The organism is Streptomyces sp. NPDC015131 (assembly GCF_043079975.1).
Classification (GTDB): Bacteria; Actinomycetota; Actinomycetes; order Streptomycetales; family Streptomycetaceae; genus Streptomyces.
The window spans coordinates 1-111971 of sequence record NZ_JBIBVB010000005.1 but is presented as its reverse complement, the minus strand read 5'-3'; the positions used below and the strand labels follow the sequence as shown (position 1 = coordinate 111971).

Sequence of the window (111971 nt, the reverse complement as noted above, 5' to 3'; positions counted from 1 at the left end):
GGTGTCCGCCGTTGAGGGTGTCTGTCCACGTTGTGACCTGGATAGGTGATCGCCGGCTGGACCACGAAGGCCGGATCACGTCCTCCGTGACCCGGCCTTCCTTCAACGCCCCACCGCCACCGGGGGCGTCAGCTCGTCCAGAAGTCCCACCAGCGGGTCAGGATCAGCATCCCGATGATCCCGATGTGCAGCACCGGCAGCACCCAGGTGAACTCGTCCAGGAAGCCGCGCACCGCGCGCGGGGCGGGGAGCAGGCCGTGGCGGACGTTGTGCGCGGTGACGTACCAGAACATGACGATCGTGGCCGCCCAGGCCAGGCAGCACCACAGGCACAGCGCGTTGATCTCGTACAGCGACTGCTGCATCAGCCAGGTGCAGAAGCCCACCCCGAAGAGGGTGCCGGCGTTCAGGCCCAGCCAGAACCAGCGGCGGTGGCGGGCACCGGACAGCAGGCCCGCGCCGATGGCGACGACCATGCCGTACGTCACCAGGCCCAGCATCGGGTTGGGGAAGCCGAACACCGACGCCTGCTCGCTCTTCATGATGCTGCCGCAGGAGACCACCGGGTTCAGGCTGCACCCCGGCGTGAAGTTCGGGTCCTCCAGCAGCTTGAACTTGTCCAGCGTGATCACCCACGCGGCGAGCACCCCCGCCGCACCCGTGACCATCAGCATCCAGGCGAACGCCCGGCCGGCGCCGACCGCCGCGGGGGCCGGGCCGGCGTCCCCGGGCCGGGCGAGGGGGGCCTCGTCCTTCACGCGCGTCATCGTCATGGCGGCGACGTTACACGCGGAATCCTTTCGTCGTGCCGCCCCCCGGGCGTCTTCCACCGGAACGAGCGACGGCCCCCGGCGACGGGTCAACGCCCCCGCCACCGGGGCCCTTTCCCCGTCAGGTACGCACCCGGCGGACGGGCAGCAGGCAGTGGGCGCTCTGCGCGATCAGCTCCTCGTCGCCGAGGAACGCCCGCAGCTGCTCCTCGCTCACCGGCTTGCCCTGCACCGCCTCGGGCCAGGGGCACAGCGAGCAGATCAGGTACGCCTTGCCGGTCTCGTGGGCGGCCTTCTCCCACTCCGGCGGCACCGGGCACTGCACCTTCATGAACGGCAGGGTGAGCACGGCCTGTTCGGCCTCCACCAGCAGCGTGACGGGGACGCGGGTCTCGCGCGAGAGGTCGGTCACCTTGTCGCCGACCGACAGGCCGGTCTTCTCCAGCTCGCCGCGCAGCGCCTCCGCGCCAGCCTCGGGTCCGTCGCGGCCGTCCCCGAGGGAGTACACCATCAGGAAGGGGAGGACGGGGGCGTCGGACTCGGCGTCGGGCTCGTTGGCCCAGGGGATGACGGTGAGGGTGCCGACGACGGAGTCCTGCCGGCCCGGCGTCGTGGCGGTGGTGGAAGAAGTCATGGTGCCGGATGGTACTGGCGCCTTGCCGAGCCTTTGCGCCGGTTTCCACCCGTTCGGCCGATATGCCGGGGCGGTGATTCACCTGGGCGGGTAATGGACGCGGTGACACCCGCCGGAACGGTTCGTCCACGGGGTCGTTTGTCCGGGGGGAGCCGACCAGCAGGGAGCCCGATCGATGAGCGTCACACAGCCGTTGTCCCGCCTCCTCCCCAGCCGCCGCGCCGTCTCGCGGGCGCTGTTCACCCTGGCCGTCACCGCGTTCACCGGCGGGGCGCTGGCCCATGTCGCCACCACGCGCGCCGACGGCACCCGGGCCGCCGGCGCGGGCGGTGACGGCGCCGGGGGCGGTCCCGCGGACGGCGGGCGGCGGTTCGGCGCGGGCGTGGCGGACGTGTTCGACGAGATGTACCGGGGCCGCCACATCCGGTCGGACGCGCGGTACGGCGCCCGGATCGACGGCCGGCCGCTGCACCTGATGCGGTGCGCCGGGGGCGGCTACCTGACCCCCGTCGACCACTACCAGGCGTACGACACGCCCCTCGCGGCCGCCCGCGCCGCCGTGGACGAGCTGGGTCCGGCCCGACTGGCCCTCGGAGGAGGACACCATGGCGTACGTCCGTAAGAACCAGCGCGACCTGACCGCCGCCGAGCGGAGGAAGTTCGTCCACGCGGTGCTGGAGCTCAAGCGGAGCGGCCGGTACGACGACTTCGTCCGTACGCATGTGAAGTACTACACCGCGGACGGCGAGGACGGCCTGCGGGTCGCCCACATGGCGCCGTCCTTCCTGCCCTGGCACCGGCAGTACCTGCTGGAGTTCGAGCGGGCGCTCAGGGCCGTCGACCCCACGGTGACCGTCCCCTACTGGGACTGGACCCGCGACAACACCCCCGCCGCCTCGCTGTGGGGCGACGACTTCCTGGGCGGCAACGGGCGCAAGGGCGACCACCAGGTGATGACCGGGCCGTTCGCGTACGCCAGGGGCGACTGGCCCATCACCGTGGGCGTCACCGAGAACCGCTTCCTCACCAGGAACTTCGGCAATCCGGCCAACCCCGTCGGCCTGCCGACCCGCCAGGAGCTGGCCGCCGCCGAGAAGGAGACCGTCTACGACTCCGCCCCCTACGACTCGACCAGCCGCACCGGCTTCCGCAACGCCCTGGAGGGCTGGGGCCGGGCGAGCGGCACCGGCCGCTGGCGCACGCACAACCGCGTCCACCGGTGGGTCGGCGGCCTGATGCTGGGCGGCGCCTCGGTCAACGACCCGGTCTTCTGGCTGCACCACTCGTTCATCGACCTGGTCTGGTCGCGCTGGCAGCGGAAGAACCCCCGGGCCGGTTACCTGCCCGCGACCCACCCCCCGCTGGGGTCGTCCCAGCGCGGGCGCGTCGTCGCCCGCGACGAGCCGATGCCGCCGTTCCGGGCCACCCCCGCGTCCGTCGCCGACCACCACCGCCTCTACCGCTACGAGTGACCCGGCCCGGGCGCGGCTTCAGGACACCGGAACGGCCCCGGACGCGGAGCATCCCCCGACGGCCTCCCGGACACTGGAACGGCCCCCGGACGCGGAACGGCCCCCCGGCCGGTGAGCCGGGGGGCCGTACGCGGCGCGACGACGCGCCGTGGCTCAGCCGCCGTAGCCGTTGTCCTTCTTGTCGTCGACGTTCGCGCACTGGTTGCCGAACGCCGGATTCAGCAGGCCGATGACGTCGATGGTGTTGCCGCACAGGTTGATCGGAATGTGGACCGGGACCTGGACCGCGTTGCCGGAGATGACACCGGGGGAACCGACGGCAGCGCCCTCGGCCTCGGCGTCGGCGACGGCCATGCCGGTACCGCTCAGAACGACAGCGCCCGTGCCGACCAGGACGGCGGCAGCCTTCGCGATGCGAGACATCGAAATCTCCTTGTACGGGGAAAACCGACCGCGGACCTGCGGTCGTCACTCCCCTACAACGGCGTTCCCGGGGCCCGGTAACGGCCACGCCACTCCAACGGCCGCCCGTGGCACCGGGTTCGCCCGTTCGGCCCTGCCGGCAGAAGTGCCGCGGGGAGCGGGCCGGTTTCAGTTCTCCGGCTGCGCCAGGCCGAGCGTCGAGTCCAGCGCGCCCGTCACGGTCGGCGTCAGGAAGCCGGCCTGCGGCAGTTCGGCGCCGGGCAGGCCGAGCGACTCGGCCCGGGGCAGGGTGAGCGGCGAGCCCAGGATCGCGCCCGGCGTGGTCGCCTGTACGGCGGAGGCGGGCGAGGCGACCTCCGCGCGGCCGGTCTCGCCCTCGACGACGCTCGGCAGCGGGGCGCTGACCAGCGTCTCCGGGACGCCCGTGGTGAGGGGCAGCTGCGGCAGGACCACCGGCTGCATCCGGCCCTCGCCGTGCTCGGTGAAGCCCATGGGCCCGCCGGGGAGCGGCACGGGCACGCCGGTACGCAGCGTCGGCGTCTCCATGGGGAGTACGGTGCCGAGGCCGTGCAGCGGGACGTCCACGGGGGCGACCGGTACGGACGGGGCGGCCGCCGCGGCGGGCGAGGCCATCGCCGCCGACGCGAGGCACGTGACGAAAATCCCCATACCGGCCTGAGATTTCAGGTTCATTCCTGCGTACGCCTTCCGGCTTGTGAGTACGGTGCTGCCCCGGAGAACGAGCACGCGCCGGGAAAAGCGTCAGGATTTCGCCTGATTGCAGTAATGCCCGCCGGCGAGGGCCGGGGAATGCGGGCGGGGCCCGGCATTGCGGACGGGGCCCTGGCAATCCGGACGGGTCCGGACGCGCCGAAAGGCCGACGGAAACGTCCACGTTTCCCGTCGGCCCCGGCGGCGTCGCGCGCACGGTGGCGCTTTCCGGCGCCGGCGCGCCGGGCGCGCCCCTACTTGCCCAGCGGCAGGCCACCGAGGAGCGGCGTGGCGGCGTCCTTGGCGGGCGCCAGGCCACCGGCGGTGTCCTGCACCTTGCCCACGGCCTTGCCGTCCGTCACCTTGCCGACCGCGTCGGTCGGGACGGCCTCGGTCAGACCGCGCTTGCCCAGTGCTTCGACTCCTCCGTTGAGGCTGGACGGGGTGAGGCTGTCGACGGCGAAGGCGGGCGCGGCGGCACCCAGGGCCATCACGGAACCGGCGACGACAGCAGCAACCTTGGTGGGCTTCATGGGAGTGAGTCCTTCCTGGAACGGCGTCTGTTCGCTGCAACTGACGTATCGCACACGGCATTTGATCGAGACCGGTGCGGTGCGTCGTCTTCTGTAACGAGCCCTCCGCGCGGGGGAAACTCCGCGAGCCGGGAATTCTCGGCACTGCACCCGAACGATACGAGCGGGTCGGACAGGTCGGATTCTCCGATCAGTATGAGAAGGCGATGGGCACAAGAAAGCCGGCGGCCGTGTCGGCTCAGCGGGAACTGAGCCGGCACGGCCGCCGGACGGACTGCCCGGGGCGGCCTACAGACCGGTGGTGGGCGACTGCGGGACCGTCGTGGCCGGGAGGGTGGTGGCGGGCAGCGTGTTCATGCCCGTCGCCGGGGTGCCGGTCATCTGGGCGACGTCACGCATGATGCTGTCCATCAGCGTCTGGGTGGCCGCCTGGACCTCGGCCGCCGAGGCGGTTCCCTGGCCCTTCACCGCCGCCGCGACCAGGTTGTCGATCGCCTTGTCCATCGCCGCGAGGGCCTTGTCCATGTCGGCGGTGCCGGCGGCCGGGTCCGCCGTGTCCGGCACGTCCATCTCGTCCGCGGCGGCGGCGCCGGCGTTCGGGGCGTCCGCGGCCTCACCGGGCGCCGGCGAGACGGGCGCCGGCGAGACGGGTGCCGGGGCGACGGGCGCCGGGGCGACCGGAGCCGGGGCGACCGGGGCCGGGGCGGTGGTGCCGGCCGCCGTACCGGTGCCCGTCGCGGCGCCGGACTCGGCCATCGCCTTGCGCAGCTCCTCGATGGCCGCGGCGAGGTCCTTCATCTGCTGGTCGGTCGCGGCGGCGGGGAGCGTCTGCGTCTGGGTGCCGCCGGCGCCCGAGACGGTGCCGAGTACGGCGTCGATGACGCTGCCGACCGAGCCGAGGATGTCGCCGATGTCCTGCGGCGCCTTCGACTGCTGTGCGGCGGTTGTGGGGGCGGAGGACAGGGAGTGGGCGAACGCGGGTCCCGCCGTACCGAGCGTGAGCGCGGCACAGAGTGCGGTGACCGCCACGCGGCGGGGAGTCAGGAGACGCATGCCTTTTCCTTCCAGTGATGCGTCGAGAACGTGACATCACCGTGGGACGGCCTTTTATGGCGCGCAAACGCACGAGGGCGGTACGTGTGACAAGCGCGAAGGGGCCCGGCGGGTGAATCGGGCCCCCTGACCTGCCCGGAAATCACCACCGCCGGCGACGGCCGCGACAAGGGCCCCGCGCCGCCGATGGAGTGGCCGGTTGCGCCGTACACGCGACAGTGCGCCACCCCGCGGGGATGGCGCACTGTCGTCGTTTCCGGCTTTCGCCCGGAGCGTCGCGTCAGTCGTTGACGCAGACGTTGCCGAAAGTCGGGTTCAGCAGACCGATGACGTCGATCGTGTTGCCGCACAGGTTGACCGGGAGGTGGATCGGCACCTGGACCGCGTTGCCGGAGATGACGCCGGGGGAGTGCGCGGCCACGGCCTCGGCCTCGGAGTCGGCGTGCGCGACACCGGTGGCACCGGCGACGGACGCGGCGACGGCGGAGGTCAGGAGGGCTGCCTTCGCGATACGGGACATGGTGAGGAACTCCTAGGTTGGTGATGCTCGGCGGCCGACGTGGCCGGCTACACCAACAACGCCCCAGCATTTGGCCGGTTGCGGGACCGAATGGGTGACGCGCCCGCCGGGCCCCCGCGCGACACGCCGACACGTCAACGCCACGCGAAATCAGGCGCGTTGCTCCGGCGGTGTTTCACATGCTTCTGATCGTGTTTGGTGAGTTATAACGTACGTCTCGCTCGACGTGGCCTCACTCGTCAAAGCGGAGAACCACCATGGGGAATTCAGAGGTTCTTGCAGTGCCGGCGTTCCCGCATCCCGCGCGCCGCTGACAATTTCGCCCGAGCGCCCGCAGCGCCGCCCGCCGCCGAATACCGCCGAAAGCAGACCGGCTTCGCGGCGGAGCTTCCCGGAAAAGCTTCGTAGAAAGGGTCACGCGTGCGTCCCCCCTTCACCGCACTGCACGTTGTCCAGCCGGGTGACGGCGGGGTGGCCCGTGTGGTCACCGACGTGGTCGCCGCGCAGCTCGACCTGGGAATGCGGGTCGCCGTCGCCTGCCCGCCCGGGACCCCCCTCGCCGCAGCCGTCACCGCGCGCGGCGCCGACGTCCACCCCTGGCGGGCCGGCCGGGAGCCCGGCCCCCGGCTGGTGGCCGAGAGCCGCCGGATCACCGCACTCGTCGGCCTCGTACGCCCCGACCTGGTGCACGCCCACAGCGCCAAGGCCGGGCTGGCCGCCCGGATCGCGGTACGCGGCCGGATCCCCACCGTCTACCAGCCGCACGCCTGGTCCTTCGAGGCCGTCGACGGGGTGACCGGCGCCCTCGCCACGCGCTGGGAGCGCTGGGCCGCCCGCTGGACCGACCGGGTCATCTGCGTCAGCGAGGCCGAGCGGCGGCGCGGCGAGCACGCCGGGGTGCGGGCGCCCTGCTCCGTCGTCCACAACGGTGTGGACGCCCGCCGCTTCACCGCGGGCCCCGGCCGGGCCGCCGCCCGCGCCGCGCTGGGCCTCCCGCCCACCGCGCCCCTCGTGGTGTGCGTGGGCCGGCTGTGCCGCCAGAAGGGGCAGGACCTGCTGCTGCAGGCATGGCCGGCCGTCCTCGACGAGGTCCCGGACGCCCGGCTCGTCCTCGTCGGCGACGGCCCCGCCGCAGACGAGCTGCGCGCCACCGCCAACGAATTGCACGCCGCCCGGCGGGCCGGCGCCCGCCGCCCGGTGACCTTCGCGGGCGCGGTGACCGACTCGGCGCCCTGGTACCGGGCCGCCGACCTGGCCGTCCAGCCGTCCCGCTGGGAGGGGATGGCCCTCGCGCCCCTGGAGGCCATGGCGGCCGGGCGGCCCGCCGTCCTCACCGACGTGGACGGCGCCCGCGAGAGCCTGCCCCCCGGCGCCGAGACGTACTGCCTGGTCCGCCCCGGCGACCCGGCCGCCCTGTCCGGGGCCCTCGCCGCCCTGCTGCGCCGCCCGGTCCTGCGCGAGGCCCTGGGCCGCCGGGCCCAGCGGCACGTCCTGCACCGCTTCGACGTGCGCCGCGCCGGCGCGGCCATCGCGGACGTGTACCACCAGGTGGCCGCCGCGCCGCGGCCCGAACTCAGGGAGCCGATCTCCCAGTGACCACGGACAGCACCAGCCCGGCCACCGCCACCGTCGTCCCGCCCCGCGGCAGGGCGGACCGGGTGGCCCTGCCGCCGAGCCGCCCGGTCCCCGCGCCGCCCTTCGTCTCCTCCCTGGTCGCCGCCGACTGCGCCGCCGTCCTGCTGGCCGCGCTGGTGCTCGGCCCCGAACAGCGCGGCGCCGGGCTGCTGATGCAGCTCACCGCGGGCGTGGCCGCGCTCAACGCCCACGCCGGGCTCTACCGGCCCGGTGCCCTCGCCTCCGTACTGGACGAGCTGCCCGCCCTCGCCGGGCGCGCGGCCGTCGCCTGGTGCGCGGCGGCGGCGCTGCTCGGCACCCAGGGCCCCGGGCGGGCCCTCGGCCCGGCGGCGCTGGCCGCCGCGTACGCCGTCCATCTCGCCGCCGTGTGCGCCTGCCGCGCCGTGCTGCACCACCGCCGCCGTGCCGCCGCCCGCGCCCGTCCGCGCTCGGCGCTCGTCGTCGGGCCCGCGCCCGCCGCGCGGCGGCTGGCCGGCACGCTCGCCCAGCACCCCGAGTACGGCATGCGGCCGGTCGGTGTCGTCGCGGCCCACCGGCCGCCGTCCGCCGACGAATCGTCACTTCCCGCGCCCTCGGCCCCCGCGGCCCCCGCGCCGCCGTCGTCGTACGCCGCGTCCGCCCCGCCCGCCCTTCCGGTCCTGACGACCCCCGAGGAGATCCACCGGGCCGTCATCCAGAACAGCGTCCGCGACGCGGTGTTCCTCGGCCCCGGACAGCCCGACCTGGTCGCGCTGCTGCACCACTACGGCTGCACCGGCTGGCAGGTCGGGGACGGCGACGGCGGTACGGGCCCCGGGGGCGCCCCCATGAGCGGGCACCTGTGGGGCCACCCGTGCCGCCGGCTGGCCGCCCCGCCCGGCCGGCGCGGCCGGCCCGCCAAACGGCTCCTCGACATCGCGGTCGCCGGGCCGATGCTCGCCGCGCTCGCCCCGGTCCTGCTGCTGTGCGCCGCCGCCGTACGGCTGTCCGACGGGCCCGGCGTGATCTTCCGTCAGGAGCGGGTCGGGCAGGACGGCCGGCTGTTCACGCTGCTGAAGTTCCGCACCCTGCGCCCCGCCGACGCCCAGGAGGCCGCGACCCGCTGGAGCGTCGCGCACGACGAGCGGATGAGCGCCGTGGGCGCCCTGCTGCGGCGGACGTCGCTCGACGAGCTGCCCCAGCTGTGGAACGTGCTCCGCGGCGACATGAGCCTGGTCGGGCCGCGCCCCGAACGCCCCTACTTCGTCGACCGGTTCAGCCGCCTCCACCCCGGCTACGCGGCCCGCCACCGGATGCCCGTCGGGCTGACCGGCCTCGCGCAGGTGCACGGCCTGCGCGGGGACACCTCCATCGAGGACCGGTGCCGCTTCGACAACCACTACATCGACCACTGGTCGCTCTGGCAGGACGTCTGCATCCTGCTGCGCACCGCGGCCTCCCTGATCCGCCCGGCGGGCAGCTGATGCCGCTGCTCACCCGGTGGGCGCCGCTCCTCCCGCTGCTCGCCGTCGTCGCGCTGCTCGCCGTCCCGCCGCCGCACGGCGCCTCCGGCACGGGCACCGCCGCCGACGCGGCCTCCGCCCTGCTGGTCGCCGTCTGCGCCGTACGGGTGGCGCGGCACCGGGCACGGCCGCTGTCCCGGACGGGGGCCGCCGTCCTCGGGCTGCCCGTACTGGGCGTGTGCGCCGCCGCCGTCACCTCGTACGACCCCTCGGTGAGCCTCCCGGGCGTCGCCCGCTACCTCCAGGTCTTCGTGCTCGTCCCGCTGGCCGTGGTGCTCACGGTCCGCGACCGGCGCGACTTCACCGTGGTCGCCTGGGCGGTGATCGCCCTCGCGCTGGCCCAGGGGGCGCTCGGCGTCGTCCAGTACGCCACCGGCACCGGCGCGTCCTACATGGGGGAGGACGTCCGGGCGGTCGGCACCTTCGGGGCCGGCGACGTGATGGGCATGGCGACGGTCGTCGCGTACGGGATCGTCGCGGCCACCGGGATCGCGCTGGGCGGCCCGGACCGCGCCCGGTCGCGCGCCGGGACCTGGGCCCTGGTGTGCGGCGGGCTGCTGCTCGTCCCGCTGGTGGTGTCGTTCAGCAGGGGCGCCTGGATCGCCACCGTGGCCGCCTGCGCGCTGCTGCTGGCCCTGACCGGGCTGCGCCGGGCGGTACGGGTGGGGCTGGTGGCGGCCGCGCTCGGCGTGGTGCTGGTGGGCGGGCTGGGCGTCGGCTCGCAGATGGTCCAGGAGCGGGTGGCGAGCATCTCCCAGGTTACGGACGCCCCGGACCGCTCGGTCACCGACCGGTACACCATGTGGGCCGCCGCCGCCGGGATGTGGCGCTCCGAGCCGCTGACCGGCGTCGGGCTCAAGGGCTTCCCCCAGTACCGCGACACCAACGCCTCGCTGGGCCTCTCCTCGGGCAGCGACACCGCCGGCGCCGGCCAGGGCTACCAGCGCCAGCCGCTGCTGTCGCCGCACAACATGTACCTGCTGGTGCTGGGCGAGCAGGGGCTGATCGGGCTGCTGACGGTCGCGGGCGGCTGGCTCGCGCTGCTGGTGTGCGCCGTGCGCCGCCTGATGGACGCCCGCCCCGCCGGCGCGCTCCGGCCGGGGCTCCCCGCCGGGCCGCCGCCCGCCTGCGGGCTGGTCGCCGTGGGCCTGCTGGTGTGGCAGCTCGTGGACTTCGCGTACGCGGACATCGGCGGCCCCGCGACGGTGCTCACCGCCCTGGTCCTCGGCCTCGCGGCCTGGTGGGCCTTCGCCCCGGGGGCGGTCGGGGGCAGCGGTGTGCTTGGGGGCAGCGGTGCGGTCGCGGGCAGTGGCACTGGGGCGCTCGGGGGCACCGACGCGTTCGCGGGCAGTGGCACTGGTGCGGTCGGGGGCACCGGCGTGGCGACCCGTGGGGCCACCACCGGCGGCGTACCGCCCGCCACGCGCGCGTGCCCGCCCGCCGGAGCGCCCGCCCCGCCGCGCGGCCGGGGCGCCACCACGGGAGCCGCGCATGGCTGACGCCCCGCCCGCCACGACGACGGCCACCCGCCCGGACGCCGGGGCCCCCGCGCCGGCCTGGGCGCCGTCCGGCCGGGTGCTCGCCCGGGCCGCCGCGCTGACGGCCGCCCTCACGGCGCTGGGCGCCCTGCTCGGGCTGGTCCGGGACCAGTTGCTGGCGCGCACCTTCGGCGCGGGCACCGGGACCGACGCCTTCCTCGTGGCGTGGACCGTCCCGGAGTTCGCGGCCACCCTCCTCATCGAGGACGGCATGGCCCTGGTCCTCGTCCCCGCGTTCGCCGCCGCACTCGCGCGCCGGGCGGACCGGGTGCCCGGCACCGCCCCGGGCCCCGGCGCCGGCCCCGCCCCCGATCCCGTACGCGCCCTTGTCCGGGCCACCCTGCCCGGCACCCTCCTCGGCACGGGCGCCGCCGCGGGGCTGCTCGTCCTCGCCGCGCCCCAGGTGGTCCCGCTGCTCGCCCCGGGCCTGCCCGACCGGCAGCTCGCCGTCGACTGCACCCGGCTGACGGCCACCTGCCTGCTGTCCTTCGCCCTCGCGGGTTACGCCAGCGCGGTGCTCCGCGCGCACGGCCGGTTCCTCGCGCCCGCCGCGATCTACGCCGCGTACAACACGGGCATCATCGCCGCGGTCGTCCTCCTCGGCCCCGGGACCTGGGGCGTGCGCGCGGCGGCGGCCGGGGTCGCGGCGGGCGGCGCGCTGATGGTGCTGATCCAGGCGCCGTCGCTGTGGCGCCATGTACGCCCGGGCCGGCCCGCCGGAGACCCCGCCGCCCCGAGCCAAACCCACGCAGAACCCGCCGACCCCGGCCGCCGACCCGCCGGAGAACCCACCTCGTCAGCCCCGAAGCCCTCACCCAAAGACCACCACGCGCCCCGGCTCGCCCTGGCCGCGCTCGCTCCGGTGATCGTCTTCGCCGTGAGCCGCCAGTCGCAGGTGCTGGTCGAGCGGTTCCTCGCCGCGCCGCTGCCCGCCGGGGCGATCTCGCACCTCAACTACGCCCAGAAGGTCGCCCAGCTGCCGATGGTGCTGTCCCTGATGATCTGCACCGTCAGCTTTCCGGTCGTCGCCCGCGCCCTCGCGGCCGGCGACACCGCGACCGCCCGGCGGCGGGCCGAACGCGACCTGCTGCTCGCCGCGGTGATCGTCCTCGTCGGCGCCGCGACCGTGGTCGCCGCCGCCCCGCAGATCGTCCAGGCGCTCTTCCAGCGCGGCGCGTTCGACGGCGCGGACACCGCCGCCACGGCGTCCGTCATGCGCGTGTACGCCCTCGGGCTGCTGGGCCAGACGCTGGTCGGCGCCCTGGTCCGCTGCTACTTCTCGGCGTCCCGCCCCCTGTGGTACCCGGCCGCCGTCATGCTCGGCGGGATCGCCGTCACCGCGGCGGCCGGGAGCGCGTGGGCCGGGACCTGGGGCGCCCCGGGCATCGCCGCCGCCAACGCGCTCGGCATCTCGCTGACCGCCGCCCTGCTCCTGCTCGGCGCCCACCGGCAGAGCGTGCCGCTCGACGTGCGCCGCCTGGCCGCCGGGCTCGCCCGCCTCACCGCGGCGGCGGCCACCGCCACCGCCGCCGGGTGGTGGTGCGCGGCCGGACCGCCCCTGGTGGCCGTCGCGCTCGCGTGCCTGACCGTCCCGGCCGCCTTCACCGCCACCGCCTGCGCGCTGAGGGCCCCGGTGGTCCCCGCCCTCGTCCGCTCCGCCGTCCGTACCGTCCACCGCCCCGCCGGCTCCCGGGGGCCGGCCGGGCCCCGCCCGTAACCCCGCCCAGGAAAAGGCCCGTTCATGACACAGCCGCGCATCCCCCTGTGGGTCGCGATGTACCACTCCGTCGACGACACCACCGACGACGACCCCTACCGAGTGACCGTCTCGCCGGACCGCCTCGACCGGCAGCTGCGCTGGCTGCGCGACCACGGCCTGCGCGGCGTCGGGCTGCGGCAGCTCCTGCTGTACGCGGAGCGCCACGGCGACACGCGCGGCCTGGTCGGGCTCACCTTCGACGACGGGTACGCCGACTTCCTGCACCACGCCGTGCCCCTGCTGCGCCGCCACGACTGCACGGCCACCGTCTTCGTCCTCCCCGGCCGGCTCGGCGGCACCAACGAGTGGGACGCGCTCGGCCCCCGCAAACCGCTGCTCACCGAGGACGGCGTACGCCGCTGCGCCGCCGCCGGGATGGAGGTCGCCGCCCACGGCATGCGGCACGTCTCCCTGACCGGCGCGCCCGAGGACGTCCTGCGCGAGGAGACCGCCGGCGCCCGCGAGGCGCTCCGCGCGCTCACCGGCACCGCGCCGGACGGCTTCTGCTACCCGTACGGGCACGTCGACGAGCGGGCGGTGGCCGCCGTGCGCGCGGCCGGGTACGGCTACGCCGCCGCCATCGACCCCGGCCGCCTCGGCGGCGTCCTCGCCCTGCCCCGCGTCCACATCGGGCAGGGCGACACCGGCTGGCGCCTGCACGCCAAACGCCGGCTGCACGGGCTGCGGCGCGCCCCGGTGTCCGTCCCGCGCGGCCCGGTGCCGGTCTCATGAGCGCCCCGGAGCCCGGCCGGGCGCTGCGCGTCCTGCATGTCATCACCGGCCTCGGCATCGGCGGCGCCGAGCAGCAACTGCGCCTGCTGCTCCCGCACATGGACCGGGTCCGCAGCAGCGTCGTCACGCTCACCAACCCCGGTCCGGTCGCCGCCGCCCTGCGGGCCGACGGGGTGCCGGTCACCCACCTCGGGATGCGCGGCAACCGCGACCTGTCCGCCCTGCCGCGCCTGACCCGGCTCATCCGGAACGGCTCCTTCGACGTCGTCCACACCCATCTGTACCGGGCGTGCCTGTACGGCCGGATCGCCGCCCGGCTCGCGGGCGTACGGACGGTCGTCGCCACCGAGCACTCCCTGGGCGCCGCCCGGATCGAGGGCCGCCCCCTGACCGCGGGCGCCCGCGCCCTGTACCTGGCCGGGGAACGGCTCGGTACGACGACGGTCGCCGTCTCCGCGACGGTGGCCCGGCGGCTGGCCGACTGGGGGGTGGACCCCGGCCGCGTCCGGACCGTGCCCAACGGCGTCGACGCCCGGCGCTTCGCCTTCGACCCGGAGGCGCGGCGGGAGGCCCGGCGGCGGCTGGGGCTGGCGCCGGACGCGTACGTCGTCGGCGGGGTCGGGCGGCTGGTGCCGGGCAAGCGCTTCGACACGGTGATCCGGGCGGTGGCCGCGCTGCCCGGGGACGCCCGGCTGCTGCTGGTGGGCGAGGGCGACGAGCGGGAGGCCCTGGAGCGGGTCGCGGGGGAGTGCGGGGCGGCGGACCGGGTGGTGTGGGCGGGCGCGGCCGACGGCGATCTGCCGGGCCTGCTGTCGGCGATGGACGTGTTCGTGTCCGCGTCCGACGAGGAGGCGTTCGGCCTCGCGATCGTCGAGGCGCTCGCCGCCGGCCTCCCGGTGCGGTACGTCGTGTGCCCGGCGCTCGACGACCTGCCGCCCGGCCTCGCCCCCGGAGCGCTGCGGATCGGCGGGACGGTCGCCGAGGTGGCCGCCGCGCTGGCGGAGGCCGGCCGGGAGCGGCTCCCGGTTCCCGCCGCCGTACACCACTACGACATCGCGCGGAGCGCGCGCCGGTTGCAGCACCTGTACGAGACGCTCCACGCCCCCCGCGCCCGGACACACCCCCACCCCCACCCCCATCCCCACGACCGCCCCCACGACGGCCCTCACGACCGCCTCCACGACCGCCTTCACGACGGAGCGAACCGACGATGACCACGACCCAGTCCCTCGCCGTACGCCGCGCCATCGGCTGGCTGACCCGGCTCAAGCGCACCCGCCGCCGCTGGCTCGTCCCGGCCGCCGTCCTGCTGGGCGTGCTCGCGGGCGGCGGGTACGGACTGCTCAAGAGCCCCGAGTACGCGGCGACGAGTTACGTCGTCGTCGTCCCGACCGCCAAGTCCGACCCGGCCGGCGCCATGGGCCTGGCACAGGCGTACGGGCGGGTCGCCACCGACATCGCGGTCGTCGGCGACGCCCAGGTCGCCGCCGGGGTGCCGGCCGCCACCCTGCGCGCGAACGTGCAGGCCGTCACCTCGCCGGACGCCCCGATGATCGCCGTCACCGCGCGGGCGCCCGAGGCCGCGACGGCGGCCGGGATGGCGGACAGCGTGGCGAGGGCGCTGGTGCAGAAGGGCACCCACACCGAGACCAGCACCGGGGTGAAGGTCCTCCAGTTCACCCGGGCCGCCCTGCCCACGAGCCCGGTGTCGCCGTCGGCGTCGCTGTCCGCGCTGGTCGGCGGCTGCGCGGGCGGTCTCCTCGGCGGGCTGGCGCTGCTGGTGCGGCCCCGGTACGCGCCGCGCGGCCGGCGCACCGGCTACGGCTCGGTGCCGGGCCCGGTGGCGCAGCAGGAGGCGCTGGTATGAGCACCGCGACGGCGGGCAACACGCGGACGGCGGGGGCGCCGGAGGGCTCGGCCCCGGTGTGGGAGGTCGCCGTCTGCCGGGACGGCGAGGAGTTCGGCCGGCTGGGCCCCGACTGGACCGGCCTGTACCGGCGGTGCGCCACGGCCACCCCGTTCCAGGCGCACTCCTGGCTGCACTCCTGGTGGATCTCGTACGGCACACCCGGCCGGCTGCGCGTCGTCCTCGTACGCCGGGACGGGCTCCTGGTGGCCGCGGTGGCCCTGTGGCTGGTGCGCGGCCCGGTGCCGGTGCTGACCCATCTGGGCGGGCCGATCTCGGACTTCTCCGACGTGCTCGTGGACGACGCCCACGCGGCGGAGGCGGTGCCCGTCCTGACCGGCGCGCTCGGCCGGCTGGCCCGTACCGCCGTGATCGACCTGCGCGAGGTACGGGCGGAGGCCGCCGCCCAGCGGGTGTACGCCGCCTGGCGCGGGCCGCGCCGCCGGCTGGCCGACTCGGTCTGCATGGAGCTGCCCGCGGCGCCCATCGACGAGCTGGTGGGGCGGCTCCCTTCGTCCCGCGCCCAGCGGGCCCGCTCCAAGCTGCGCAAGCTCGACAAGCTGGGCATCGAGGAGTGCGCCGTCCCGCCGGACGGGGTCCCGGAGGCCCTGCGCCGGCTGCTGGACCTGCACCGGCGGCAGTGGGCGGAGCGCGGGGTGACGCCCGAGCACCTCAGGCCCCGGTTCGCCGAGCACCTGGAGCGGGCGGTGCGCTCGATGGTGGAGTCGGGGGACGCGATGGTGACGGAGTTCCGCATCGCGGGGGAGGTGGTCGCCGCCGACCTCTCCCTGATGTCCCCCCTGCTGTCCGGCGGTTACCTGTACGGGGCGGACCCCGTCCTGCGTACCAGCAAGGTCGACGTGGCGACCCTGCTGCTGCGCAACGGCGCCCGGGAGAGCAGCGCCAGCGGGCGCACCACGCTGAGCCTGCTGCGCGGCCGGGAGCCGTACAAGAGCCACTGGCGCCCCGAACCGGCCGTCAACCAGCGCCTGTTGCTGGCCCGCCCCGGTACGGCGGCGCCCCTGCTGCTGCTCGCCGGGTACGCGGCCGGCCGCCGCTGGGCGGCGGACCGGCTGCGTGACCGCGACTGGGTGCGGCGGTTCGTCAGGTGAGGTGACGGCGCCATTCGAACCGTACGCACAGCTTGCGTCCGAGCCACTTCTCCACCCACGCGCCGAGGTCCAACGGCACGCACCCGGGCTGCTCAGGCTGCTCGGGCTGCTGCGGCGTCTCCGGCTGCTCCGGCGTCTCCGGCTCCTCGGGCTGTCCGGGCTGCTCCGGCTCCTCGGGCTGTCCGGGCTGCTCCGGCTCCTCGGGCTGCGGCTCGGGCTCCGGCTCGGGGGCCGGTTCGACCGGGGCGCCCGTGCCGGACAGCCGGCTGCGGAAGACCTCCGCCGCCCGGGGGTTGGCCTCGCACTGCCACACTCCGTGCGGGCAGTAGTCGGTGATCGTGTGGTACAGCGGCTTGTGCTTCTCGATCCAGTCGAGCATGCCCCGCATGTACTGCGGGTTGTCGCCGTTGCGGAACAGCCCCCACTCCGGGTACGAGATCGGCTTGCCGTGCTCGGCGGCGAACTCCACGTGCGCGCGCAGCCCGTAGGGCTCGTTCACCTGCTGCTCGAACGTCAGGCCGGTGGGCTGGTCGTAGGAGTCCATCCCGATGATGTCCACGACGTCGTCACCCGGGTAGCACTCCGTCCACGGGATGGCGTCCCGCCCCCGGTTGGGCGCGAAGTCGAAGCGGAACTTCTGCCCCGGGACCGCGCGCATGGCGGTCACGATGCGCTTCCAGTACGCCTTCCACGCCTCCGGGTCGGGGCCGCAGCGGTGGGAGTACGTGATGCCGTTCATCTCCCAGCCGAGGACGACGACCGTGTCCGGCACCCCGACACTCACCAGCCGCTCGCCGAGGGCGCGGAAGTGCCGGTCGAACCGCCCGGCCGCGCCCAGCCGGAGCAGCTGGCGGACGACCTGGTCCGGCAGGTGGCTCTCATTGCGCTCCAGCATGGGGACGTTGAGGACGAACAGCCGGTCCTCGCGGGCCTTCCGCCACTGGGCCCAGTGCTCCAGGAAGCCGGGCCGCCCCTCGATGTTGGTCCACAGGTCGCCGGGCAGGTAGGTGTGCCCGACCCGCAGGTCGGTGCCCTTGAGCCACTTGGCGAGCCCGGCCATGCGGTGGATGCCGAGCGGCCCGTAGTGCAGGTAGGCGCCGTGCGCGGTCTCCGCCTCCGTACCCGCCTCCGCCTCCGTACCCGCCTCCCCTTCCGTACCGGCTTCCGTCCCCGTACCGGCGTCCCCGTCCCCGTCGGCGGGTGCGTGCCCGCGCTCCTGTCCGGCGCCGGACCCGGGGCCCGTCCCCGTGTCGGTCTCCGGCCGCAGGGCCCCCGGTTCCGGCACCGGCTCCGGGGCCGTGTCTGCTTCCGTCCCGGTGTCCGTACCGACACCCGCACGCGTGTCCGTACGGGGGTCCGTGCCCGCGGCGTGGCCGGGGAGGGCCGACACGACGGAGCCGGTCATCAGCAGGCCCAGACCGGCCGCGATCACCCCCAGCCGTGCGCCTCTCGTCTTCGCTCTCCGGTGGCCCATGTCCGCTCCTTCGCCGAGGCGTCGGGAATTGCGCCCGTCACTCAGTCACTCGGAGCAAAAGTATTCTTAATGGGCCGACCGGGATCGCGGTCCCGTCCCGCACTAGGCCGTCGGTGGATTTCATCGCCCGCTTGGGCCAGCGAAAAGCCGGTCCCGGAGCGCTCCGGGACCGGCTGTCACGACGCGGCCGAGGCCGGCTGTCGCATCACTTGTTGATGCAGACGTTCCCGAAAGCCGGGTTCAGCAGCGCGATGATGTTGATGGTGTTGCCGCAGACGTTGACCGGGACGTGCACCGGCACCTGGACGACGTTGCCGGACAGGACGCCCGGGGAGCCAATGGCGGCACCCTCGGCCTCGGCGTCGGCGACGGCGGGCGCGGCCGCACCCAGCGCCATGACGATGCCGGCGACGGCCACCGCAGCCTTCTTGCACTTCATAGTTCGGCTTCCTTTCCACAGGAGGAAGTCATGCCACGTATTTCGTGACGAACGGGTCTCGATGAGTCCCGGCTTCCACTGCGAAAATCACAACGAATGCGAAAGCGAAAAGACACCACTGCGGCTGCTTTCCGCACCGATTCACCCGAACCGCCGAGCGGCGGTGAGGGGCAGATGGCTCAATGGCTGGGCCACACGGGGCGGGTCGTCAGCACGTCCCATTCGTGGTCCGGGAGACCGGGGACGGCCCGGCCCAGCGCTTTCCATTCGCGCGTCAACGCCGAATAGACGGGGACCGTGTCGGCCTCCGTCGCTTGCCTGCTCTGTGGGATGAGGGGCACACGCTGCCATTTACCGGCGCGAGAGGCCATGCCGAACCTTTCCGTTCACAGCAGCCTTGGCGAGGCTCTCGCATCATGACACAGCCCCTGCCCGGATCCTGCGGGTTTCCCGTGGTTCCGGCGGGGGAGGTCGCGAGCGCCCCGCGGGGCTCCCGCGGCTACTGGGGAAGCGCCGCGAAGCGGAGGGTGAAGTGGTCGAGGGTGCGGGGCAGCGGCCGGTCGGGCCGCAGCCGGCCGGGGCGCTCGGGGAGGTAGGTGTGCCGTTCGAGCAGGGCGGCCAGCAGGGTGGAGGTGACCAGCAGCACCAGGTCCTCGCCGGGGCAGCCGGCCGGGCCCGCGCTGAACGGCATCAGCGCGGCGGTGTCCTCGGCCGTGCCGTCCAGCCATATCTCCGGGGTGAACCGGTCGGAGTACGGCAGCGTCTCGTCCCGGTGGAAGAGCGGGGTGTAGATCAGGAACCCGGTGCCGGCCGGCAGCACGTCGTTCCCCCAGGTGGTCTCGCGCACTGACTCGCGCAGCAGGAACGGGGTGGTCGGCCACAGCCGCAGGGACTCCAGGACGCACGCGCGCGTGTACGGCAGGAGGCGCGGCTCGGTGAGGTCGGTGACCGCCAGCTCGTTGCGCACCTGGGTCTCCTGCGCGGTGTGCGTGGACAGCAGGGCCAGGGTGCGGAAGGCGGCGATGCCCGCCGCGTCGAAGGCGAAGAGCCAGTGCGGGACCTGCCCGGCCGGGTCGGTGCCCGCTCCGGCGGGCGTTCCGGCGAGCGCGGCGGCCAGGCTGCCCGGCTCGGCGCGGTCCAGGTGGCCGCGGAGCCGGCGCTCGAACCGGCCGCGCAGGGCGGTGCGGCGGGGTGCGGCGCCGGCCAGGTTGGCGGAGGTGCGGAGCCTGCCGAGCATCGCGGTCAGGGCGGTGTCGTCGCGGGCGTGGTCGCCGAGGACCAGCCGCCGTACGGTGCGGTTCCAGGCGGTGCCGAACGCCTGCCAGCCGATCTCGCCGTCCCCGGCGGTGGTGGCGCCCAGGAGCTTGCCCGCCTCCTCGCGCACGGTGCGCACCATCCGCGGGGCCAGCCCGTGCATCCGGTGGCCGTACTCCAGCACGGCTTCGTTGAACGCCCGCCGGGGGTCGCGCTCGGAGCCTTGTGTCACCAGGACGCCGTGCGGCTGGAACTGCTCCAGCGCGGCGCGCTTGTCGCGGGTGGCGGGGGTGTACGGGTCGGGCGTGCCGCTCAGGACGCGGGCGGCGTCGGCGTCGTGGAGGAGGACGGCGAAGCGGCGCCCGGCCACGTCGACGCGGAGCGGGCCGGGGCCGTAGGTGCCGCGCAGTTCGGTGAGCAGTCCGGTGGCGCGGCGGTCGACGGCGCAGCGCTCGGCGAGGGCCATTCCGGTGCGGCTGCGGACGACGACCCCGGCCGCCAGGGTGGGCGCGACGACCTGGGCGGCCAGCCGGGCGGTGTCGCGGGCGGACGCCCGGGCGGGGGTGTGCGCGGCCGTGCCGGGGCCGGTGTCCGTACGGGTCATGGGCCCCGGGTGCCCAGCGGCTCCCGGCGCGAAACGGTACGGGCGGCGCGGTGGCGGGGGGCTGGGGCGAGGGCGTACCGAAGACCCGGCCGGGGGTGCGCCCGGCCGGGTCGGGGGGCGGGTCAGCTGCCGGTGGTCGGGCCCCCGCTGCCGAAGCCGCCGCTGGGGGCGCCGCCCCACTTGTGGTCCTTCTCGCTGCGCGGCGACGAGTCCGGGTCGGTGTTCTGGCGCCTCAGCTCGTACGGCATCACCCGGTCCTCGCGCTCCTCCAGCTCGGCCGGCCGGCGGTGGCCCTCCGCCTCGCCCGGGATACCGGCGTCGGCCGGGCGGTGCGGCTGCTCCTCGGGCTTCGGGGGCTCCGGCTCCCGGTTCCTGATACGGCGTCCCAGCAGGAACGCGCCGATGAGGAACCCGACGAGGAGGATGCCGGCCACCAGCGGACCAATGCCGACGAGATGGTCCCTAGCGGCGAATTCCATGGCGAACGTCGTGAGAGAGTCCATAAAGGGCGTGTACCCGGTCGGCGGCCGATCAGACCTCCCGGAGGCCCGTTCGAGCCCATCATCATCTCAGTCATTCATCCGTTTTTAGGTGATTGATCTCTTCGGGTGACCTGGCGCAACCTAAACGGTGGCCTGCGGTTGATCAGAGCGACCCCGAGCACCGGGTCTCTCGACGAGAAGGATGAACCATGATCAAGAAGGTTCTGGCCACCGCCGGCGTCGCCGCGGCCGTCCTTGGCGCCTCCGCGCCGATGGCCGCCGCCGTGGGCGACCGCGGTATCGACACGCAGAACGGCAACTTCGCCACCCAGTCGTACGGCAACACGACGACCGGTGGCTACATGAGCCCGCAGATCGGGCTGATCCAGGGCTCCCTCAACAAGCCCTGTGTCGGTCTGCCGGTCCAGGCCGACGTCCAGAACATCGTGGCCCTGGTCAACGTCGGTGTTCAGGACATCCTCAACGACACGCAGAACCAGCAGTGCGCCGAGAACTCCACGGCGGTCAAGGGTGACAGCGCGCTGTCGCACCTGCTGGAGGACGTCCTCTCCGAGAACGTCTCGGCCGCCGTCCAGGACTGACGCCGGACCACCGTCCCGCACGGCCGTGACCACGGCCGTGCGGGGCGCCCGCGTGGCGGCCCCCCGCCACGCACACCGGGCTGACGCCCACCCTCCCCCGCGCCCGACGCCGGGCGCTGGCACGACCCGAGCACCGGGTCTCTCGACGAATGGGACGAACCATGATCAAGAAGGTTCTGGCTACCGCCGGCGTCGCTGCGGCCGTGCTCGGCGCGTCCGCGCCGATGGCCTCGGCCGTGGGCGACCGCGGTATCGACACGCAGAACGGCAACTTCTCCCGCCAGATCTACGGCAACACCGTCACGGGCGGCCACCAGAGCCCCCAGGTGGGCCTGGTCCAGGGCACGCTCAACAAGCCCTGCCTCGGTGTGCCGGTCCAGGCCGATGTCCAGAACATCGTGGCCCTGGTCAACGTCGGTGTGCAGGACCTGGTCAACGACACCCAGAACCAGACCTGCACCGAGAACTCCACCGCGGTCAAGGGCGACAGCGCCCTGTCGCACATCCTGGAGGACGTCATCTCCGAGAACGCGGCCGTCGCGGTCCAGGACTGACGCACCCCGCGGCGCCCAGCGCCCGCGGCCCCAGCACGGGCGGGCCCCACATCCGGCACCACGGATGTGGGGCCCGCCCCGTTTTTCTCCCGTGTGAAACATCCGGCGGGGTCCATCGCGTCAAAGGGGTGGAGAACGGCGACGGCAGTGGGTGAAGGGGAGGGCATGAACAAGTCCCGAGCGGACGCATTCATGGAGTTCGCGGCGGTCCGCACCGGGCACCTCTTCCGCTCCGCCTGCCTGCTGACCGGCGGCGACACCCACGCCGCGGAGGATCTGGTGCAGGAGACGCTCGGCAGGATGTACGCGCGGTGGGGCCGGCTGGCGCGCGTCGACAGCCCCGCCGCGTACGCCCAGACCGTCCTCGTCCGCACCTACCTCGGCCAGCGGCGGCGGCGCTCCTTCGGCGAGCGGCCGCTGGCCGACCTGCCCGAGACCGCCTCGGGGCCGGGCGGCGACCCCGACCTGCGGGTGGCGCTGCTCGACGCGCTGGCGCGGCTCGCGCCGAAGGACCGGGCGGTGGTGGTGCTGCGGTACTGGGAGGACCGCAGCATCGAGGAGACCGCCGCCGCGATGAACGCCAGCCCCGCCGCCGTACGCACGCGCTGCACCAGGGCCCTGGCCCGGCTCCGCGAGCAGCTCGGCCCGCACCTCGCCGAACTCGCCGCCGCCCACTGAGCGGCCGCCCGGCCCGGCCCGGCCCCTTCGGCCACGAACGTACGACTTCGGCCACGAACGTCACACGACCCACGAACGGTGGTTTCCCATGCCCTTTGAGGACGAGGTCTCCGAGGCGATGCACCGGACCGGCGAGCCCTTCACCACGGACCATCGCGCCCTGCTGGCGGGCGGGCTGCGCCGCGGCCGGGCCCGGGTGCTGCGGCGCCGGGCGGGCACGGCCGCCCTCGCGGTGCTGGCACTGACCGGGTCCGCGCTGCTGGGCGCCGAGTACCTCGGCCCCCGGTCCGCGCAGGAAGTGGCCGACGACTCCGGCCGCCCGTCCCCGGGCGTCACGCGCTCCGGCGAGGGCGATCCGCGGCGCGTCGACCCCGACCGGAACATGGACGTGTCCGCCGACCAGATGGTCCGGATCCTGGAGGGGGCGCTGCCGAAGGGCAGAATGACCGGGCAGCGCGGGACCAGCAACCCGGGCGACCCGGACGGGGTGGCCGACGCGTCGCTCGTGTACGACGACGGTTTCGGCGAGGCGCTGGTCCGCGTCTCGTACCGGCGCGTCGACCCGGACGACCCGGCGGCCCGGAAGCAGGTCGTCTGCCCGGCGAAGCCCGCACCGCCGGTGACCTCCTGCGACGACGCCCCCTTCCCGTTCGGCGTCGCCACCTTCCGCAGCACCGAGGGCCGGGGGCTGACGCAGTCGCGGACGGTGGGTCTCACGCCGGAGGGCTACCTCGTCGAGCTGGTCACCTACAACGGCCTGCCCGAGAAGGGCCGTGTCACCCGCGCCCGGCCGCCGTTCACCGAGGGGCAGACGTCGAACCTGATGATCGTCCTCGGCATGTCGATGACGAAGTACGGCATCGCCAACCCGGACGCCTTCACCCGCGACCTGCACATCTCCGGCAGCCTGGCCGTTCACGACCGCATCCGGCGCCTGGCGCCCAAGGGGCTGTCCCCGCGGGGCGGCGGCGGCGAGGGGGCGACCGGCTACATGACCGCGTACGACGTCAAGAACAAGACCATGAGCTTCATGCGGGCCACCCTCACCCCCAAGGGCGCCACCGGTGACGGTGAGCCGCGCTGGACCGAGACCCTCCCGGACGGCACCCGGATTGCCACCTCCGAGCGGCCCGCCCAGGGCAAGGGCGTCACCGAGTGGCGGGTCGACGCCCTGCGGCCGAACGGGCTGAGGGTGACCATCACCTCGTACAACGCCGAGTACCCGCACAAGGACGCCAACCGGACGACGCCGCCCGCCACCCTGGAGCAGCTCAAGACGGTGGCGCTGGACCCCTCCTGGCCGTCCCTCATGTAGGCCGTCACTTCGCGTCGGAGTAGCGCTCCACCGTCGCCGTCGTGAACGGGAACCGCACCGGGGTGTCCCCGAAGGCGATCCGGCCGGCCGTGTCACCGGCCCGGCGGATCGCCTCGGCCACCTCGGGCGCCTCCTCGGCGGGGCAGTGCACGATCACCTCGTCGTGCTGGAAGAACACCAGCTCCGCCCGCATCCCCCACAGCGACCGGCGCAGGGCGGCCAGCATCAGCAGGGCCCAGTCGGCGGCGCTGCCCTGCACCACGAAGTTCCGGGTGAACCGGCCCCGGGCGCGGGCGTTCAGCGAGGCGTACCCGGGGGTGAACTCGCCGTCCGCCGCGGGCTCCTCGGTCGTGCCCTCCTGGGGGATGCCCGCCTCGTCGGCCTCTCCGGCGCCGGCCGCGCGGGGGCTGGTCCGGCCGAGCCAGGTGCGCACCAGGCGCCCCTCCTCACCGGCCCGGGCCGCGTCGTCCACATACGCCACCGCCCGGGGGAAGCGGCGGCGCAGCGCGGCCAGGTTCTTCAGGCCGTCGCCGCTGGTCTGCCCGTACACCGCGCCCAGCAGCGCGATCTTGGCGTGCTCCCGGTCGCCGGAGAACGCCCGGTCCGACAGGCGCGTGTAGAGGTCGCCGGGGTGGCCGGCCACCTCCATCAGGCCCGGGTCGCGCGAGACCGCCGCCAGCACCCGGGGCTCCATCTGGTCCGCGTCGGCGACGACGAGCCGCCAGCCGTCGTCGGCGACGACCGCCCGGCGGATGACCTTGGGGATCTGGAGCGCCCCGCCGCCGTTGGTGGTCCAGCGCCCGGTGACCGTGCCCCCCGGGAGGTACTCCGGCCGGAAGCGCCCGTCCCGCACCCAGTCCTGGAGCCAGCTCCAGCCGTGCGCCGTCCAGATCCGGTACAGCTTCTTGTACGCGATCAGCGGCTCCACCGCCGGGTGGTCGATCTCCTGCAGCTCCCAGCGGCGCGTGGAGCGCACACTGATCCCCGCCCCGGAGAACGCCTTGATCACGTCGGCGGGCAGGTCCGGGCGGACCCGGCGCCCGAAGGCCGCCGACACCTCGTCCGCCAGCTCCGCCAGCCGGCGCGGCTCGCCCCCGCCCGCGTACCGCTCGCCCAGCAGCTCGTGCAGGACCGCCCGGTGCACGTCCGCCCGCCACGGCAACCCGGCCCGGTGCATCTCGGCGGCCACCAGCATCCCGGCGGACTCGGCGGCGGTCAGCAGCCGCATCCGGCCCGGGTGCCCGGCGGCCCCGTGTCTTCGCTGCTGCTCCGCGTACACCTCCAGAAGGGCGTCGAACGGCACGTCCCGCGCGGGCTCCGGGTCGAACAGCGGCGACTGGGCGCCCGCCCCCGGCTCGGCGGCTCTCGGCGGCGGGTCGGCCGGCACCGGGCGGTCGTGCAGCCGGGCCCACGCGGCGGCCGCCGAGCGGGGCTCGCCCAGGCGCCCCTCGTGGCCGAGCAGCAGCTGCTCGGCGTCCTCCATGTCGTAGCACCGCTCCACCCGGACACCGGCCGCCAGCAGCCGCGGGTACAGTGCGCCGGTGGACCGCCACACCCAGCGGCCCACCTCCGGCCGGGAGCGCACCGCCGCCACCAGGTCGGGCTCGGTCAGCACCGGACCGGCGGGACGGCCGTCCCCGCCGAGGGGGACGAGCCGGGCCCCGCCGCCCTCGGTGCCGTCCACCAGCCAGCGCTCGTTCACGCATGCGAGTCTGGCACCCGGCACTGACAACGGGCCGCCGCCGCGGCGGTCAGCCGCCCACCGCCGCCGCGTACGCCTCCAGCGCGGGGCGCGGCGCGCGTCCCAGCAGCGCCCGCAGGTCGCCGGCGGTGCCCGTGCCGGCCAGGAAGCCGTGCGCGACGGCCGAGTACGTGCCGACCAGCATCGGGACCTGGAAGGCCGCCGCGCCGGACGCGAGGAGCGCCGCCCGGGCCCCGGCCAGGTCCACCGGATCGTAGGACGCCCCGGTCGCCGCCGCGAGGTCGGCCCCGGTCAGGGCCCGCTCCCCGGTCAGCTCGTACACCCGGCCGGCGTGCGGGGCCGGGTCCAGCGCCACGCGCAGGGCGGCCTCGGCCAGGTCCTCGCGCGCCACCGCCGCCAGCCCGCCCCCGCCGAGCGGCGCGGTGATCCGCCCCTCGGCGTCCGGGGCGGCCAGCCACGCGAGCAGCTCGGCGTAGAGGCCATTGCGCAGGACGGTCCACCGCACCCCGGAGGCCCACAGCCGGCGTTCGGTCCACCGGTGCGCGAGCGCGTACGGGAGGTGGTCGCCGTCCCCGGAGAGGCTCGTGTAGACGATGTGGCCCACCCCCGCGCGCGTGGCGGCCGATATCGCCGCCCCGTGCCGGGCGGCGACGGTGTCGTCCTCCCCGTACCCCGCCGAGATCAGCAGCAGGGTGTCCACCCCCGCGAAGGCCGCCGGCAGCGAGCCGGGGTCGTCGAAGTCGACCCGCCGGGCTCCGGGGACTCCGGCGGCCCGGGTGCCGAGGACGACGTCGTCCCGGCCCGCGGCCCGCTCGGCGACCAGTGAACCGAGCGCCCCGGAGGCACCGGTGATCAGCAGCATGGACGTTCCCTTCGTCGGACGGCTGCGACCATGGTCGTAAGGGAGCGGCGTACGCGTAAGGAGGCACTTTCATGTCGGTCGGGCACACGGAGGTAACCGGCGCCCCCGTCGTCAGCTGCGCCGAGGAGTGCGGGGTGCGGGACGTGCAGGACCGTCTGGGCGACAAGTGGACGGTGCACGTGGTGGTCGAACTGGCGGCCGGGGTGCGGCGGTTCAAGGAACTCCAGCGCCTGGTGCCGGGCATCTCGCAGCGGATGCTGACGCTCACCCTGCGCCGGCTGGAGCGGGACGGGCTGGTCCGCCGGACCGTGTACGCCACCGTGCCGCCGCAGGTCGAGTACGAGCTGACGGAGACCGGGCACAGCATGACCCACCTGATCAAGGCGCTCGTGGACTGGTCTTTGGAGCACCGCCCGGCCGTCGCCGACGCGCGCCGCGCCTTCGACGCACGGCAGAACGCACGGCAGAACGCGCAGCAGGGCGAGCGGCAGGTCGGGCCGGAGGGCGGGGTGCGGGCGTGAGCGCCGTCGGTGAGGCGCTGGCCGCCGCCCTGTACGCCGAGGGGGACGCGGCCCTGGACACCGGGGCGTCCCTGCTGGCCGCCGATCCCGCGTCGGACACGGAACTGGCCCGGCGGGGCGAGGAGTTGCTCACGCGCGCGTGGCGGCGCGGCTGGCAGCCCGCCGACGTCGCCCGGCTCGTACGCCGTGACCTGGACGAGCACCATCTGCGGCTGCTGTCGGGGCTGGTCGCCGCGGAGACCGGCACGTACGCGTGGCTGCCGCCCCGGTGGGCCGGGCAGATCGCCGGGCTGCCGGAGCCCGGCGGGTGGCGGGCCGACCGCTTCACGTACGCCACCGCCGTACTGGAGCTGTACCGGCTGCTGGCCCGGCTGCCCGCCGTCGGGCCGGTCGGCCCGGTGCCCGGCGCCTCGCCCGCGCACTCCGCGCCCGTGCCCGGCGAGCCGCGCGCGCTGTCCCGGATCAGGGCCCTGCTGGCCAAGGCGGAGGCGACCGGGTACCCGGAGGAGGCCGAGGCGCTGACCGCCAAGGCGCAGGAGCTGATGGCGCGGCACAGCCTGGACGAGGCGGCGCTCGCGGCGCGCACCCCCGGCCCGGACGAGCCGGTGGCGGTACGCATCGGGGTGGACGCGCCCTACGAGACGGCCAAGGCGATCCTGCTGGACGCGGTCGCGTCGGCCAACCGCTGCCGGGCGGTGTGGAACGAGGCGTTCGGCTTCTCCACCGTCGTGGGCTTCGCCCCGGACCTGGAGGTCGTCGAACTGCTCCACACCTCCCTCCTGGTGCAGGGCACGAGCGCCATGACCAGGGCCGAGGCGGAGCAGCGCAAGGGCGGCCGGAAGCGTACGAAGACGTTCCGGCAGTCCTTCCTGCTGGCGTACGCCCACCGCCTCGGCGACCGGCTCGCCTCCGCCGCGCGGCGGGTCGAGGCCGAGGAGCCCAACCTGCTGCCGGTCCTGGCGACCCGGGACGTGGCGGTCGCCGCCCGGGCGGACCGGATGTTCCCCGAGACGACCACGACACGCGTGCGTGGCGCCACTGACGAGGCGGGGTGGCACCAGGGTGCGGCGGCGGCGGACCGGGCGCACACCGGCCACGGGGAGCGAGGCGGCCGGGGCGAGCTTCCCAAGTAGGGCGAAACCACCCCCTATCCTCGACCCCATGAGCTGGCTCCGTGCGCTGAAGGCCACCGCCCGTTCGGGGCTGACGGTCGAACGCCGCAGGCTGGAGCCGCTCGTGGCGCTCCGCGCCGCCGCCGGACTGGCACTGGTGGTCGGGGCGAGCCTCGCGCTCTTCGGGGCCGGGGTCGCGGTGAGCTCGGCGTTCGGGGCGTTCCAGGCGGCCATCGCCACCTTCCAGCGGAGCTGGCGCCCCCGCCCCACCCTGGCGCTCGCCTCCGGCGCCAGCCTCGCCGTCTCCACCTTCCTCGGCTACCTGACGGGCACCCACCTCGCGCTCTTCACGGCCCTGCTCGCCCTGTGGACGTTCCTGTCCGGGCTCGCCTGGGCCACCGGGCCCGCCACGGGCGTGATCGCCTCCTCCAACGTGGCGATCATGCTGGTCACCGTCACGCTGCCGACCTCCGTCGCGGACGCCGCCGCCCACGCCGGGATGATCGCCGTGGGCGGCCTCGTCCAGGCCGCCCTGATCGTCCTGCTCCCCGTCCGCCGCTGGGGCGCCCAGCGCGACGCCCTCGCCGACGCGCTCGCCGCCGAGGCCGACTACGCCCGGCGCCTGCGCGACGACCCGTACGCCCCCTTCGACCCCGTACCGCTGATGACCGCCCGCAGCGCCGCCGCCGTCACCCCCCGCCAGGCCCGCCGCCGCCCCGGCGAACTGCACGGCGCGCGCGGCCTCGCCGAACGCATCCGCCCGGTCCTCGCCTCGCTCGCCGACCCGGCCGTCGGCGTCCCGCGCGAGGGCCCGCAGCGCGACCGGGTGCGCGAACTGCTCGCCGCCGCCGGCACCGTCCTCGACACCGCCGCCCGCACCATCCGCCAGGGCCACGCCGCACCCCTCCCGCCCGGCGTGCTCACCGCGCTGCGGACCCCGGACACCGGCGACGTGCTGACCGGCCCCGCGCGCCGCGCCGCCACCCGCCTCGCGGCCCTGCTGGAGGACGTCGTCGAGACGGCGACGCCCACCGACCGCGCCGACGCCGGCGAACTGCGCACCCGCCCGTCGCTGTGGGAGCTGCTGCCCGGCGCGCTGCACGCGGTCCGCCGCGAACTGCGCCCCGCCTCCCCGGTGTTCCGGCACGCGGTACGCGTCACCGCCGTCACCACCGGCGGGTACGCCATCGGCACGGCCCTGCCCCTGGGACACGGCTACTGGGCGCCGATGGCCGCCGTGATGGCCATGCGGCCCGACTTCACCCAGACCTACTCCCGCTGCGTCGCCCGCTTCTGCGGCACCCTGCTGGGCGTCGCGCTCGCCACCGGCGTGGTGCAGACGGCCCACCCCGGCCGGTGGACCTCCGCCGCGCTGGCGGTGGTCTGCGCCTTCGGGATGTACCTGCTGATGCGCACGGGCTACGCGGTCGCCCAGGTCTGCGTCTCCGCCTATGTGGTGTTCCTGCTCGGCATGGGCGGTACGGAGTGGACGCAGACCGTGCCGGAACGGGTGGTGCTCACCCTGCTGGGCGGGGTCCTCGCGATGGTGGCCTACGCCCTGTACCCGGCCTGGGAGACACCGCGCCTGCGCACCCGGCTGGCCGACTGGCTGGTCGCGGACGGGCGGTACGCGGCCGGGGTCGTCGCCCACTACGCCGACCCGGCCGCGCGCGGCACCGGCGCGGTGCGCGAGACGCTGCTCGCCACGCGGGACGCCCGGGTCGCCTGGCAGGAGGCCGTCGAGCGGGCCGCCCACGAGCCGGTACGGCACCGGGGCCTGTCCCGTGCCGCGGCGGCCGACGCGGGGGACGCCCTGGCCCAGTTCGGGCGGGTGGCCATGCTGATGGAGGCCCACCTCCCGCCGCGCGACGCCACGCCCCTGCCGGCCGCCGCCGACCTGGCGGACGCGCTGCGCCATGCCACCGAGCGGGCCGCGAAGGACCTCCGCGAGCGGCGGGTCCCCCGCTGGGACGAGGTGCGGGACGCGGTCGCCCGGTGGGACGCGGCGACGGTCCCCGACCCGGTCGTCCGCAACGGCGCCCATCTGCTGCTGGAGGCGCTGGAGGGGGTCTCGGAGGCGCTGTCGGGGCGGGACTAGGGGACTTCGGCCCGGGTGAGCGTGTCCTTGGCGCCGCCGGCCCAGGTGACGACCAGCTTCCCCTTCTCGGCGCGCGCCGAGCCTCTCGTACGGGCGGTGTAGCCGTCGTCGCAGGTCAGGTCCAGTGTCACCACCGCGGTGCCCTGGGCGGTGGTGCCCTGGCACACATGGGCCTCGGCCAGCACCGCGGCGTGGCCCTTCTCGACCGTGAGGCTGACGGGCCTGCCCCCGGTGAGGCCCACCCAGGACCCGTCGGCCGCGCCGGCGGCGGGCGGGGCGGGGCTCGCCGAGGGGCTCGGGGCCCGGGTGGCGGTGGGCGTCGGGTCCGCCTCGGGCCGGACCTGTCCGCCGCCGCAGCCGGCCAGCGCGAGGCACAGGGCGGCTGCCGTCGCCGCGGTACGTACGAGCTTGTGCGCGTCCACGCCACGTCTCCCCAACGTCGGTGCCGAAACGGGCGCCAAGCTACCAGCGGGTAGCGGGCGCGGCCAGGCCCCACCGGCCCGCAGCCGGCGACGCGCCGGGGTGGGGCCGTGCCCCCTGCCCACCGGTCCGCAGTCGGCGTACCACCGGGGTGGGGCCGTGCAGGGTCGCCCCCGCAGCGGATCGGCGGCGAGTGACGGCACCCTTTCCGGCTGGGTGCCCCGCCGACCGCGAGGAGGTGAGCCCGGAGGGGCCACACCCCCCACCCATCGGCACCGCTCCGGGGCGCACCCCAGGAACAGGGCACCGTCCCGGTGGGCACCCCGTTGTGCCCACCCGTCCCGCCCCAGCGGGACGATTGCCCACAACGCGACCAGCGGAACGAATGCCCACAACGGGTGGGGACGCGCCGCACCGGTGCCGTTGTGCCCACCCTCCCCCAAGCTCTCGGCTTCGCTCGAGCAGGGGGGACCCCCATCGCCCCAGCGGGACGATTGCCCACAACGGGGGTGGCGCCGGTCCGGTGAACCGGGCCCGGGTCGAGGTCGTGTGACTACGTGGGAGCCAATTCGCGTTCTTGTTCGTCCTTACTGGCGTACGGGGGAGTAGCAACGCGCCGTGCACGTGCATATGCACATGCTGGTGCACAGGACGCCCCGCTATGATCCCCGATGGTTGACACCTGCAACATGTATCTCGGGGAGCGGGGAGCGTCCTGTGCGCGACGTGTACAACGGCATGGCGGCCACGGAGCTTCACGGCGTCGTCTGGCAGAAGAGCCGGCACAGCAACTCTCAGGGCTCGTGCGTCGAGTTCGCCAAGCTGCCCGGGGGCGATGTCGCCGTACGCAACTCACGGCATCCCGACGGGCCGGCGCTGGTGTACACGCCGGCCGAGATAGAGGCCCTGCTCCTGGGGGTCAAGGACGGCGAGTTCGACCACCTGATCGCCGGCCGGTAGGGCGGGCGCACCGGACGGTGACGGCCTACGCCGCCCGGTCGTCGGAGAGGCGGAACAGCGCCCAGACCACCTTGCCGTGCAGCGTCCCGGCCAGCGGGTGCCAGCCCCAGCTGTCGCTGAAGGACTCGACCAGGAACAGCCCCCGGCCCGACTCCGCCGCGAAGTCCTCCTCCGACTCGCGGGTGGCGGGGCTCTCCGGGCTGGGGTCCCGCACCGCGCACACCAGCCGGCTCGCCCAGCGCATCAGGTGCAGCCGCACCGGCGGGTCGTACGGCGCCTCGCGGGGCGTGTCGGCCGGCAGGGCGTGGCGCAGCGCGTTGGTGACGAGCTCGGAGACGACCAGCGCGACGTCGTCGAACCGGTCGTCGAGGTCCCACTGGGTGAGTGTCGCGCTGGTGAACTTCCGTGCGCCGCGCACCGCTTCATAGCGGGCGGGCAGCGCGCAGGACGCGGAGCTGGAGACGGAAGCGGCGTCGATCGGCGGCAGCCCCTGCCTTAACGGCTCGAGCATGGTCGATCCATTCGTCCCCATGCGAGGCACTCCCGGGATTCGCGGCTGTGGTGCGACAACACGAACGAGTACGCAGGTGCGCGAGGCCCATCGTTCCCAATGCGACCACCCGATGCAAGGGCAGATGCACGTGCACGCGCCCGAACTGTCCCTCCCCGTACGGGAAACGGGCCAAATCTTCATCACCCGACTTTCCGCCCCGAGCCCTCCGCGGGGTCGCGACTCGGTCAAGCCTTCGTCTTTGCGTAACCGATCGAGTACGCGGTGAAGCGTTTTGGTGGCAGAATCCGGCGTCTCGGGGCGGCCGGGGGGTGCTCCTTCGTACACATCGGCGATGGGGAGGGTTGGAGACGTGACCGCAGGCGAATCGAGCGGTTCCGTGGTGCGGCGCATCCTGCTGGGTTCCCAGCTGCGGCGGCTGCGCGAGTCGCGCGGGATCACACGGGAGGCCGCCGGCTACTCGATCCGGGCGTCCGAATCCAAGATCAGCCGTATGGAGTTGGGCCGGGTGAGCTTCAAGGCGAGGGACATCGAGGACCTCCTCACGCTGTACGGCGTCACCGACGACACCGAGCGCGCGTCCCTGCTCGGCCTGGCCCGCGAGGCCAACGTCGCGGGCTGGTGGCACAGTTACGGCGATGTCCTGCCGGGCTGGTTCCAGACCTACATCGGCCTGGAGGGCGCCGCCTCCCTCATCCGCATCTACGAGGTGCAGTTCGTGCACGGGCTGCTCCAGACCGAGGCGTACGCGCACGCCGTCGTCTCCCGGGGCATGCCCGACGCCTCCCGCGCCGAGATCGACCGCCGGGTGGCGCTGCGCCTGGAGCGGCAGAAGGTCCTCGTCTCCGAGCGGGGGCCGCGCTTTCACGCCGTTCTCGACGAGGCCGCGCTGCGCCGCCCGTACGGCGACCGCGACGTGATGCGCGAGCAGCTCAAGCATCTCATCGAGGTCTCCGAGCGGGAGAACGTCACCCTCCAGGTCATGCCGTTCAGCTTCGGCGGCCACGCGGGCGAGAGCGGCGCCTTCACCATGCTGAGGTTCCCGGAGTCGGACCTCTCCGACATCGTCTACCTGGAGCAGCTCACCAGCGCGCTCTACCTCGACAAGCGCGAGGAAGTGGCCCAGTACGAGCGGGTGATGGGGCGGCTGCACCAGGACAGCCCGGGCCCCGAGGAGAGCCGCGACGTTCTGCGGGGACTGCTCCAACTCACGTGACCCGCCAGTAGGATGACGTCCCATCACACGCTGCGTCGCGCCCCCCGGGAAGGGAAGGCATGTCCTACTTCACAGACCTGGCCCAGCAGTACATCGACGGTGAGTGGCGGGCCGGCGGCGGCTCGTGGGACATCATCGACTTCAACCCGTACAACGAGGAGAAGCTCGCCTCCATAACCGTGGCCACGGTCGAGGAGATAGACCTGGCCTACCGGGCGGCCGAGCGGGCCCAGCGCGAATGGGCCGACACCAACCCGTACACGCGCCGCGCCGTCTTCGAGCGGGCGCTGCGGCTCGTCGAGGAGCGCGAGGCGGAGATCGCCGAGGCGATCGTCGCGGAGCTGGGCGGCACCCGGCTCAAGGCCGCCTTCGAGCTGCACCTGGCCAAGGAGTTCCTGCGCGAGGCGGTGGCCCTGGCGCTGCGCCCCGAGGGCCGCATCCTCCCGTCCCCGGCCGACGGCAAGGAGAACCGCCTCTACCGCGTGCCGGTCGGCGTCGTCGGGGTCATCAGCCCGTTCAACTTCCCCTTCCTGCTGTCGATCAAGTCCGTCGCCCCGGCGCTCGCCCTGGGCAACGCGGTCGTCCTCAAGCCGCACCAGAACACCCCGATCCTGGGCGGCGCGCTGGTCGCCAAGATCTTCGAGGACGCCGGGCTCCCGGCCGGGCTGCTCAACGTCGTGATCACCGACATCGCGGAGATCGGCGACGCGCTGATCGAGCACCCCGTGCCCAAGGTCATCTCCTTCACCGGCTCCGACCGGGTCGGCCGGCACGTCGCCACCGTCTGCGCCGCGAACTTCAAGCGCTGTGTGCTCGAACTGGGCGGCAACAGCGCCCTGGTGGTGCTGGACGACGCGGATGTCGACTACGCCGTCGACGCGGCCGTCTTCAGCCGCTTCGTGCACCAGGGCCAGGTGTGCATGGCCGCCAACCGGGTGCTGGTGGACCGGTCGGTGGAGCGCGAGTTCACCGAGAAGTTCGTCGCCAAGGTCGCCACGCTCACGGCCGGCGACCCGGCCGACCCGGCCACCCACCTGGGCCCGCTCATCAACGCCTCCCAGGCCGAGGCGGTCACCACCCTGGTCGACCAGGCCGTGACGGCGGGCGCGACGGCCCTGCTGCGCGGCACCGCCCGGGGGAACGTCGTCACCCCCACCGTGCTGACCGGGCTGCCGGACGACTCCCCGGTGCTCACCCAGGAGATCTTCGGCCCGGTCGTGATGCTGATCCCCTTCGACGGCGAGGACGAGGCCGTACGGATCGCCAACGACACCCCGTACGGCCTGAGCGGCGCCATCCATACGGGTGACGTCGAGCGCGGCGTACGGATCGCCCGCCGCATCCACACCGGCATGATCCACATCAATGACGGCACCGTGCACGACGAGCCGATCGTGCCCTTCGGCGGCGAGAAGAGCTCCGGCCTGGGGCGGCTGAACGGCGAGGCGACGATCGACGCGTTCACCACGTACAAGTGGATCTCGATCCAGCACGGGCGGAGCCGCTTCCCGTTCTGACGCCCGGTGTTGCGGACAGGACCTGACCGCGACGGTCCGTAGGTTGGTGGTCGTAAGGCACCGACCGGGAAGACCGGAAAGGCGGACAGGTCATGGTCACCCACGTTCCCTCAGAGGCCCACGGCGACGAGCGCGGCGCGCTGCTCAACTTCATCGAGGCGCAGCGCGGCGCGATCCGCCGGTCCGTGCTCGGACTGACCGACGAGCAGGCCGCCACCCGGCCGAGCGCCAGCGAGCTGTCGCTGTCGGGGCTGCTCAAGCACGTCTCCGAGGTCGAGCTGAGCTGGCTGCGGATGGCCCAGGGGCGGCCCAACGAGAAGCAGCGCACGGCCGAGACGTGGGCGGACGGCTTCCGGCTGGTGGAGGGCGAGTCGGTGCGCGGCACCCTGGCGTTCTGGGACGGGGTGGCCAAGGAGACGGAGGAGTTCCTGCGGACGGTGCCGAGCCTCGACGACACCTTCCCGCTCCCCGAGGCCCCCTGGTTCCCCCAGGACGCCCGGGTGTCGATGCGCTGGCTGGGGATGCACCTGATCCAGGAGATCGCCCGGCACGCCGGGCACGCCGACATCATCCGCGAGTCCCTGGACGGGAAGGACGCGTACGAGCTGATCGCCCTGGAACACGCCTGACGGACGCCCCGCCGGGCACCCGGCAGAAGCCCCGGGCCCGCTGCGTACCCTGGTCGGGGACGACCGGGAAAGGGTGCGTGAGGCGATGTCGGCGATCCGGCTGCTGGTCCTGGGCGCCGTACGCCAGCACGGGCGGGCGCACGGCTACCAGGTCCGCAACGACCTGGAGTTCTGGGGCGCGCACGAGTGGTCCAACGCCAAGCCCGGGTCGATCTACCACGCGCTCAAGCAGATGGCCAGGCAAGGGCTGCTGCACGCCCACGAGACCGCCCCGAGCACGGCGGGCGGGCCGCCGCGCACCGAGTACGAGATCACCGACCAGGGCATCGAGGAGTTCTTCTCGCTGCTCCGCTCCTCCCTGACCTCTTACGACCGGCAGGACGCGCTCTCGGCGGCCGTCGGCTTCATCGTCGACCTGCCCCGCGAGGAGGCGGTCGCCCTGCTGCGGCGCCGGCTGGCGGGGCTGGAGGAGTGGCGGGCGAGCGTCACCGCGTACTACACGCCCGCCGACGGGCCCGGCTCACTGGGCCACATCGGCGAGATCATGCACATGTGGGTCCACTCCGCCGACGCCGGCGCCGAGTGGACCAGGGGCCTGATCGCCCGTATCGAGGGCGGCGCCTACACCTTCGCCGGCGAGGGCGAGCCCTTCGTGGGCGTCCTGCCGGAGGGCGCGCCCAACCCGTACGCGACGGGCACGGCCCACCCGGACGACCTCCGCTGACGGCGGGCGCGGGCGCGGGCGCGGGGAACGGGCTTGCACCTCACGCGGCGTGAGGGACCAGGCTGGCGTGCGTACCGAGAAGAAGGGAGCGGAGAGCCATGGGCTGGTCCGTGGGACAGGTCGCCGCCTTCGCGCACGTGACGGTGCGGACGCTGCACCACTACGACGAGATCGGGCTGCTCTCGCCGAGCGGCCGCAGCCACGCGGGGCACCGGCGTTACGACGACGCCGACCTCGACCGGCTGCAGCGGATCCTGTTCTACCGGGAGCTGGGCTTTCCGCTCGACCAGGTCGCGGCCCTGGTCGACGATCCGCACGCGGACCCGCAGGAGCACCTGCGGCGCCAGCACGAGCTGCTGAGCGCGCGGATCGCCGAACTCCAGAAGATGGCCGAGGCCGTCGAGCACGCCATGGAGGCGAACAGGATGGGCATCAACCTCACCCCCGAGGAGCGGTTCGAGGTCTTCGGGGAGCACGACCCGGAGCAGTACGCGGAGGAGGCCCGGCAGCGCTGGGGGAACACCGACGCCTACCGGCAGTCCCAGCAGCGGGCCGCCCGCTACACCAAGGCCGACTGGCAGCGGATGCAGGACGAGGCCGCCGCCTGGGGCGCCCGCTACGCGGCCCTGATGGCCGGCGGCGAGCCGCCGGAGGGCGAGCGGGCGATGGACCTCGCCGAGGAGCACCGCCGGCAGATCGCCGAGTGGCACTACGACTGCGACCACGAGATGCACTGCTGCCTCGCGGACATGTACGTGGCGGACGAGCGTTTCACGGCGTACTTCGAGAACATCGCGCCCGGCATGGCGGCGCACCTGTGCACCGCCATCCACGCCAACGCGGTGCGCCACGCCTGATCCGGCCGGCCGCCCCGCCGGACCCGCGCGGTCCTGCGGGGCGCCCGGCCCCCGGACACCAAGCCCCAGCCCCCGGACACCGGCCCCGGCCCCGTACCGGAGGGCCGGGCGGGCCCTGATCCGGGGCGTGGAACGGGGAGCAGGGGGGAAGCGTTGATAGCTTTGGGCAGCCGTCCCCGCCCCCCTACCCAGGAGCCCCGGAACCCGTGAATACGTTTGCGCTCGGACCGAGCTGGCTGGACCCGGACTACCTCATCGAGACCTTCGGCCTCATCGGCGTCCTGGTCATCGTCTTCGCGGAGTCCGGACTGCTGATCGGTTTCTTCCTCCCCGGTGACTCCCTGCTGTTCACCACGGGTCTGCTGGTCACCACCGGTGTCCTGGACACCCCGCTGTGGCTGGTGTGCACCCTGATCGTGCTGTCCGCGATCATCGGCGACCAGGTGGGCTATCTCTTCGGCCGCAAGGTCGGACCGGCCCTCTTCAAGCGCCCGGACTCCCGCCTCTTCAAGCAGGAGAACGTGGAGAAGGCCCATGAGTTCTTCGAGAAGCACGGCCCGAAGTCGCTGATCCTCGCCCGATTCGTCCCGATCGTCCGGACGTTCACCCCGATCATCGCCGGCGTGAGCCGGATGAACTACCGCTCCTTCATCACCTTCAACGTGATCGGCGGTGTGCTGTGGGGCGCGGGTGTGACGCTCCTCGGGGCGTCGCTGGGCAAGATCGCCTTTGTGCACGAGCACATCGAGGCGATCCTCATCCTCATCGTGCTGATCTCGGTGGTGCCGATCGTGATCGAGTACCTGCGGGCCCGTTCGCAGAGCAAGAAGGCCCAGGCCGGGCCGGAGGACGGCCCGGCGCCGGCCCCGCGCGGGCGCCACGCCAAGCGCTGACGCTCAGCCCCCGCCCGGGCCCCTCTCGCCCGACTCCGCCGCCGGGGCCTCCCCGGACTCGCCGGATTCCCCGGACTCGCCGGCCTCCCCGGACTCGCCGGCCTCCCCGGACTCACCGTCCTCGTCGGACTCCGCCGCCGGGGCCTCCCCGGTCACCGACCGGACCAGCGGCGACAGGACCGTACCGAGCAGCGTGGCGGTGGCGATCGAGCCGAGCGCGATGCCCCAGCCGACCGGCCCGAGCGGGGTGCAGCCGAAGAACTGGCTGACGCCCGGCGTCTGGATCACGGCCGCCAGCACCGCCGCCGACCCCAGGCTCGCCGCCAGCACGTTCCGGTCGAGACCGCCCGTCGCCAGCGTCTGCGCCAGCTGCGTACCGACCACCGCGGCGAGTGCCACCGTGCCCGCCCGCCGGCTCCGCCCGGTGAGGCGGGCACCGGTCCACGCCAGCCCCGCACCGGTCGCCGTGATCGCCCCGCGCAGCAGCATCTCGTGGGTGAGCGCGCTGCCCAGGGAGCGGCTCGGGCCCTCCGCCAGCAGCCGCTTCGCCGCCTGCCCGGCCGGTTCGCGCACCGCGATGGCCAGCGAGGGCGCCAGGTCGGTCAGCAGGTTGACCAGCATGATCTGCCGGGCGTTCAGCGGTGTGGCACCGGTCAGCGTCGACACCAGCACGCTGAAGGTGACCTCGCCGAGGTTGCCGCCGATGAGGATGCCCAGCGCCGCCCGCACCGACGTCCACATGGAGCGCCCCTCCATCAGCGCCGAGACGATCGTCTCCAGCCGGTCGTCACCGACCACCAGGTCGGCGGCGGCCGTGGCCGACGGGGTGCCGCGCCGCCCGAGCGCGATACCGATGTCGGCCAGCCGGATGGCGGGCGCGTCGTTGGCGCCGTCGCCGGTCATCGCCACCACCCGGCCGGTGCGCTGGTACGCCTGGACGATCCGGACCTTGTGGTGCGGGCTGCACCGGGCGATCACGTCCACGTCCGGCAGCAGGGCGTCCAGGGCGTCGTCGTCCAGTTCGTCCAGCTCGGCCCCGGTGCACACCCGGGGGTCGGTGACGTCGCTGATGGTGGACGCGATGGCGTCGGCGGTGGCCGGGTGGTCGCCGGTGAGCATCACGGTGTGCACGCCCGCCTCCCGCAGCCGGGCCGTCGCCGGGGCGGCGCCCGCCCGCACCGGGTCGGCCAGCGCGACGAACCCCAGGAAGGTGAGGTCCCGCACCTCGTCGTCGGTCAGCTCCTCGCCCTCGCCCATCCGCCGCTCGGCCACCGCGAGGACCCGCCGCCCGGCCCCCGCCAGCCGCTCCGCCTCGGCGTTCAGCCGCCCGTGCCCGGCCTCGTCCAGCGCCTCCGGTGCGCCCCCGCCGGGGGAGCGGCGCCGGGTGCACCGGTCCAGCACGTTCTCCGGCGCGCCCTTGACGCTCAGCCGCGGCCCCTGGCCGTCCCGGCCGGACGTGGCGTGGTAGGCGCGGGCCGGCTCGAACGGCAGGGTGTCCAGCCGCCGCCAGCGCGCCGCGCCGTGCCCTACGGACACCTTGGCGCCGCGCGCCCCGGTCGTCACCGCCCGGTCCGTCTGGTGGGCCATGGGCTCCGACTGCCGGGCGGGCGGGGTGGCGCGCAGCGCGGCGGCCAGCACGTCCCGGCGCGGGCCGTCCAGCCGGTCGAGCGGCTCGGCGCCCTCCCCGTCGCTGACGGCGGCGAGCTGGAGCTTTCCCTCGGTGAGGGTGCCCGTCTTGTCGAAGCACAGCACGTCGGCCCGGCCGAGCGCCTCGATGGTGCGCGGGTTGCGCACCAGGGCGCCGACGTCGGCCAGCCGCCGCGCCGCCGCCAGCTGGGCGGCGTTGACCAGGAACGGCAGCCCTTCGGGTACGGAGGCGACGGCGAGGTTCACGGCGGAGGCCAGCGTCTCGGCCAGGGGCCGCCCGTGCAGCAGGCCCGCCGCCGCGACCGCGCCCGCCGAACCGGCCGCCAGCGGCAGGCTGGACCGGGTGAGCCGGGCGAGCCGGGCCTCCACCCCGGTCTCCGGCGCGGCCTGCCGCGCGGTGGCCAGGCTGCGCCCCACCTCGGTGGCCGAGCCGGTCGCCACCACCACGGCCACCGCCCGGCCGGAGGAGACCGTGGTCCCCTCGTAGAGCATCGAGCGGCGGCCGGTCAGGTCGGTGGCGACCACCGGCGCCGGGTCCTTGCGGACGGCCAGCGATTCGCCGGTCAGGGACGACTCGTCGACCTCCAGCCCCTCGGCCTCCAGCAGCCGGCAGTCCGCCGGGACCACGTCCTCGGGGCGCAGCTGGACGATGTCGCCCGGCACCAGGTCGCCCGCCGTGACCAGCCGCTCGCGCCCCCCGCGGCGTACCCGCGCGCCGATGGCGGACCGGCGGAACAGCTCCTCCAGGGCGCGTTCGGTCCGCACCCGCTGGAAGCCGCCGATCAGCGCCGAGGTGCCCGTGATGGCCGCGACCAGGCCCGCGTCGGTGCGCGACCCGACGGCCGTCGCCAGCGCGGCGCCCCCGGCCAGGACCGGGGTCAGCGGGTTGGCCAGCTCCTCGGCGAACGCGTGCGGGAGGGTCAGCCGGGCGGGCTCGTTGCCGCCGCCCGTACCGCCGCGGGCCGCCGCCTCGTCCGGGGACAGCCCCTCCGGTGTGGTGCGCAGCCGCTCCAGGACCCGGCCGGCGGGCATCAGATGCCAGGGGACCGTCGTCACGGGCGGTGCGAGCGGCCGGGACAGCAGCTGCCGCGCCCGCCAGTCGCCCATGCAGAAGGCCAGCGCCCCGGCGGTGTTGCCCGCCGCCAGCGCCCCCGCCGCGGCCCTCGGCGACCGGGCGCGCAGCGCGGCGACCGCGCCGATGCCGCTGCCGCCGGCCGCGAGCACGGCGCTGTCCCGGTCGACCCGGGCCGCCGTGCCGACGGCGTCCACCACGATGCCCGCCGCCTCCAGGTCGGCGCCCACGATCAGGTGCGCGCCCCACGCGGGCGGTTCGCCCTCGCGGTGCACGCCGACCCCGCAGTCCGCCGCGCCCAGCGCCCGCCGGTTGCCGGACACCAGGAGGATCACCGCGCCGTCCGCCTGGAGCCCGCGTACGGAGGCGACCAGGCGCCCGCCCGCCGGGACCACCGCGTCGGCGAAGGTGAACGCCGGCGCCTCCCGGTCGCTGGCCAGCACCACGCGCGCGCCCGCCCGCCGGGCCGCCGCCGCGACCGCCTCGGCGCCCGGCGCGGTCTGCGTGGCGAGCGCGGCCACCGCCTCCAGCCGCCGCCCGCGGGCCAGCCCCAGCACCCGCTCGCCGCCGCGCCGCCGCAGCTTCCCGGCGGCCTGCCGCCCGGTGCGGCCGGTCAGCTCCAGCTCCTCCAGCGGCCCCAGCACCCAGCCGTCGTCGTCGCGGGCGGTGCGCAGCGGCTCGTCCGCGTCGTACAGGGCGAACAGCCGTTCCGCGGTCAGCGCCGGGTCGGCGCCGCCGAGCAGCTCCAGGTCCACCGGCTCGTACCGGCTGCCGCGCAGCGCGTCCTCCTCCAGCACCACGGTGTCCACCTGCCCCAGCCGCCGCAGGGCGCCCCGGTCCATGGTCACCACGCCCCGGAGCGCCAGGGTGCGGCCCAGCCGGGTGGCGAAGCCCTCGCGGCCCGCGTCCGGGGCCTTGGGCACACTGGCCAGGGCGACCGCCAGTCCCTTGCGCACCCCGGCGAACGGCGCGGTGAGCGCGCCGGCCGCGAGGCCCGCCGCCATGGCGCGCTCGGCGTACCGGTCGGTGGCGTGCCGCGGCGGGGGGCCGGCGCGCTCCACGACGATCGGGTCGGCCCCGGCGTCGTCCACCCCGGTGACCAGGCGCGGCTCGGCCTCGGCCCAGGCGGCGCGCTCGGCGGTGGCCTCGCGCCACTGGGAGACCCGTTCCAGGGCGTCCAGCGCGAGCCCGCCGCCGCGGGTGGCGACGCCCTGGGTGAGCGCGTGGACGACCGGCAGGACCGACTCGGCCCGCTCCGCGCCGCCGAGGCCGGCCACCAGGTGGCGCAGCCGCGGATGGTGCTGGAGCACCCCGGTGAGGGCCGCCACCTCGTGCGGCAGCCGGAACCAGGGCGCCAGCTGCCGTACGGCGGCGAGGGCGAGGCCCACCGTGTCGGCGGCCAGCGCGGGGACGGTCCCCCGGGCACTCGGGCCCTCGGCGGGGTGGCGCGGCTCGGGCTGCCAGTCGTCGTACTCGTCCGGCCGCGCGGTGGCCTCGCCCTCGGCGCGCAGCACCAGGGCGACCAGTTCGAGGCCGGGCGGCGGAGGGTCGGTCACGGCGGCCACCACGCGCCCGGCCGGCGCGTTCACCCGCGCCCACAGCACGCCGGGGTGCCCCTCCAGGGCGGTCTCGACGGTCCGGGCGACCCGTTCGCCGCCCGGGCCGTGCACCCCGAGCACCTCGATGTGGCAGCGCCCCGGCCGCCACCACACGTCGCGCTGCGGCAGCCCCATCAGCCGCGCGGCCACTCCGGCGGCGCTCCGCGCGCCGACCGCCGCGCCGTACGTCACGGGCCCGAGCAGGTGCAGGGACATGGCGGCTCCCTCCGGTCCTTCCGGCCTTCCGGCCTTCCGGTCCTTCCGGTCCGTCCCGGTTCTTCCGGTCCGTCCCGGTCCTTCCGGTCCGGCGCTCCGGACCAAGGGACGGAGTACCCCAAAAGGAGCAATACGCTCCGCGTCAGAAGCCGCGGGTACGCTTCGCCGCCCGGCGCGCCGTCGCCGAGCCCGGCGCCCGGATGAACAGCCGCGCCATCTCGCCGCCCAGGTTCACCCCGATCGCGATGGCCAGCGCCAGCGCCGCCGCCCGCGCCAGCGAGGTGAAACCGGCGTCCATGTTGTTCTGGGCGATGTTCAGCACGCCCAGATAGGTCGCGCTTCCCGGCAGCAGCGGGCCGATCGCCGCCGTCACGTACGGCAGCGACGAGGTGTGCTCGTAACGGGCCATGAGCTGGCCGAACAGGCCCACCAGCCCCGCCGCCACCGCCGTCGCCATCACCGCGGAACCGCCCGCCGTCACCGCTATGGCGGCGTAGATCACCCAGGCGGCGGCCCCGTTCAGCGCCACGAACAGCACGGTGGAGCGCTCCTGCTGGAGCAGCACCGCGAAGGTCACCGAGAGCAGCACCGCCGCCAGGATCTGGATCACCGGCCGCTCCACCGCGTTCAGCACGCCCTCGGGGTTGAGCTTGGCGCCGAGCTGGACGCCCCCGTACAGCACCGAGAGCACCCCGACCACGATCGCCACGAAGAAGTAGCCGACCTCCAGCAGCCGGGCCGAGGCGGTGATGTAGAAGCCGGTCAGGCCGTCCTGGACGGCGGCGACCAGCGCCCGTCCCGGGATCAGCGCGAACAGCCCACCGGTGATCACCGCGTTCGGCTGGAGCCCCGCGTGCAGCAGGCTGACCGTCACGCCCAGGGCCGCCGGCGGCACCGCGGCCACCGCGAACTGGTAGAACTCCGGCAGCCCGCGCCCCGCGCAGAACCACGCCAGCCGGTCGCCCAGCATGGCGCCCGCCGCCGCGATCAGGAACACCGCCAGGTCACCGCCGAGCAGCATCGAGGCGGCGCCCGCGAGCCCGCCCGCCGCCACGGTCAGCACCCAGCCGGGGTAGGGGTGCCGGTTGCGCCGGATCTCCGCGAGCCGCCGGTACGCCTCCTCCAGCGACACCTCGTAGTCGTCCGCGTTGATGTCGGCGACCAGCGTGTAGACCGCGGAGAGCCGGTTGTAGTCGGTGCCGCGCCGCCGCACGGTCCGGTTCGCCGTCACCGGGTCGTCCACCAGCGACGGCTGATGGGTGATCGACAGCAGCGTGAACGTCACCGTCGGCTCGCAGCGGTCCAGCCCGTACGAGCGGCAGATCGCGAACATCGCCGCCTCGACGTCCTCCGCGCCCTCGCCGCCCGCCAGCAGCAGCTCACCGATACGCAGCGTCAGGTCCAGCACGCGCGGCACCGCGGGGGCGGAGTCGTCCTGCTTCTGCACCGGCTCCGGCACCGGCCGCTCGCTCACCGGCATCCGCAGCATCGTGCGCATCCGGTCCTGCCACGGCGCGTCCTTGGCCAGCCGTATCGCCGGGAGGCCGTGCGCGGGCGTGAAGGCCGGCGGGGACTCCTTCGCCGTGTACGTCGACGGTGGCGCGAACGCCGACCCCTCGGGCTCCGGGGGCGCCTCGGGCACCAGGCCCACCGGAAGGGCGAACTCCGACGTCGTCTGCGGGTCCTCCTCCGCCGCGGCGGGCTGCTCCAGACCGGGAGGCGGCGCGAAGGCGCTGTGAGCCTCGTCGGACTGGGGCTTACGGTCTTCCGGACCGTCCGTCTCCGGCGCCACTGTGCTCGTCCTCACTCCCGTCCGGCTCATCCGATTCCGCCTGCCCAGTATGGGCACGGCCAAGGGCTCGGACACGACAAGGGCGGCGCACCCGGGGGTGCGCCGCCCGTCACACGGGGGAGGGGGCTCAGTGAGCGCCGCCCTGCGCCTCCAGACGCTTGACCGACGCCTCGATCTCGGCCTCGGCCTCGGCGCGGCCGACCCAGTTGGCGCCCTCGACGGACTTGCCGGGCTCCAGGTCCTTGTAGACCTCGAAGAAGTGCTGGATCTCCAGGCGGTCGAACTCGGAGACGTGGTGGATGTCGCGCAGGTGCTCCATGCGCGGGTCCGACGCCGGGACGCACAGCAGCTTGTCGTCGCCGCCGGCCTCGTCCGTCATCCGGAACATGCCGATCGCGCGGCACTTCACCAGGACGCCCGGGAAGGTCGGCTCGTCCAGGATGACCAGCGCGTCCAGCGGGTCGCCGTCCTCGCCCAGGGTGCCCTCGACGAAGCCGTAGTCGGCCGGGTAGACGGTCGACGTGAACAGGTGACGGTCCAGCCGGATACGACCGGTCTCGTGGTCCACCTCGTACTTGTTCCGCGACCCCTTCGGGATCTCGATGGTGACGTCGAACTCCACGGGTGGCTCCTCCAAGATCAACACATGATGACGGGTGTGGCTGCTCCCCCAGCAGGACCGGACCGCCGTGCTCACCGGGGGTGCCGTGCTCACGGCACAGCTCAGTGGTTAAGTGTCCCTCACGCAACCGAGTGCTCGCGAAAGGGGCTGGTCAGCCGTGCTGGAGCGGAAGGTGGTGCGGCTCACCGCGGGCTCCGCCGTGCTCGGCCTCGTCCTGGCGGCCGGGGTGGTGACCCTGGCCGGGCCCTGGGACTCGGGTCAGCGTACGGCCGAGCGCGCCCGGGCCGCCGCCCAGGCCCCCGCCAGTGGCGCAGATCACGGGGCGCCCGGCCCCGCGCGCCCCGCCCCGCGCCCGCCCGCCCCGGCGCCCAGCGCCGCCGGGGTCCTCGCCGCCCTCACCGCGCCCGGCACCCGGGCCGCCCGTGAACCCGCCGCGCCGCCGCCGCGCGCGCTCTCGGCCACCCTGGGACCGCTGTTCGGCGACCCCGGGCTCGGCCCGCTGCGCACGGCGTCCGTCATCGACGCCACCACCGGCAAGCAGCTGTACGGCAGCGGCGCCGCCACCCCGATGACGCCCGCCTCCACCATCAAGATCGCCACCGCGGCGGCGGCCCTCTCCGCCCTCGGCCCCGACCACCGCATCCCCACCACGGTCGTCGCCACCGCCGACGCCCGCCGCGTCTTCCTCGTCGGCGGCGGCGACCCCACCCTCGACCCGGCCCGGCTCGCCGCCCTCGCCGCCGACACCGCCCGCGCCCTGCGCGCCCGCGGCGTCACCTCCGTCCAGCTGGCGTACGACACCTCCCGGTACACCGGACCCGAACGCCACCCGATCGGCGTCAACGACAACATCGCCCCGGTCACCGCCCTGATGACCGGCGAGGGCCGCCTCGACGGCTCCACCAGCGGCCCCGCCCCCCGCTCCGCCGACCCCGCCGGCGACACCGCCCGCACCTTCGCCGGCCTGCTCGCCAAGCAGGGCGTCACCCCCGGGAAACCCCCCGCACGCGCGCGTGCCCCCAAGAAGGCCACCCCCCTCGCCACCACCCGGTCGCTCCCGCTCTCCGCCCTGGTCGAACGCGCCCTGACGTACAGCGACAACGACATCGCCGAGGCGCTCGCCCGCCAGACCGCGATCGCCGCCGGCCGCCCCGCGAGCTTCGCCGGAGCCGCCCGCGCCGTCGAGGAACGGCTGCGCGAACTGGGCGTCCCCCTGAACGGCGCCCGCTTCGCCGACGGCAGCGGACTGGACCGGCGCGACCGGGTCTCCGCCGCCCTGCTCACCTCGCTCCTCGCCGAGGCGGCCGACCCCTCCCGCCCCCAGCTCCGGCCCGTCCTCACCGGCCTGCCCGTCGGCGGCTTCAGCGGCACGCTCGCGGACCGCTACCCGGACGGCTCCCCCGGCGCGGGCCTCGTCCGGGCCAAGACCGGCACCCTCACCGGCGTCAACACCCTGGCCGGCACGGTCGTCACCGCCGACGGACGGCTGCTCGCCTTCGCGTTCCTGGCCGGCCGCACCGCCTCCGCCGACGGCGCCCAGTCCGCCCTGGACCGGCTCGCCGCCGCCCTCACCGGCTGAACCGCCGCCCCGCCCCACCGGCCGGGCGGCGCCGCACCCTGACCCGATGCGCCGCCGAGCACGTACGGTTGACGCATGACGAGCATCGGTGGTGCCGAGATGGTCGACTGGAACCTCGCGGTCGCGACCGCGACCCGACTGGTACGCCCCGGGCCGGAGGTGAGCCGCGACGAGGCCCGCGCGGTCGTCGCCGAGCTGCGGCAGCACGCCAAGGCGTCCGAGGAGCACGTGCGCGGCTTCACCCGCATGGTCCCCGACGGACACGAACCCGACGACACCCCCGTCCTGGTCGTCGACCGGGCCGGCTGGATCAGGGCCAACGTCGCCGGATTCCGCGAACTGCTCAAGCCCCTGCTGGAGAAGATGCAGGAACGCCGCTCCAGCACCCCCGGCAACGCCGTGCTCGGCGCGGTCGGCGGCAAGGTGACCGGCGTGGAGCTCGGCATGCTGCTGTCGTTCCTCGCCTCCCGCGTCCTCGGCCAGTACGAGACCTTCGCCCCCGCCACCCGGGAACTGCCCGCCGGCGAGAACGGCGGCGGACGCCTGCTGCTGGTCGCGCCGAACATCGTCCACGTCGAGCGGGAGCTCGACGTCGCCCCGCACGACTTCCGGCTGTGGGTCAGCCTCCACGAGGAGACCCACCGCACCCAGTTCACGGCCGTCCCCTGGCTGCGCGACCACCTCCAGGGCGAGATCCAGTCCTTCCTGGCCGCCACCGACATGGACGCCACCACCGTCCTGGAACGGCTGCGCGAGGCCGCCCAGGCGCTCACCGGCGCCCGCCCCGAGGGCGAGGCGGACGAGGGCGGCCGGTCCCTGGTCGAGCTGGTGCAGACCCCCGAGCAGCGGGAGATCCTCGGCCGGCTCACCGCGGTGATGTCCCTCCTGGAGGGCCACGCCGACTACGTGATGGACGGCGTCGGCCCCCAGGTCGTGCCCTCCGTGGCGGAGATCCGCGAGAAGTTCCAGCAGCGCCGCGCCAAGGGCGCCTCCCGGCTCGACCAGGCACTGCGCAAGCTGCTGGGGCTCGACGCCAAGCTGCGCCAGTACCGGGACGGGGAGCGCTTCGTGCGCGCGGTGGTCGACGAGGTCGGCATGGCCGGTTTCAACCGGGTGTGGACCTCCCCGAACACCCTTCCCACCAAGGCGGAGATCGCCAAACCGGCGGACTGGGTCGCGCGGGTGCACCGCAGGACGGAATGAGAGCGCGGACCCGACCGGCGGCAACCGGTGGCAGACGAACGCCCCTCCAATCACCCATCCGAGGGACCGTGGGCGGTGGGTAGGCGTGCGATGCTCGGGTATCGGCCGAGTTCTGTCACCATCGACGCACTCTGAGTGACCGAACCCCCCGGTCCGGCCGTTAAGACTCCGAACGAGGCACCCAACTTCACACGAAGGGCACCGGACATGGGTCCCCATCCTGCGGTCGCGGCGATACGCCTGGCGGTCCGCCGCGTACTCCACGACGTACTCACCGAGCACAGCACCCCCGAGCACGGCGCTCGCGCGCACCGCCCCGCCGGCGACGCCCCCGCCGCCGGAGAGCCCCGCCGGCCCCCGCTCGTCCTGGTCGCCTGCTCCGGCGGCGCCGACTCCATGGCGCTCGCCTCCGCCCTCGCCTTCGAGGCCCGCAAGCTCGCCGTCCGCGCCGGCGCCGTCACCGTCGACCACGGCCTCCAGCCCGGCTCCGACCTCCGCGCCGCCGAGGTCGCCGCCCGCCTCACCGCCCTGAACCTCGACCCCGTCGAGGCGATCGCCGTGACCGTCGGCCGCGAGGGCGGACCCGAGGCCGCCGCCCGCGACGCCCGATACGCGGCCCTGGACGAGGCGGCGGAGCGCCTCGGCGCCGCCGCCGTGCTGCTCGGCCACACCCGCGACGACCAGGCCGAGACGGTGCTCCTCGGCCTCGCCCGCGGCTCCGGCATCCGCTCCCTGTCCGGCATGGCCGCCGTCTCCGGCACCCGCGACCGCTACCGGCGCCCGTTCCTCCAGCTCGACCGCCAGACCGCCCGCAAGGCGTGCCTGGTCCAGTCCCTGCCCGTCTGGGACGACCCGATGAACGCCGACCCCGCCTACACCCGCTCCCGGCTCCGCCACGAAGGGCTGCCCGCGCTGGAGAAGTCCCTCGGCAAGGGCGTCGTGGAGGCCCTCGCCCGGACGGCCCAGCTCTGCCGCGACGACGCCGACGCCCTCGACGCCTGGGCCGCCGACGCCGACCCCTCCGTACGGGACGACGCCGGCCTGCTGGAGTGCGCCAAGCTCTACGCCCTGCCGCCCGCCGTCCGCCGCCGCGTGCTGCGCCGCGCCGCCATCGCCGAGGGCTCCCCGGCCGGCTCCCTGTTCGCCCGGCACATCGAGGAAATGGACCGGCTCATCACCGGCTGGCGGGGCCAGGGAGCCATCAATCTGCCCGGCCGCGTCGTCGCGCGCCGCCAGGGTGGCAGACTGGTCATCCGGCAAGGCTGACGCAGGCTGCAACGAAAGTGACCCGGGTGAACGAGAAAGACATGGGCACCGACCTCAAGTCGGTGCTCATCACCAAGGAAGAGATCGACGCGAAGCTGGCGGAGCTCGCCGCGAAGATCGACGCTGAGTACGCGGGCAAGGACCTGCTCATCGTCGGCGTCCTCAAGGGCGCCGTCATGGTGATGGCGGACCTGGCCCGCGCGCTGTCCACCCCCGTCACCATGGACTGGATGGCCGTCTCCTCCTACGGGGCGGGCACCCAGTCCTCCGGTGTGGTGCGGATCCTCAAGGACCTGGACACCGACATCAAGGGCAAGCACGTCCTGATCGTCGAGGACATCATCGACTCCGGCCTGACCCTGTCGTGGCTGCTGTCGAACCTCGGCTCGCGCGAGCCGGCCTCCCTGGAGGTCTGCACCCTGCTGCGCAAGCCGGAGGCGGCGAAGGTGGCCATCGACGTGAAGTGGATCGGCTTCGACATCCCGAACGAGTTCGTCGTCGGCTACGGCCTCGACTACGCGGAGAAGTACCGCAACCTCCCGTTCGTCGGCACGCTCGCCCCGCACGTCTACGGCGGCTGAACCGCCCCGGACACCCGCCCGGCCCCCGACGGGCGCCGGAGACCCGCCGGGAGCCCCTCCCGGGAAGCACCGGGGACGCACGGGGAACCTGGACCGCCCTCCCGCCGTTGGAGCATGGGAAGGCGGTCGCGGGTGACAATGCTGGGGTACCGTCCGAAGAACAGTCTTTTCTCATAGCAGCATTTACCTACGGGCAGGAGGGACGGGGCGTCATCGCTCCGTATGGATGGACGTGAAGCGATACTTCCGTGGGCCGGTCATGTGGATCGTGCTGGCCGTCCTCGCCGTGGTCGTGTTGATGCAGGTCGTCGGCTCGTCGGGCGGCTACAAGACGGTGGACACCGGCGAGGTCGTCCAGGCGATCGACAAGAACCAGGTCGACCAGGTCAAGCTGACCACCGGCGACGAACAGATGATCAAGGTCGACCTCAAGGACGGCCAGAAGGTCAAGGGCAGCGACAAGATCCAGGCCAGCTACATCGGCACACAGGGATCCGACCTCGCCGCCACGCTCCAGAAGAAGTACGAAGCGGGCGACATCGACAAGGGCTACACGGTCTCGCCGACGAAGCAGAGCGCCATCGTCTCGGTGCTGCTCTCGCTCCTGCCCTTCGTGCTGATCGTCGTGGTCTTCCTGTTCCTGATGAATCAGATGCAGGGCGGCGGCTCCCGGGTGATGAACTTCGGGAAGTCCAAGGCCAAGCTGATCACCAAGGACACCCCGAAGACCACCTTCGCCGACGTGGCGGGGTCCGACGAGGCCGTCGAGGAGCTCCACGAGATCAAGGAGTTCCTCCAGGAGCCGGCGAAGTTCCAGGCCGTCGGCGCCAAGATCCCCAAGGGTGTGCTGCTGTACGGCCCGCCCGGCACCGGCAAGACGCTCCTCGCGCGCGCCGTCGCGGGCGAGGCGGGCGTGCCGTTCTACTCGATCTCCGGCTCGGACTTCGTCGAGATGTTCGTCGGTGTCGGCGCCTCCCGGGTCCGTGACCTCTTCGAGCAGGCCAAGGCGAACGCCCCGGCCATCGTCTTCGTCGACGAGATCGACGCCGTCGGCCGGCACCGCGGCGCCGGCCTCGGCGGCGGCCACGACGAGCGCGAGCAGACCCTCAACCAGCTGCTGGTCGAGATGGACGGCTTCGACGTCAAGGGCGGCGTCATCCTGATCGCCGCCACCAACCGGCCCGACATCCTCGACCCCGCGCTGCTGCGCCCGGGCCGCTTCGACCGGCAGATCGCCGTCGACCGCCCCGACATGCAGGGCCGCCTGGAGATCCTCAAGGTCCACCAGAAGGGCAAGCCGGTCGCCCCGGACGTCGACCTGTCCGCCGTGGCGCGCCGCACCCCGGGCTTCACCGGCGCCGACCTGTCGAACGTGCTGAACGAAGCGGCGCTGCTCACCGCGCGCAGCGACAAGAAGCTCATCGACAACCAGATGCTGGACGAGGCGATCGACCGGGTGGTCGCGGGCCCGCAGAAGCGGACCCGGATCATGTCGGACAAGGAGAAGAAGATCACCGCGTACCACGAGGGCGGACATGCCCTGGTCGCGGCGGCCTCCCCGAACTCCGACCCGGTCCACAAGATCACCATCCTGTCCCGCGGCCGGGCCCTGGGCTACACCATGGTCCTGCCCGACGAGGACAAGTACTCCACCACGCGCAACGAGATGCTCGACCAGCTCGCCTACATGCTGGGCGGGCGCGCGGCCGAGGAGCTGGTCTTCCACGACCCGACCACGGGCGCGGCCAACGACATCGAGAAGGCGACCGCGACCGCGCGGGCCATGGTCACCCAGTACGGCATGACCGAGCGGCTCGGCGCGATCAAGTTCGGCGGCGACAACACCGAGCCCTTCCTGGGCCGGGAGATGGCGCACCAGCGCGACTACTCGGAAGAGGTCGCCGCGCTCGTCGACGAAGAGGTCAAGAAGCTGATCGAGACCGCGCACAACGAGGCGTGGGAGATCCTCGTGGAGAACCGGGACGTCCTCGACAACCTGGTCCTCCAGCTGCTGGAGAAGGAGACGCTCAACAAGGAGGAGATCGCCGAGATCTTCGCCCCGATCGTCAAGCGCCCGGCCCGCCCGGCGTGGACCGGCTCCTCCCGGCGCACCCCGTCGACCAGGCCGCCGGTGCTCTCGCCCAAGGAGCTGGCCCTGACCAACGGGGCGGCGGGCGCCAACGGCGTCACCACGACGGACGTCACCAAGGCCACTCCGTCCGCCCCGGCGGCGGAGCCGGTCCCGGAGGACCGTCCCGAGAGCTGATCCCGGCCGCCCGGCGCCACCGGGCCCCGGAATGAAAGCCGCGCCCCCCAGGTTCTAGCCTGGGGGGCGCGGCTTTCGCGTGCGCGGGTCCGAGCGCGCACACAGGCACATGGAACGAGGCACAGATGACCGACCCGGTGACGCTGGACGTCGAGGGCACGATCGGCGAGTTCGACGAGAAGCGCGCGGAGAACGCCGTGCGGGAGCTCCTCGTCGCGGTCGGTGAGGACCCGGACCGCGAGGGCCTGCGGGAGACGCCGGCCCGGGTGGCGCGGGCCTACCGGGAGATATTCGCCGGTCTGTGGCAGCAGCCCGAGGACGTCCTGACGACGACGTTCGACCTGGGGCACGACGAGATGGTCCTGGTGAAGGACATCGAGGTCACGTCCTGCTGCGAGCACCACCTGGTGCCTTTCCGGGGCGTGGCGCACGTCGGCTACATCCCGTCGACCGAGGGCAAGATCACCGGCCTGTCCAAGCTGGCCCGGCTCGTGGACGTCTACGCGCGCCGCCCCCAGGTGCAGGAGCGGCTCACCACCCAGGTCGCCGACTCGCTGATGAAGATTCTGGAGCCCCGGGGCGTGATCGTCGTCATCGAGTGCGAGCACATGTGCATGTCGATGCGCGGCATCCGCAAGCCCGGCGCCAAGACCATCACCTCGGCCGTCCGCGGCCAGCTGCGCGACGTCGCCACCCGCGCGGAGGCGATGAGCCTGATCATGGCGAACTGACCGGCTCCGGCTACCCGGCTCCGTCTGCCCGGCTCCGTCTTCCATGGCGGACAGGGGATGGACGCCCACGGGGCGGATGGGAAGACTCGGCCCATGACGATCACACACAAGCCGTTAGGGCCCCTGCCCTCCCGCCGTCTCGGCGGCCTCGACGTGTCCGCGCTGGGCTTCGGCGCCATGGTGCTGTCCCCCGGTGTGTACGGGGAGATCGACGACGCCCGTGCCGAGCGGGCGCTGCTCGCGGCGGTCGACGCCGGGGCCACCCTCGTCGACACCTCGGACGGTTACGGGGCGGACGGCCACAACGAGCGGCTGATCGGCCGGACCCTGCGGAACCGGCGGGACGAGGTGGTCATCGCCACCAAGTTCGGCTTCCGGCTCCCGGAGGGCGTGGAGCCCCACCCCTTCCCGGTCGGTTACGCCTTCGGGGAGCTGGCCGTCAACGCCGACCCCAAGCATGTACGCGGCTACGCCGAGGCCAGCCTGCGCGAGCTGGGCACCGACCGGATCGACCTGTACTACCCGCACTTCCCCGACCCGCAGGTCCCGCTGGAGGACACGGTCGGCGCGGTCGCCGGACTGATCGAGGCCGGTCTGGTCCGCCACCTCGGGCTCTCCAACGTCACCGCCGCCCAGCTGCGGGCGGCGCACGCCGTGCACCCCGTCTCCGCCGTCCAGACCGAGTGGTCCATGTGGCGGCCCGCCGACGGCGAGCTGCTGGCGGCGGCGCGCGAGCTGGGAGTCGGCATCGTCGCCTGGTCACCCCTGGGCGCCGGATTCCTCACCGGCACGGTCGGGGAGGTGGGGGAGGGCGACTTCCGGCAGCACATGCCCCGCTTCGACGCCGCGAACCACCGGGCGAACAGCGACCGCTTCGCACCCGTGCGCGGAATCGCCGCGGAACTCGGCATCACCCCCGCCCAGCTGGCCCTGGCCTGGCTGCTGGACCAGGACCCGCACGTGGTGCCGATCCCCGGCAGCCGCACCCCGGCGCACATCGAGGAGAACCTCGCCGCCGCGCACATCCGGATCTCCGCCTCCGTACGCGACCGGATCGCGGACGTCCTCGCCGGGACGGACGTCGCCGGAGGCACCCTGCTCTGACCCGCCCCGGCGCGGGCACCACTAGGTGGTGGGCACCCCGCCGGGGTGGTTCTCGTCGTCCTCCGGGAGGCGGCAGACGCGCTCCAGGAAGACGGCCGCCGCGATCACGCCGATGCCCGCCAGGACCGAGAAGCCGGCGTAGATCGCCTGGTCGCGGCGGGCCGGGATGTCCAGCGAGCCCAGCAGGAAGACGCCGGTGCCGCCGTACATCCCGCTCACCAGCGCCGCGACCAGGGCACTGGCCTGGCCGAAGACGACCGCGCGGGCGGCCATCAGAGGCTCCACGCCCTTGGCGTCGGGGCGGCGCTCCCGCTGGGCGCGCAGCCGGGAGCGCAGCGAGAGGGCCGTCGCCGTGAGGACGACCGCGATCACCGCGAGGACGATCGGCGCGGCCAGGGGGACGCTCGGCAGGGTGCCGAACGACTCCCACAGCCGGGCGCCGCCCCACGAGAGGATGCCCGCGACGGCGAACAGTCCGGCCAGTACCTTGAGCCGCAGTTGCTTCACCGGTGGTCCTTCATCTCGTCGCCGTGCACCGCCCGCTGGTCACTCAACGCTACTCGGGCAGGCGCAGTTCCAGGTCGGCGCGGGGCGCGACGCCCTCCCGGCCGACACCGCCCAGCAGCTCGGCGACCGCGCCGACGCCCGGGAGCTGCGCCTCGGGCTCCACGTCGTGCCACGGCGCCAGCACGAAGGCCCGCTCGTGGGCGCGGGGGTGCGGGAGGGTGAGGACGGGGTCGTCGGAGACGACGTCCGCGTACGCCACGATGTCGACGTCGATCGTCCGCGGGCCCCAGCGCTCGTCACGGACCCGGTGGAACGCCTCCTCCACCGCGTGCGCCCGCTCCAGGAGGGACGCCGGCGGCAGGGTCGTCTTGAGGACCACCACAGCGTTGAAGTACGACGGCTGGGAGCCGGGGTCGACGCCCCAGGGCTCCGTCTCGTACACCGGGGAGACCGCCTTCACCCGGACACCGGGGGTGTCCTCCAGGGCGTCGATGGCGCCCTGGAGGGTCTCCAGGCGGTTGCCCAGGTTGGAGCCGAGGGCGACCACGGCCCGCTTGGGGTTGGACAGGGTGATGTCGGCGGCGTCGACCTGCTCCGTCACGGAGGCCGGCACCGGCTGCACCGTGGGGTCGCTGTGCGTCTTGTTCATGCGCGGCTCCGGGTGATGGTGATGGTCACGTCGTCGAAGGGCACGGTGATCGGGGCGTCCGGCTTGTGGACGACCACCTCCACCTCCTGGACCCCGTCGTGCTTCAGGCACTGCTCGGCGATGCGCTCGGCGAGCGTCTCGATCAGGTCGACCGGCTCGCCCTGGACGACGTCCACGACCTCCTCCGCCACGACGCCGTAGTGCACGGTCTTCGCCAGGTCGTCGCTGGCCGCGGCGGGGCGGGTGTCCAGCCCGAGCACCAGGTCCACGATGAAGGTCTGGCCCTCCTCGCGCTCCCGGGGGAAGACGCCATGGTGCCCGCGGGCCTTGAGGCCGCGCAGCGCGACACGATCCACGCGAATCACTCCTGCTGTCGTTGGTCTGGCGGGCACACGGCCGGGTGCGGTCGGCGCGGTGCCACCAGTCGAATCTACCTGCGAGCACTGACAGGCCCTGCCCACGGGCTCCTCTTCCGCTCGCTTACCCACTCACGCGGGGTTCTCGTCGGCCTCCTCCTCGCCGGTTTCGGCCAGAACGGGTGAACCGTGATGGGACCAGATCCGCCAGCCGTCCGCTGTGCGCCGGAACACATTCGTGGCGACGACCAGCTGCCCGACGAGCGGGCCGAGATCGGCGCCCTCCTCGGCGGGACCGCCGCTGAGGATGTTCTCCGTGCAGGTCACCAGCGCGGTGTCGCCCGCCAGGGACACCTTCACATCGGTCAGGAAGAACTGGATGTAGTCGGTGTTGGCCATGATCAGCGCGTACGAGCGGAGGACCTCGCCGCGGCCGTTGAGCACCGGCCAGCCGGGGTGGACGCAGGAGATGCCGCCGTGCGCCTCGTCCAGCCACAGGTCGGAGATCGCCTCGAAGTCGCCGCGCTCCATGGCCTCGTAGAAGGCGGTGTTGGCCTGCTCGACGGCCTCGGAGTCGGTGCGTGCCGCGTCGCTCACCGGGCGGCCTCGACGGCCCGGGCGACCCGTACGGCGTCCGCGGTGGCGCGGACGTCGTGGACCCGTACGGCCCAGGCGCCCTCGTGGGCGGCGATGGCCGACACCGCCGCCGTGGCCGCGTCGCGCTCCCGCGCGGGCGGCGGGGCGGCGCCCTCACCGGCCAGGACGTGGCCGAGGAACCGCTTCCGGGAGGCGGCGACCAGCAGCGGGCGGCCCAGTGCGCGGAGGTCGGCCAGGTGGGCCAGCAGCGCCAGGTCGTGCTGCGCCGTCTTGGCGAAGCCGAGACCCGGGTCGACGACGATCCGCTCCGGGTCGACGCCGCCCTCGACGACCGCCGCGACACGGGCGCACAGCTCGGCGAGGACCTCGGCGACGACGTCCCCGTACACGGCCCGCCGGTTCATCTCGTGGCTGAAACCGCGCCAGTGCATGACCACGAACGGCACCTCGGCGGCGGCGACGGCGGGGACCATGCCGGGGTCGGCCAGTCCGCCGCTCACGTCGTTGACGAGGACGGCGCCGGCCTCGACGGCGCGGCCGGCGACGGAGGCGCGCATCGTGTCGACCGACACGGTGACCCCCTCGGCCGACAGGCCGCGCACGACGGGGACGACCCGCCGCAGCTCCTCGTCCTCGTCGACCCGCGCGGCGCCGGGGCGGGTCGACTCGCCGCCGACGTCCACCAGGTCGGCGCCCTGGGCGACCAGCTCCAGGCCGTGCTTGATGGCGGCCGTGGTGTCGAACCAGCGGCCGCCGTCGGAGAAGGAGTCGGGCGTCACATTGACGACTCCCATGACCGCGCAGCGGTCGAACACGGGCAGGCCCCGGGCCGTGCCCCGTCCGGGCAAGGTACTCATGCGACCAGCCTAGGGCGTGCCTTCCGGATCTTGCCGGGCTCGCGTGCCCTGGCACGCACATCTGCGGCGTTGTCGTCGGTCGCCAATGCTCCGCAGTGGCTCCCTCCTCCGCCTTGCATCTGCACGCACCAGACCCCGCTCACTGACCCAGCCTGATCCGAAAGGCACGCCCAGGGCGTGCCTTCCGGATCTTGCCGGGCCCGTACGCCCCGCCACGCGTGCGTGGCGGGGGGCGGCGGGTCAGGCGGCGCGTACCTCGTGGTCGCCGCGGGCCGGGGTGAGGTGGGCGCAGGGGCGGGCCGTGGCGGCGGTGGCGCGGCGGCGGAACGGGCGGGGCGGGGCCAGGTTGACGAAGCCCTCCGCCTGCATGGCCGCGAAGCCGATGCGGGGCAGGTCGCGGCTGTTGCGGTAGACCACGAAGCGGGGCTCCCAGCGCGGCTGGAACTTGGCGTTGAACTTGTACAGCGACTCGATCTGGAACCAGCGGGAGAGGAACACCAGCAGGCCGCGCCAGACGCGCAGGACCGGGCCGGCGCCGAGCTTCTCGCCGCGCGCCAGGGCGGAGCGGAACATGGCGAAGTTCAGCGAGACCCGCTCGATGCCGAGCCGGGGGGACGCCTGGAGCGCGGCGACGATGAGCAGTTCGTTCATGCCGGGGTCGGCGGAGCGGTCGCGGCGCATCAGCTCCAGCGACATGCCGTCCGTACCCCACGGCACGAAGTGGATGATCGCCTTCAGGTCGCCGTACGGGGAGGTGCCCGAGGCGTCGTCCGCCTTGTGGGCGGTGGCGATCACGGCGTCGCCGTCGGACGGGTCGCCGATCCGGCCCAGGGCCATGGAGAAGCCGCGCTCGGTGTCGGTGCCCCGCCAGTCGGCCGCGGCGCGGCGGACCCGCTCCAGCTCGCCGTCGGAGAGGTCACGGACGCGCCGCACCCGGGTCTCGTACCCATTGCGCTCGATGCGCTTGACCATCTGGCGCACATTGCGCATGGCGCGCCCGGTCAGGGAGAAATCCGCGACGTCCACCACCGCCTCGTCGCCCAGCTCCAGGGCGTCGAGCCCGGTCTCGCGGGTCCACACCTCGCCGCCCGTCTCGGAGCAGCCCATCACGGCGGGCGTCCAGGAGTGGGCCTTGGCCTCGTCCATGAACCGCTCGATGGCGCCGGGCCACGCCTCGACGTCGCCGATCGGGTCGCCGCTGGCGAGCATCACGCCCGAGACGACACGGTAGCAGACGGCGGCCTTCCCGCTGGGGGAGAAGACGACGCCCTTGTCGCGGCGGAGCGCGAAGTGGCCGAGCGAGTCCCGGCCGCCGTGCCGGGCGAGCAGGGCGCGCAGCCGGGCCTCGTCGTCCTCGGTGAGCCGGGCGACCGGGTGCTCGGGGCGGAAGGCCAGGTAGATGGTGGTGATCGCGGTCAGCAGGCCGAGCGCGCCGAGGGAGTAGCCGACGGTCCAGTCGACACCGCCCCGGTAGGCGACGGGGCCCTCGACGCCGAACAGGCCGTACACCACGTGCTCCAGGCGTTCGCTGAGGCCGGGGCTGCCGACGACCTTGCCGGGGTGGGCGCTGACCACGAGCAGGCCGAGCGCGATCGAACCGGCCCCCATGAGGACGAAGTTGGCCAGGGCCTTCCACCGGCTGCGCGGGTCGGGCAGCGCCGCGAACTGGTCGCGGTGGCGGAGCAGCAGCGCGAGCAGCAGCAGCGAGAACAGCACCCCGATCACGGAGTGGCGGTAGACGAACTGCGCCGCGGCCCCGGCCGGGAGGAGGACCACCGCGGCCCGCCAGGCGCGGCGCTTGTGGCGCTTGAGGCCGTGGGCGAGGAGCAGCAGCAGGACGCCGGCGCTCAGCGAGAGCGCCGCCGAGAGCGGGCCGAGGGTGCCGGGGAGGACCTCGGCCAGGGCGTGCACGCGGCTGGTGCGGAAGCGCGGGACGACCCCGGCCGCGACGTCGATCAGACCGATGAGCGTGCACGCGGTGCCGACCAGGGCGGGCACCCGCTCGGCCCGTGGGCCGCGCAGGATGCGCCGTATCCGGCTCGGAACCGATCCCGACTTGTCCCCATCTACCGTGACAGACATCGCTTCCCAGGGCTCCGCAAAGTGTGGTGAGTGTCCCGTCGGCCGGAAACCGGCCGGCCTGTACGGGTCCGGCCCGGTTCGGCCCGGACGGTGTGCGCTCTCTAGGACGGGGCTCGCGGGGGGCGGGTTCACTCGCTCCCCGGAAAATCTCCACGACCGACGACGAAGGCACGGACAACTCATGGGTCTCACCAGCAACAAAGTCCTGGCGCTGGCCGTCCTGGTGGCCGTCGCGCTGTTCGCCGTGACGGTGTGGCGCTGGCCGCGGCTGGCCCGCGGCGGCCCGCGGGCCGTGCTCGGCCGGATCGGCCTGCTGCTGGCCACCCAGCTCGCGCTGTTCGCGTCCGTCGGGCTCGCCGCGAACAACTACTTCCTCTTCTACGGCTCCTGGGCCGACCTGCTCGGGCGGGAGCAGGAGATGGGGGTGGTCGTGGACCACTCGGCGGGCGGCCGGGACATCACGGTCGTCGGCCGGCAGAAGCCGGAGGGCGTGCCCGGCGGCGGGCGCCCGGCGGTGGGCGGCCAGATCCAGAAGGTCGTCGTCTCCGGGGAGCGGTCGGGGATCGACAGCCCGGCGTACGTCTACCTCCCGCCGGAGTACTTCCAGCCGGCGTACGCGAGGCGGACCTTCCCCGCCGCCGTGGTGCTGACCGGCTACCCCGGCACCGCCGAGAACCTGCTGAAGGGGCTGAAGTACCCGCGCACGGCCCACGAGCAGGCCGCGCGGGGGAGGATGCAGCCGATGGTCCTGGTGATGCTCCGGCCCACCGTGGCGCCGCCGCGCGACACCGAGTGCGTCGACGTGCCGGGCGGGCCGCGCACCGAGACGTTCTTCGCCGAGGACCTGCCGAGGGCGGTCTCCGGGACGTACCGGGTCGGCACCGCCGCCCGCAACTGGGGGATCATCGGCAACTCGACCGGCGGCTACTGCGCGCTGAAGATCGCCCTGCACCACCCCGGCCGGTACGCGGCCGGGGCCGGCCTCTCCGCGTACTACAAGGCCGCCGAGGACGTGACCACCGGCGACCTCTTCCACGGCGACCGGCGGCTGCGCGAGCGGGCGGACCTGCTGTGGAGCCTGGACCACCTGCCGCAGGGCCGGTCGTCCTTCCTGGTCACCACCTCCCGCCGGGGCGAGGGCAACCTGGCGGGCACCCGCTCCTTCGTCGCCAAGGTGAAGGCGCCCGCGCGCGTCTCGTCCATCACCCTGGACAGCGGCGGGCACAACTTCACCACCTGGAACCGCGAGATCCCCCCGGCGCTGGCGTGGCTGAGCGGTCGGCTCAGCGCCGCCTGACCCGGCCGGCCCCGGTGCTGGCCGTCCGGGTCCCGGTGTCAGCCGACCGTCCGGACGTCCGCCTCGGCCCGGGGGACGTCCCGGGCGTCCGCGCCGATCGAGCGGCGCAGCGCCTCGTGCAGCCGCGCCGGGGTCAGCACCCCCAGGAACCGCCCCCGCTCCTCGCGGTCGATGACGGCGATCCAGCCCGCGTCGTGCTGGAGCATGGTCGAGAACGCCTGCTTCAGCGAGGCGCCGACGGGCAGCCACGCCTCCATGCGGCGGGCGTGGTCGCGCACCGTCCCCGCGCCCCGGGCGGCGCTCTCCGCCGAGATCCAGCCGTGCAGATTGTCGTCGCCGTCCAGGACGACGGCCCAGCGGGAGCCCAGCTCGCGGGGGAGCGCGTCGTCCAGGTGCACCACCGGCGGCTGTTCGAGGTCCCCCTCCTCGATGGGCGTCACGGACAGCCGCTTCAGGCCCCGGTCGGCGCCGACGAACTCGGCGACGTACGGGGTGGCGGGCGCGCCCAGCACGGTGGCCGGCGCGTCGAACTGCTCGATGCGGCCCTGGCCGTAGACGGCGATGCGGTCGCCGAGCCGGACGGCCTCCTCGATGTCGTGGGTGACGAACAGGACCGTCTTGCGCACCTCGGACTGGAGCTTGAGGAACTCGCTCTGGAGGTGCTCGCGCACCACCGGGTCGACCGCGCCGAAGGGCTCGTCCATCAGCAGGACGGGCGGGTCGGCGGCCAGTGCCCGGGCGACGCCGACGCGCTGGCGCTGCCCGCCGGAGAGCTGCTCGGGGTAGCGGTCGCCGTGGACGGCCGGGTCGAGGCCGACGAGCGCGAGGAGTTCGGCGGCCCGGGCGCGGGCGGCGGAGCGCTTGACGCCGAGGAGGTGGGGGACGGTCGCGGTGTTCTCCAGCACCGTCTTGTGCGGGAAGAGCCCGACCTGCTGGATGACGTAGCCGATCCGGCGCCGCAGGAGCACCGGGTCGGTCTCCGTTATGTCGGCGCCGTCGACGAATATCCGGCCCTCGGTCGGCTCGATCAGCCGGTTGACCATCTTCATCGTGGTGGTCTTGCCGCAGCCGGACGGTCCCACGAGCGTGACCAGCTCCCCCTCGGCCACCTCGAACGACAGGTCGTCGACGGCGGTGGTGCCGTCCGCGTACCGCTTGGTGACACGCTCGAATCGGATCATGCGTTCCATTGTGGCGGTCCGTGGGCAGGTGTGGTCGTGCGGTGTGTGAAGGCCGTGTTGCCGGCCTGTGGGGACCGTCGGCCGTTGTCGGTGGTGGGGGTTAGGGTCGTTGTCGGATCGAACACCGGGCCGGACGCGGGACCCGCGGACGACGCGTGGACACAGGGGGGCGGGTGAGTACGGTGACGAGCGCGGCCGGCTGCCTGGCGGCCAACGACTGGATCTGCGGCGAGTACCTCGGCTCGCGCGCCCGGGAGCTGACCGAGGCGACCGTCCAGCATGTGTGGATCACCGCGGTGTCGGTGCTGATCGGACTGGCCGTGGCCTTCCCGCTGGCGCTGCTGGTCCGCGCCCGGCCCCGGTTCGCCGCGCCGGTCCTGGGGCTGACCACCGTGTTGTACGCGATCCCGTCGCTGGCCATGTTCTCGCTGCTGCTGCCGCTCTTCGGGCTGTCCGCGGCCCTGGTGGTGACCGGCCTCGTGCTGTACTCGCTGACCATCCTCGTGCGGAACATCCTGGCCGGGCTCGCCGCCGTGCCGGAGGAGGCGCGGGAGGCGGCCCGGGGCATGGGGTACGGCCCGTGGCGGCTGCTGTGGGAGGTCGAACTGCCGCTGGCGCTGCCCGCGGTCATCGCGGGCGTCCGGATGGCCACGGTCTCGACGGTCGCGCTGACCACCGTCGGCGCCCTGGTGGACTACGGCGGCCTGGGCACCCTGATCACGACCGGGCTCAAGAGCTTCTTCAAGGCACAGGTGCTGACCGCGTCGGTGCTGTGCGTCCTGCTGGCGGTCACCGCCGACCTGCTGCTGCTGTGGCTCCAGCGGGCGCTGACACCGTGGACCCGGCCGGCGCGCGTGCCCGGCACACACATACGCAGGGCGGGGTGAGCGATGGGCGCGGTGGCCGACGCCTGGACGTGGCTGACGACCGGGGCCAACTGGCAGGGCGAGAGCGGGGTGTGGCACCGGCTCGCCGAGCACCTCTGGTTCAGCGGTGTCTGCCTGCTGGTCTCCTGCCTGATCGCCCTGCCGCTCGCGCTGTGGCTCGGGCACGTGGGGCGGGGCGGCGCGCTGGCCGTCAACCTCTCCAACGCGGGCCGGGCGGTGCCCACGCTGGCGGTGCTGGTGCTGCTGACGCTCACCCCGCTGGGCAGGTACGGCGACCTGCCGACGCTCATCGCGCTGGTGCTGTTCGCGGTGCCGCCGCTCCTCACCAACGCGTACGTGGGGATGCGCGAGGTGGACCGGGCGGTGGTCGAGGCGGCACGCGGGATGGGGATGTCGGGCGGCCAGGTCTTCCGGAAGGTGGAGCTGCCCCTGGCGTACCCGATGGTGATGACCGGGCTGCGGTCGGCGACCGTGCAGGTGATCGCCACCGCCACGCTCGCCGCGATGGCCGGCGAGGGAGGGCTGGGCCGGATCATCACGGCCGGTTTCAACACCAATGACACCGCGCAGGTGGTCGCCGGGGCCCTGGTGGTCGGCGCGCTCGCGCTGCTGGCCGAGGGACTGCTCGTGGTGGCGGGCCGGCTGTTCGACCCCATGCGGGCCGGCCGGCGCGCCCACTGACCGAAGAACCCGGACCGAAGAAACCAACCGAACGCCAACCGAAGAACGCCAAGCGGCCGCGGGTGAAGCGGCCGGACCGGACGGAGAACGTGATGAGCAGAACACCGGCGATGGCCGGCGCGGTACTGGGCGTGGTGGCGCTCACCGGCGGGCTGGCGGCGTGTGGCGGCGGCCAGAGCCTGGAGGAGCGGGGCGGGACGGGCGGCTCGGCGTCCGGCGGCGGCAAGGGGACGCTGGTCGTCGGGTCGGCGGGCTTCACCGAGGCCAATGTGCTGGCGGAGCTGTACGCGCAGGTGCTCAAGGACGCCGGATACAGCACGTCCATCAAGACCGTGGAGAACCGCGAGCTGTACGAACCGTCCCTGGAGAAGGGCGAGATCGACGTCGTCCCGGAATACGCGGCCACTCTCGCGGAATTCCTCAACGCGAAGGTCAACGGCCCCAAGGCGGTCGAGGAGAAGCCCGTCGCATCCAGCGATGTCGCCGCGACCGTGAAGGCGCTGGAGAAGCTCGCCGGGCCGCGCGGACTGAAGGTACTCCCGGCCGGGGAGGCGGTCGATCAGAACGCCTTCGCCGTGAGCAGGGAATTCGCCGAGAAGAACAAGCTCAAGACGCTTTCCGACCTCGGTGCCGCGAAGCTCAAGGTGAAGATCGCCGCCGGCGACGAGTGCGAGATCCGGCCGTTCTGCGCGCCCGGTCTGAAGAAGACGTACGGCATCGACGTGACCGGTGTCGACCCCAAGGGCGTGGGCACCACCCAGGCCAAGCAGGCCGTGAAGGACGGCACCGACCAGATGGTGCTGACCACCACCACGGACGCCACGCTGGAGCAGTTCGGCCTGGTGCTGCTGGAGGACGACAAGAAGCTCCAGAACGCCGACAATGTGCTGCCCGTGGTGAATGCGAAGGACGCCGGGGCACCCGCGATAGCCACCGCGCTGAACAAGATCACCAAGGTGCTCACCACCGAGGATCTCATCGAGTTGAACAGGAAGGTCGACGCCGAGCGGGCAAAGCCGGCCGATGTCGCCCGGGCTTACCTGGAGTCCAAGGGACTGACGGGGAAGTAGCGGAGCGGGGCGGTCCGGCGGGGAGAAGCCCGGGCGGCACGGGACGCACATCACAGGGCCGAAACATTGCCGGGCCGGGCCCCCACATGATGCCTACGCACGGTAAATTTCAGGCCATGCCACGTGGACGCCACCGCCATTCCCCTCCTCTGCACAGGCTCCTGCCCCCGTCGGCGGTCGCCGGGACGGCCGTGCTGTGCGCCGGCGGCGCCTGGCTCCTCGCCGACCCGGTGGCGCTGCGCGTCCTGGTCGCCGCCGCGGCCGCCGCGGCGGTCACCGGCGCGGTGCTGATGCGGAGTTGGGACCGCGCGGCCGGGCGCCGCGTCGCCGAGCTGACCCGCGCGCGGGCCGGGGACCAGTGGCGTACCGAGGAGCGCCTCGCCGAGCTGGAGACCGACCTGGAGGAGTCCCGGGAGCTGCGCGCCAAGCTCGACGCCAAGCTGCGGGCCAAGCGGGTCGAACTGGCCGCTCTGCGCGGCGAGCACGCCGAGCTGCTGCGCCGGTACGCCACCGCCGAGACGGAGCGCGCCGGTGTCCTGGAGAGCCGCCGCAGGCTCGCGCTGGAGGCCGCCGGGCCCACCAGGGCGCTGCCCGCGGCGAGTTCCACGCCCACCCCGGCCGCGTACGCCCGGGCAGCCGAGGCGCTGGCGAACCTCGCGCGCGGCGCCCGCGCGGGCGAGGCCGGGGCGGAGGACACCGGGGCGGACCGCGCCGGGGCGGACAACCCGCAGGGGAAGCTCCCGGCGGTCGCCGGACGGCACGACGCCCGCCCGCCGGCCGCCTCCCCGGCACGCCCCGCCCCGCGAGTCCAGGTCGGCTTCGACTACTTCGGCACGGGCGGCACGGGTGGTACGGAGGCCACGGGGACCACGGACGGGCCGGTGGCCACCGGCGGACCGGGCAGCACGAACGGCACGGGCGGCGCGGGCACGTCGGCCGCGGACGAGGACCTCGCCGACGTGGTGGGCGAGGAGGCCCTCGCCGTACGGCGCCGGGAGAACCGGGCCGTCGGCAAGGTCATCGACCTGACCGCGCACGACGAGACCGAGCAGATCGACATGGTGGAGCTGCGGCGCGGCGCCGGCTGATCCGCCGGGCCACCCGGCTACTTGTCGATGTCGCCGACGACGAAGAAGAACGACCCCAGGATCGCCACCATGTCGGCGACCAGCGTCCCCGGCAGCAGCTCGACCAGCGCCTGGATGTTGTTGTAGGACGCCGAGCGGAGCTTGAGGCGGTACGGCGTCTTCTCGCCCCGGGAGACCAGGTAGTAGCCGTTGAGCCCCAGCGGGTTCTCGGTCCACGCGTAGGTGTGGCCCTCGGGCGCCTTCAGGACCTTGGGCAGCCGCTGGTTGATCGGGCCGGGCGGCAGCTCGGCCAGCCGGTCCAGGCAGGCGTCCGCCAGCTCCAGCGCGTTGTGGGTCTGCGCGAGCAGGCACTCGAAGCGCGCCAGGCAGTCGCCCTCGGTGCGGGTGACCACCTCCAGCACGTCCCGCAGCTCCCCGTACGCCAGGTACGGCTCGTCCCTGCGCAGGTCGAAGTCCACACCCGAGGCGCGGGCGATCGGGCCGCTGACCCCGTACGCGTGCACGGTCTCCGGCGGCAGCACGCCCACCCCCCGGGTACGGCCCCGGAAGATCTCGTTGCCGAGGACGAGCCGGTCGTAGACGTCCATCCGGGAGCGGACCTCGGCGATCGCCGCCCGGGCCCGGCCGGTCCAGCCGGCCGGCAGGTCCTCCTTGAGGCCGCCGACCCGGTTGAACATGTAGTGCATCCGGCCGCCGGAGACCTCCTCCATCACGTGCTGGAGGTCCTCCCGCTCACGGAAGGCGTGGAAGATCGGGGTGATGCCGCCCAGTTCGAGGGGGTACGAGCCGAGGAACATCAGATGGTTGAGGACCCGGTTCAGCTCGGCGAGCAGGGTGCGGGTCCAGACGGCGCGCTCCGGGACCTCCATGCCGAGCATCCGCTCCACCGCCAGGACGACACCCAGCTCGTTGGAGAATGCCGACAGCCAGTCGTGGCGGTTGGCGAGCATGATGATCTGGCGGTAGTCCCGCGCCTCGAAGAGCTTCTCGGCGCCCCGGTGCATATAGCCGACCACCGGCTCGGCGTGCCGGATCACCTCCCCGTCCAGGACGAGGCGGAGGCGCAGCACCCCGTGCGTGGAGGGGTGCTGGGGCCCGATGTTCAGCACCATGTCGGTGCTCTCCGCGGCACCGCCGATGCCGACCGTGGTCTCCGTCATGCCGGACAGTATCCCTCGCCGGGCACCGGCTGGAGCAGCCAGGTGAAGTCGCCGAGCCCGCCCCGCGCGGTCAGCTCGGCCGCCTCCCCGGCGTGCGCGAGGGCTCGTACGTACCCGGCGGGGTCGGTACGGGCGAGGTCCAGCGGCGGGCGGCCGCCGCTGACCCCGAGGCGCCCGAGGGCCTCCCGCTGGGACAGCCGGACGGGAGCGGGCCGGGAGGGTACGAGGCCGGGGCCGGGGGCGTCCGGGCCGGTGCCGCCCAGGGCGTCCCCGCCCGTCGCACCCGCGCCGTCCGTGCCCCGACCCGCGCCGCCCGTCCCCGCACCCGCGCCGCCCGTGCCCGGATCCGCGCCCACCGCCCCCGCGCCCACTGCCGCCGCGCCGTCCAGGGCGTCCCCGCCCGCGCCCACCGCACCCGCGCCCACCGCACCCGCGCAGGCGTCCAGGGCCACATGCGCGGTGATGTCGCACGAGCCGTCCGGCACCGGCGGGACCTCCCGCCCCTCCCGGAACCCGCTCAGCGTGCCGAACGGCGGCCGGCGGCCCGCCCCGTGGGCGTAGTCCACCGCCACCGCGAGGCCCGCCGCCAGACCGCCGACCGCCCGCGCCCACGCCTCGTCCCGGGGCCGGCCGATCTCGGCGCGCTCACCGGGCTCGCGCAGCGGCCACCAGCGGGCCAGCCACGCGGCGTCCGCGCCCGCCACCGGCGCGCCCAGCCGCTCCGTGCCGTCGGGCGCCACCTCCACGTACCGGGGCGTGCCCGAGTCGTCGAGCTGCGCCACGTCCACCGGGACGTTGTCCAGCCACTCGTTGGCGAAGAGCAGCCCGCGCACCCCGGACGGCGCCTCGGCGCACCACGTCACGCGCGGGTCGAGGCCCTCGGGCGGGGCGGCGCGCTCGACGGCGTACGCCCGCACCCGCAGGCCGTCCGGCGCGGCGGCCGTCACCGCCGTGACCAGCTCCCCCCGGCCCGCGCCCATGTCGACCAGGTCCACCTCGTCCGTGCCGAGCCGTTCCGCGACCTCCATGAGCAGCCGGGCCACCGCCCCGGCGAACAGGGGCGAGGCGTGCACCGACGTACGGAAGTGCCCCGCCGGGCCCTCGGGCCGCAGGTAGAAGCCGCCGGGCCCGTACAGCGCCGTCTCCGTGGCCGCGCGCCAGCCCCGCCACGGGCCGCGTTGACACGTCTCATCGTTCACGGGCACCAGTCTCCACCTTGCGGAGTACGCCTCCGCCCGCCGGATCGACCCTCCGGTTGACCCCTGCACCTATCCGGTTTCCCTACGCTGGGTGACGTGCAGCGTCTCTATGACTTCCTCCGCAGACACCCCACGGGCGTCGACAGTTTCTGGGCTGTGATGCTCCTCGGGTTCTCCTCGCTGTGGGTGGTCCAGGCCCCGGAGGGCGCCGAACCGCGTTTCGCCGCCGCCGGGATCGTGCTGCTGCTCTGCCTCGCCCTCGCGCTGCGCCGCCGCGCGCCGGAGAAGGCGCTGCTGCTCACCGCCGCCCTGGGCGTCGCGCAGCTGGTGCTGGACATCGAGGTCAACCCGGCCGACTTCGCGATGCTGGTGGTGATCTACACGGTCGCCGCGCAGAGCGAGACCGCCCGCTGGCCGCGGCGGCTGGCGCTGGCCGGCGGGCTGTGCGCGGCGCCGCTCGCACAGCTGCGGTGGCCGGAGCCGACCGTCTCCACGGCCGGCAAGATCTTCCTCACGGTCGTGATGACGGTGCCGTTCGTCCTGGCGTGGGTGCTCGGCGACTCGATGCGCACCCGGCGGGCCTACTTCGACCAGCTCGAGGAGCGCGCCTCCCGGCTGGAGCGGGAGCGCGAGGCGCAGGCCAAGGTGGCGGTCGCCGCCGAGCGGGCCCGGATCGCCCGCGAGCTGCACGACGTCGTCGCGCACAACGTCTCCGTGATGGTGGTCCAGGCCGACGGCGCCGCCTATGTCCTGGACAGCTCGCCGGACCAGGCCAGGCAGGCGCTCGACACCATCTCCACGACCGGCCGCCAGGCGCTCGCCGAGATGCGCCGGCTGCTCGGCATCCTGCGCACCGGGGAGCCGCAGGACTCCGAGGACTACGTCCCCCAGCCGGACGTCCAGCAGATCGAGGAGCTGGTCGAACAGGTCCGGGCCGCCGGGCTGACCGTCGACTTCCGGGTCGAGGGCACCGCCCGCCCGCTGCCGAGCGGGGTGGAGCTGACCGCGTACCGCATCGTGCAGGAGGCCCTCACCAACACCCGCAAGCACGGCGGCCCGGACGCCGGGGCGAGCGTGCGGCTGGTGTACTTCGACGACGGTCTCGGCCTGCTGGTCGAGGACGACGGGCGCGGCGCGGCGCACGAACTGTACGAGGACGGCGGGGCCGACGGCCGCGGCCACGGGCTGATCGGCATGCGGGAGCGGGTCGGTATGGTCGGCGGCACCCTGGACGCCGGACCGCGGCCGGGCGGCGGATTCCGGATCAGCGCCCTGCTGCCGCTCAAGCCCGCCCACTGAGACCCACGAGACTCACGAGACCCACGAGACCCACGAGACCCACGAGACCCACGAGACCCACCGGACCCGCGAGACCCACCAGACCCACCGGCCCCGCGAGACCCACTGAGACCCACCAGACCCGCCCGCCCCCGCTCCCGAACTCTCCGTCCCCTCCGCAGAACCGAGGAATCGCATGCCCATCCGCGTGATGCTCGTCGACGACCAGATGCTGCTGCGCACCGGTTTCCGCATGGTGCTCGCCGCCCAGCCGGACATGGAGGTCGTGGCGGAGGCGGGCGACGGGGCCGAAGCCCTGGAGATCCTCCGCGCCACCGCCGTGGACGTGGTCCTGATGGACGTCCGGATGCCGAGGCTCGACGGCGTCGAGGCCACCCGCCGCATCTGCGCCGGGCCGAACCCGCCCAAGGTGCTGATCCTCACCACCTTCGACCTCGACGAGTACGCCTTCTCCGGGCTGAAGGCGGGCGCCAGCGGCTTCATGCTCAAGGACGTGCCGCCGGGCGAGCTGCTCAGCGCGATCCGCTCGGTGCACAGCGGGGACGCGGTCGTCGCCCCGTCCACCACCCGGCGGCTGCTGGACCGCTTCTCGCCGATGCTCCCCGCGACCGGCCCCGAGCCGCGCGACAAGACGCTGGAGAAGCTGACCGAGCGGGAGCGCGAGGTGATGATGCTGGTCGCCCAGGGGCTGTCGAACGGCGAGATCGCCGCGCGGCTGGTGCTCTCCGAGGCCACGGTCAAGACGCACGTGGGCCGCATCCTCACCAAGCTGGCGCTGCGGGACAGGGTGCAGGTGGTGGTGCTCGCGTACGAGACGGGTCTGGTACGGGCCGGGGGCGGCGGCGCGGCCTGACCGTCCGGCCCCGCCGCGTACCCCCGCCTCAGCGGAGCACCGTCTCCAGGAAGTCGCTGCCGATCCGGGCCACCGCCGCCACGTCCAGCTGGTGCAGCACGTACCGGCCGCGGCGGCGGGTGCTGACCAGCCCGGCCTTCTTCAGCACGGCCAGGTGGCGGGAGACCTCCGGCGGGGTGATGCCGTACGTGTCGGCCAGCTCCCCCGTGGTGTACGCGGCCCTCGCCAGGTTCCGGCACAGCCGCATCCGCATGGGGTGGGCCAGCGCGTCCATCCGGAGCTGGAGCAGCTCCACCGAGGCGGCGCCCGGCAGCTCCGCCCCGCCGACCGGGTAGTGGACGACCGGCCGCCAGCCCTGGGCGTGCAGCACCGAGAGATGCGGCCGGCCGAAGCTCGTCGGGATGAACGTGACGCCCGGGGCGGCGCCCGGCTCGAAGGCGGTGGTCCGCCCGTTCGCCAGCTTGTCCACCGCGACGCACCGCCGGGTGCCGTCCGCCGAGACCTCCAGCGACACGGCCGGTGACACCGCCCGCAGCGTCTCGGACAGCCCCTTGTGGCGCAGCAGCTCCGTCTTGTGCCGGGCGTCGGCGGCCAGCCCGGGCGCCGTACGCCGCCAGGTGTCCGCGAAGAACGCCTCGTCGCAGTCCTCGAACAGCCGGCGCAGCCAGGCGCGTACGCCCGCCGGGTCGGCCAGCAGCCTGCGGGTGAAGTCCAGCTGGCGGGGCCCGCGGTTCGCGGCCAGCTCCAGCGCCCGCGCCTCGCTGACCGAACCGCCCGTCGCGTACCGCTCGGAGCAGGTGAACTCCAGCGCGGCGGCCATGAACAGGTCCTCGTCCAGCCGGTCCAGCACGTCCAGTTCCTCGGCGAGCGTGCCGCCGGTGCGGCCGTCGCCGCCGCGTATCCCGGCGTACGGCATGAAGATGTCCGAGAACGTGGTGATCCACAGGAAGTTGGCCTCGTGCAGCCGGTCCGCCAGGTCCGGCTTGAGCGCGGCGGCGGTGGCGGTCGCCCAGCCGTGCAGCGCCGGATGGTGGCCGGGCTCGGCCAGCGCGTGCAGCGCCACGCCCAGCTCGGCGAGGGGCGACGGCTCGAAGACGATGCGCTCGGGCGGCAGGCCCGTGATGTCGATGATCACGCTCACCCGCCCATGGTGAGGGGTACGGCGACCGGTCGGGCCCCGATTGACGGGCCTCGTCAATCGGCGATGCGCCGGCGGCCGGGCGGGCGGAGGGTGGCAGGCATGAACGCCCTGCACCAGCACATGATCGACCTCTACCGGGCGGCCCGCCGGGGCGAGGCGCCCCCGCCGCCCCCGGGCCGGGACGACGCCGCCGTCCTGCGCGAGATCCGCGACCGGCACCGCGACCGGCACCCGGACCCGCACCGGGACCCGCCTTGCGGCCGCCCCGCGGGGCCGCCGGACGGCGGGTCCACAGGCTGTGGACGGGGGCCTGGCCACGCGTAACGCTGGCGTAGCATGACGAGAAATCGTCCGGTACCCCCCGCGGACTGGAACGGAAGGCCGTCGACGCGTGAACGCACCCTCACCATCCCGCCCCGCCCGGCTCACCGTCGGTGTCGTCGGCGCCGGCCGGGTGGGACCGGCCCTCGCGGCGGCGCTGCGGCTCGCCGGGCACCGCCCCGTCGCCGTCTCGGGCGTGTCCGACGCCTCCCGCCGGCGCGCCGCCGAACTGCTGCCGGACGTCCCGCTGGTGCCGCCCGCGCAGGTGCTGGCCCGCGCCGAGCTGGTGCTGCTCACCGTCCCGGACGACGCGCTGCCCGCCCTCGTCAAGGGCCTCGCCGACACCGGGGCCGTGCGCCCCGGGCAGCTCCTGGCGCACACCTCCGGGCGGTACGGCGTGGGCGTGCTCGACCCGGCCCGCCGCGCCGGGGCGCTCCCGCTCGCCCTCCACCCCGCCATGACGTTCACCGGCACCCGGGTGGACGTCGACCGGCTGGCCGGGTGCTCCTTCGGCGTCACCGCGCCCGAGGAGCTGCGCCTGGCCGCCGAGGCCCTGGTCATCGAGATGGGCGGCGAGCCGGAGTGGATCGAGGAGGCGGCCCGTCCGCTCTACCACGCGGCCCTCGCCCTGGGCGCCAACCACCTGGTCACCCTGGTGGCCCAGTCCATGGAGCTGCTGCGGCAGGCCGGTGTGGCCGCGCCGGACCGGATGCTGGGCCCGCTGCTGGGCGCGGCCCTGGACAACGCCCTGCGGTCCGGGGACGCCGCGCTGACCGGTCCGGTCGCGCGCGGGGACGCCGGCACGGTCGCCGCGCACGTGGCGGAGCTGCGCAAGCACGCGCCCGCCACCGTCGCCGGGTACCTCGCCATGGCCCGGACCACGGCGGACCGCGCCCTCGCCCACGGCCTGCTCAAGCCGGAGCTGGCGGAGGACCTGCTCGGTGTCCTCGCGGACGGCTCCACCGGCGGCCCGGGCGAATCCGGCGGACCCGACGGCTCCGGCGGCCCGGGCACATCCGGCGGGCCCGGTTCCGGAGGACCCGACCGTTCCGGAGGACCCGACCGCCCCGGCGGACCCGACGCCACGGGCCAGGGCCCGGAAGGAGACAGCGGCCGATGAGCCCCGACTTCGCACTGATCCCGACCGGCGAGGACCTCGGGTACGTCCTGGAGCACCACGCCTCCCGGGGCCGCACCGCCGTCGTCATGACCATGGGCGCCCTCCACGACGGCCACGCCACCCTGGTGCGGGCCGCGCGGGAGCACGTCGGCCCGAAGGGGTACGTCCTGGTCACCGTGTTCGTGAACCCGCTCCAGTTCGGCGCGGGCGAGGACCTCGACCGCTACCCCCGCACCCTGGACGCCGACCTCAGGACCGCCGAGCGGGCCGGCGCGGACGCCGTGTTCGCCCCGTCCGCCGACGAGGTCTACCCGGGCGGCGAGCCCCAGGTGCGGATCTCGGCCGGCCCCATGGGCGAGCGGCTCGAAGGCGCCTGCCGCCCCGGCCACTTCGACGGCATGCTCACCGTCGTCGCCAAGCTGCTGCACCTGACCCGCCCCGACGTGGCGTTCTTCGGCCAGAAGGACGCCCAGCAGCTCGCCCTGATCCGCCGCATGGCCCGGGACCTGAACTTCCCCGTCGAGATCGTGGGCGTGCCGACCGTCCGCGAGCCCGACGGCCTGGCGCTGTCCAGCCGGAACCGGTACCTGGCCCCCGGCGAGCGGCGCACCGCCCTCGCGCTGTCCGCCGCGCTGTTCGCCGCCCGCGACCGGCTCGCCGCCCAGACCGCGCTGCTGGCCCGCGCCGAGACGCTGCCCGCGTCCGAGAGCCGCGCCGAGGCGCTGTCCCGGCTCGGCGAGGCCCGCGCCGCCGCCGACGCCCACGCCGTGGCCGCCGCCGCCCCCGGGGCCGGGGCGGACGCGGTTCGGGCGGCGGCCCGCGCGGTACTCGACGAGGCGGCCAAGGCCGACCCGCCGCTGCGGCTCGACTACCTGGCGCTCGTGGACCCGGCGGACTTCACCGAGGTCCCGGACGACCACACCGGCGAGGCGATCCTCGCCGTCGCCGCCAAGGTCGGCACCACGCGGCTGATCGACAACGTCCCCCTCACCTTCGGAGCCCCCGCATGACCGGCATACGCCTCCAGGCCCCCGCCCCCGGCTGGGCCATCGACGCCGACGTCGTCGTGGTCGGCTCCGGCGTCGCGGGCCTGACCGCCGCACTGCGCTGCACGGCCGCCGGGCTGCGTACGGTCGTCGTCACCAAGGCCCGCCTCGACGACGGCTCCACCCGCTGGGCGCAGGGCGGCATTGCGGCGGCCCTCGGCGAGGGCGACACCCCCGAGCAGCACCTCGACGACACGCTCGTCGCCGGCGCGGGCCTCTGCGACGAGGAGGCCGTACGCCTCCTGGTCACCGAGGGCCCCGACGCGGTGCGCCGCCTGATCGACACCGGCGCCCGCTTCGACACCGACGCCGCCGGCACCATCGAGCTGACCCGCGAGGGCGGCCACCACCGCCGCCGCATCGCCCACGCCGGCGGCGACGCGACCGGCGCCGAGATCTCCCGCGCCCTGGTCGGCGCGGTCCGCGACCGGGCCGTCCGCACCATCGAGAACGCGCTCGTCCTCGACCTCCTCACCGACGCCGCCGGCCGCACCGCCGGAGTCACCCTGCACGTCATGGGCGAGGGCCAGCACGACGGCGTCGGCGCCGTCCACGCGCCCGCCGTCGTCCTCGCCACCGGCGGCATGGGCCAGGTCTTCTCGGCCACCACCAACCCGGCCGTCTCCACCGGCGACGGCGTCGCGCTCGCCCTGCGCGCCGGCGCCGAGGTCAGCGACCTGGAGTTCGTCCAGTTCCACCCGACCGTCCTCTTCCTCGGCCCCGACGCCGAGGGCCAGCAGCCGCTGGTGTCCGAGGCGGTACGCGGCGAGGGCGCCCACCTCGTCGACGCGGACGGCGTCCGGTTCATGGTCGGTCAGCACGAGCTGGCCGAGCTGGCCCCGCGCGACATCGTCGCCAAGGGCATCACGCGCCGGATGCGCGAGACCGGCGCCCGCCACATGTACCTCGACGCCCGGCACTTCGGGCCCGAGATGTGGGCCTCCCGCTTCCCCACGATCCTCGCCGCCTGCCGCGCCCACGGCATCGACCCCGTCACCGAGCCCATCCCGGTCGCCCCCGCCGCGCACTACGCCTCCGGCGGCGTCCGCACCGACCTGCACGGCCGCACCACGGTCCCCGGCCTCTACGCGTGCGGAGAGGTCGCCTGCACGGGCGTCCACGGCGCCAACCGGCTCGCGTCCAACTCCCTCCTGGAGGGCCTGGTCTTCGCCGAGCGCATCGCCGACGACATCGCCGCCTCCCCGGCCCGGGCGGGCGACCCCGTGCCGCACCCGGCGCCCACCGTCCTGCCGCTCCTCGACCCGGCCGCCCGCCCCCGCGTCCAGCACGTCATGACCACCGGAGCGGGGGTGCTGCGCTCGGCCGCCAGCCTCGCCGAGGCGGCCGACGCCCTGGATGCCGTGCACGCCGAGGCGCTGGCCGCGGCCGCCGCCGGGCCCGCGCCCGCCGGGCCGGACGCCGGTTCCGCCCCGGGCATCGGTTCCGTCGCGGGCGCCGGTTCCGCCGGTTCCGCCCCGGGCAAGGCCGCCGAGCCCGGCACCGACTCCTGGGAGACCACCAACCTGCTGTGCGTCGCCCGCGTCCTCGTCGCCGCCGCCCGCCGCCGCGAGGAGACCCGCGGCTGCCACTGGCGCGAGGACCGCCCCGACCGCGACGACGCCGCCTGGCGCCGCCACCTGGTCGTCCGCCTGCGCCCCGACCGGACCCTGGACGTCCGCCCCACCGACACCCAAGACTTCCCCCCGACCGACGCCGACGCCCCCAGGGAGCCGTAACCGTGAGCACGCCCGAAGAACGCCCGCAGCCCGTGGACGTACCCCTGATCAACATCAGCGCCCCGGCCGAACCGGCGGGCGGCGGCTGCGGTGACGGCTGCGGCTGCGGTGGCGACGAGGTGTACGAGTGCGGGCTCGACCCCGCGCTCGCCGCGCTCCTGGTGAACGCCGGCCTCGACCCCGTACTGGTCGAGGACGTGGCGTACCGCGCCATCGAGGAGGACCTGGACGGCGGCGTCGACGTGACGTCCGCCGCGACCGTCCCCGACGACGCCGTCGCCACCGGCGACTTCACCGCGCGCGAGACGGGCGTCGTCGCCGGCATCCACGTCGCCGAGGCCATCCTCTCGGTGGTCTGCACCGAGGAGTTCGCGGTCGAGCGGCACGTCGCGGACGGCGACCGCGTCGAGGCCGGACAGAAGCTGCTGTCGGTCACCACCCGCACCCGCGACCTGCTCACCGGCGAGCGCAGCGCGCTGAACGTGATGTGCCGGCTGTCCGGCATCGCCACCGCCACGCGCGCGTGGGCGGACGCGCTGGAGGGGTACAAGGCCGAGGTCCGCGACACCCGCAAGACCACGCCGGGCCTGCGCGCCCTGGAGAAGTACGCGGTCCGCTGCGGCGGCGGCGTCAACCACCGGATGTCGCTGTCCGACGCCGCCCTGGTGAAGGACAACCACGTGGTCGCCGCCGGCGGTGTCGCCCAGGCGTTCAAGGCCGTACGGGACGCCTTCCCCGACGTACCGATCGAGGTCGAGGTGGACACCCTCCACCAGGTCCGCGAGGTCCTGGACGCGGGCGCCGACCTGATCCTGCTGGACAACTTCACGCCGGCCGAGACCGAGGAGGCCGTCGCCGTCGTCGCCGGCCGGGCCGTCCTGGAGTCCTCCGGCCGCCTGACACTGGACAACGCCGCCGCGTACGCCGCGACCGGCGTCGACTACCTGGCGGTGGGCGCCCTCACCCACTCCTCCCCGATCCTCGACATCGGCCTCGACCTCCGAGAGGCGGACCAGGGCTGATGCTGCTCACGATCGACGCGGGCAACACCCACACGGTGCTGGGCCTCTTCGACGGCACCGAGATCGTCGAGCACTGGCGCATCTCCACCGACCCGCGCCGCACCGCCGACGAGCTGGCCGTCCTGCTCCAGGGCCTCATGGGCATGCACCCGCTCCTCGGCGACGAGCTGGGCGACGGCATCGAGGGCATCGCCATCTGCTCGACCGTCCCGTCGGTGCTGCACGAGCTGCGCGAGGTCACCCGGCGGTACTACGGGGACGTCCCGGCCGTCCTCGTCGAGCCGGGCATCAAGACCGGCGTCCCGATCCTCACGGACAACCCCAAGGAGGTCGGCGCCGACCGCATCGTCAACTCGGTCGCGGCGAGCGAGCTGTACGGCGGCCCGGCGATCGTCGTCGACTTCGGTACGGCGACGACCTTCGACCCGGTCAGCGCGCGCGGCGAGTACATCGGCGGGGTCATCGCCCCCGGCATCGAGATCTCCGTCGAGGCGCTCGGCGTCCGGGGCGCCCAGCTCCGCAAGATCGAACTGGCGCGTCCGCGGAGCGTGATCGGCAAGAACACGGTCGAGGCGATGCAGGCGGGCATCGTCTACGGCTTCGCCGGCCAGGTCGACGGCATCGTCAGCCGCATGCGCCGCGAGCTGGTCGGCCGCGACGGCGACCCCGCCGACGTCACGGTCATCGCCACGGGCGGGCTGGCCCCGATGGTCCTGGGCGAGGCGACGGAGATCGACGAGCACGAGCCCTGGCTGACGCTGATCGGGCTGCGCCTGGTCTACGAACGCAACGTCTCCCGCCTGTAGCGCCCACCCGCCCTGGGCGCTACCCGCGGGGCGGGTGGCCCCCACCCGTTGTGGGGCGGTGGTCTCGCCCGTCCCACCCGTTGTGGGCAGTCGTCCCGCAGGGCGGGACGGGTGGGCACAACGGGTGCCCCCGAGGGCGGTGCCTCGGCGGGCGGTGCACCCCGGTGGGGGTGGGGCGGGGCCCCTCCGGGCTCACCTCCTCGCGGTCGGCGGGTTGCCCTACCGGTCGGGTAACCGCGACGCCGCCGATCCGCTGCGGGGGCGACCCTGCACGGCCCCACCCCGGTGGTACGCCGACTGCGGGTCGTGGGTGGGAGGGGCACGGCCCCACACGGTGGGTGGCAGGGGCACAGGCCCATGCGTGGGGCAACGCGCCCGAAATGCCGCGCTAAACGAATTTTGTCTGATTAGACCGTATCGTCGCACCATGCCCACGCCCTACGGATCCCGCGGCGGCCTGGCGTTCGGCGCAGACGAGCTGCGTGTGCTCCGACGCGCCCTCGCCCATGCCCTCCACCCCGCGCCCCTCGACGACGAAGACGTGCAGGACTGCCTGCGACTCGCCGGCTCCGTGGACGAGGCTGTCCGCGAAGCCGGCCGGATGCGGGCCTTCCTCCTCGCCGACCTCGCCCGCTACCGCGACGCGCTCCCCGGCTCGGCGGCCGGGTACCTGGAGCTGCTCCAGGACGCCCTCGCCGCCGGGTACGACCCCCGCCCCGAGGACCTCGCCGCGCTGCGGGGCCTGCGGGGGACGCCGGTGGGCGCCGCGCTCCTGGCGCGCTGCCAGACCCTCGCCGAGCACTCCGTACGCACCCGTCTCGCCGGGCGGCACGTCGCCCCCGCGCCGCGCACCCGGCTGCTCGCCCTGCCGGGGGGCCGCAAGGGCGAGCCCGAGGAGCCCAAGCCGCGGCCCGCCCCGCCGAAGCCCGGCCCGGTGCCCACCGAGCGCCCGGTGCCCAAGCCGTCCGAGGTGTTCCCGCCCCGCAAGCGCCCCGCCGCGCCCCCGTCCCGGCAGCGGGCGGCCGGCTAGCTACTCTGGGGGGCATGGAATACGTATCCGCGCTCCTGCCCCCCGTGGTGATGGCCGCCTTCTTCATCGGCCTCGTGGTGACGATCGTCAAGAGCCAGGGCGGCCCCAACAAGGCCAAGGAGGACGCCGCGGTGGACGCGGCGCTCGCCCGCGCCGAGTCCGCCCGCCAGGCCGACGGGAGCACCGCCGCCGGCCAGGTCTGACCCCGCCTGCCCCGCGCGCCGAGGGCGTACGACGACCCCCGTCGTACGCCCTTTTTGGTACGTCAATAACCAGCTGTTCCGACTCCTCCCACTATGGTGGCAATGTGCCCCGTCAATTGGGAGAGCTCGAAGACGCCGTCATGACACGGGTGTGGCAATGGAACCGGCCCGTCACCGTCCGGGAAGTCCTGGAGGATCTCCAGCAGGAACGGTCCATCGCCTACACCACCGTCATGACCGTAATGGACAATCTCCATCAGAAGGGCTGGGTGCGCCGGGAAGTCTCGGGCCGCGCCTATCGATATACGGCGGTCTCCACTCGTGCCGCCTACTCGGCCGCACTGATGAACGAGGCGTGGTCGAAGAGCGACAACCCCGCCGCCGCACTCGTGGCCTTCTTCGGCATGATGTCGCCCGAGCAGCGGGAGGCCCTCAACGACGCCGTGCGGATCGTGCAGCGCGACACTCCGGAACCGGCCGGGGAAGTTCCGCCGGAGGACCGGGCCGCCGGGGGCGGGACCGGGCCGGGGCGATAGCGTCCGGACATGTCGTCCTCCTCTCCGCCCCCCGGGCTTCCGCCCCGGGGGAAAGCCGTGACAGTGCGCCGCGCCCGGACCGGTGATGTGCAGGCGATCCGCCGGCTCGTCGATCCGTACGTCGGTGAAGGCATCCTGCTCGACAAAGCACCCGTGACGCTTTACGAGGACATCCAGGAGTTCTGGGTCGCGGAACGCGACGAAGACGGTACGGTCGTCGGTTGCGGAGCCCTGCACGTGATGTGGGAAGACCTCGCCGAAGTGCGCACTCTCGCCGTCGACCCGGACTTCACGGGCGCCGGCGTCGGGCATCACGTGCTCGACAAGTTGCTGCACACCGCCCGCTGGCTCGGTGTGCGCCGGGTTTTCTGCCTGACCTTCGAAGTGGACTTCTTCGCGAAGCACGGCTTCGTCGAGATCGGGGAGACCCCGGTCGCCGGAGATGTCTACGCCGAGCTCCTCCGTTCCTATGACGAGGGCGTCGCCGAGTTCCTCGGTCTCGAACGAGTGAAGCCGAACACCTTGGGCAACAGCCGGATGCTTCTGCACCTGTGATCCGGCGATCCCGGCACCCTATGTCCGAATCGCGCATGTTTCCCGCGCTCTCGGGGTTCTGAACCTCTCCCAGGGGTTTGTGTTTTCCAGGGAAAAGCGGTTTCCTTTCCGCGTACTGCATTTTCGATGAAAGGAAATCCGGTGGCACAGAAGGTTCAGGTCCTTCTTGTCGACGACCTCGACGGCGGCGAGGCGGACGAGACGGTGACGTTCGCTCTGGACGGCAAGACCTACGAGATCGACCTCACCACCGCCAACGCGGACAAGCTCCGCGGTCTGCTGGAGCCGTACACCAAGAGCGGCCGTCGCACGGGTGGCCGCTCCTCGGCCGGCCGCGGCAAGGGCCGGGCCGCCGCGAGCGGCAGCCCCGACACCGCGAAGATCCGCGCGTGGGCCAAGGAGAACGGCTACAACGTGAACGACCGCGGCCGGGTGCCCGCCGACATCAAGCAGGCCTACGAGGACGCCAACCGCTGAGCCCGGACGGCGCCCAGCAGCCGGACCCGGTGGCACTCCGCCGCCGCCGCGTCCACCAGCCGCACCAGGTCCGGGGCGCCGGCACCGCCGCCCAGGGCCGACATGGCCGGAAGGGTGGGCTCCACCTCGCGCCCGGGCACGGGGGGACGCAGCCACGACACGGCGCCGGGTGAGCCGGGCCCGCTCCGTCCTGGGGGAACGGGAGCGGCCGTCCGGTCACCGGCGCCCAGCACGGTCAGGTCGAGGGCGATCCCGCCCCACTCCAGCCAGTCGAGCAGCCCCGGCAGCTCGTCCGCGGCTCCCGCCGCCACCAGCAGCCGCATCCGCCGGCCGGCGAGGGCCACGGGCGACCGGCCCCCGAGCCGCCGCAGCACCGCGTGGCCGGCCGCGGCCGGCAGCTCCAGGACGTCGAAGCGCAGTCCCGTGAGCAGCTCGACCGAGCCGGGGGCGCCCCCTTGCGCGGTGGCCCAGCCGAGCCGGTGCTCGTACCACCACGCCGTCCCGCCGTCGTCGGACGGGGGGCGGGGTGAGGGCACGGGAAGCGTGAAGGCCATGTCCGGGGAACTCGCCGGCGGGCGTCCTGGTTACGGACGGCATCCGGACCGGCACGGTGTGTGCGCAACAGGTGGGGCGCCCGGGACGCGGGAGAACGCAAGGGTGTTCGCCCGTAGCTGAGGGAACCGGGGTCTGCCGCATGGAGTGTCCGTGCCGACGGGTAAGACATTCCTTGTGGGGAGGGGCGACACGCAGGATCGGACGTCTCACGTTCGCCATCGGCGTACTGCCGGTGAGGGTAAGTGCCTGGCCTGCGGGAACATCGTCTCGGACCATGGGGTTGGAGCATTTGTCGGCGTTCGGGTCAGGAGGCCAGAGACGGGTGTCGGCAGTTGGAATGAGCGGTCCCCGCTTGCGGGACTAAGCTGCGGAAGGACAGGGAGGGGACCGACCCCTTACTGCCTGACCGCTCTGAGGAGCGATTAACGATGTTCGAGAGGTTCACCGACCGCGCGCGGCGGGTTGTCGTCCTGGCTCAGGAAGAAGCCCGGATGCTCAACCACAACTACATCGGCACCGAGCACATCCTCCTGGGCCTTATCCACGAGGGTGAGGGTGTCGCCGCTAAGGCCCTGGAGAGCCTCGGGATTTCGCTCGAGGCGGTCCGCCAGCAGGTGGAGGAGATCATCGGCCAGGGCCAGCAGGCCCCGTCCGGCCACATCCCCTTCACGCCCCGTGCCAAGAAGGTCCTGGAGCTGTCGCTCCGCGAGGCCCTCCAGCTCGGCCACAACTACATCGGCACCGAGCACATCCTGCTCGGCCTGATCCGCGAGGGCGAGGGCGTCGCCGCCCAGGTCCTCGTGAAGCTGGGCGCCGATCTCAACCGGGTGCGGCAGCAGGTCATCCAGCTGCTCTCCGGCTACCAGGGCAAGGAAGCCGCCACCGCCGGCGGCCCTGCCGAGGGCACCCCCTCGACGTCCCTGGTCCTCGACCAGTTCGGCCGCAACCTCACCCAGGCCGCTCGTGAGTCCAAGCTCGACCCGGTCATCGGGCGCGAGAAGGAGATCGAGCGGGTCATGCAGGTGCTGTCCCGCCGGACCAAGAACAACCCGGTCCTCATCGGCGAGCCCGGCGTCGGCAAGACGGCGGTCGTCGAGGGCCTGGCGCAGGCCATCGTCAAGGGCGAGGTGCCCGAGACCCTCAAGGACAAGCACCTCTACACCCTGGACCTGGGCGCGCTGGTCGCCGGCTCCCGCTACCGCGGTGACTTCGAGGAGCGCCTGAAGAAGGTCCTCAAGGAGATCCGCACCCGCGGCGACATCATCCTCTTCATCGACGAGCTCCACACCCTGGTGGGTGCGGGCGCCGCCGAGGGCGCGATCGACGCCGCGTCCATCCTGAAGCCGATGCTGGCCCGCGGTGAGCTCCAGACCATCGGCGCCACCACGCTCGACGAGTACCGCAAGTACCTGGAGAAGGACGCGGCCCTGGAGCGCCGCTTCCAGCCCATCCAGGTCGCGGAGCCGTCGCTGCCGCACACCATCGAGATCCTCAAGGGTCTGCGCGACCGGTACGAGGCCCACCACCGCGTGTCCATCACGGACGAGGCGCTGGTGCAGGCCGCGACGCTGGCCGACCGGTACATCTCGGACCGCTTCCTGCCGGACAAGGCGATCGACCTGATCGACGAGGCCGGCTCCCGGATGCGCATCCGCCGGATGACCGCGCCGCCGGACCTCCGCGAGTTCGACGAGAAGATCGCCGGTGTCCGCCGGGACAAGGAGTCCGCGATCGACTCCCAGGACTTCGAGAAGGCGGCCTCTCTCCGCGACAAGGAGAAGCAGCTGCTGGCGGCGAAGGCCAAGCGGGAGAAGGAGTGGAAGGCCGGCGACATGGACGTCGTCGCCGAGGTCGACGGCGAGCTGATCGCCGAGGTCCTGGCGACCGCCACCGGCATTCCGGTCTTCAAGCTCACCGAGGAGGAGTCCTCCCGGCTGCTGCGCATGGAGGACGAGCTCCACAAGCGCGTCATCGGGCAGAAGGACGCCATCAAGGCCCTGTCGCAGGCGATCCGCCGTACGCGCGCCGGCCTGAAGGACCCGAAGCGCCCGGGTGGCTCGTTCATCTTCGCCGGCCCGTCCGGTGTCGGTAAGACCGAGCTGTCCAAGACGCTCGCCGAATTCCTCTTCGGCGACGAGGACGCGATGATCTCCCTCGACATGTCGGAGTTCAGCGAGAAGCACACGGTTTCCCGTCTCTTCGGCTCCCCGCCCGGATACGTGGGTTACGAGGAGGGCGGCCAGCTCACCGAGAAGGTGCGCCGGAAGCCGTTCTCCGTCGTCCTCTTCGACGAGGTCGAGAAGGCCCACCCCGATATCTTCAATTCCCTTCTCCAGATCCTGGAGGACGGTCGCCTGACCGACTCCCAGGGCCGGGTCGTGGACTTCAAGAACACGGTCATCATCATGACGACCAACCTCGGGACCCGGGACATCTCGAAGGGCTTCAACCTGGGCTTCGCGGCCCAGGGTGACGTCAAGACCGGTTACGACCGGATGAAGGCGAAGGTCAACGAAGAGCTGAAGCAGCACTTCCGGCCCGAGTTCCTCAACCGTGTCGACGACACGGTGGTCTTCCACCAGCTCAGCCAGGAAGACATCATCCAGATCGTCGACCTGATGATCGCCAAGGTGGACGAGCGCCTGAAGGACCGCGACATGGGCATCGAGCTCAGCGGTTCCGCCAAGGAGCTCCTGGCCAAGCACGGCTACGACCCCGTGATGGGCGCCCGCCCGCTGCGCCGGACCATCCAGCGCGAGATCGAGGACCACCTCTCGGAGAAGATCCTCTTCGGCGAGCTGCGCCCCGGTCACATCGTGGTCGTGGACACCGAGGGCGAGGGTGAGGACAAGAAGTTCACCTTCCGCGGCGAGGAGAAGTCCGCGCTGCCGGACGTCCCCCCGATCGAGCAGGCCGCCGGCGGCGCCGGCCCCAACCTCTCGAAGGACGCGTAAGCGGTAACCCCCGCTGAAGGGGCTGCCCCGGCCGTACGTCACCGTACGGACCGGGGCAGCCCCTTTTCCGTACCCCGGCGACCGGGAGCCCCGGGCCCATGACGGGGGACGTTCACACACGCCCCGGGGAACAGGCGCCGCGCCTGGTCGCCGAGCCGGTCCGGGTCGGTGCCGGGGGCCCCGAAGAGGTCGACGTGGGCCAGCCCGGGGAACGCGGCGGGCAGCTCCTCCAGGTGCGCGGCGTGGTCGACGCCGTACACCTCCAGCACCGCGAGGTGCGGGTGCGCCCCCGGCGCCGCCGCGGTCCTGGCCGTACGGGCGTCGATGCCGAGGTGCTCCAGGCGCGGCAGACCGCGCAGCGGTGACAGGTCGGCGACGGCCGGGCAGTCGGCCAGGTAGAGGTGGCGCAGGCGGGGGAAGCCCTGGAGGAACGACACGTCCGCCAGGGTGCCGTTGCCCCGGAGGTCGAGCCGGGTGAGCTGCCGCGGGTCCAGGTACGCACCGAGCTGCTCAGCCGGGAAGTTCCCCTCCACCTGCATCCAGGGCCTGCCTCCCAGGCTCCGGAGGTGGGCCAGCTCTGCGGTGGACTTGGCGACCAGGTAGAGGTCGTCGTGGGGGAGCCGGGCGACGATCTCGCGGCCGTAGGACTCGGTGTCGAACCGGTGCCAGGTCCAGGCGAGCTGTCCGCGTACGGCGGGGGAGGGGTGGTCGACATAGCGGGCGAGGACCGGGACGGCCGCGTCGGTGCCGACCCGGGAGGCGGTGACCGTGACCGCGAGGGCGTGCTGGTCACCGGGCACCTCGTCCGGTCCCGGGAGCAGCCCGAGGACCAGCGGCCCGGCGGCCGCCAGTTCGAGCGCCTCGGCGGGGGAGGCGGGCGGGACCAGCGCGGAGACCCGCCGGGTGACGCGCTCCCGTACGGCCGGATCGATCTCCGTGGCCTGCTCCAGCGCGGCCGCGGCGACCACGGTGAGCCGGCAGCGGGTGGAGCGGTCCGGGGTGTCGTCGATCCGGTCGAGCAGGGCACCGAGGAGTTCCGCGCGCTCCCGGGGGCGGGCGTGGGCGACGGCCATCCGGAGCACGTCCTCCCACTGGTCGTCCTCGGCGTTCCGTACCAGCAGGCCGATGTCCCACTCCTCGACCATGGCCCGCGCGGCCAGGTAGTCCTGGAAGGTGCGGTGCACGAAGTCGACAGTGCCGGGGGCGGGCTCCCGGAGCAGTCCGCTCCGCTGGAGCAGGTGCCCGAGGACCTTCCCGGGGTCGCCGGCCTCCGCCGCCTCCGGGACGGCCCGCATGGCGCCCGCGAGGAGGGCCTCCGCCCGGGAGCGGTCCATGGCCGTGCGCCCGTTGCGCGTCAGCCAGTGCGCGAGCCGTTGCAGCAGCTGGATCTGGGCCTCCTCGCCGAGCACCAGCCCGGTGAGGTTGCCGAGCCGCCGCTCCCGGTCCCGGCGCTCCAGGAGCATCGACAGGGCCGCGTCGTACAGCGCCTTCCGGCCGCGCGGCAGGAAGCCGCGGCGGTCCCGGTGAAGGGCGCAGATCAGCCCGCACATCAGCGGGTTGACGGCGAGGCGTCCCAGGTCGGCCCGGGTGCGTACCGCCATGAGCAGGGTGTCGCGCAGGCTTCCCCCGGCACCGGCCGCGGTGTGCCAGCGGCGGATGAAGGTGCCGACCTCGCTGTGGCTCATGGGTGCCAGCGTCAGCTCGGTGAACCCCTCGCGGGCCAGCCAGTCCTCGCGGATCGCGGCGGGCCGGGACGTGACCAGCCAGCGGCTGGTGCCGTACACCGCGAGGAGGTCCCGGAGCCACGCCCGGGCCTCCTCCCGCTCGGCCGGGGGCACCTCGTCCAGTCCGTCGACCAGCACCAGGGCGCGCCCGCCGTTCAGGACGCGGTCCGCCCAGCCGTCGGGCTGACGGCCGGCGAGCGGGCAGCCCACCGCGTCGAGGAAGCGGTCCGGGCCGGGCAGCCTCTCCCCGTGCCGGGTCAGGCCGCGCAGGGGCAGCACGAAGGGGACCACGTCGTGGAGGTGCGCCCGGGCGGCTCCGGGGCCCGGGCGGGCGGCGGTCACCGCGAGCCACTGGACGAGGGTGGTCTTCCCGGAGCCCGCGTCGCCGCGCAGCAGGACGCGGTCCCGTTCGGCGAGGGCCCGGTCGGCGGTCAGGGACGCCGGCGCCGACCGCGGATCCGGGGGCGAGCCCGTGGTGTGGGTGGCCTCCAGGCTGAGGTAGGCCAGGTCCAGGGGCCACATGTCCGCGGAGTGGTCCAGGTCCACGCCGTGGATGGTCAGCCGCCCGTACTTCTCCGCCAGGTGGTCGCGGTAGCGGCGTTCGAAGGCGGTGTCACGGGCGTCGGGGCGGGGTGTGCGCCGGATGAGTTCGTCGATCTTCGAGATCAGCTCCGCCTGGGCCCTGGTCTGCTCGACCAGGGTGCGGGCCACGAACGTCGACCGGGTGGTCAGGAAGTGCAGGACGTGGAGGCAGGCGGAGTCGAGCAGCCGGTCGTGGAGGTGGGTGGCGTCGGCCGACAGATACCGCTGGGGGGAGCCGGAGGCGCCGCGCAGTCTCCGGGCGAGGGCCTCGGGGCCGAGGCCGACGGCCTGGGCGTCGGTGAGGCCGAGGTCCCCGAGGCTGGAGAGGGTCGTGGTGAGGGCGTCCACGACCGCCTGCTCCTCGTCGGGCGGTACGGGCCGCTCGCCGGCGCGCAGGGCGCGGTCGACCAGCTCGGCCGCGATCTTCCGGACGTCGGCCTCCCGCACGGTGGTCTTCTCCGAGAAGGAGAGGAGCGCGGTCAGGCGTACGGGCCGGTCGACCAGCCCGGCGCCGGGGCCCTCCGGGCGGAACAGCTTCCTGACGAGCGGGGCGATGGCGCTCGACGCGAGGCGGGTGCCGATGAGTGCTGGGTCCACGTGTGTCCCCCCGGAGCCGTGGCGGTGATCGTCGACCGCCGAGCGTAGTCCGGATCGCGTGGGCCAGGTCACGAATCGGGGCGGCGCGTGGTGACAAGGCGCACAGGCCATTTCGGACGTACTACGCGGAATAGTGCGCCCGGCCGGGGAGGGGCGGGCGTTCCCCGGGGTTGTGGCGGGTGCCGGGGGCGCCGGGCGGGCGCTGGGGCGCCGGGCGCCGTGGTGCGAAGGGGGCCAAACCTTACTTTCCAAGGACATATCGGGCTCAAGCCCCGGTGAGCCATGCCCGTCAAGAGGCTGCGTCACACCGTCCCCTCTACGACCTGATGTCGTAGATGGGGGGTTTGAGGCGAGATGGGGGGCCGGGTTACCAAGGATGAGTCAACCCGCCCGGCGCGCCGCTCGCGTCGGGTCCGTTCTTGTCCGGAGGACTTCCCCGTATGTCGAAGCGCGTCATCAACCCCAGCCGCAACGCCGTCGTCGCTCTCGCCGCCGCCGGCCTGGGAGCGTCGATGGTGTTCGGAGGCGGTGCCGCCTTCGCCGCCGACAGCAAGACGACCCCCGTCGCCGCCAACCCGGCCGCCGCCGTGGCCGCCCAGGCCGACGCCCAGGCCAAGGCCGCCGCGCAGAAGGCCGCCGCCGCCAAGAAGGCCGCCGCCGCGAAGAAGGCCGCTGCCAAGAAGGCCGCCGCGAAGAAGGCCGTCTCCTGGGTCAAGCCGGTCGGCCAGTACCACCTGACCGCCAGCTTCAACCAGGGCGGCAACATGTGGTCCCACAAGCACTCGGGCCAGGACTTCGCCGTGCCGGTCGGCACCCCCGTCAAGGCCGCCCACGCCGGTACCGTCGTGAAGGCCGGCCCCAACGGCGGCGGCGACGGCCCCGCGTACGGCAACGCCATCGTGGTCAAGCACGCCAACGGCCAGTACTCGCAGTACGCCCACCTGTCGAAGATCAACGTGCACGCCGGCCAGAAGGTGAAGACCGGCCAGCTGATCGCCAAGTCCGGCAACACCGGTAACTCGTCCGGCCCGCACCTGCACTTCGAGATCCGTACGACCCCGAACTACGGCTCGGCGCTCAACCCGGCGAAGTTCCTGCGCTCCGAGGGCGTCATCATCTGATGCCCCGACCCGGCGGGCTCAGCCCCGCGCCGGCCCGCCATGGGCCCGGGTCACCAGATCGACGGCGACGTCGAGGACGGCTTCACGCTTCTCCTCGGGGTCGCCGTCGACGTGCTGCATGAAGAACATCCCGGCGTGCATCGTGAACAGCGCGCTGACGCACCGCACCCGGTCGGCCATCGCCAGGTCCGGCTCCTCGATCAGGCCGGTGAGCGTGATCATGCGCTCCTTGAACGTCTCGCCGATGCTCAGGTCCCGTACGGTCGCCTGGTTCTCCTGCATGAACCGGAACAGCGGCGTCGCCCCGATGAGGGCGGCGTGGTAGCGGCGGAGGATCTCCGTCTTGGTCTCCAGCGTCCGCGGCTGCTCCTGGGCCCAGGCGATCAGGTCGTCGATGGGCCTGGTCAGGTCGCGGAACAGGCTGATGACGATGTCCTCCTTGGTCTTGAAGTGGTAGTACAGCGCCGCCTTCGTGACCTCCAGCCGCTCCGCGATCTCCCGCAGCGAGGTCTTCTCGTAGCCCTGCTCGGCAAAGAGTTCGAGGGCCACGTCCTGGATGCGCTGACGGGTGTTGCCTCTGGCCATGGTCCGCTCCCACGAAACTTACTTGACGCCCGGCAAGTGACGGGTCTACTGTCCCCCAGTCTAGTAACTAGCCGGGCGGCAAGTAAGTAACGGGAGTGGATCGTGACCCAGCTGAGTGAAGCGGCGGCGAAACCGGTGGAGGAGAAGCGGGACAGACCCCAGCGCAGCGTCCGGGTGGTCCTGCTCGCCCTGATGATCGCCATGCTGCTGGCGATGCTCGACAACATGATCATCGGCACCGCCATGCCGACGATCGTCGGCGAGCTGGGCGGCCTCGCCCACCTCTCCTGGGTCGTCACCGCCTACACCCTCGCCACCGCCGCCTCCACCCCGATCTGGGGCAAGCTCGGCGACCTCTACGGCCGCAAGAGCACCTTCCTCGCCTCCATCGTCATCTTCCTCATCGGCTCGGCGCTCAGCGGCATGGCCCAGGACATGGGCCAGCTCATCGGCTTCCGGGCCGTGCAGGGCCTGGGCGCCGGCGGCCTGATGGTCGGCGTCATGGCGATCATCGGCGACCTGATACCCCCGCGGGAGCGCGGCAAGTACCAGGGCATGATGGCCGGCGTCATGGCCCTCGCCATGATCGGCGGCCCGCTCGTCGGCGGCACCATCACCGACCACTGGGGCTGGCGCTGGTCCTTCTACATCAACCTGCCGCTCGGCGCCGTCGCCCTCGCCATGGTCACCGCCGTCCTGCACCTCCCGCGGCAGCAGCGCGACCGCCGGCCCCGGATCGACTACCTCGGCGCGGCGCTGCTCACCGTCGGCATCACCGCGATCGTCCTGGTCACCACCTGGGGCGGCACCGAGTACGCCTGGGGCTCCCCCGTCATCACCGGGCTGAGCGCCCTCGGCGTCACCACCCTCGCCGCCTTCCTGTACGTGCAGACCCGCGCGCCCGAGCCGATCATGCCGCTGCACATCTTCCGCAGCCGCAACTTCACGCTGATGTCCGTGATCGGCTTCCTCACAGGCTTCGTGATGTTCGGCGCCACGCTCTTCCTGCCGCTGTACCAGCAGTCCGTGCAGGGCGCCTCCGCCACCAACTCCGGCCTGCTGCTCCTGCCGATGCTGCTGGCCATGATGGCCGTCTCGCTGATCGCCGGCCGGGTGACCACCAACACCGGCAAGTACAAGATCTTCCCCATCGCGGGCGGCGCTCTGATGGTCCTCGGCCTCTTCCTGCTCGCCCAGATGGACACCGGCACCTCCCGCCTGACCTCGGGCGTCTACATGGCCGTCCTCGGCGCGGGCATGGGCTTCCTGATGCAGATCACCATGCTCGTCGCGCAGAACAGCGTCGAGATGAAGGACATGGGCGTGGCCTCCTCGTCCACCACCCTCTTCCGTACGCTCGGCTCGTCCTTCGGCGTCGCCGTCATGGGCGCGCTGTTCACCGGGCGGGTGCAGGACGAGATGGCGGTACGGGGAGGCGGCGCCGCCACCGAGCAGTCGGCCCAGCTCACCGCGGACGCCCTGGCGCAGCTGCCGGACCCGGTGCGCGAGGCGTACCAGCTCGCGGTGTCCTCCGGCATCCACCTGGCGTTCCTGGTGGGCGCGGCGGTCGCGGTCCTCGGCTTCCTGGCGGCGTTCTTCGTCAAGGAGGTCCCGCTCAAGGGCGCCGGCCCCGGCCCCGACGCCCCGGCCGCCGAGTAGTACCGGCCGCCGAGACCGCCGCACGACACGACCGGCGGCGGCCCCGCGACCAAGGGGCCGCCGCCGTCAGCGCGCGTCCGGCAGGCGCAGTATCGGGAAGCTGCCCGTCGTCGTCGGGGCGTGCTCCGGCAGCCACAGCACCGCGATCGCGCCCCCCGACCCCGGCGCCGTACCGGTCGGGGCGGCGTTGCGGAAGGTGAGCCGCGCGCCCAGCACCCGCGCCTGGCCGGCCGCGATGGTCAGCCCCAGCCCGTGGCCCTGCCCGGCGCGGTCGCTCGTCCCCGTACGGAAGCGGCTCGGGCCCTCCCGCAGCAGGGCCTCCGGGAAACCCGGCCCGTGGTCGCGGACCCGTACCACCCGGCCCTCGACCGTGACCTCCACCGGCCCCCCGCCGTGCTTGGCGGCATTGGCCAGCAGGTTCCCCAGGATCCGCTCCAGCCGCCGCGGATCGGTGTTCACCCACGACTCGTGCACCACCCGCACCACCGCGTCCGGGTCCAGCGCCACCACCCGCCGCTCCACGAACTCGCCCAGCGCGATCTCCTGCAGCTCGGCCCGCTCGGAGGCGCTGTCCAGCCGGGCCACCTCCAGCACGTCCTCCACCAGGGTGCGCATCGCCTGCGCCCGGTCCCGCACCAGCTCGGCCGGCCGGCCGGGCGGCAGCAGCTCGGCCGCCGTCAGCAGCCCGGTCACCGGGGTGCGCAGCTCGTGCGCGATGTCCGCGGTGACCCGCCGCTCGGCCTCGATCCGCTCGTTCAGCGCGTCCGTCAGCGCGTCCACCGCCCGCGCCAGCTCGTCCGTCTCGTCGCGTACGACACCGCCGATGGCGTCCCGGACCCGGACCTCCGTATTGCCCTGGGCGACCTTCCCGGCCGCGGTGGCCGCCTTGCGCAGCCGGCGCGACAGCTGGCCGCCGATCAGGACGCCCAGCGCGCAGCCGCCGAAGACCACCGACACCGAGCCGACGACCAGCGCCTCGTCCAGGTCCCGCATGATCGTCGTGGAACGGCTGGCGAACTGGCTGTGCAGGGACAGCACGTCCCCGTTCCCCAGCGGCACCGCCGCCCACACGTCCGGCGGGCCCTCCTCGTGCTCCTGCACATACGTCCCGCGCCGCCGCTCCCGCATCAGGTCGTCCAGCTGCGACGGCAGCGCCGGGTCGTTGAGCTTGGCGCCGAACTTCGGGTCGGTCTTCGGCTTGGCCGCCTCGTACATCCGCTGCGCGAACAGCAGCCGCTCCATCTGCACGTCACGGGCGTTGCCGAGCATCGAAACCCGGGCGGCGTTGTGGACGACGAGGCTGAGCGCCACCGCCACCAGCGCGCCCACGGCGGCGATGGCGATCGAGATCTTCCACCGGACCCCGGTGCGCAGCGCGGGCGTCCTCATCCCTTGAGCTTGTAGCCGAAGCCGCGGACCGTCTCGATCCGGTCCTGGCCGATCTTGGTGCGCAGCCGCTGCACATGCACGTCCACGACCCGGGTGTCGCCGCCCCAGCCGTAGTCCCAGACCCGCTCCAGCAGCTTGTCCCGCGACAGCACCGTGCCCGGCGCCGACGAGAACTCCAGCAGCAGCCGCATCTCGGTCGGGGTGAGCGCCACCGGGGCGCCGCCCCTGCGGACCTCCATGCCGTCGGTGTCGACCTCCAGGTCGCCGAAGACGAGCACCCCGCCCTCCCGCACCGACGCGTCGGCGTCCCCGCCGCCCGCCGGGCCGCCCGCGTGCCCGAAGCGGCGCAGCACCGCGCGGATGCGGGCCATCAGCACGGCGCCGTCGAAGGGCTTGGTCACATAGTCGTCGGCGCCCGCCTCCAGGCCCAGCACCACGTCGATCGAGTCGGCGCGGGCCGACAGCATGATCACCGGCACCGTCGACTCGTCGCGGATGCGCCGGCACAGGCTCACGCCGTCCATGCCGGGCAGCATCACGTCCAGCAGCGCGATGTCCGGCCGCCGCTCGCGGAACGCCTCCAGCCCGGACAGCCCGTCCGGCATGGCGGTCACCGCGAAGCCGTCGCGCTCCAGGGCGAGCTGGGTGGCCTCACGAATGACGTCGTCGTCCTCCACGAACAGGACACGGGTCTCCGCCATCGACGTCTTCTCTCCCTGGCTCTCGTCGGCTGTCGTCGGCTTTTCGGCTGCTGCCCGGCCGCTACCGGGCCGCGCCCGGCCGGCGCGCCCGCGGGTCAGCTCTTGCTGGGCGCGGACGGCTCGTCCGGGGCCTCCAGGCCGCCGTCGACCGTCTTGCTGTACTCGTTGTGCACCCGGTCGTGCTCGGAGAACTTGTTCCCCGCCCACCGGTAGGTGATCACGTCCTCGCCCGAGGGGTACGACACCGGGTCGTCCTCCGCGTACACCTGCTTGGTGACCACCAGGTCGCCCCGGTCGATCGCCGAGTAGACCGCCGGCTCCTCCAGGGCGAAGACATTCTCGTACGCGGTGCCCTTGGCGTCGTCCTTGGCCTCCCCCGCGCGGTACACATACGTGCCCACGCCCACGGCGTCCCCGCAGGTCAGGACGTTCACCACGACATCCGGCGCGCCCGAGTCGGTCAGGCTGCCGTACGAGGTGTCGACCGGGTAGGCGTCCTCCGCGCACGGCTTCAGCTCGTCCTTGACCCGGGCGCTCACCTTGGGGTCGTTCTTGATCAGCCGGACCGCGTCCACCTTCTTCAGGGGGGACGACCCGGCCGTCGACGGGGCGGGCGCGCTCGACGGCGTTCCCGCGTCCGCGCGGGCCGCGCCCTCGTCGCGGGTGCCCGTGCCGCCGGTGGAGCACCCGGCCGTCAACAGGCCGACGGCGACGGCCACCGCGACCGCCGCGGTGCCCGCCGCCCGGATGCCCCCGGTGCCGCTCGGGTCTCTGCCGTTGTCGTCCCTGCCGTTGTCCCTGGCGCTCAGGCCGCGCACCGCTCCCGCCCCCGTTCGTGGCCACGTCCGGCCAGGCGCTCCACCCGGCCGGCACGCTCCGGGGCCCGGGTACCGGCGTCGGCGTCGGCGGCCCTGCTCTCCAGCTCCTGGCGGAGCCGGGCCAGCGCCCGGTGGAGCGTGGACTTCACCGTACCGGTCGACATGCCGAGCGCGGCGGCCGTCTCCTCGGTGCTCATCTGCTCCCAGTGCCGCAGCACCACGACGCTGCGCTGCTTGGGCGCCAGCACCTTCAGGATGTCCATCAGCAGGGCCCGGTCGGCGTGCTGCTCGGTCGCGTCGTCGACGGACGCGTCGGGCAGCTGCTCGGTGGGCACCTCCTCCAGCTTCCGGGCCCGCCACCACTCCGTACGGGTGTTGATCATGACGCGGCGCAGGTAGGCGTCGGCGAGGGACTTGTCCGCTATGCCGTCCCAGCGGCCGTACGTACGCGCCAGCGCGGTCTGCAGCAGGTCCTGCGCGTCCACCGGGTCCGGGACGAGGCGCCGGGCGCTGCGCAGCAGCGCGTCCTGCCGCGTGCGTACGTACTCCTCGAATTCGAGCACCTCGCCGTGCGTCATCCCGAACCGCCTCCGATCCCCGTTTTTCCCCGGTCTTGCTGTCGAACGGAGACGCTACGGATCTCGTGTCACGGCGCTGTCCGCGCAGGACGTCGGAGGACGCACGGCCAGCCATCGGTTGTGTAACAGCGGTGCTGTCACATCACGGCGGAGGGGCGCCGGGGGGCGCCGGCGGTCACCGGCGCCCTCGCCCGCCGGGCGGTCAGCCCGCCGGAAGCCGGTACCGGCCGCCCTCCAGCGGCTCCACCAGACCGTCCGCCACCAGCCCGTCCAGCGCGCGGGCCCGCTGCACCGGCTCGTGCCACACCGCGTCCAGCGCGGCCTGCTCCACCGGCCCCACCGCGTCGCGCAGCACCGCCAGCAGCCGGCCGCGCACCTGGCGGTCCGTGCCCGCGTACGTCTGACCGCGCCGCGCCGGGCCGTCGTGCGCCGGCTTGCCCGCCAGCCGCCAGGCGCACTGCCCGGCGATCGGGCACCGGGCGCAGTCCTCGCCCCGCGCCGTGCACACCAGCGCGCCCAGCTCCATCGACGCCGCCGCCCAGCGCGCCGCCGTCCGCTCGTCGTCCGGCAGCAGCGCCCGCGCCAGCTTCCGCTCGGCGGCCGTCGTCGCGTTCGGCGGATACTGCACCCCGGTCACCGACCGGGCCAGGACCCGTCGCACATTGGTGTCCAGCACCGCATGGCGCTGCCCGTACGCGAACGAGGCCACCGCCGCCGCCGTGTACTCGCCGATGCCGGGCAGCGCGAGCAGCTGGGCGTGCTCACGCGGTACGTCGCCGCCGTGCCGTTCCGTTATCGCCACCGCCGCGCCGTGCAGGCGCAGCGCCCGGCGCGGATAGCCCAGGCGGCCCCAGGCGCGCACCGCCTCACCGGGGGCCTCGGCGGCCAGGTCCGCCGGACGTGGCCAGCGGGCCAGCCACTGCTCGTACACCGGGAGCACCCGGGCGACCGGAGTCTGCTGGAGCATGAACTCGCTGACCATCACCCCCCAGGCGCCCGCCTCGGGGCGGCGCCAGGGGAGATCGCGGGCGTTCTGCTCGAACCAGGCGAGCACGCGCGTGTGCAGGCCGTCGGTGCCGGGCCCCGACCCGGGCGTGGTCTCGGGGATGGAGGGGATCGCAGTCATGGCACCCCCGATCCTGGCACGTTCCTCAGGAACGGCGGTGCATCGGCTCCCGGCGCCGCCGGTTCCCGGCGCGCCCCGCACCCGTACCGGCGGGCGGCGCCGGGACGGCGGGCCCCGGGCCGGCCAGCCAGGCCGCGAGCGCCGACCGGCTCATCCGCATGGTGTCGGCGAGCGCCCGGGTCGGCCCCGTCAGCAGCTTCACGAACAGCACCGCCATCAGCGCGCCCAGCACCAGCCCGGCCGCCACGTCGTGCGGGTAGTGCACCCCGACGAACACCCGCGAGAAGGCCATCAGCAGCGCCATCGGCACCGTCAGCCACACGATCCCGCGCCACGCCAGCGCCAGGGCCACCGCCGCCGCGCCCGCGATCGCCGAGTGGTTGCTCGGGAAGGACCAGTCCCCGTACGGCGGGCACTCCACCAGCGACGTCGCGGCCCCCGCCACCGCGCGGCACGGACGCTCCTCGTCCACCACCGACTTCAGCAGCTCGCTCACCACATAACCGAACGCGGTGCCCAGCGGCGCCAGCACGGCCACCGCCACCGCACGGGACTCGGCGGCCCGCGCCCGCCACCAGCCGGCGAGGAACAGCACACCGAACAGCAGCAGTCCGGCCTCCGTCCACAGCTCGGCGACGAGCTGCAGCCAGCCCGGCGTGTCGTGGGCGAGGTCGGTGATGTCGCGATAGAGGTCCTGGCTCATGGCTACGGACGGTACCTGGCGCACGGAGCCGCTCCGACCCGAGCCCGGGTCTTCGGGTGTGATGATCGGCAAAACTTCGCGCACGGGCGGCATGTGGCGCGGGAGTTGGCGCCGATCTCTCGTACAGTTCGGTCCGTGGGATCTCTGCGCAATCCGGTCGGGCCGCTTCCCTCCTCCATCTACTGGCGACGGAGGGCAGTCGCGGCGAGTCTGGTCGCGCTGCTCGCGCTGCTGATCGTATGGTTCGTCAGTTCCGGTGACGACCGGGGCGACAACGGCGGCGACCGCTCCGACGGGGCCGCACCCGCCACCTCCATCACCCCCGGGCCGTCCCGCTCCGGACCGGCGATCAGCGAACAGCCGGGCGGGCGCGACGAATCGGGTCCCGGCGGCGGAGCCGACGGCGGCAAGAACGGTGACACCACGTCACCGGGCGCCGGTGGGGCGGGCGATGGCGCCGACGGCGGTACGGGGCCGGGCGACTCTTCCGGTACGGGCGCGGGGTCCGGCGCCGGCGGCGGCTCGGGCACCGGGTCCGGGTCCGGCGGCGCGGCCGGCGGTCAGCAGGTCCCGGCGAACTCCCCGCTCCCCAACTGCTCCCCGGGCTCGGTCCAGTTGACGCTGCGCAGCGTCAAGGTGCGGTACGCGCCCGGTGAGACGCCCCGCTTCCAGCTCGTGGCCCGCAACACCTCCGCCGCCCCCTGCAAGACCGACCTCGGCCCCGCCACCGCCGTCCTCACCATCAAGAACGACGAGGCCGACCAGGTCTGGGCCTCCAAGGACTGCCCCCGCGGCCCCGGCACCCTGCTGCTGCGCGTCCCGGCCGGCGGCAGCGTGACGCACACCGTGGAGTGGGACCGCCGCCGAAGCGCGCCGCGCTGCGCGACCCCGCCCGCCGCGGCCGCCGGGCCGGGCACCTACCTGGTCGAGGCGACCGTGCCGGGCATGAAGGTGCTGCCCGCGTCGTTCACGCTGACGAAGGACTGAGCACCCGGGGCGCCGGGGGTCAGACGTACCGCTCCAGGATGGACGACTCGGCCAGCCGCGACAGGCCCTCGCGGACGCTGCGCGCCCGCGCCTCACCGACCCCGTCGACGGTCTGGAGGTCGTCCACGCTCGCGGCGAGCAGCTTCTGGAGCCCGCCGAAGTGCTCCACCAGCCGCTCGATGATCGCGCCCGGCAGCCGCGGGACCTTCGCCAGCAGCCGGTAACCGCGCGGCGACACCGCCGAGTCGAGGGCCTCGGGCGAACCGGTGTACCCCAGGGCCCGGGCCACGATCGGCAGTTCCAGCAGCTCGGCGTGGCTGAGCGCGTCCAGCTCGGTGAGCGCCTCCGCGACCGTACGCGACCGCTTCGCGGTCGGCTCCGGGACGTAGTCGCGGACCACCAGCTCCCGCTCCGGCTCGACGCCCGCGATCAGCTCGTCCAGCTGGAGGGCGAGCAGCCGCCCGTCGGTGCCGAGCTCGACGACGTACTCCGCGATCTCGGTGGCGATCCTGCGCACCATCTCCAGGCGCTGCGCGACGGCGGTGACGTCCCGCACGGTCACCAGGTCCTCGATCTCCAGCGCCGAGAGCGTGCCGGCGACCTCGTCGAGGCGGAGCTTGTACCGCTCCAGGGTGGCGAGGGCCTGGTTGGCGCGGGACAGGATCGCGGCCGACTCCTCCAGAACGCGCCGCTCGCCGTCGACGTACAGCGCGATCAGCCGCATCGACTGCGAGACGGAGACGACCGGGAAACCGCACTGCTTGGACACCCGGTCCGCGGTGCGGTGGCGGGTGCCGGTCTCCTCGGTCGGGATGGACGCGTCGGGGACCAGCTGGACGCCCGCGCGGAGGATCTTGGTGATGTCCTTGTCGAGGATGAGCGCGCCGTCGAGCTTGCACAGCTCGCGCAGCCGGGTCGCGGTGAACTCCACGTCCAGCACGAAGCCGCCGGTGCACATCGACTCGACGGTCTTGTCCATGCCCAGCACGAGGAGACCGCCGGTGTTGCCCCGGAGGATGCGCTCCAGTCCGTCGCGCAGGGACGTGCCCGGGGCGACGGCGCTGAGCGAGGCGCGCATGAGCGCCTCGTTGCCGGAGCCCGCGCCGGACTTTCCGGGAGCTGCTGCCCCGTCCTTGGCTGCCACTGCACTCCTCCGGCTCGTACGGATGGGCGAGACCTGGGCAAAGTCTAGCGACCCCGCCCACGCCCGTCGGGCTCCCGCCCGCTCCGCCCCGGTTCGCCCCACCGTGCACGGCGCGGGCAGGGCGGCGGACTTGTCCGGTTTCGCCCCGGGGTGCGGTACCTGCCGGTGGGGGTGGGCCCCGGCCCCTCCGGGCTCACCTCCTCGGCGCCGGCGGCCTTGGGTCACACGTAAGGGAGCCCTGTCGGCGCCGCCAGCGCCTGCGGGGGCGACCCTGCACGGCCGCGGCCCGGGCCGTACGCCGTCCGCGGGCCGGATTCACTGCGGCGCGCAGGTGATCGACCGCGGCGCGGAGGGGCCGTGCAGGGTCGCCCCCGCAGCGGTTGGCGGCGAGTGACGGCACCGTCGCGCGGGTGGGTGCCCCGCCAACCGCGAGGAGGTGAGCCCGGAGGGGCCCCGACCGTACCCACCGGGCGCAACCGAACCCCGCCCGCCCCGGCAGGAGCGCCCCGCACGGGGTCAGCCCTGGGGGGCGGCCTCCTGCGCGGGCGCGGCGCGGCGGCGGGCGCGGGGCAGGACCCGCAGCGCGTCGCCCATGTCGGCGACCTCCGTGACCTTCATGCCCGGCGGGACCTTGCCCGGGTCCACCGGGACCAGCGCGTGGGTGAAGCCGAGCCGGTGGGCCTCGGCGAGCCGGCGCTGGACGCCCGTGACGCGGCGGACCTCGCCCGCGAGGCCCACCTCGCCGATGGCGACCAGGTTCTTCGGGAGCGGGGTGTCGCTCGCGGCCGAGGCGAGGGCCAGCGCGACGGCCAGGTCGGCGGCCGGTTCGGAGAGCTTCACCCCGCCGACCGTCGCGGAGTAGATGTCCCGCTTGCCGAGCGCGGTGATCCGGCCGCGCTGTTCGAGGACGGCCAGCATCATGGAGACGCGGGACGTCTCCAGACCGGACGTGGTGCGCCGGGGCGACGGGATCTGCGAGTCGACCGTGAGCGCCTGCACCTCGGCGACCAGCGGCCGGCGCCCCTCCAGAGTGACCGTCAGGCACGTGCCGGGCACGGCCTCCGCGCGGCGCGTGAGGAACAGCCCGCTGGGGTCGGCGAGTCCGGTGATGCCCTCGTCGTGCAGCTCGAAGCAGCCGACCTCGTCCGTCGCCCCGTACCGGTTCTTCACGCCCCGCACCAGGCGCAGCCGGGCGTGCCGGTCGCCCTCGAAGGACAGGACGACGTCCACGAGGTGTTCCAGCAGGCGGGGGCCGGCGATCGCGCCGTCCTTGGTGACGTGGCCCACCAGCAGGGTGGACATGCCCCGCTCCTTGGACGCGCGGATCAGCGCGCCGGCGACTTCGCGGACCTGGGCCATGCCGCCGGGGGCGCCGTCGATCTCGGGGGAGGCCACCGTCTGGACGGAGTCGAGGACCAGCAGCGACGGCTTCACCGCGTCGAGGTGGCCCAGCACGGCGGACAGGTCCGTCTCGGCCGCCAGGTACAGGTGGTCGCTGAGCGCGCCGATCCGGTCGGCCCGCAGCCGGACCTGGCTCGCGGACTCCTCGCCCGTGACGTACAGCGTGCGGTGGTCGTCGCTCGCCGCCTTCGCCGCCACGTCGAGCAGCAGGGTCGACTTGCCGACGCCGGGCTCACCGGCGAGGAGCACGACCGCGCCGGGCACCAGGCCGCCGCCCAGGACGCGGTCCAGCTCGTCCACCCCGGTCGTCCGGGCGGTGGCCTGCCGGCCGTCGACCTGGCCGATCGGCAGCGCGGCGGTGGACACGCGCCCCGCCGCGGTGGTGCGGACGGCGGGCGCGCCGTACTCCTCCACCGTCCCCCACGCCTGGCACTCGGGGCAGCGGCCGAGCCATTTGGCGGTCGTCCATCCGCACTCGGTGCAGCGGTAGGAGGGCCGGTCCTTGGCGGATTTCGTACGGGCAGCCATGCCGAAGACCGTAGCGGGCCCCACTGACAACGCCGTCGCCGCCCGGGTGGGTGAACGCCGCGGAATCCACGCTTCCTGTCCCCTTTTGAGGGATACGTTCACCCGTAAGGATTAAAAGTGCGGAAGGGGTACGAACGGTGTGCCGTCCACTGCCTACGGTCGCCGGGTGACGAGCAGCAGGCTGGAGCCCCCCACGCACACCCCCGGCGCACACCGGGCGCCGCGCCGCGCGCCCCGGCCCGGGCCCCGCACCCTGGCCCAGCGCCCGCCCGCGCGGTACGAGCCGTATCTGGACGGGCTGTTCACCTACTGCCTCTCGGTGCTGGGCGACCACGACGTGGCGACGGCCGTGCTCGGCGACGTCCTGGCCATCTCCGAGCGGCAGTCCGGGCGGTGCCCCGCCGGCGAGCCGGAGCGCAGGGCGTGGTTGTACGCACTCGCCCGCTGGGCCTGCCTGCGCGAGCTGGGCGAGCAGCGCAGACGCCGCAGACAGCAGGGCCAGGGGGCACACGCCGGCCCCGCCCCGGCCCCGTGCGCCGGCCCGCACTCCGGCCCGCCCGCGCACCCCGGCGCCCCCCGCCCGTCCGACGAGACCGCCGCGCAGCGCCGCCGCGACCTGGCCCTCCTCGCCTGGCCCGAGGCCGCCGGCACCACGCCCGAGCAGCGCGAGGCGCTGGAGCTGGCCGTCCGGCACCGCCTCGCCGCCCCGCAGGTCGCCACCGTCCTCGGCCTGGAGCCGTTCACCGCCCGCGAGCTGCTCTCCGCCGGGGCCTGCGAGGTGGAGCGCACCCGCGCCGCGCTCGCCGTCGTGGAGACCGGCACGTGCCCGGCCGTCGCCCGGCTCACCGGCGACAACCAGCTGCTGCTGTCCGCCACGCTCCGCCGCGAGCTGGTCCGGCACGTCGACGACTGCCCGCGCTGCCGCCGCGCCGCCGAGCGCGCCGGGGCGGTCGCGCCCTGGCCCGGCTCCTCGGTCACCCCCGCGCGGCTGCCGCTGGTCGAGGCGCCGAGGGCGGCGGCGTACGTCGCCATGCTGAGCGTCCCGCGGGCGCGGGCGGGCGCCCCGCGGTTCGGCCGGGACGGCTTCCCCCTGGACCCGAAGGACCACGCGGCGCGCCGCGACCGGATGCGGGCCCGGGCGGTGACGACGACCGTGGTGGCCACCGTGGTCGCGGCGCCCGTGCTCGCCCTGTGGGCGGCGTACCGGGGAGCGCCGGTGACCGGGGAGGGCCACGGCGGCCCCCCGGTGTCGGCCGCGGACGACCACGCCGCCCGCGCCGACGGCGGGGCGCGGGACGGGGCGTCCGGGTACTACGAGAACACCGGCAGCGCCCGGGCCGAGCCCGGCGGCCGCTCCGCCCCCGGCCGCTCGCCCGTCTCCGTCGAGGTGGTCAGCGCCGGGACGCCCCCGCCCGCCGCCCCCGGCCGCGCCGCGCAGGGGCGGATCACGGTCACCGCCCGGCCCGGCGCGGGCGACACCACCCTGGTGACGCTCACCGCCTCGGGCGGCGCCCCGGTGGCGTGGTCGCTGTGGACGGACGCGCCCTGGCTCTACGCGAGCCGCGCCTCCGGGACGCTCGCGCCCGGCCGGTCGGTCACCGTGCGCGTCTTCGTGGACCACGCCCGCGAACCGGCGGGCGCCTGGTCGGCCCGCGTCGGTGTGGACCCGGCGGGCGCGGTGGTGCGGATCGAGGGCCGCGGCGCCTCCCGCCCGCTGCCGGACCCGCCGCCCGTACCGACCGGACCGGCCCCGACGATGCCCGCGCCGACCACCCCGGCGCCGACCCCGCCGCCGTCACCGGACCCGACCCCGCCGCCGACGACGGACCCCGAGCCGACGCCCGACCCGACGACCCCGCCGCCGTCGCCGGACCCCACGCCCTCGGACACCCCGCCGCCGACGACCGACCCCGAGCCGACGCCCGACCCGGCCACCGAGCCGGCTTCCTAGACCGGGTCCGCCGGGTGCGGTGCCACCAGCGGGAGCTGCGAGGCGAGGCGGGCCTCGCACAGCTCCACCAGCACGTCGTAGGCGGCCTTGCCCATGAGCTCCGTCAGCTCCGGGCGGTACGTCACGTACACCGGCTCGCCCGCGCCGTGCGCCGAGGTGGCGGAGGTGCACCACCAGTGCAGGTCGTGGCCGCCCGGGCCCCAGCCCCGGCGGTCGTACTCACCGATCGAGATCTGCAGCACCCGGGTGTCGTCGGGCCGGTCGATCCAGTCGTACGTGCGCCGCACCGGGAGCTGCCAGCAGACGTCCGGCTTGGTCTCCAGCGGCTCGCGGCCCTCCCGGAGCGCCAGGATGTGCAGCGCGCAGCCCGCGCCGCCCGCGAAGCCCGGCCGGTTCTGGAAGATGCAGGAGCCCTGCCAGCGGCGGGTCTGGCGGTCGCCGTCCTCGTCGAGCTGCACCCAGCCGCCCTCCGAGGTGCCCTCGCCGTGGAACTGCCACAGCTCGGGCGTGAGCCGCGCCACGTGCGACGCCACCCGCTGCTCGTCCTCCTCGTCGGAGAAGTGCGCGCCCAGCGTGCAGCAGCCGTCGTCCGCCCGCCCGGCCTGGATGCCCTGGCAGCCGCTGCCGAAGATGCAGGTCCAGCGGGACGTGAGCCAGGTCAGGTCGCAGCGGAAGACCTGCTCGTCGTCGGCCGGGTCGGGGAACTCCACCCAGGCACGGGGGAAGTCCAGGCCCTTTTCATCGGACACGCCCGGTTCGGGCGCAACGGGCAGAACGGGGGACTTCTCGTGCTTCTTGGCGGGCTTCGCCTTCTTCGTCTTGGGCACACACCAAGCGTATGCGCCCGGCGCAGTAGCGTTCGGGGCATGAGGCTCGGAGTTCTCGACGTCGGTTCGAACACAGTGCACCTGCTGGTGATGGACGCCCACCCCGGCGCCCGGCCGCTGCCCGCCCACTCGCACAAGGCGGAGCTGCGCCTCGCCGAGCTGCTCGACGCGGACGGCTCCATCGGCACCCACGGCGTCGAGCGGCTCGTCACCATCACCCACGACGCGGTGCGCACCGCCGAGGACAAGGGCTGCGAGGAGGTCCTCCCCTTCGCGACCTCCGCCATCCGCGACGCGGCCAACGCCGACGCCGTACTCAAGCGGGTCAAGGAGGAGACCGGCGTCGACCTCCAGGTCCTGAGCGGCGCGGAGGAGGCCCGCCTCACCTTCCTAGCCGCCCGCCGCTGGTTCGGCTGGTCGTCGGGGAAGCTGCTGCTGCTCGACATCGGCGGCGGCTCGCTGGAGATCGCGTACGGGATGGACGAGGAGCCCGACGCGGCCGTGTCCCTCCCGCTCGGCGCGGGCAGGCTCACCGCCGGCTGGCTGCCCGGCGACCCGCCGGCCGCCGACGATGTGAAGGCGCTGCGCCGCCACCTGCGCGCCCAGATAGCACGCACTGTGGGGGAGTTCACCCGCTTCGGCCGGCCCGACCACGTCGTCGCCACGTCCAAGACCTTCAAGCAGCTCGCCCGGCTGGCCGGTGCTCCCGGCTCCGGCGAGGGCCTGTACGTGCAGCGGGTCCTGAGTCGTACGTCACTGGAGGAGTGGGTCCCCCGGCTCGCCACCATGACCGCCCGGGAGCGCTGCGCCCTGCCCGGCGTGTCCGAGGGCCGGGCGCCGCAACTGCTGGCGGGAGCGCTGGTCGCGGAGGGCGCGATGGACCTGTTCGGGGTCGGGGAGGTGGAGATCTGCCCATGGGCGCTGCGCGAGGGCGTCATCCTGCGCCGGCTGGACCACCTCCCGGCTCCCTAGCGGGTGCCCGTAGTCTGTCCCTCGTGGCTGAAACGTCGGAATCAGTGGTGCGCATCCCGGATGCGAAGGTCGCCCTGTCGACGGCCTCGGTCTATCCGGAGTCGACGGCGACGGCCTTCGAGATCGCGGCCCGCCTGGGCTACGACGGTGTCGAGGTCATGGTGTGGACCGATCCCGTCAGCCAGGACATCGAGGCGCTGCGCCGCCTGTCCGACTACCACCAGGTGCCGGTCCTCGCGGTGCACGCGCCCTGCCTGCTGATCACCCAGCGCGTCTGGTCGACCGACCCGTGGGTGAAGCTCCAGCGCGCGCAGGCCGCCGCGGAGAAGCTGGGGGCGTCGACGGTCGTCGTGCACCCGCCCTTCCGCTGGCAGCGCCAGTACGCCCGGGACTTCATCGACGGCATCTGGCGGATGGCGGACGAGACGGATGTGCGCTTCGCGGTGGAGAACATGTACCCGTGGCGCTACCGGGACCGCGAGATGCTCGCGTACGCGCCGGAGTGGGACGTCAGCAAGGACGACTACCGCCACTACACGATCGACCTGTCGCACACCGCGACCGCCCGCAGCGACGCCATGGACATGATCGCCCGCATGGGTGACCGGCTGGGCCACGTCCACCTCGCCGACGGGCGGGGCTCCGCCAAGGACGAGCACCTGGTGCCGGGGCGCGGCACCCAGCCGTGCGCCGAGCTGCTGGAGCACCTGGCGCGCTCCTCCTTCGACGGCCATGTCGTCATCGAGGTCAACACCCGGCGCGCGATGTCCGCGGCCGAGCGCGAGGCCGACCTGGCGGAGGCGCTGGCCTTCACCCGCCTGCACCTCGCGTCCTCCGCCCGCGTCCGGTGAGCGCCGCCGGGGAGGGGCCGGGGGAGAGGTCGAGGCCGGCCGCGCCGAAGGGTGCCGGGGGCCGCAGGGGTCCCGGCCGGCCGCCCCGGTCCGCGGACGCCGGGGGCCCGGACGCCCGCACCCGCATCATGGAGGCGGCCCGCGCGGAGTTCGCCGAGCGCGGGTACGACAAGACGTCCGTGCGCGGCATCGCCAAGGCGGCGGGCGTCGACCCCGCGCTGGTCCACCACTACTTCGGTACGAAGGACGAGCTGTTCGCCGCCGCGATCGAGGTCTCCTTCGAGCCCGCGCTGGTCGTCGCCGCGGTCGTCGGTGAGTCCACCGAGGGCATCGGCGAGCGGCTCGCCCGCTACTTCCTGTCCGTCTGGGAGAACCCCGCCACCCGCGCCCCGCTGCTCGCCGTGATCCGCTCGGCGCTCACCCACGAGGCCGCCGCCAAGGTGCTGCGCGGCTTCGTGCTGCGGCGGGTGCTGGAGCGGGTGGCCGCCGACCTCGACGTACCGGATCCGAAGTTCCGCGCCGAGCTGGCCGCCTCGCACATGCTCGGCATCGCCTTCCTGCGGTACGTCGTCCAGGTCGAGCCCCTGGCGTCGGCGCGGCCCGAGGAGATCGTCGCCATGGTCGCGCCCACGCTCCAGCGGTACCTGACCGAGCCCGACCCGGGCGGCCGGACCGGGAGCCCGGGCGGTCCGGACCGGGCCTGACCCGGGCCGAAACGGATGACCCGACTCGGGCCGGGCCGAGGACCCACTCGGACCTGACCGAGGACTGAGCCCGGCGTCCCGCCATGCGGACAGCGTGTCCAGATCTTGGAGCCGGGGCGTACGCTCGAAGGAGACACATCCCTTCCCAGGAGCGAGCGGAGCGAGCGACGATGCCCGAGCTGAGGTCCCGCACTGTCACCCACGGCCGCAACATGGCGGGCGCCCGCGCCCTTATGCGGGCCTCCGGTGTACCGGGCGCGGACATCGGCCGCAAGCCGATCATCGCCGTGGCCAACTCCTTCACCGAGTTCGTCCCGGGCCACACCCACCTCCAGCCGGTCGGCCGGATCGTCTCCCAGGCGATCACCGAGGCGGGCGGCATCCCGCGCGAGTTCAACACCATCGCCGTCGACGACGGCATCGCCATGGGCCACGGCGGCATGCTCTACTCGCTGCCCTCCCGCGACCTGATCGCGGACAGCGTCGAGTACATGGTCGAGGCGCACTGCGCCGACGCCCTGATCTGCATCTCCAACTGCGACAAGATCACCCCGGGCATGCTCAACGCCGCCCTGCGGCTCAACATCCCCACGGTCTTCGTCTCCGGCGGCCCGATGGAGTCCGGCCGCGCCACCCTGGTCGACGGCACCGTCCGCACCCTGGACCTGGTCGACGCGATCTCCGACGCCGTCAACGACAAGATCTCGGACGAGGACATCCTCCGCATCGAGGAGAACGCCTGTCCCACCTGCGGCTCGTGCTCCGGCATGTTCACCGCCAACTCGATGAACTGCCTGACCGAGGCCATCGGCCTCTCCCTCCCGGGCAACGGCTCCACCCTCGCCACCCACACCGCCCGCCGCGCCCTGTACGAGAACGCGGCCCGTACGGTCGTCGAGCTGACCGACCGCTACTACGGCCAGGGTGACGAGTCCGTCCTGCCGCGCAACATCGCCACCTTCGCCGCCTTCGAGAACGCCATGGCCCTCGACATCGCCATGGGCGGCTCCACCAACACGATCCTGCACCTGCTGGCCGCCGCCCAGGAGGCGGGCGTCCCCTTCGGCCTGACGGAGATCGACGCCGTCTCGCGCCGGGTGCCGTGCCTGGCCAAGGTCGCGCCGAACGTCGCCAAGGACCGCACGTACTACATGGAGGACGTGCACCGCGCCGGCGGCATCCCCGCCCTGCTCGGCGAGCTGCACCGCGCCGGGCTGCTCAACGAGGACGTGCACTCGGTCCACAGCTCCTCACTCGCCGACTGGCTCAAGACCTGGGACGTGCGCGGCGGTTCGCCGTCCGCCGAGGCCGTCGAGCTGTGGCACGCGGCCCCCGGCTGCGTCCGCTCCGCCGAGGCGTTCTCCCAGTCCGAGCGCTGGGAGGCGCTGGACACCGACGCCGCCGAGGGCTGCATCCGCTCCGCCGAGCACGCCTACTCCAAGGACGGCGGCCTCGCCGTGCTGAGGGGCAACCTGGCGGTCGACGGCTGTGTCGTGAAGACCGCCGGTGTCGACGAGTCGATCTGGACCTTCGAGGGTCCGGCGGTCGTCTGCGAGTCGCAGGAGCAGGCCGTCGAGAAGATCCTGCTGAAGGAGATCAAGGAGGGCGACGTCGTCGTCATCCGCTACGAGGGCCCCAAGGGCGGCCCCGGCATGCAGGAGATGCTCTACCCGACCTCGTATCTGAAGGGCCGGGGCCTGGGCAAGACCTGCGCGCTGATCACCGACGGCCGCTTCTCCGGCGGCACCTCGGGCCTGTCGATCGGCCACGCGTCGCCCGAGGCGGCGAGCGGCGGCACGATCGCCCTGGTCGAGGACGGCGACCGCATCCGTATCGACATCCCCAGCCGCACCATCGAGCTGCTGGTCGCCGACGACGTGCTGGCCGCCCGCCGCGAGGCGCTCGGCGGCGCGTACGCCCCGAAGAACCGCGAGCGCAAGGTCTCGGCCGCCCTGCGCGCGTACGCGGCCATGGCCACCAGCGCCGACAAGGGCGCCGTCCGGGACGTCAGCAAGCTCGGCTGATCACCAACGGGTCGGGTCCTCCGCCGCCACGGCGAAGACCGACCCGTCGGGCGCCGTGGCGAACACCGCCCCGTTCGCCACGGCCGGCGCGGGCAGCAGCGGCGCGAAGGTGTACCGCCCGCCGTCCATACGCGGCTTGGTCACCCCCAGCAGGACGCCCCGCCCCGCATCCACCGCCAGCAGCCGCCCGTCCGCCGCCGTCAGAAGCACCCGCCCTCCCGCCACCACCGGGCGGGAGGTACGGGTCACCCCGGTCTCCAGCCGCCAGCGCTGCGCCCGCCGGGCGTCGCCCTCCGCCGTGTCCACGGCGACCAGCGAGCCGCCCGCCCCGACCACGTACGCGGTGTCGCCCGCCAGCGCGGCCTGCGCCTGGTCCACGGGGACGGCCAGCGGCACCCGCCGCGCCGTGCGGTCACCGGTGTCCAGCCGTACCACCGCGTCGGTGAACAGGTCCGCGTCGGACGACAGCAGCAGCAGCGCGTCCCCGGTCGCCTGTACGGGACTGAGGGCGCCGCGCAGCCGGTGCGACCACAGCACCCGCCCGTCCGCCGCGTCGACCGCCCGCACCAGCGTGGCCGCGCCGTCGGGCGAGGCCACCGCCGCGTAGGCGACCCCGCCGGGGCCGGTCACCCACTGCGCGCCGGGCGTGCCCCGGGTCGTCCAGCGCTCGCCGCCGGTCGCGCCGTCCAGAGCCCGTACGGTGCCGTCCCCGGCCACCAGCAGCACCGCGTCGCCGGCGTGCAGGACGGTCCGGTGGCCGGAGATGTCCGTACCCCACCGGGTGGCGCCGGTGCCCGGGTCGAGCGCCTCCAGCCGGGCGCGCCCGGGGGCCACCACATGGACCAGCCCGCCGCAGAGCACGGGCGCGGTGTCGGCCCCGCCGTCCGCCGCGTCGTGCGCTGTGTCTTTGGTGTCCGCCGCGTCCTTGGGGTGCGCTGTGTCGTTGGGGTCCGCCGCGCCCACCGTCCAGGCGGCCGAGCCGTCCCGGGGGTTCAGCCGGGCCGCCTTTACGCCCGGGGCGGTGCAGTACAGGGCGCCGGGGGCGGCCGAGCAGAGGGGCGTGAGGTTTTCGCCCCCGGCGCCCAGGGGGGTGGACCAGTGCCGGAAGCCCGCCGTGGCGGGGTGCGCCCGGGTCCCGGCGGTGCCCTCGCCGGGCGGGCCGTCCCGGACGACGGCGACCCCGCCGGCGGTCAGGGCGGCGAGGGCGGCGAGCCCGGCGACCCACCGCCACCGGGCGCGGGGCGACGGGCGAGCGGCGCGCGGCGGGTGTGCGGCTTCAGTCGCACCCGCACCACCGACCGCACCAGCCCCACCGGCCGCACCAGCCCCACCGGCCGCAGCAACCCCACCGGCCGCACCACCCCCACCGGCCGCACCAGCCCAGCCAGCCGCACCCGCCCCGCCAACCCCGCCCAGCCCACCCCTCTCATCCGGCTCACCCATCTCATCCGGCTCACCGGCCCGCAGCTCGGTCATCAGCTCGTCCGGGGTGGGCCGCCCCGCCGGGTCCTTCGCCAGGCAGCGCCGCAGCAGCGGCACCAGGGCCGCCGGCACGCCCGCCAGATCGGGCTCGTTGTGCACCACCTGGTACGCCACGACGTACGGGGAGTTCGAGTCGAAGGGGCCGCGCCCGGTGGCCGCGTGCACCAGGACGGCGCCCATCGCGAACACATCGGCGGCCGGTCCCACGTCGCGGGGCCGCTGGAACTGCTCGGGCGCCATGAACGGCGGCGTACCGATCAGCTTCCCCGTCTCGGTCCGCAGGTCGCTGTCGACCGGCCGGGAGATGCCGAAGTCGATGACCTTCGGCCCGTCCGCCGCCAGCAGCACATTGCTCGGCTTCAGGTCGCGGTGCACCACGCCCGCCCGGTGGATGTCGCGCAGCGCCTCGGCCAGTCCGGCGCCCACCCGGCGCAATTCCCGTGCGTCCAGCGGGCCGTTCCGCTTGACCCGTTCGGAGAGAGTCGGCCCCTCGATGAAGAGGGTGGCCATCCACGGCCGGCCGGCCTCCGGGTCCGCGTCCACGACCGGCGCGGTGAACGCCCCGCTGACCCGCCGCGCGGCTGCCACCTCCTGGCGGAAACGCGCCCTGAACTCGGCGTCCGCCGCGTGCTCGGCGTGCACGACCTTCACGGCGAGCCGCAGCCCCGAAGCGGACCTGGCCAGGTGGACGACCCCCATGCCGCCCGACCCCAGGCACTCCTCCAGCCGGTACCGCCCGGCATACCGCGGAGGCTCCGCTTCCATGAACGGCCGTGAGGCAGACCCCGGCACCGGCTCCGGCACCGACCCCGGTACCGGCTCCGAGACCGGTCCCGTGCTGCGCAACGGCGGCATCGCCACCCCCGTGTCTTCGTCCGCGCGCGTCCCGCGTCCAGCGCGACGCACGGAGCCTAGTCGATGGTGCGTGCGATCCCTCCGGGGCTTGCTAGCCTGCGCGCGCCGTACGACTGACGCGTACGTACGAGGCGACCGACGCACACGGCACACGCCGACGACCGACGCACACGGGGGAGACCACATGGCCACGGACGAGAGAAACGCCGCCGCGCAGAGCGAGGCCGCGGAGACCGCCGCCTTCACGGTGAAGCGCTACCCGGTGGCCCCCGGCCACCGGGTGAACGTCCGCAGCGGACCGGGCACCGGCTACAGCGTGATCAAGACGCTGCCGCTGGGCGTACGCGTTCCGATCAACTGCCAGAAGCCCGGGACGACGGTCAGCGGCCCGTACGGCACCTCCAACCTCTGGGACAACATCGGCAATGGCCAGTACGTCGCCGACGCCTACGTCAACACCGGCACCGACGGGTACGTCGCCGTCCGCTGCTCCTGACACCGGCCACCGCCGGGCGTGACCCGGTCCCGGGGATAATCGACCCCGTGAGCGACCACACCGGCGAGACCGCCCCGCACTCCACCCCGGCCGGGCCGCGGCCCGAGCCCCTCCGCTTCTTCGGCACGACCTGGGTCGGCCACGACGGCGGCTACGGGCTGCGGCGCGCCGCGGTCGCGGCCGGCTCGCTCGCCTGCGCCGTCGCGAGCGCCTTCGTCCTGCGCTTCGCGTACCAGGGCCTGGCCATCGCCGACGTGGGCGGCTTCGTCAACGCCCTGCTGGTGGTGATGTTCGCCGTCTGTTCGTCCATCGCCTTCAGCCGGACCTGGCAGGGCTTCACCCGCCGCCCCGCCGACCCGGCCCGCGAGGACGCGCTGCGCAGCCTGAAGGCGATCGGCTTCATCGGCTCCCTCCTCGCGTACTTCGTCCGCTCGCTCGTGGAGGCGCCCGGCGAGAAGCTGGTGCGCGCGGAGTACGAGACGGCCCTCGCCCGCTTCGAAAAGCGCCGCTCCTCCCGCACGGGCAACCCGGCGGGCCGGAAGAAGAAGCCCAAGCGCTCCTGACGCGTCCCGCCCCCTCTTCTCTTCTTGACGCCCGGCCTCCGCACGCGCAATATTCATCACATGGTGAATTTTACCGGTCAGGCCATCGAGGCCCACGACCTCACCGTCGCCCGTGGCGACCGCACCGTCCTGCGCGGCCTGCGCCTCGCCGTACCGGCCGGACGCATCACCGGCCTCCTCGGCCCCTCCGGCTGCGGCAAATCGACCCTCATGCGCGCCGTCGTCGGCACCCAGGCCAAGGTCACCGGCACCCTCCGCGTCCTCGGCCGCCCCGCCGGCGACCCCGCCCTCCGCGCCCGCGTCGGCTACGTCACCCAGGCCCCCTCCGTCTACGACGACCTCACCGTCCGGCAGAACCTCGACTACTTCGCCGCCGTCCTCCACCCCGGCCGCCCGCACCGCGACACCCGCGCCGAAGCCGTCACCCGCGCCATCGCCGACGTCGACCTCACCTCGCACGCCGACGCCCTCGCCCGGAACCTCTCCGGCGGCCAGCGCAACCGCGTCTCCCTCGCCGTCGCCCTCCTCGGCACCCCGGACCTGCTCGTCCTCGACGAACCGACCGTCGGGCTCGACCCCGTACTCCGCCGCGACCTGTGGGACCTCTTCCACCGCCTCACCCAGGACCGCGGCACCACGATCCTCGTCTCCTCGCACGTCATGGACGAGGCCGAACGCTGCGACCGGCTCCTCCTCATGCGCGAGGGCGAGATCCTCGCCGACGACACCCCCGACGCCCTGCGCCGCCGCCACGACACCCCCACCGTCGAGGAGGCGTTCCTCCGCCTCGTCGACGCCGCCGCCGCCCTCCAGGAAGCCCAGCGATGAACGCCTCCCGCGTACTGGCCACCGCCGCCCGCGTCCTGCGCCAACTCCGCCACGACCCGCGCACCATCGCCCTGATGCTCCTGGTGCCGGTCCTGATGATCACGCTCCTGCGGTACGTGTTCGACGGGAGCCCCGGCACCTTCGACGCCATCGGCGCCTCCCTGCTCGGCATCTTCCCGCTGATCACCATGTTCCTGGTGACCTCCATCGCCACCCTCCGCGAACGCACCTCCGGAACTCTGGAACGCCTCCTCGCCATGCCCCTCGCCAAGGGCGACCTCATCGCCGGGTACGCCCTGGCCTTCGGCCTCCTCGCCATCGTCCAGTCCGCCCTGGCCACCGCCACCGCGCTGTGGGTCCTCGGCCTCGACGTCACCGGCTCGCCCTGGCTGCTGCTCCTGGTCGCCCTGCTCGACGCCCTCCTCGGCACCGCCCTCGGCCTGTTCGTCTCGGCCTTCGCCTCCTCCGAGTTCCAGGCCGTCCAGTTCATGCCGGCGGTGATCTTCCCCCAGCTCCTGCTCTGCGGCCTGTTCACCCCGCGCGACGCCATGCAGCCCGCACTCGAAGCCGTGTCCGACGTCCTGCCGATGTCGTACGCGGTCGACGGCATGAACGAAGTCCTCCGCCACACCGACATGACCGCCGCCTTCGTCCGCGACGCCCTGGTCGTCGCCCTCTGCGCCCTGGGCGTCCTCGTCCTCGGCGCGGCCACCCTCCGCCGCCGCACCCCCTGAACCGCCCGCCCACCGGACACCGCCGCACCGGCCCCACCCTCGGTGCGAGGATGGGGCCATGACCCAGACCGTCGCAGTCCTCGGTACCGGCAAGATCGGTGAAGCCCTGCTCAGCGGCATGATCAGGGCCGGCTGGCCCGCCGCCCACCTCCTGGTGACCACCCGCCGCGCCGACCGCGCCGAGGAGCTCCGCGCCCGCTACGGCGTCGAGACCGTCACCAACGCCGAGGCCGCCAAGCGCGCCGACACCCTGATCCTGGCCGTCAAGCCGCAGGACATGGGCAGGCTCCTCGACGAACTCGGCCCCCATGTGACCCCCGACCGCCTGGTCATCAGCGCCGCGGCCGGCATCACCACCACCTTCATCGAGGAACGCCTCCCGGCCGGCACCCCCGTCGTGCGCGTCATGCCCAACACCCCCGTCCTCGTGGACGAGGGCATGTCGGTCATCTCCGCCGGGGGCCACGCCACCGGCGACCACCTCGCCCACACCGAGGAGATCTTCGGCGGCGTCGGCAAGACCCTGCGCGTCCCGGAGTCCCAGCAGGACGCGGCCACCGCCCTGTCCGGCTCCGGCCCCGCGTACTTCTACTTCCTGGTCGAGGCGATGACCGACGCCGGCATCCTGCTCGGCCTGCCCCGCGCCCAGGCCCACGACCTGATCGTCCAGGCCGCGATCGGCGCCGCCGTGATGCTCCGCGACAGCGGCGAGCACCCGGTCAAGCTCCGCGAGGCCGTGACGTCCCCGGCCGGCACCACCATCAGCGCCATCCGCGAGCTGGAGAACCACGGTGTACGCGCGGCCCTGATCGCCGCCCTCGAAGCCGCCCGCGACCGCAGCCGCGAGCTGGCCTCGGGCAACGGCTGACCGAGGTTGACACCACCCCACCCCGTCCGTAGTGTTCTCCGGGTTGTCCGACGTGAGCGTCGACTCCGGTCGGTCCCCGGACAGCCATTCCGCAAGAACCACTCCCAGCGAGCGACCTCGGTCGCGCCGCTTTCGTGCGCTTTTGCGAAATGAGGAATCCGCGTTCGAATGGGCGCAGGCCCGATTAGCGTCGAAGCCGAGGAATCCGCTAAAGTCTCACTCGTCGGAACGGCCCAACAGCCGGAAAGACAACCCCCTCTGACTGGGAATCAGGCCCGAAAGGATCTGATAGAGTCGGAAACGCCGGAAAGGGAAACGCGAAAGCGAAGAACGGCCCGGCAGCCCGCTCCAGCGGGTGGCAGAAACGGAAAAAGGATCTGCTAAGCTGGAAACACGAAATACCGAAGGGAAGCGCCCGGAGGAAAGCCCGCAAGGGTGAGTACGAAGGAAGCGTCCGTTCCTTGAGAACTCAACAGCGTGCCAAAAATCAACGCCAGATTAGTTGATACCCCGTCCATCCAACGGATG

General features: G+C 74.0%; 104 protein-coding genes. 63 read left to right on the top strand and 41 right to left on the bottom strand.

What is annotated here, in order from left to right:
* Positions 1 to 128: 128 nt before the first annotated feature.
* Together ACF08D_RS20690 and ACF08D_RS20685 are read right to left on the bottom strand one after the other, a co-directional pair.
* The gene (locus ACF08D_RS20690) at positions 129 to 773 is read right to left on the bottom strand and encodes a vitamin K epoxide reductase family protein (protein WP_392224207.1); all 645 of its coding nucleotides are present in this window, start codon (positions 771 to 773) and stop codon (positions 129 to 131) included.
* Between the two features lie 118 nt (positions 774 to 891).
* Positions 892 to 1404 (bottom strand): DUF5949 family protein, encoded by a 513-nt coding sequence (locus ACF08D_RS20685; protein WP_392224206.1) that lies wholly within the window; start codon positions 1402 to 1404, stop codon positions 892 to 894.
* Between the two features lie 175 nt (positions 1405 to 1579).
* On the opposite strand from ACF08D_RS20685, the gene ACF08D_RS20680 reads away from it, so the two are divergent.
* Together ACF08D_RS20680 and ACF08D_RS20675 are read left to right on the top strand one after the other, a co-directional pair.
* The gene (locus ACF08D_RS20680; protein ID WP_392224205.1) at positions 1580 to 2026 is read left to right on the top strand and encodes a tyrosinase family oxidase copper chaperone; all 447 of its coding nucleotides are present in this window, start codon (positions 1580 to 1582) and stop codon (positions 2024 to 2026) included.
* Positions 2010 to 2876 (top strand): tyrosinase family protein, encoded by an 867-nt coding sequence (locus ACF08D_RS20675; RefSeq protein WP_392224204.1) that lies wholly within the window; start codon positions 2010 to 2012, stop codon positions 2874 to 2876. Before ACF08D_RS20680 ends, ACF08D_RS20675 begins: the two co-directional genes overlap by 17 nt.
* 153 nt (positions 2877 to 3029) lie before the next feature.
* Here ACF08D_RS20675 and ACF08D_RS20670 read toward each other — a convergent pair whose 3' ends face one another.
* The 5 genes from ACF08D_RS20670 to ACF08D_RS20650 all read right to left on the bottom strand — a co-directional run bounded on the left by ACF08D_RS20670 (position 3030) and on the right by ACF08D_RS20650 (position 6116).
* Entirely contained in the window at positions 3030 to 3299 is a 270-nt protein-coding gene (locus ACF08D_RS20670) for a chaplin (RefSeq protein ID WP_392224203.1), read from the bottom strand.
* A gap of 168 nt (positions 3300 to 3467) precedes the next feature.
* Complete coding sequence (locus ACF08D_RS20665; RefSeq protein ID WP_392224202.1) at positions 3468 to 3968, bottom strand: hypothetical protein; 501 nt, start codon at positions 3966 to 3968, stop codon at positions 3468 to 3470.
* A 296-nt stretch (positions 3969 to 4264) separates the two neighbouring features.
* Positions 4265 to 4543 (bottom strand): hypothetical protein, encoded by a 279-nt coding sequence (locus tag ACF08D_RS20660; RefSeq protein ID WP_392224201.1) that lies wholly within the window; start codon positions 4541 to 4543, stop codon positions 4265 to 4267.
* Positions 4544 to 4831: 288 nt separating this feature from the next.
* Positions 4832 to 5596 (bottom strand): hypothetical protein, encoded by a 765-nt coding sequence (locus tag ACF08D_RS20655; RefSeq protein ID WP_392224200.1) that lies wholly within the window; start codon positions 5594 to 5596, stop codon positions 4832 to 4834.
* A 280-nt stretch (positions 5597 to 5876) separates the two neighbouring features.
* The gene (locus ACF08D_RS20650) at positions 5877 to 6116 is read right to left on the bottom strand and encodes a chaplin (RefSeq protein ID WP_392224199.1); all 240 of its coding nucleotides are present in this window, start codon (positions 6114 to 6116) and stop codon (positions 5877 to 5879) included.
* 420 nt (positions 6117 to 6536) lie between these two features.
* Between ACF08D_RS20650 and ACF08D_RS20645 the strand changes: the two genes are divergently transcribed.
* The 8 genes from ACF08D_RS20645 to ACF08D_RS20610 are packed head-to-tail and all read left to right on the top strand — an operon-like array spanning position 6537 to position 16279.
* Positions 6537 to 7712: a glycosyltransferase gene (locus ACF08D_RS20645; RefSeq protein WP_392224198.1), complete on the top strand. Its 1176-nt coding sequence runs from the start codon at positions 6537 to 6539 to the stop codon at positions 7710 to 7712.
* Entirely contained in the window at positions 7709 to 9193 is a 1485-nt protein-coding gene (locus ACF08D_RS20640; protein WP_392224197.1) for a sugar transferase, read from the top strand. Before ACF08D_RS20645 ends, ACF08D_RS20640 begins: the two co-directional genes overlap by 4 nt.
* Positions 9193 to 10731, top strand: a complete 1539-nt coding sequence (locus tag ACF08D_RS20635) for an O-antigen ligase family protein (protein WP_392224196.1) — start codon at positions 9193 to 9195, stop codon at positions 10729 to 10731. Before ACF08D_RS20640 ends, ACF08D_RS20635 begins: the two co-directional genes overlap by 1 nt.
* Positions 10724 to 12487 (top strand): lipid II flippase MurJ, encoded by a 1764-nt coding sequence (locus tag ACF08D_RS20630; protein WP_392224195.1) that lies wholly within the window; start codon positions 10724 to 10726, stop codon positions 12485 to 12487. Before ACF08D_RS20635 ends, ACF08D_RS20630 begins: the two co-directional genes overlap by 8 nt.
* A gap of 24 nt (positions 12488 to 12511) precedes the next feature.
* On the top strand, positions 12512 to 13261 hold the full coding sequence (locus ACF08D_RS20625) for a polysaccharide deacetylase family protein (RefSeq protein ID WP_392224194.1): 750 nt from the start codon (positions 12512 to 12514) through the stop codon (positions 13259 to 13261).
* Positions 13262 to 13284: 23 nt separating this feature from the next.
* Complete coding sequence (locus tag ACF08D_RS20620) at positions 13285 to 14475, top strand: glycosyltransferase (RefSeq protein ID WP_392224700.1); 1191 nt, start codon at positions 13285 to 13287, stop codon at positions 14473 to 14475.
* On the top strand, positions 14472 to 15128 hold the full coding sequence (locus tag ACF08D_RS20615) for a lipopolysaccharide biosynthesis protein (protein ID WP_392224193.1): 657 nt from the start codon (positions 14472 to 14474) through the stop codon (positions 15126 to 15128). Before ACF08D_RS20620 ends, ACF08D_RS20615 begins: the two co-directional genes overlap by 4 nt.
* Positions 15125 to 16279, top strand: a complete 1155-nt coding sequence (locus tag ACF08D_RS20610) for a GNAT family N-acetyltransferase (RefSeq protein ID WP_392224192.1) — start codon at positions 15125 to 15127, stop codon at positions 16277 to 16279. Before ACF08D_RS20615 ends, ACF08D_RS20610 begins: the two co-directional genes overlap by 4 nt.
* On the opposite strand, the gene ACF08D_RS20605 is transcribed toward ACF08D_RS20610, so the two are convergent.
* From ACF08D_RS20605 to ACF08D_RS20590, 4 genes are all read right to left on the bottom strand, one after another.
* Entirely contained in the window at positions 16272 to 17753 is a 1482-nt protein-coding gene (locus tag ACF08D_RS20605; protein WP_392224191.1) for a glycosyl hydrolase, read from the bottom strand. The genes ACF08D_RS20610 and ACF08D_RS20605 overlap by 8 nt on opposite strands.
* 205 nt (positions 17754 to 17958) lie before the next feature.
* Positions 17959 to 18192: a chaplin gene (locus ACF08D_RS20600; protein ID WP_392224190.1), complete on the bottom strand. Its 234-nt coding sequence runs from the start codon at positions 18190 to 18192 to the stop codon at positions 17959 to 17961.
* Positions 18193 to 18691: 499 nt separating this feature from the next.
* The gene (locus ACF08D_RS20595; protein WP_392224189.1) at positions 18692 to 20050 is read right to left on the bottom strand and encodes a cytochrome P450; all 1359 of its coding nucleotides are present in this window, start codon (positions 20048 to 20050) and stop codon (positions 18692 to 18694) included.
* Positions 20051 to 20172: 122 nt separating this feature from the next.
* Positions 20173 to 20553, bottom strand: coding sequence for a DUF6479 family protein (locus ACF08D_RS20590; protein WP_392224188.1), 381 nt, complete (start codon positions 20551 to 20553; stop codon positions 20173 to 20175).
* 188 nt (positions 20554 to 20741) lie between these two features.
* Between ACF08D_RS20590 and ACF08D_RS20585 the strand changes: the two genes are divergently transcribed.
* From ACF08D_RS20585 to ACF08D_RS20570, 4 genes are all read left to right on the top strand, one after another.
* Entirely contained in the window at positions 20742 to 21134 is a 393-nt protein-coding gene (locus ACF08D_RS20585; protein ID WP_156693063.1) for a rodlin, read from the top strand.
* A 161-nt stretch (positions 21135 to 21295) separates the two neighbouring features.
* Positions 21296 to 21688: a rodlin gene (locus tag ACF08D_RS20580; protein WP_392224187.1), complete on the top strand. Its 393-nt coding sequence runs from the start codon at positions 21296 to 21298 to the stop codon at positions 21686 to 21688.
* A 165-nt stretch (positions 21689 to 21853) separates the two neighbouring features.
* Entirely contained in the window at positions 21854 to 22366 is a 513-nt protein-coding gene (locus ACF08D_RS20575; RefSeq protein WP_392224186.1) for a SigE family RNA polymerase sigma factor, read from the top strand.
* Positions 22367 to 22454: 88 nt separating this feature from the next.
* On the top strand, positions 22455 to 23681 hold the full coding sequence (locus ACF08D_RS20570) for a hypothetical protein (protein WP_392224185.1): 1227 nt from the start codon (positions 22455 to 22457) through the stop codon (positions 23679 to 23681).
* Positions 23682 to 23685: 4 nt separating this feature from the next.
* On the opposite strand, the gene ACF08D_RS20565 is transcribed toward ACF08D_RS20570, so the two are convergent.
* Complete coding sequence (locus ACF08D_RS20565; RefSeq protein ID WP_392224184.1) at positions 23686 to 25383, bottom strand: bifunctional 3'-5' exonuclease/DNA polymerase; 1698 nt, start codon at positions 25381 to 25383, stop codon at positions 23686 to 23688.
* Between the two features lie 49 nt (positions 25384 to 25432).
* Positions 25433 to 26245, bottom strand: coding sequence for an NAD(P)H-binding protein (locus ACF08D_RS20560; RefSeq protein ID WP_392224183.1), 813 nt, complete (start codon positions 26243 to 26245; stop codon positions 25433 to 25435).
* A gap of 71 nt (positions 26246 to 26316) precedes the next feature.
* On the opposite strand from ACF08D_RS20560, the gene ACF08D_RS20555 reads away from it, so the two are divergent.
* The 3 genes from ACF08D_RS20555 to ACF08D_RS20545 are packed head-to-tail and all read left to right on the top strand — an operon-like array spanning position 26317 to position 29976.
* Positions 26317 to 26766, top strand: coding sequence for a winged helix-turn-helix transcriptional regulator (locus tag ACF08D_RS20555; protein ID WP_392224182.1), 450 nt, complete (start codon positions 26317 to 26319; stop codon positions 26764 to 26766).
* Positions 26763 to 27899, top strand: coding sequence for a DUF2786 domain-containing protein (locus ACF08D_RS20550; RefSeq protein WP_392224181.1), 1137 nt, complete (start codon positions 26763 to 26765; stop codon positions 27897 to 27899). Before ACF08D_RS20555 ends, ACF08D_RS20550 begins: the two co-directional genes overlap by 4 nt.
* A 28-nt stretch (positions 27900 to 27927) precedes the next feature.
* Positions 27928 to 29976, top strand: a complete 2049-nt coding sequence (locus tag ACF08D_RS20545; RefSeq protein WP_392224180.1) for an FUSC family protein — start codon at positions 27928 to 27930, stop codon at positions 29974 to 29976.
* Here the strand turns inward: ACF08D_RS20545 and ACF08D_RS20540 are convergent.
* Positions 29973 to 30398, bottom strand: coding sequence for a hypothetical protein (locus ACF08D_RS20540; protein WP_392224179.1), 426 nt, complete (start codon positions 30396 to 30398; stop codon positions 29973 to 29975). The genes ACF08D_RS20545 and ACF08D_RS20540 overlap by 4 nt on opposite strands.
* 715 nt (positions 30399 to 31113) lie before the next feature.
* Here ACF08D_RS20540 and ACF08D_RS20535 point away from each other — a divergent pair.
* Entirely contained in the window at positions 31114 to 31356 is a 243-nt protein-coding gene (locus tag ACF08D_RS20535) for a DUF397 domain-containing protein (protein ID WP_392224178.1), read from the top strand.
* A 25-nt stretch (positions 31357 to 31381) separates the two neighbouring features.
* On the opposite strand, the gene ACF08D_RS20530 is transcribed toward ACF08D_RS20535, so the two are convergent.
* Positions 31382 to 31888: an ATP-binding protein gene (locus ACF08D_RS20530; protein WP_392224177.1), complete on the bottom strand. Its 507-nt coding sequence runs from the start codon at positions 31886 to 31888 to the stop codon at positions 31382 to 31384.
* Positions 31889 to 32201: 313 nt separating this feature from the next.
* Here ACF08D_RS20530 and ACF08D_RS20525 point away from each other — a divergent pair, with 313 nt between their 5' ends.
* The 6 genes from ACF08D_RS20525 (at position 32202) to ACF08D_RS20500 (ending at position 37703) form a co-directional block, all read left to right on the top strand.
* Positions 32202 to 33083 carry a helix-turn-helix domain-containing protein gene (locus ACF08D_RS20525; protein ID WP_392224176.1) on the top strand — a complete coding sequence of 294 codons (882 nt, stop codon included), beginning with the start codon at positions 32202 to 32204 and terminating at the stop codon, positions 33081 to 33083.
* Positions 33084 to 33142: 59 nt separating this feature from the next.
* Entirely contained in the window at positions 33143 to 34600 is a 1458-nt protein-coding gene (locus tag ACF08D_RS20520) for an aldehyde dehydrogenase family protein (protein ID WP_392224175.1), read from the top strand.
* 92 nt (positions 34601 to 34692) lie between these two features.
* Positions 34693 to 35229 (top strand): DinB family protein, encoded by a 537-nt coding sequence (locus ACF08D_RS20515; protein ID WP_392224174.1) that lies wholly within the window; start codon positions 34693 to 34695, stop codon positions 35227 to 35229.
* 85 nt (positions 35230 to 35314) lie between these two features.
* Complete coding sequence (locus ACF08D_RS20510) at positions 35315 to 35953, top strand: PadR family transcriptional regulator (protein ID WP_392224173.1); 639 nt, start codon at positions 35315 to 35317, stop codon at positions 35951 to 35953.
* Positions 35954 to 36051: 98 nt separating this feature from the next.
* Positions 36052 to 36810: a MerR family transcriptional regulator gene (locus ACF08D_RS20505; RefSeq protein WP_392224172.1), complete on the top strand. Its 759-nt coding sequence runs from the start codon at positions 36052 to 36054 to the stop codon at positions 36808 to 36810.
* A 206-nt stretch (positions 36811 to 37016) separates the two neighbouring features.
* A complete protein-coding gene (locus ACF08D_RS20500; RefSeq protein WP_392224171.1) occupies positions 37017 to 37703 on the top strand; it encodes a DedA family protein in 687 nt (228 codons plus the stop codon).
* A 3-nt stretch (positions 37704 to 37706) separates the two neighbouring features.
* On the opposite strand, the gene ACF08D_RS20495 is transcribed toward ACF08D_RS20500, so the two are convergent.
* From ACF08D_RS20495 to ACF08D_RS20485, 3 genes are all read right to left on the bottom strand, one after another.
* Positions 37707 to 42236: an HAD-IC family P-type ATPase gene (locus tag ACF08D_RS20495; RefSeq protein WP_392224170.1), complete on the bottom strand. Its 4530-nt coding sequence runs from the start codon at positions 42234 to 42236 to the stop codon at positions 37707 to 37709.
* 142 nt (positions 42237 to 42378) lie between these two features.
* Positions 42379 to 44028, bottom strand: a complete 1650-nt coding sequence (locus tag ACF08D_RS20490) for a threonine/serine exporter family protein (RefSeq protein ID WP_392224698.1) — start codon at positions 44026 to 44028, stop codon at positions 42379 to 42381.
* 127 nt (positions 44029 to 44155) lie between these two features.
* A complete protein-coding gene (locus ACF08D_RS20485; RefSeq protein WP_064067354.1) occupies positions 44156 to 44650 on the bottom strand; it encodes an inorganic diphosphatase in 495 nt (164 codons plus the stop codon).
* A 157-nt stretch (positions 44651 to 44807) separates the two neighbouring features.
* Between ACF08D_RS20485 and dacB the strand changes: the two genes are divergently transcribed.
* The 7 genes from dacB to ACF08D_RS20450 all read left to right on the top strand — a co-directional run bounded on the left by dacB (position 44808) and on the right by ACF08D_RS20450 (position 53380).
* Complete coding sequence (gene dacB, locus ACF08D_RS20480) at positions 44808 to 46229, top strand: D-alanyl-D-alanine carboxypeptidase/D-alanyl-D-alanine-endopeptidase (RefSeq protein ID WP_392224169.1); 1422 nt, start codon at positions 44808 to 44810, stop codon at positions 46227 to 46229.
* 75 nt (positions 46230 to 46304) lie between these two features.
* Complete coding sequence (locus tag ACF08D_RS20475) at positions 46305 to 47432, top strand: zinc-dependent metalloprotease (protein ID WP_392224168.1); 1128 nt, start codon at positions 46305 to 46307, stop codon at positions 47430 to 47432.
* A gap of 207 nt (positions 47433 to 47639) precedes the next feature.
* On the top strand, positions 47640 to 48698 hold the full coding sequence (tilS, locus tag ACF08D_RS20470; RefSeq protein ID WP_392224167.1) for a tRNA lysidine(34) synthetase TilS: 1059 nt from the start codon (positions 47640 to 47642) through the stop codon (positions 48696 to 48698).
* Between the two features lie 41 nt (positions 48699 to 48739).
* Positions 48740 to 49279 (top strand): hypoxanthine phosphoribosyltransferase, encoded by a 540-nt coding sequence (hpt, locus tag ACF08D_RS20465; RefSeq protein ID WP_064067358.1) that lies wholly within the window; start codon positions 48740 to 48742, stop codon positions 49277 to 49279.
* Between the two features lie 226 nt (positions 49280 to 49505).
* Positions 49506 to 51545, top strand: coding sequence for an ATP-dependent zinc metalloprotease FtsH (ftsH, locus tag ACF08D_RS20460; protein ID WP_392224166.1), 2040 nt, complete (start codon positions 49506 to 49508; stop codon positions 51543 to 51545).
* 125 nt (positions 51546 to 51670) lie between these two features.
* Complete coding sequence (gene folE / locus ACF08D_RS20455) at positions 51671 to 52276, top strand: GTP cyclohydrolase I FolE (protein WP_392224165.1); 606 nt, start codon at positions 51671 to 51673, stop codon at positions 52274 to 52276.
* A 93-nt stretch (positions 52277 to 52369) separates the two neighbouring features.
* On the top strand, positions 52370 to 53380 hold the full coding sequence (locus ACF08D_RS20450) for an aldo/keto reductase (RefSeq protein ID WP_392224164.1): 1011 nt from the start codon (positions 52370 to 52372) through the stop codon (positions 53378 to 53380).
* 21 nt (positions 53381 to 53401) lie between these two features.
* Here the strand turns inward: ACF08D_RS20450 and ACF08D_RS20445 are convergent, their stop codons facing one another.
* The 6 genes from ACF08D_RS20445 to ACF08D_RS20420 all read right to left on the bottom strand — a co-directional run bounded on the left by ACF08D_RS20445 (position 53402) and on the right by ACF08D_RS20420 (position 58428).
* On the bottom strand, positions 53402 to 53887 hold the full coding sequence (locus ACF08D_RS20445) for a DUF3180 domain-containing protein (protein ID WP_392224163.1): 486 nt from the start codon (positions 53885 to 53887) through the stop codon (positions 53402 to 53404).
* A gap of 49 nt (positions 53888 to 53936) precedes the next feature.
* Entirely contained in the window at positions 53937 to 54536 is a 600-nt protein-coding gene (gene folK / locus ACF08D_RS20440) for a 2-amino-4-hydroxy-6-hydroxymethyldihydropteridine diphosphokinase (RefSeq protein ID WP_392224162.1), read from the bottom strand.
* The gene (folB, locus tag ACF08D_RS20435) at positions 54533 to 54892 is read right to left on the bottom strand and encodes a dihydroneopterin aldolase (RefSeq protein WP_392224161.1); all 360 of its coding nucleotides are present in this window, start codon (positions 54890 to 54892) and stop codon (positions 54533 to 54535) included. The genes folK and folB overlap by 4 nt, the downstream gene beginning before the upstream one ends.
* A 132-nt stretch (positions 54893 to 55024) precedes the next feature.
* Positions 55025 to 55489, bottom strand: coding sequence for a nuclear transport factor 2 family protein (locus tag ACF08D_RS20430; protein WP_392224160.1), 465 nt, complete (start codon positions 55487 to 55489; stop codon positions 55025 to 55027).
* Positions 55486 to 56346 (bottom strand): dihydropteroate synthase, encoded by an 861-nt coding sequence (folP, locus tag ACF08D_RS20425; RefSeq protein ID WP_392224159.1) that lies wholly within the window; start codon positions 56344 to 56346, stop codon positions 55486 to 55488. Before folP ends, ACF08D_RS20430 begins: the two co-directional genes overlap by 4 nt.
* 240 nt (positions 56347 to 56586) lie before the next feature.
* Positions 56587 to 58428 (bottom strand): phosphatidylglycerol lysyltransferase domain-containing protein, encoded by a 1842-nt coding sequence (locus ACF08D_RS20420; RefSeq protein WP_392224158.1) that lies wholly within the window; start codon positions 58426 to 58428, stop codon positions 56587 to 56589.
* 181 nt (positions 58429 to 58609) lie between these two features.
* On the opposite strand from ACF08D_RS20420, the gene ACF08D_RS20415 reads away from it, so the two are divergent.
* Positions 58610 to 59725, top strand: a complete 1116-nt coding sequence (locus tag ACF08D_RS20415; RefSeq protein WP_392224157.1) for an alpha/beta hydrolase — start codon at positions 58610 to 58612, stop codon at positions 59723 to 59725.
* A 38-nt stretch (positions 59726 to 59763) separates the two neighbouring features.
* On the opposite strand, the gene ACF08D_RS20410 is transcribed toward ACF08D_RS20415, so the two are convergent.
* Positions 59764 to 60906, bottom strand: a complete 1143-nt coding sequence (locus ACF08D_RS20410) for an ABC transporter ATP-binding protein (protein ID WP_392224156.1) — start codon at positions 60904 to 60906, stop codon at positions 59764 to 59766.
* Between the two features lie 173 nt (positions 60907 to 61079).
* Here ACF08D_RS20410 and ACF08D_RS20405 point away from each other — a divergent pair, with 173 nt between their 5' ends.
* From ACF08D_RS20405 to ACF08D_RS20390, 4 genes are all read left to right on the top strand, one after another.
* Complete coding sequence (locus ACF08D_RS20405) at positions 61080 to 61793, top strand: ABC transporter permease (protein WP_392224155.1); 714 nt, start codon at positions 61080 to 61082, stop codon at positions 61791 to 61793.
* A 3-nt stretch (positions 61794 to 61796) separates the two neighbouring features.
* Complete coding sequence (locus ACF08D_RS20400) at positions 61797 to 62474, top strand: ABC transporter permease (RefSeq protein ID WP_392224154.1); 678 nt, start codon at positions 61797 to 61799, stop codon at positions 62472 to 62474.
* Between the two features lie 92 nt (positions 62475 to 62566).
* Entirely contained in the window at positions 62567 to 63544 is a 978-nt protein-coding gene (locus ACF08D_RS20395; protein WP_392224153.1) for an ABC transporter substrate-binding protein, read from the top strand.
* A gap of 116 nt (positions 63545 to 63660) precedes the next feature.
* Positions 63661 to 64632, top strand: coding sequence for a hypothetical protein (locus ACF08D_RS20390; protein WP_392224152.1), 972 nt, complete (start codon positions 63661 to 63663; stop codon positions 64630 to 64632).
* A gap of 17 nt (positions 64633 to 64649) precedes the next feature.
* On the opposite strand, the gene ACF08D_RS20385 is transcribed toward ACF08D_RS20390, so the two are convergent.
* Positions 64650 to 65792, bottom strand: coding sequence for an NADH-quinone oxidoreductase subunit D (locus tag ACF08D_RS20385; RefSeq protein WP_392224151.1), 1143 nt, complete (start codon positions 65790 to 65792; stop codon positions 64650 to 64652).
* On the bottom strand, positions 65789 to 66991 hold the full coding sequence (locus ACF08D_RS20380) for an SAM-dependent methyltransferase (protein WP_392224150.1): 1203 nt from the start codon (positions 66989 to 66991) through the stop codon (positions 65789 to 65791). Before ACF08D_RS20380 ends, ACF08D_RS20385 begins: the two co-directional genes overlap by 4 nt.
* 96 nt (positions 66992 to 67087) lie before the next feature.
* Here ACF08D_RS20380 and ACF08D_RS20375 point away from each other — a divergent pair, with 96 nt between their 5' ends.
* Together ACF08D_RS20375 and ACF08D_RS20370 are read left to right on the top strand one after the other, a co-directional pair.
* Positions 67088 to 68290: a sensor histidine kinase gene (locus tag ACF08D_RS20375; RefSeq protein ID WP_392224149.1), complete on the top strand. Its 1203-nt coding sequence runs from the start codon at positions 67088 to 67090 to the stop codon at positions 68288 to 68290.
* A 175-nt stretch (positions 68291 to 68465) separates the two neighbouring features.
* Positions 68466 to 69143, top strand: coding sequence for a response regulator (locus ACF08D_RS20370; RefSeq protein WP_392224148.1), 678 nt, complete (start codon positions 68466 to 68468; stop codon positions 69141 to 69143).
* A gap of 28 nt (positions 69144 to 69171) precedes the next feature.
* On the opposite strand, the gene ACF08D_RS20365 is transcribed toward ACF08D_RS20370, so the two are convergent.
* Positions 69172 to 70278: a DUF5937 family protein gene (locus ACF08D_RS20365; protein ID WP_392224696.1), complete on the bottom strand. Its 1107-nt coding sequence runs from the start codon at positions 70276 to 70278 to the stop codon at positions 69172 to 69174.
* A gap of 105 nt (positions 70279 to 70383) precedes the next feature.
* On the opposite strand from ACF08D_RS20365, the gene ACF08D_RS20360 reads away from it, so the two are divergent.
* The 11 genes from ACF08D_RS20360 (at position 70384) to ACF08D_RS20310 (ending at position 79136) form a co-directional block, all read left to right on the top strand.
* Positions 70384 to 70608: a hypothetical protein gene (locus ACF08D_RS20360; protein ID WP_392224147.1), complete on the top strand. Its 225-nt coding sequence runs from the start codon at positions 70384 to 70386 to the stop codon at positions 70606 to 70608.
* Positions 70609 to 70675: 67 nt separating this feature from the next.
* Positions 70676 to 71725, top strand: coding sequence for a Rossmann-like and DUF2520 domain-containing protein (locus ACF08D_RS20355; RefSeq protein WP_392224146.1), 1050 nt, complete (start codon positions 70676 to 70678; stop codon positions 71723 to 71725).
* Positions 71722 to 72735 carry a pantoate--beta-alanine ligase gene (gene panC, locus ACF08D_RS20350; RefSeq protein ID WP_392224145.1) on the top strand — a complete coding sequence of 338 codons (1014 nt, stop codon included), beginning with the start codon at positions 71722 to 71724 and terminating at the stop codon, positions 72733 to 72735. Before ACF08D_RS20355 ends, panC begins: the two co-directional genes overlap by 4 nt.
* Positions 72732 to 74507: an L-aspartate oxidase gene (locus tag ACF08D_RS20345; protein ID WP_392224144.1), complete on the top strand. Its 1776-nt coding sequence runs from the start codon at positions 72732 to 72734 to the stop codon at positions 74505 to 74507. Before panC ends, ACF08D_RS20345 begins: the two co-directional genes overlap by 4 nt.
* A 2-nt stretch (positions 74508 to 74509) precedes the next feature.
* A complete protein-coding gene (gene nadC, locus ACF08D_RS20340) occupies positions 74510 to 75529 on the top strand; it encodes a carboxylating nicotinate-nucleotide diphosphorylase (RefSeq protein ID WP_392224143.1) in 1020 nt (339 codons plus the stop codon).
* Entirely contained in the window at positions 75529 to 76335 is an 807-nt protein-coding gene (locus ACF08D_RS20335) for a type III pantothenate kinase (RefSeq protein ID WP_392224142.1), read from the top strand. Before nadC ends, ACF08D_RS20335 begins: the two co-directional genes overlap by 1 nt.
* Positions 76336 to 76792: 457 nt before the next feature.
* The gene (locus ACF08D_RS20330; RefSeq protein WP_392224694.1) at positions 76793 to 77365 is read left to right on the top strand and encodes a hypothetical protein; all 573 of its coding nucleotides are present in this window, start codon (positions 76793 to 76795) and stop codon (positions 77363 to 77365) included.
* A gap of 14 nt (positions 77366 to 77379) precedes the next feature.
* Positions 77380 to 77568 (top strand): hypothetical protein, encoded by a 189-nt coding sequence (locus tag ACF08D_RS20325; RefSeq protein WP_392224141.1) that lies wholly within the window; start codon positions 77380 to 77382, stop codon positions 77566 to 77568.
* A 104-nt stretch (positions 77569 to 77672) separates the two neighbouring features.
* Complete coding sequence (locus ACF08D_RS20320; RefSeq protein ID WP_392224140.1) at positions 77673 to 78104, top strand: BlaI/MecI/CopY family transcriptional regulator; 432 nt, start codon at positions 77673 to 77675, stop codon at positions 78102 to 78104.
* A 9-nt stretch (positions 78105 to 78113) separates the two neighbouring features.
* On the top strand, positions 78114 to 78659 hold the full coding sequence (locus tag ACF08D_RS20315) for an amino-acid N-acetyltransferase (protein ID WP_392224139.1): 546 nt from the start codon (positions 78114 to 78116) through the stop codon (positions 78657 to 78659).
* A 141-nt stretch (positions 78660 to 78800) separates the two neighbouring features.
* On the top strand, positions 78801 to 79136 hold the full coding sequence (locus tag ACF08D_RS20310; protein WP_392224138.1) for an Lsr2 family protein: 336 nt from the start codon (positions 78801 to 78803) through the stop codon (positions 79134 to 79136).
* Here ACF08D_RS20310 and ACF08D_RS20305 read toward each other — a convergent pair.
* Positions 79115 to 79690 carry an SCO3374 family protein gene (locus ACF08D_RS20305; protein WP_392224137.1) on the bottom strand — a complete coding sequence of 192 codons (576 nt, stop codon included), beginning with the start codon at positions 79688 to 79690 and terminating at the stop codon, positions 79115 to 79117. The two genes, ACF08D_RS20310 and ACF08D_RS20305, sit on opposite strands and share 22 nt — an antisense overlap.
* Positions 79691 to 80119: 429 nt before the next feature.
* Here ACF08D_RS20305 and ACF08D_RS20300 point away from each other — a divergent pair, with 429 nt between their 5' ends.
* On the top strand, positions 80120 to 82645 hold the full coding sequence (locus ACF08D_RS20300; protein WP_392224136.1) for an ATP-dependent Clp protease ATP-binding subunit: 2526 nt from the start codon (positions 80120 to 80122) through the stop codon (positions 82643 to 82645).
* A gap of 38 nt (positions 82646 to 82683) precedes the next feature.
* On the opposite strand, the gene ACF08D_RS20295 is transcribed toward ACF08D_RS20300, so the two are convergent.
* Positions 82684 to 85548, bottom strand: a complete 2865-nt coding sequence (locus ACF08D_RS20295; RefSeq protein ID WP_392224135.1) for an NACHT domain-containing protein — start codon at positions 85546 to 85548, stop codon at positions 82684 to 82686.
* A gap of 440 nt (positions 85549 to 85988) precedes the next feature.
* Here ACF08D_RS20295 and ACF08D_RS20290 point away from each other — a divergent pair, with 440 nt between their 5' ends.
* Entirely contained in the window at positions 85989 to 86669 is a 681-nt protein-coding gene (locus ACF08D_RS20290; RefSeq protein WP_392224134.1) for a M23 family metallopeptidase, read from the top strand.
* An 18-nt stretch (positions 86670 to 86687) separates the two neighbouring features.
* On the opposite strand, the gene ACF08D_RS20285 is transcribed toward ACF08D_RS20290, so the two are convergent.
* A complete protein-coding gene (locus ACF08D_RS20285) occupies positions 86688 to 87254 on the bottom strand; it encodes a TetR/AcrR family transcriptional regulator (protein WP_392224133.1) in 567 nt (188 codons plus the stop codon).
* Positions 87255 to 87356: 102 nt separating this feature from the next.
* Here ACF08D_RS20285 and ACF08D_RS20280 point away from each other — a divergent pair, with 102 nt between their 5' ends.
* The gene (locus ACF08D_RS20280; RefSeq protein ID WP_392224132.1) at positions 87357 to 88913 is read left to right on the top strand and encodes an MDR family MFS transporter; all 1557 of its coding nucleotides are present in this window, start codon (positions 87357 to 87359) and stop codon (positions 88911 to 88913) included.
* Positions 88914 to 88979: 66 nt separating this feature from the next.
* Here the strand turns inward: ACF08D_RS20280 and cseC are convergent, their stop codons facing one another.
* The 6 genes from cseC to ACF08D_RS20250 all read right to left on the bottom strand — a co-directional run bounded on the left by cseC (position 88980) and on the right by ACF08D_RS20250 (position 94228).
* Positions 88980 to 90302, bottom strand: coding sequence for a two-component system sensor histidine kinase CseC (gene cseC, locus ACF08D_RS20275; protein WP_392224131.1), 1323 nt, complete (start codon positions 90300 to 90302; stop codon positions 88980 to 88982).
* The gene (gene cseB, locus ACF08D_RS20270; RefSeq protein ID WP_392224130.1) at positions 90299 to 91003 is read right to left on the bottom strand and encodes a two-component system response regulator CseB; all 705 of its coding nucleotides are present in this window, start codon (positions 91001 to 91003) and stop codon (positions 90299 to 90301) included. The genes cseC and cseB overlap by 4 nt, the downstream gene beginning before the upstream one ends.
* Positions 91004 to 91098: 95 nt before the next feature.
* Positions 91099 to 91821: a hypothetical protein gene (locus ACF08D_RS20265; protein ID WP_392224129.1), complete on the bottom strand. Its 723-nt coding sequence runs from the start codon at positions 91819 to 91821 to the stop codon at positions 91099 to 91101.
* Entirely contained in the window at positions 91809 to 92399 is a 591-nt protein-coding gene (locus ACF08D_RS20260) for a SigE family RNA polymerase sigma factor (protein WP_392224128.1), read from the bottom strand. The genes ACF08D_RS20265 and ACF08D_RS20260 overlap by 13 nt, the downstream gene beginning before the upstream one ends.
* A gap of 202 nt (positions 92400 to 92601) precedes the next feature.
* Entirely contained in the window at positions 92602 to 93525 is a 924-nt protein-coding gene (locus tag ACF08D_RS20255; RefSeq protein WP_392224127.1) for an A/G-specific adenine glycosylase, read from the bottom strand.
* 25 nt (positions 93526 to 93550) lie between these two features.
* Positions 93551 to 94228 (bottom strand): phosphatase PAP2 family protein, encoded by a 678-nt coding sequence (locus ACF08D_RS20250; protein ID WP_392224126.1) that lies wholly within the window; start codon positions 94226 to 94228, stop codon positions 93551 to 93553.
* Positions 94229 to 94363: 135 nt separating this feature from the next.
* Between ACF08D_RS20250 and ACF08D_RS20245 the strand changes: the two genes are divergently transcribed.
* On the top strand, positions 94364 to 95215 hold the full coding sequence (locus ACF08D_RS20245) for a hypothetical protein (protein ID WP_392224125.1): 852 nt from the start codon (positions 94364 to 94366) through the stop codon (positions 95213 to 95215).
* A gap of 19 nt (positions 95216 to 95234) precedes the next feature.
* On the opposite strand, the gene disA is transcribed toward ACF08D_RS20245, so the two are convergent.
* Both disA and radA read right to left on the bottom strand, forming a co-directional pair.
* On the bottom strand, positions 95235 to 96359 hold the full coding sequence (disA, locus tag ACF08D_RS20240) for a DNA integrity scanning diadenylate cyclase DisA (RefSeq protein WP_156692999.1): 1125 nt from the start codon (positions 96357 to 96359) through the stop codon (positions 95235 to 95237).
* 516 nt (positions 96360 to 96875) lie between these two features.
* Positions 96876 to 98288, bottom strand: a complete 1413-nt coding sequence (gene radA / locus ACF08D_RS20235) for a DNA repair protein RadA (protein WP_392224124.1) — start codon at positions 98286 to 98288, stop codon at positions 96876 to 96878.
* A 166-nt stretch (positions 98289 to 98454) separates the two neighbouring features.
* On the opposite strand from radA, the gene ACF08D_RS20230 reads away from it, so the two are divergent.
* Positions 98455 to 100239, top strand: a complete 1785-nt coding sequence (locus ACF08D_RS20230; protein ID WP_392224123.1) for a hypothetical protein — start codon at positions 98455 to 98457, stop codon at positions 100237 to 100239.
* Here ACF08D_RS20230 and ACF08D_RS20225 read toward each other — a convergent pair.
* Positions 100236 to 101066 (bottom strand): hypothetical protein, encoded by an 831-nt coding sequence (locus tag ACF08D_RS20225; RefSeq protein WP_392224122.1) that lies wholly within the window; start codon positions 101064 to 101066, stop codon positions 100236 to 100238. The genes ACF08D_RS20230 and ACF08D_RS20225 overlap by 4 nt on opposite strands.
* A gap of 39 nt (positions 101067 to 101105) precedes the next feature.
* Here ACF08D_RS20225 and ACF08D_RS20220 point away from each other — a divergent pair, with 39 nt between their 5' ends.
* From ACF08D_RS20220 to ilvD, 4 genes are all read left to right on the top strand, one after another.
* The gene (locus ACF08D_RS20220) at positions 101106 to 102038 is read left to right on the top strand and encodes a Ppx/GppA family phosphatase (protein WP_392224121.1); all 933 of its coding nucleotides are present in this window, start codon (positions 101106 to 101108) and stop codon (positions 102036 to 102038) included.
* 44 nt (positions 102039 to 102082) lie between these two features.
* Entirely contained in the window at positions 102083 to 102889 is an 807-nt protein-coding gene (locus ACF08D_RS20215; RefSeq protein WP_392224692.1) for a sugar phosphate isomerase/epimerase family protein, read from the top strand.
* Positions 102886 to 103593, top strand: coding sequence for a TetR family transcriptional regulator (locus ACF08D_RS20210; RefSeq protein ID WP_392224120.1), 708 nt, complete (start codon positions 102886 to 102888; stop codon positions 103591 to 103593). The genes ACF08D_RS20215 and ACF08D_RS20210 overlap by 4 nt, the downstream gene beginning before the upstream one ends.
* A gap of 170 nt (positions 103594 to 103763) precedes the next feature.
* Positions 103764 to 105617: a dihydroxy-acid dehydratase gene (gene ilvD / locus ACF08D_RS20205; protein WP_392224119.1), complete on the top strand. Its 1854-nt coding sequence runs from the start codon at positions 103764 to 103766 to the stop codon at positions 105615 to 105617.
* Here the strand turns inward: ilvD and ACF08D_RS20200 are convergent, their stop codons facing one another.
* Positions 105618 to 107954: a PQQ-binding-like beta-propeller repeat protein gene (locus ACF08D_RS20200; protein ID WP_392224118.1), complete on the bottom strand. Its 2337-nt coding sequence runs from the start codon at positions 107952 to 107954 to the stop codon at positions 105618 to 105620.
* A gap of 184 nt (positions 107955 to 108138) precedes the next feature.
* Here ACF08D_RS20200 and ACF08D_RS20195 point away from each other — a divergent pair, with 184 nt between their 5' ends.
* Genes ACF08D_RS20195 through proC form a run of 5 tightly spaced genes read left to right on the top strand, consistent with a single transcriptional unit; the run spans position 108139 to position 111443 of the window.
* Entirely contained in the window at positions 108139 to 108450 is a 312-nt protein-coding gene (locus ACF08D_RS20195) for a peptidase (RefSeq protein WP_392224117.1), read from the top strand.
* Positions 108451 to 108497: 47 nt separating this feature from the next.
* Positions 108498 to 109013 carry a hypothetical protein gene (locus tag ACF08D_RS20190; RefSeq protein ID WP_392224116.1) on the top strand — a complete coding sequence of 172 codons (516 nt, stop codon included), beginning with the start codon at positions 108498 to 108500 and terminating at the stop codon, positions 109011 to 109013.
* Positions 109014 to 109073: 60 nt separating this feature from the next.
* Entirely contained in the window at positions 109074 to 109841 is a 768-nt protein-coding gene (locus tag ACF08D_RS20185) for an ABC transporter ATP-binding protein (protein WP_392224115.1), read from the top strand.
* Entirely contained in the window at positions 109838 to 110575 is a 738-nt protein-coding gene (locus tag ACF08D_RS20180; protein WP_392224114.1) for an ABC transporter permease, read from the top strand. Before ACF08D_RS20185 ends, ACF08D_RS20180 begins: the two co-directional genes overlap by 4 nt.
* Before the next feature lie 58 nt (positions 110576 to 110633).
* Positions 110634 to 111443 carry a pyrroline-5-carboxylate reductase gene (proC, locus tag ACF08D_RS20175; protein ID WP_392224113.1) on the top strand — a complete coding sequence of 270 codons (810 nt, stop codon included), beginning with the start codon at positions 110634 to 110636 and terminating at the stop codon, positions 111441 to 111443.
* Positions 111444 to 111971 lie beyond the last annotated feature (528 nt).

Excerpts from the sequence above, each read along its gene's own strand:
- ACF08D_RS20690 (WP_392224207.1), bottom strand. The coding sequence starts at position 773 with ATGACGATGACGCGCGTGAAGGACGAGGCCCCCCTCGCCCGGCCCGGG.
- ACF08D_RS20685 (WP_392224206.1), bottom strand. The coding sequence starts at position 1,404 with ATGACTTCTTCCACCACCGCCACGACGCCGGGCCGGCAGGACTCCGTC.
- ACF08D_RS20680 (WP_392224205.1), top strand. The coding sequence starts at position 1,580 with ATGAGCGTCACACAGCCGTTGTCCCGCCTCCTCCCCAGCCGCCGCGCC.
- ACF08D_RS20675 (WP_392224204.1), top strand. The coding sequence starts at position 2,010 with ATGGCGTACGTCCGTAAGAACCAGCGCGACCTGACCGCCGCCGAGCGG.
- ACF08D_RS20670 (WP_392224203.1), bottom strand. The coding sequence starts at position 3,299 with ATGTCTCGCATCGCGAAGGCTGCCGCCGTCCTGGTCGGCACGGGCGCT.
- ACF08D_RS20665 (WP_392224202.1), bottom strand. The coding sequence starts at position 3,968 with ATGGGGATTTTCGTCACGTGCCTCGCGTCGGCGGCGATGGCCTCGCCC.
- ACF08D_RS20660 (WP_392224201.1), bottom strand. The coding sequence starts at position 4,543 with ATGAAGCCCACCAAGGTTGCTGCTGTCGTCGCCGGTTCCGTGATGGCC.
- ACF08D_RS20655 (WP_392224200.1), bottom strand. The coding sequence starts at position 5,596 with ATGCGTCTCCTGACTCCCCGCCGCGTGGCGGTCACCGCACTCTGTGCC.
- ACF08D_RS20650 (WP_392224199.1), bottom strand. The coding sequence starts at position 6,116 with ATGTCCCGTATCGCGAAGGCAGCCCTCCTGACCTCCGCCGTCGCCGCG.
- ACF08D_RS20635 (WP_392224196.1), top strand. The coding sequence starts at position 9,193 with ATGCCGCTGCTCACCCGGTGGGCGCCGCTCCTCCCGCTGCTCGCCGTC.
- ACF08D_RS20630 (WP_392224195.1), top strand. The coding sequence starts at position 10,724 with ATGGCTGACGCCCCGCCCGCCACGACGACGGCCACCCGCCCGGACGCC.
- ACF08D_RS20625 (WP_392224194.1), top strand. The coding sequence starts at position 12,512 with ATGACACAGCCGCGCATCCCCCTGTGGGTCGCGATGTACCACTCCGTC.
- ACF08D_RS20615 (WP_392224193.1), top strand. The coding sequence starts at position 14,472 with ATGACCACGACCCAGTCCCTCGCCGTACGCCGCGCCATCGGCTGGCTG.
- ACF08D_RS20610 (WP_392224192.1), top strand. The coding sequence starts at position 15,125 with ATGAGCACCGCGACGGCGGGCAACACGCGGACGGCGGGGGCGCCGGAG.
- ACF08D_RS20605 (WP_392224191.1), bottom strand. The coding sequence starts at position 17,753 with ATGGGCCACCGGAGAGCGAAGACGAGAGGCGCACGGCTGGGGGTGATC.
- ACF08D_RS20600 (WP_392224190.1), bottom strand. The coding sequence starts at position 18,192 with ATGAAGTGCAAGAAGGCTGCGGTGGCCGTCGCCGGCATCGTCATGGCG.
- ACF08D_RS20595 (WP_392224189.1), bottom strand. The coding sequence starts at position 20,050 with ATGACCCGTACGGACACCGGCCCCGGCACGGCCGCGCACACCCCCGCC.
- ACF08D_RS20590 (WP_392224188.1), bottom strand. The coding sequence starts at position 20,553 with ATGGACTCTCTCACGACGTTCGCCATGGAATTCGCCGCTAGGGACCAT.
- ACF08D_RS20585 (WP_156693063.1), top strand. The coding sequence starts at position 20,742 with ATGATCAAGAAGGTTCTGGCCACCGCCGGCGTCGCCGCGGCCGTCCTT.
- ACF08D_RS20580 (WP_392224187.1), top strand. The coding sequence starts at position 21,296 with ATGATCAAGAAGGTTCTGGCTACCGCCGGCGTCGCTGCGGCCGTGCTC.
- ACF08D_RS20575 (WP_392224186.1), top strand. The coding sequence starts at position 21,854 with ATGAACAAGTCCCGAGCGGACGCATTCATGGAGTTCGCGGCGGTCCGC.
- ACF08D_RS20570 (WP_392224185.1), top strand. The coding sequence starts at position 22,455 with ATGCCCTTTGAGGACGAGGTCTCCGAGGCGATGCACCGGACCGGCGAG.
- ACF08D_RS20560 (WP_392224183.1), bottom strand. The coding sequence starts at position 26,245 with ATGCTGCTGATCACCGGTGCCTCCGGGGCGCTCGGTTCACTGGTCGCC.
- ACF08D_RS20555 (WP_392224182.1), top strand. The coding sequence starts at position 26,317 with ATGTCGGTCGGGCACACGGAGGTAACCGGCGCCCCCGTCGTCAGCTGC.
- ACF08D_RS20545 (WP_392224180.1), top strand. The coding sequence starts at position 27,928 with ATGAGCTGGCTCCGTGCGCTGAAGGCCACCGCCCGTTCGGGGCTGACG.
- ACF08D_RS20530 (WP_392224177.1), bottom strand. The coding sequence starts at position 31,888 with ATGGGGACGAATGGATCGACCATGCTCGAGCCGTTAAGGCAGGGGCTG.
- ACF08D_RS20525 (WP_392224176.1), top strand. The coding sequence starts at position 32,202 with ATGGGGAGGGTTGGAGACGTGACCGCAGGCGAATCGAGCGGTTCCGTG.
- ACF08D_RS20520 (WP_392224175.1), top strand. The coding sequence starts at position 33,143 with ATGTCCTACTTCACAGACCTGGCCCAGCAGTACATCGACGGTGAGTGG.
- ACF08D_RS20515 (WP_392224174.1), top strand. The coding sequence starts at position 34,693 with ATGGTCACCCACGTTCCCTCAGAGGCCCACGGCGACGAGCGCGGCGCG.
- ACF08D_RS20510 (WP_392224173.1), top strand. The coding sequence starts at position 35,315 with ATGTCGGCGATCCGGCTGCTGGTCCTGGGCGCCGTACGCCAGCACGGG.
- ACF08D_RS20505 (WP_392224172.1), top strand. The coding sequence starts at position 36,052 with ATGGGCTGGTCCGTGGGACAGGTCGCCGCCTTCGCGCACGTGACGGTG.
- ACF08D_RS20495 (WP_392224170.1), bottom strand. The coding sequence starts at position 42,236 with ATGTCCCTGCACCTGCTCGGGCCCGTGACGTACGGCGCGGCGGTCGGC.
- ACF08D_RS20475 (WP_392224168.1), top strand. The coding sequence starts at position 46,305 with ATGACGAGCATCGGTGGTGCCGAGATGGTCGACTGGAACCTCGCGGTC.
- tilS (WP_392224167.1), top strand. The coding sequence starts at position 47,640 with ATGGGTCCCCATCCTGCGGTCGCGGCGATACGCCTGGCGGTCCGCCGC.
- hpt (WP_064067358.1), top strand. The coding sequence starts at position 48,740 with ATGGGCACCGACCTCAAGTCGGTGCTCATCACCAAGGAAGAGATCGAC.
- ftsH (WP_392224166.1), top strand. The coding sequence starts at position 49,506 with ATGGACGTGAAGCGATACTTCCGTGGGCCGGTCATGTGGATCGTGCTG.
- folE (WP_392224165.1), top strand. The coding sequence starts at position 51,671 with ATGACCGACCCGGTGACGCTGGACGTCGAGGGCACGATCGGCGAGTTC.
- ACF08D_RS20450 (WP_392224164.1), top strand. The coding sequence starts at position 52,370 with ATGACGATCACACACAAGCCGTTAGGGCCCCTGCCCTCCCGCCGTCTC.
- folK (WP_392224162.1), bottom strand. The coding sequence starts at position 54,536 with ATGAACAAGACGCACAGCGACCCCACGGTGCAGCCGGTGCCGGCCTCC.
- folP (WP_392224159.1), bottom strand. The coding sequence starts at position 56,346 with ATGAGTACCTTGCCCGGACGGGGCACGGCCCGGGGCCTGCCCGTGTTC.
- ACF08D_RS20420 (WP_392224158.1), bottom strand. The coding sequence starts at position 58,428 with ATGTCTGTCACGGTAGATGGGGACAAGTCGGGATCGGTTCCGAGCCGG.
- ACF08D_RS20415 (WP_392224157.1), top strand. The coding sequence starts at position 58,610 with ATGGGTCTCACCAGCAACAAAGTCCTGGCGCTGGCCGTCCTGGTGGCC.
- ACF08D_RS20410 (WP_392224156.1), bottom strand. The coding sequence starts at position 60,906 with ATGATCCGATTCGAGCGTGTCACCAAGCGGTACGCGGACGGCACCACC.
- ACF08D_RS20400 (WP_392224154.1), top strand. The coding sequence starts at position 61,797 with ATGGGCGCGGTGGCCGACGCCTGGACGTGGCTGACGACCGGGGCCAAC.
- ACF08D_RS20395 (WP_392224153.1), top strand. The coding sequence starts at position 62,567 with ATGAGCAGAACACCGGCGATGGCCGGCGCGGTACTGGGCGTGGTGGCG.
- ACF08D_RS20390 (WP_392224152.1), top strand. The coding sequence starts at position 63,661 with ATGCCACGTGGACGCCACCGCCATTCCCCTCCTCTGCACAGGCTCCTG.
- ACF08D_RS20385 (WP_392224151.1), bottom strand. The coding sequence starts at position 65,792 with ATGACGGAGACCACGGTCGGCATCGGCGGTGCCGCGGAGAGCACCGAC.
- ACF08D_RS20370 (WP_392224148.1), top strand. The coding sequence starts at position 68,466 with ATGCCCATCCGCGTGATGCTCGTCGACGACCAGATGCTGCTGCGCACC.
- ACF08D_RS20360 (WP_392224147.1), top strand. The coding sequence starts at position 70,384 with ATGAACGCCCTGCACCAGCACATGATCGACCTCTACCGGGCGGCCCGC.
- panC (WP_392224145.1), top strand. The coding sequence starts at position 71,722 with ATGAGCCCCGACTTCGCACTGATCCCGACCGGCGAGGACCTCGGGTAC.
- ACF08D_RS20345 (WP_392224144.1), top strand. The coding sequence starts at position 72,732 with ATGACCGGCATACGCCTCCAGGCCCCCGCCCCCGGCTGGGCCATCGAC.
- ACF08D_RS20335 (WP_392224142.1), top strand. The coding sequence starts at position 75,529 with ATGCTGCTCACGATCGACGCGGGCAACACCCACACGGTGCTGGGCCTC.
- ACF08D_RS20325 (WP_392224141.1), top strand. The coding sequence starts at position 77,380 with ATGGAATACGTATCCGCGCTCCTGCCCCCCGTGGTGATGGCCGCCTTC.
- ACF08D_RS20315 (WP_392224139.1), top strand. The coding sequence starts at position 78,114 with ATGTCGTCCTCCTCTCCGCCCCCCGGGCTTCCGCCCCGGGGGAAAGCC.
- ACF08D_RS20305 (WP_392224137.1), bottom strand. The coding sequence starts at position 79,690 with ATGGCCTTCACGCTTCCCGTGCCCTCACCCCGCCCCCCGTCCGACGAC.
- ACF08D_RS20300 (WP_392224136.1), top strand. The coding sequence starts at position 80,120 with ATGTTCGAGAGGTTCACCGACCGCGCGCGGCGGGTTGTCGTCCTGGCT.
- ACF08D_RS20290 (WP_392224134.1), top strand. The coding sequence starts at position 85,989 with ATGTCGAAGCGCGTCATCAACCCCAGCCGCAACGCCGTCGTCGCTCTC.
- ACF08D_RS20285 (WP_392224133.1), bottom strand. The coding sequence starts at position 87,254 with ATGGCCAGAGGCAACACCCGTCAGCGCATCCAGGACGTGGCCCTCGAA.
- cseC (WP_392224131.1), bottom strand. The coding sequence starts at position 90,302 with ATGAGGACGCCCGCGCTGCGCACCGGGGTCCGGTGGAAGATCTCGATC.
- cseB (WP_392224130.1), bottom strand. The coding sequence starts at position 91,003 with ATGGCGGAGACCCGTGTCCTGTTCGTGGAGGACGACGACGTCATTCGT.
- ACF08D_RS20260 (WP_392224128.1), bottom strand. The coding sequence starts at position 92,399 with ATGACGCACGGCGAGGTGCTCGAATTCGAGGAGTACGTACGCACGCGG.
- ACF08D_RS20255 (WP_392224127.1), bottom strand. The coding sequence starts at position 93,525 with ATGACTGCGATCCCCTCCATCCCCGAGACCACGCCCGGGTCGGGGCCC.
- ACF08D_RS20250 (WP_392224126.1), bottom strand. The coding sequence starts at position 94,228 with ATGAGCCAGGACCTCTATCGCGACATCACCGACCTCGCCCACGACACG.
- radA (WP_392224124.1), bottom strand. The coding sequence starts at position 98,288 with ATGGCTGCCCGTACGAAATCCGCCAAGGACCGGCCCTCCTACCGCTGC.
- ACF08D_RS20220 (WP_392224121.1), top strand. The coding sequence starts at position 101,106 with ATGAGGCTCGGAGTTCTCGACGTCGGTTCGAACACAGTGCACCTGCTG.
- ilvD (WP_392224119.1), top strand. The coding sequence starts at position 103,764 with ATGCCCGAGCTGAGGTCCCGCACTGTCACCCACGGCCGCAACATGGCG.
- ACF08D_RS20200 (WP_392224118.1), bottom strand. The coding sequence starts at position 107,954 with ATGCCGCCGTTGCGCAGCACGGGACCGGTCTCGGAGCCGGTACCGGGG.
- ACF08D_RS20195 (WP_392224117.1), top strand. The coding sequence starts at position 108,139 with ATGGCCACGGACGAGAGAAACGCCGCCGCGCAGAGCGAGGCCGCGGAG.
- ACF08D_RS20185 (WP_392224115.1), top strand. The coding sequence starts at position 109,074 with ATGGTGAATTTTACCGGTCAGGCCATCGAGGCCCACGACCTCACCGTC.
- ACF08D_RS20180 (WP_392224114.1), top strand. The coding sequence starts at position 109,838 with ATGAACGCCTCCCGCGTACTGGCCACCGCCGCCCGCGTCCTGCGCCAA.
- proC (WP_392224113.1), top strand. The coding sequence starts at position 110,634 with ATGACCCAGACCGTCGCAGTCCTCGGTACCGGCAAGATCGGTGAAGCC.